The 115,343-nt window shown below is 58.8% G+C and carries 97 protein-coding genes and 2 pseudogenes (1 of these 99 running past the window's edge); 58 read left to right on the top strand and 41 right to left on the bottom strand.

Annotated elements, in window-relative coordinates:
* Positions 1 to 204 precede the first annotated feature (204 nt).
* Positions 205 to 2,097, top strand: coding sequence for a penicillin-binding protein 2 (mrdA, locus tag V8J63_RS19370; RefSeq protein ID WP_336464505.1), 1,893 nt, complete (start codon positions 205 to 207; stop codon positions 2,095 to 2,097).
* 44 nt (positions 2,098 to 2,141) lie between these two features.
* Here the strand turns inward: mrdA and V8J63_RS19375 are convergent, their stop codons facing one another.
* Positions 2,142 to 2,546 (bottom strand): lysozyme inhibitor LprI family protein, encoded by a 405-nt coding sequence (locus V8J63_RS19375; protein ID WP_024013653.1) that lies wholly within the window; start codon positions 2,544 to 2,546, stop codon positions 2,142 to 2,144.
* 40 nt (positions 2,547 to 2,586) lie between these two features.
* On the bottom strand, positions 2,587 to 3,501 hold the full coding sequence (locus tag V8J63_RS19380) for an ADP-ribosylglycohydrolase family protein (protein WP_336464506.1): 915 nt from the start codon (positions 3,499 to 3,501) through the stop codon (positions 2,587 to 2,589).
* 176 nt (positions 3,502 to 3,677) lie between these two features.
* Here V8J63_RS19380 and V8J63_RS19385 point away from each other — a divergent pair, with 176 nt between their 5' ends.
* On the top strand, positions 3,678 to 4,166 hold the full coding sequence (locus V8J63_RS19385) for an SRPBCC family protein (protein ID WP_016775506.1): 489 nt from the start codon (positions 3,678 to 3,680) through the stop codon (positions 4,164 to 4,166).
* 314 nt (positions 4,167 to 4,480) lie between these two features.
* On the opposite strand, the gene acnA is transcribed toward V8J63_RS19385, so the two are convergent.
* A complete protein-coding gene (acnA, locus tag V8J63_RS19390) occupies positions 4,481 to 7,222 on the bottom strand; it encodes an aconitate hydratase AcnA (protein WP_336464507.1) in 2,742 nt (913 codons plus the stop codon).
* A 222-nt stretch (positions 7,223 to 7,444) separates the two neighbouring features.
* Between acnA and rlmM the strand changes: the two genes are divergently transcribed.
* Entirely contained in the window at positions 7,445 to 8,518 is a 1,074-nt protein-coding gene (gene rlmM, locus V8J63_RS19395) for a 23S rRNA (cytidine(2498)-2'-O)-methyltransferase RlmM (protein WP_125927789.1), read from the top strand.
* Positions 8,519 to 8,662: 144 nt separating this feature from the next.
* On the top strand, positions 8,663 to 8,911 hold the full coding sequence (tusA, locus tag V8J63_RS19400) for a sulfurtransferase TusA (protein ID WP_016775503.1): 249 nt from the start codon (positions 8,663 to 8,665) through the stop codon (positions 8,909 to 8,911).
* 47 nt (positions 8,912 to 8,958) lie between these two features.
* Here the strand turns inward: tusA and V8J63_RS19405 are convergent, their stop codons facing one another.
* The gene (locus V8J63_RS19405) at positions 8,959 to 10,368 is read right to left on the bottom strand and encodes an MATE family efflux transporter (RefSeq protein ID WP_122691337.1); all 1,410 of its coding nucleotides are present in this window, start codon (positions 10,366 to 10,368) and stop codon (positions 8,959 to 8,961) included.
* A gap of 160 nt (positions 10,369 to 10,528) precedes the next feature.
* On the opposite strand from V8J63_RS19405, the gene pdxB reads away from it, so the two are divergent.
* Positions 10,529 to 11,671 carry a 4-phosphoerythronate dehydrogenase PdxB gene (pdxB, locus tag V8J63_RS19410; RefSeq protein ID WP_197892835.1) on the top strand — a complete coding sequence of 381 codons (1,143 nt, stop codon included), beginning with the start codon at positions 10,529 to 10,531 and terminating at the stop codon, positions 11,669 to 11,671.
* A 167-nt stretch (positions 11,672 to 11,838) separates the two neighbouring features.
* Here pdxB and V8J63_RS19415 read toward each other — a convergent pair whose 3' ends face one another.
* On the bottom strand, positions 11,839 to 12,018 hold the full coding sequence (locus V8J63_RS19415; protein ID WP_016775501.1) for a PA1571 family protein: 180 nt from the start codon (positions 12,016 to 12,018) through the stop codon (positions 11,839 to 11,841).
* A 258-nt stretch (positions 12,019 to 12,276) separates the two neighbouring features.
* On the opposite strand from V8J63_RS19415, the gene V8J63_RS19420 reads away from it, so the two are divergent.
* Both V8J63_RS19420 and V8J63_RS19425 read left to right on the top strand, forming a co-directional pair.
* A complete protein-coding gene (locus tag V8J63_RS19420) occupies positions 12,277 to 14,061 on the top strand; it encodes an ABC transporter transmembrane domain-containing protein (protein ID WP_336464508.1) in 1,785 nt (594 codons plus the stop codon).
* Positions 14,062 to 14,116: 55 nt separating this feature from the next.
* Positions 14,117 to 15,145 (top strand): Fic family protein, encoded by a 1,029-nt coding sequence (locus V8J63_RS19425; protein ID WP_336464509.1) that lies wholly within the window; start codon positions 14,117 to 14,119, stop codon positions 15,143 to 15,145.
* Positions 15,146 to 15,250: 105 nt separating this feature from the next.
* Here the strand turns inward: V8J63_RS19425 and V8J63_RS19430 are convergent, their stop codons facing one another.
* The gene (locus tag V8J63_RS19430) at positions 15,251 to 17,179 is read right to left on the bottom strand and encodes a transglycosylase SLT domain-containing protein (protein ID WP_016775500.1); all 1,929 of its coding nucleotides are present in this window, start codon (positions 17,177 to 17,179) and stop codon (positions 15,251 to 15,253) included.
* A gap of 214 nt (positions 17,180 to 17,393) precedes the next feature.
* Here V8J63_RS19430 and V8J63_RS19435 point away from each other — a divergent pair, with 214 nt between their 5' ends.
* Complete coding sequence (locus V8J63_RS19435; RefSeq protein ID WP_336464510.1) at positions 17,394 to 19,316, top strand: ATP-binding cassette domain-containing protein; 1,923 nt, start codon at positions 17,394 to 17,396, stop codon at positions 19,314 to 19,316.
* 192 nt (positions 19,317 to 19,508) lie between these two features.
* Here V8J63_RS19435 and V8J63_RS19440 read toward each other — a convergent pair whose 3' ends face one another.
* Entirely contained in the window at positions 19,509 to 19,946 is a 438-nt protein-coding gene (locus tag V8J63_RS19440) for a universal stress protein (protein WP_016775498.1), read from the bottom strand.
* A gap of 103 nt (positions 19,947 to 20,049) precedes the next feature.
* Between V8J63_RS19440 and V8J63_RS19445 the strand changes: the two genes are divergently transcribed.
* The 7 genes from V8J63_RS19445 to V8J63_RS19475 all read left to right on the top strand — a co-directional run bounded on the left by V8J63_RS19445 (position 20,050) and on the right by V8J63_RS19475 (position 28,454).
* Entirely contained in the window at positions 20,050 to 20,487 is a 438-nt protein-coding gene (locus V8J63_RS19445; RefSeq protein ID WP_110603450.1) for a hypothetical protein, read from the top strand.
* A gap of 527 nt (positions 20,488 to 21,014) precedes the next feature.
* Complete coding sequence (gene fadB / locus V8J63_RS19450) at positions 21,015 to 23,162, top strand: fatty acid oxidation complex subunit alpha FadB (RefSeq protein WP_024013640.1); 2,148 nt, start codon at positions 21,015 to 21,017, stop codon at positions 23,160 to 23,162.
* Positions 23,163 to 23,191: 29 nt separating this feature from the next.
* Positions 23,192 to 24,367: an acetyl-CoA C-acyltransferase FadA gene (gene fadA / locus V8J63_RS19455; protein WP_016775495.1), complete on the top strand. Its 1,176-nt coding sequence runs from the start codon at positions 23,192 to 23,194 to the stop codon at positions 24,365 to 24,367.
* A 93-nt stretch (positions 24,368 to 24,460) separates the two neighbouring features.
* Entirely contained in the window at positions 24,461 to 24,697 is a 237-nt protein-coding gene (locus V8J63_RS19460; RefSeq protein ID WP_125927776.1) for a DUF1653 domain-containing protein, read from the top strand.
* 114 nt (positions 24,698 to 24,811) lie between these two features.
* Complete coding sequence (topA, locus tag V8J63_RS19465) at positions 24,812 to 27,445, top strand: type I DNA topoisomerase (RefSeq protein ID WP_016775493.1); 2,634 nt, start codon at positions 24,812 to 24,814, stop codon at positions 27,443 to 27,445.
* A 144-nt stretch (positions 27,446 to 27,589) separates the two neighbouring features.
* On the top strand, positions 27,590 to 28,114 hold the full coding sequence (locus V8J63_RS19470) for a DUF6586 family protein (protein ID WP_095182364.1): 525 nt from the start codon (positions 27,590 to 27,592) through the stop codon (positions 28,112 to 28,114).
* Positions 28,115 to 28,220: 106 nt separating this feature from the next.
* Positions 28,221 to 28,454, top strand: coding sequence for a hypothetical protein (locus tag V8J63_RS19475; protein WP_003226592.1), 234 nt, complete (start codon positions 28,221 to 28,223; stop codon positions 28,452 to 28,454).
* Positions 28,455 to 28,550: 96 nt separating this feature from the next.
* On the opposite strand, the gene sulA is transcribed toward V8J63_RS19475, so the two are convergent.
* Both sulA and lexA read right to left on the bottom strand, forming a co-directional pair.
* Complete coding sequence (gene sulA, locus V8J63_RS19480; protein WP_024013637.1) at positions 28,551 to 29,024, bottom strand: SOS-induced cell division inhibitor SulA; 474 nt, start codon at positions 29,022 to 29,024, stop codon at positions 28,551 to 28,553.
* Between the two features lie 10 nt (positions 29,025 to 29,034).
* The gene (gene lexA / locus V8J63_RS19485) at positions 29,035 to 29,643 is read right to left on the bottom strand and encodes a transcriptional repressor LexA (protein ID WP_016775490.1); all 609 of its coding nucleotides are present in this window, start codon (positions 29,641 to 29,643) and stop codon (positions 29,035 to 29,037) included.
* Between the two features lie 229 nt (positions 29,644 to 29,872).
* Here lexA and V8J63_RS19490 point away from each other — a divergent pair, with 229 nt between their 5' ends.
* The 4 genes from V8J63_RS19490 (at position 29,873) to V8J63_RS19505 (ending at position 35,802) form a co-directional block, all read left to right on the top strand.
* Positions 29,873 to 30,580, top strand: a complete 708-nt coding sequence (locus V8J63_RS19490) for a TetR/AcrR family transcriptional regulator (protein ID WP_016775489.1) — start codon at positions 29,873 to 29,875, stop codon at positions 30,578 to 30,580.
* Between the two features lie 170 nt (positions 30,581 to 30,750).
* On the top strand, positions 30,751 to 31,749 hold the full coding sequence (nagZ, locus tag V8J63_RS19495) for a beta-N-acetylhexosaminidase (RefSeq protein WP_336464540.1): 999 nt from the start codon (positions 30,751 to 30,753) through the stop codon (positions 31,747 to 31,749).
* Between the two features lie 12 nt (positions 31,750 to 31,761).
* On the top strand, positions 31,762 to 32,499 hold the full coding sequence (locus V8J63_RS19500; protein WP_130903096.1) for an S-methyl-5'-thioinosine phosphorylase: 738 nt from the start codon (positions 31,762 to 31,764) through the stop codon (positions 32,497 to 32,499).
* A 9-nt stretch (positions 32,500 to 32,508) separates the two neighbouring features.
* Positions 32,509 to 35,802, top strand: coding sequence for a DEAD/DEAH box helicase (locus V8J63_RS19505; protein WP_336464511.1), 3,294 nt, complete (start codon positions 32,509 to 32,511; stop codon positions 35,800 to 35,802).
* Between the two features lie 122 nt (positions 35,803 to 35,924).
* Here V8J63_RS19505 and V8J63_RS19510 read toward each other — a convergent pair whose 3' ends face one another.
* From V8J63_RS19510 to mfd, 3 genes are read right to left on the bottom strand one after another with little or no spacing between them, the layout of a single operon-like run.
* On the bottom strand, positions 35,925 to 38,615 hold the full coding sequence (locus tag V8J63_RS19510; RefSeq protein ID WP_073471435.1) for a DEAD/DEAH box helicase: 2,691 nt from the start codon (positions 38,613 to 38,615) through the stop codon (positions 35,925 to 35,927).
* Between the two features lie 11 nt (positions 38,616 to 38,626).
* Positions 38,627 to 39,193 (bottom strand): CsiV family protein, encoded by a 567-nt coding sequence (locus V8J63_RS19515; RefSeq protein ID WP_071173055.1) that lies wholly within the window; start codon positions 39,191 to 39,193, stop codon positions 38,627 to 38,629.
* 10 nt (positions 39,194 to 39,203) lie between these two features.
* Positions 39,204 to 42,653: a transcription-repair coupling factor gene (gene mfd, locus V8J63_RS19520; protein ID WP_024013632.1), complete on the bottom strand. Its 3,450-nt coding sequence runs from the start codon at positions 42,651 to 42,653 to the stop codon at positions 39,204 to 39,206.
* A gap of 354 nt (positions 42,654 to 43,007) precedes the next feature.
* Here mfd and V8J63_RS19525 point away from each other — a divergent pair, with 354 nt between their 5' ends.
* On the top strand, positions 43,008 to 44,471 hold the full coding sequence (locus V8J63_RS19525) for a glyceraldehyde-3-phosphate dehydrogenase (protein WP_016775482.1): 1,464 nt from the start codon (positions 43,008 to 43,010) through the stop codon (positions 44,469 to 44,471).
* A 172-nt stretch (positions 44,472 to 44,643) separates the two neighbouring features.
* On the opposite strand, the gene V8J63_RS19530 is transcribed toward V8J63_RS19525, so the two are convergent.
* Positions 44,644 to 45,942, bottom strand: coding sequence for an MFS transporter (locus V8J63_RS19530; protein ID WP_016775481.1), 1,299 nt, complete (start codon positions 45,940 to 45,942; stop codon positions 44,644 to 44,646).
* 75 nt (positions 45,943 to 46,017) lie between these two features.
* On the opposite strand from V8J63_RS19530, the gene V8J63_RS19535 reads away from it, so the two are divergent.
* Positions 46,018 to 47,064, top strand: coding sequence for an FAD:protein FMN transferase (locus V8J63_RS19535; RefSeq protein ID WP_336464512.1), 1,047 nt, complete (start codon positions 46,018 to 46,020; stop codon positions 47,062 to 47,064).
* 201 nt (positions 47,065 to 47,265) lie between these two features.
* Complete coding sequence (gene sthA / locus V8J63_RS19540) at positions 47,266 to 48,660, top strand: Si-specific NAD(P)(+) transhydrogenase (RefSeq protein WP_039760770.1); 1,395 nt, start codon at positions 47,266 to 47,268, stop codon at positions 48,658 to 48,660.
* Positions 48,661 to 48,702: 42 nt separating this feature from the next.
* Here the strand turns inward: sthA and V8J63_RS19545 are convergent, their stop codons facing one another.
* Both V8J63_RS19545 and V8J63_RS19550 read right to left on the bottom strand, forming a co-directional pair.
* Complete coding sequence (locus V8J63_RS19545; RefSeq protein WP_008087738.1) at positions 48,703 to 49,425, bottom strand: glycerophosphodiester phosphodiesterase; 723 nt, start codon at positions 49,423 to 49,425, stop codon at positions 48,703 to 48,705.
* Positions 49,426 to 49,439: 14 nt separating this feature from the next.
* On the bottom strand, positions 49,440 to 50,021 hold the full coding sequence (locus V8J63_RS19550; protein WP_016775478.1) for a PilZ domain-containing protein: 582 nt from the start codon (positions 50,019 to 50,021) through the stop codon (positions 49,440 to 49,442).
* 94 nt (positions 50,022 to 50,115) lie between these two features.
* Here V8J63_RS19550 and V8J63_RS19555 point away from each other — a divergent pair, with 94 nt between their 5' ends.
* The 3 genes from V8J63_RS19555 to V8J63_RS19565 all read left to right on the top strand — a co-directional run bounded on the left by V8J63_RS19555 (position 50,116) and on the right by V8J63_RS19565 (position 53,365).
* Positions 50,116 to 51,366, top strand: a complete 1,251-nt coding sequence (locus V8J63_RS19555) for a lipoprotein-releasing ABC transporter permease subunit (protein WP_024013629.1) — start codon at positions 50,116 to 50,118, stop codon at positions 51,364 to 51,366.
* Entirely contained in the window at positions 51,359 to 52,057 is a 699-nt protein-coding gene (gene lolD, locus V8J63_RS19560; RefSeq protein WP_024013628.1) for a lipoprotein-releasing ABC transporter ATP-binding protein LolD, read from the top strand. Before V8J63_RS19555 ends, lolD begins: the two co-directional genes overlap by 8 nt.
* A 63-nt stretch (positions 52,058 to 52,120) precedes the next feature.
* The gene (locus V8J63_RS19565) at positions 52,121 to 53,365 is read left to right on the top strand and encodes a lipoprotein-releasing ABC transporter permease subunit (protein WP_024013627.1); all 1,245 of its coding nucleotides are present in this window, start codon (positions 52,121 to 52,123) and stop codon (positions 53,363 to 53,365) included.
* Between the two features lie 39 nt (positions 53,366 to 53,404).
* On the opposite strand, the gene V8J63_RS19570 is transcribed toward V8J63_RS19565, so the two are convergent.
* A complete protein-coding gene (locus tag V8J63_RS19570) occupies positions 53,405 to 54,751 on the bottom strand; it encodes a heavy metal sensor histidine kinase (protein WP_336464513.1) in 1,347 nt (448 codons plus the stop codon).
* Entirely contained in the window at positions 54,751 to 55,431 is a 681-nt protein-coding gene (locus tag V8J63_RS19575; protein ID WP_130903103.1) for a heavy metal response regulator transcription factor, read from the bottom strand. Before V8J63_RS19575 ends, V8J63_RS19570 begins: the two co-directional genes overlap by 1 nt.
* A gap of 166 nt (positions 55,432 to 55,597) precedes the next feature.
* Here V8J63_RS19575 and copI point away from each other — a divergent pair, with 166 nt between their 5' ends.
* The gene (gene copI, locus V8J63_RS19580; protein WP_336464514.1) at positions 55,598 to 56,131 is read left to right on the top strand and encodes a copper-resistant cuproprotein CopI; all 534 of its coding nucleotides are present in this window, start codon (positions 55,598 to 55,600) and stop codon (positions 56,129 to 56,131) included.
* A 61-nt stretch (positions 56,132 to 56,192) separates the two neighbouring features.
* Positions 56,193 to 57,023: an NADPH-dependent 7-cyano-7-deazaguanine reductase QueF gene (queF, locus tag V8J63_RS19585; RefSeq protein ID WP_016775473.1), complete on the top strand. Its 831-nt coding sequence runs from the start codon at positions 56,193 to 56,195 to the stop codon at positions 57,021 to 57,023.
* A 188-nt stretch (positions 57,024 to 57,211) separates the two neighbouring features.
* On the opposite strand, the gene V8J63_RS19595 is transcribed toward queF, so the two are convergent.
* Both V8J63_RS19595 and V8J63_RS19600 read right to left on the bottom strand, forming a co-directional pair.
* Entirely contained in the window at positions 57,212 to 57,475 is a 264-nt protein-coding gene (locus V8J63_RS19595) for a DUF4404 family protein (RefSeq protein ID WP_016775472.1), read from the bottom strand.
* A gap of 108 nt (positions 57,476 to 57,583) precedes the next feature.
* The gene (locus V8J63_RS19600) at positions 57,584 to 58,204 is read right to left on the bottom strand and encodes an HAD family phosphatase (RefSeq protein ID WP_130903106.1); all 621 of its coding nucleotides are present in this window, start codon (positions 58,202 to 58,204) and stop codon (positions 57,584 to 57,586) included.
* A 199-nt stretch (positions 58,205 to 58,403) separates the two neighbouring features.
* Here V8J63_RS19600 and V8J63_RS19605 point away from each other — a divergent pair, with 199 nt between their 5' ends.
* The 3 genes from V8J63_RS19605 (at position 58,404) to rssC (ending at position 61,102) form a co-directional block, all read left to right on the top strand.
* Positions 58,404 to 59,093: an MlaA family lipoprotein gene (locus V8J63_RS19605; protein WP_016775470.1), complete on the top strand. Its 690-nt coding sequence runs from the start codon at positions 58,404 to 58,406 to the stop codon at positions 59,091 to 59,093.
* A 345-nt stretch (positions 59,094 to 59,438) separates the two neighbouring features.
* A complete protein-coding gene (gene rssB, locus V8J63_RS19610; RefSeq protein ID WP_217862936.1) occupies positions 59,439 to 60,620 on the top strand; it encodes a two-component system response regulator RssB in 1,182 nt (393 codons plus the stop codon).
* Positions 60,620 to 61,102: an anti-sigma factor antagonist RssC gene (gene rssC, locus V8J63_RS19615; RefSeq protein WP_122699480.1), complete on the top strand. Its 483-nt coding sequence runs from the start codon at positions 60,620 to 60,622 to the stop codon at positions 61,100 to 61,102. The genes rssB and rssC overlap by 1 nt, the downstream gene beginning before the upstream one ends.
* A gap of 197 nt (positions 61,103 to 61,299) precedes the next feature.
* On the opposite strand, the gene tal is transcribed toward rssC, so the two are convergent.
* Together tal and V8J63_RS19625 are read right to left on the bottom strand one after the other, a co-directional pair.
* Positions 61,300 to 62,226, bottom strand: coding sequence for a transaldolase (gene tal, locus V8J63_RS19620; protein WP_016775468.1), 927 nt, complete (start codon positions 62,224 to 62,226; stop codon positions 61,300 to 61,302).
* Between the two features lie 202 nt (positions 62,227 to 62,428).
* Complete coding sequence (locus V8J63_RS19625; RefSeq protein ID WP_125927275.1) at positions 62,429 to 63,385, bottom strand: cellulase family glycosylhydrolase; 957 nt, start codon at positions 63,383 to 63,385, stop codon at positions 62,429 to 62,431.
* A gap of 289 nt (positions 63,386 to 63,674) precedes the next feature.
* Between V8J63_RS19625 and V8J63_RS19630 the strand changes: the two genes are divergently transcribed.
* From V8J63_RS19630 to V8J63_RS19665, 8 genes are all read left to right on the top strand, one after another.
* A complete protein-coding gene (locus tag V8J63_RS19630) occupies positions 63,675 to 64,115 on the top strand; it encodes a low molecular weight protein-tyrosine-phosphatase (protein WP_041477312.1) in 441 nt (146 codons plus the stop codon).
* Positions 64,116 to 64,154: 39 nt separating this feature from the next.
* A complete protein-coding gene (locus tag V8J63_RS19635; protein ID WP_130887715.1) occupies positions 64,155 to 66,377 on the top strand; it encodes a polysaccharide biosynthesis tyrosine autokinase in 2,223 nt (740 codons plus the stop codon).
* Positions 66,378 to 66,417: 40 nt separating this feature from the next.
* Positions 66,418 to 67,500 carry a glycosyltransferase gene (locus V8J63_RS19640; protein ID WP_016775464.1) on the top strand — a complete coding sequence of 361 codons (1,083 nt, stop codon included), beginning with the start codon at positions 66,418 to 66,420 and terminating at the stop codon, positions 67,498 to 67,500.
* A gap of 15 nt (positions 67,501 to 67,515) precedes the next feature.
* Positions 67,516 to 68,628 carry a polysaccharide pyruvyl transferase family protein gene (locus V8J63_RS19645; RefSeq protein ID WP_041477306.1) on the top strand — a complete coding sequence of 371 codons (1,113 nt, stop codon included), beginning with the start codon at positions 67,516 to 67,518 and terminating at the stop codon, positions 68,626 to 68,628.
* The gene (locus V8J63_RS19650) at positions 68,625 to 69,857 is read left to right on the top strand and encodes a phosphoribosylaminoimidazole carboxylase (protein ID WP_336464515.1); all 1,233 of its coding nucleotides are present in this window, start codon (positions 68,625 to 68,627) and stop codon (positions 69,855 to 69,857) included. Before V8J63_RS19645 ends, V8J63_RS19650 begins: the two co-directional genes overlap by 4 nt.
* The gene (locus tag V8J63_RS19655; protein WP_016775461.1) at positions 69,848 to 70,951 is read left to right on the top strand and encodes a hypothetical protein; all 1,104 of its coding nucleotides are present in this window, start codon (positions 69,848 to 69,850) and stop codon (positions 70,949 to 70,951) included. The genes V8J63_RS19650 and V8J63_RS19655 overlap by 10 nt, the downstream gene beginning before the upstream one ends.
* A 12-nt stretch (positions 70,952 to 70,963) precedes the next feature.
* The gene (locus V8J63_RS19660; RefSeq protein ID WP_024013615.1) at positions 70,964 to 72,010 is read left to right on the top strand and encodes an acyltransferase family protein; all 1,047 of its coding nucleotides are present in this window, start codon (positions 70,964 to 70,966) and stop codon (positions 72,008 to 72,010) included.
* Positions 72,011 to 72,119: 109 nt separating this feature from the next.
* Complete coding sequence (locus tag V8J63_RS19665) at positions 72,120 to 73,250, top strand: SGNH/GDSL hydrolase family protein (RefSeq protein WP_336464516.1); 1,131 nt, start codon at positions 72,120 to 72,122, stop codon at positions 73,248 to 73,250.
* Positions 73,251 to 73,381: 131 nt separating this feature from the next.
* Here V8J63_RS19665 and V8J63_RS19670 read toward each other — a convergent pair whose 3' ends face one another.
* Positions 73,382 to 73,795: a mannose-1-phosphate guanylyltransferase gene (locus V8J63_RS19670; protein ID WP_197891039.1), complete on the bottom strand. Its 414-nt coding sequence runs from the start codon at positions 73,793 to 73,795 to the stop codon at positions 73,382 to 73,384.
* Between the two features lie 31 nt (positions 73,796 to 73,826).
* Positions 73,827 to 74,660, bottom strand: coding sequence for a UTP--glucose-1-phosphate uridylyltransferase GalU (gene galU / locus V8J63_RS19675; protein ID WP_041477294.1), 834 nt, complete (start codon positions 74,658 to 74,660; stop codon positions 73,827 to 73,829).
* A gap of 387 nt (positions 74,661 to 75,047) precedes the next feature.
* Here galU and galE point away from each other — a divergent pair, with 387 nt between their 5' ends.
* The 6 genes from galE (at position 75,048) to V8J63_RS19705 (ending at position 81,249) form a co-directional block, all read left to right on the top strand.
* Positions 75,048 to 76,064: a UDP-glucose 4-epimerase GalE gene (gene galE / locus V8J63_RS19680; protein ID WP_016775458.1), complete on the top strand. Its 1,017-nt coding sequence runs from the start codon at positions 75,048 to 75,050 to the stop codon at positions 76,062 to 76,064.
* A gap of 230 nt (positions 76,065 to 76,294) precedes the next feature.
* The gene (locus tag V8J63_RS19685) at positions 76,295 to 76,531 is read left to right on the top strand and encodes a hypothetical protein (protein ID WP_016775457.1); all 237 of its coding nucleotides are present in this window, start codon (positions 76,295 to 76,297) and stop codon (positions 76,529 to 76,531) included.
* A gap of 145 nt (positions 76,532 to 76,676) precedes the next feature.
* Positions 76,677 to 77,738: a polysaccharide biosynthesis/export family protein gene (locus V8J63_RS19690; protein WP_042609067.1), complete on the top strand. Its 1,062-nt coding sequence runs from the start codon at positions 76,677 to 76,679 to the stop codon at positions 77,736 to 77,738.
* A 12-nt stretch (positions 77,739 to 77,750) separates the two neighbouring features.
* On the top strand, positions 77,751 to 78,416 hold the full coding sequence (locus V8J63_RS19695; protein ID WP_125918352.1) for a YjbF family lipoprotein: 666 nt from the start codon (positions 77,751 to 77,753) through the stop codon (positions 78,414 to 78,416).
* On the top strand, positions 78,413 to 79,174 hold the full coding sequence (locus V8J63_RS19700; RefSeq protein ID WP_336464517.1) for a capsule biosynthesis GfcC family protein: 762 nt from the start codon (positions 78,413 to 78,415) through the stop codon (positions 79,172 to 79,174). The genes V8J63_RS19695 and V8J63_RS19700 overlap by 4 nt, the downstream gene beginning before the upstream one ends.
* Positions 79,171 to 81,249: a YjbH domain-containing protein gene (locus tag V8J63_RS19705; RefSeq protein WP_336464518.1), complete on the top strand. Its 2,079-nt coding sequence runs from the start codon at positions 79,171 to 79,173 to the stop codon at positions 81,247 to 81,249. The genes V8J63_RS19700 and V8J63_RS19705 overlap by 4 nt, the downstream gene beginning before the upstream one ends.
* A 454-nt stretch (positions 81,250 to 81,703) precedes the next feature.
* Here V8J63_RS19705 and V8J63_RS19710 read toward each other — a convergent pair whose 3' ends face one another.
* The 3 genes from V8J63_RS19710 to V8J63_RS19720 all read right to left on the bottom strand — a co-directional run bounded on the left by V8J63_RS19710 (position 81,704) and on the right by V8J63_RS19720 (position 85,166).
* Entirely contained in the window at positions 81,704 to 83,098 is a 1,395-nt protein-coding gene (locus V8J63_RS19710; RefSeq protein WP_016775452.1) for an undecaprenyl-phosphate glucose phosphotransferase, read from the bottom strand.
* Between the two features lie 390 nt (positions 83,099 to 83,488).
* On the bottom strand, positions 83,489 to 84,148 hold the full coding sequence (locus V8J63_RS19715; protein ID WP_122699470.1) for a winged helix-turn-helix domain-containing protein: 660 nt from the start codon (positions 84,146 to 84,148) through the stop codon (positions 83,489 to 83,491).
* 277 nt (positions 84,149 to 84,425) lie between these two features.
* On the bottom strand, positions 84,426 to 85,166 hold the full coding sequence (locus V8J63_RS19720; protein WP_125918355.1) for a winged helix-turn-helix domain-containing protein: 741 nt from the start codon (positions 85,164 to 85,166) through the stop codon (positions 84,426 to 84,428).
* 490 nt (positions 85,167 to 85,656) lie between these two features.
* Here V8J63_RS19720 and V8J63_RS19725 point away from each other — a divergent pair, with 490 nt between their 5' ends.
* Complete coding sequence (locus V8J63_RS19725; protein WP_336464519.1) at positions 85,657 to 86,490, top strand: undecaprenyl-diphosphate phosphatase; 834 nt, start codon at positions 85,657 to 85,659, stop codon at positions 86,488 to 86,490.
* Here the strand turns inward: V8J63_RS19725 and V8J63_RS19730 are convergent, their stop codons facing one another.
* The 4 genes from V8J63_RS19730 to V8J63_RS19745 all read right to left on the bottom strand — a co-directional run bounded on the left by V8J63_RS19730 (position 86,491) and on the right by V8J63_RS19745 (position 89,961).
* The gene (locus V8J63_RS19730; RefSeq protein WP_240783227.1) at positions 86,491 to 86,910 is read right to left on the bottom strand and encodes a DUF2388 domain-containing protein; all 420 of its coding nucleotides are present in this window, start codon (positions 86,908 to 86,910) and stop codon (positions 86,491 to 86,493) included.
* Between the two features lie 27 nt (positions 86,911 to 86,937).
* Positions 86,938 to 87,948: a tRNA dihydrouridine(20/20a) synthase DusA gene (gene dusA, locus V8J63_RS19735; RefSeq protein ID WP_129999660.1), complete on the bottom strand. Its 1,011-nt coding sequence runs from the start codon at positions 87,946 to 87,948 to the stop codon at positions 86,938 to 86,940.
* Positions 87,949 to 88,382: 434 nt separating this feature from the next.
* Positions 88,383 to 88,802 (bottom strand): hypothetical protein, encoded by a 420-nt coding sequence (locus tag V8J63_RS19740; protein ID WP_016775446.1) that lies wholly within the window; start codon positions 88,800 to 88,802, stop codon positions 88,383 to 88,385.
* Positions 88,789 to 89,961 (bottom strand): polymorphic toxin type 44 domain-containing protein, encoded by a 1,173-nt coding sequence (locus V8J63_RS19745; RefSeq protein ID WP_038861919.1) that lies wholly within the window; start codon positions 89,959 to 89,961, stop codon positions 88,789 to 88,791. Before V8J63_RS19745 ends, V8J63_RS19740 begins: the two co-directional genes overlap by 14 nt.
* 185 nt (positions 89,962 to 90,146) lie before the next feature.
* Here V8J63_RS19745 and V8J63_RS19750 point away from each other — a divergent pair, with 185 nt between their 5' ends.
* Complete coding sequence (locus V8J63_RS19750) at positions 90,147 to 91,169, top strand: phage portal protein (protein WP_232245456.1); 1,023 nt, start codon at positions 90,147 to 90,149, stop codon at positions 91,167 to 91,169.
* Between the two features lie 45 nt (positions 91,170 to 91,214).
* Here V8J63_RS19750 and V8J63_RS19755 read toward each other — a convergent pair whose 3' ends face one another.
* Together V8J63_RS19755 and V8J63_RS19760 are read right to left on the bottom strand one after the other, a co-directional pair.
* Positions 91,215 to 92,966 carry an ATP-binding protein gene (locus V8J63_RS19755; protein WP_052392139.1) on the bottom strand — a complete coding sequence of 584 codons (1,752 nt, stop codon included), beginning with the start codon at positions 92,964 to 92,966 and terminating at the stop codon, positions 91,215 to 91,217.
* A gap of 2 nt (positions 92,967 to 92,968) precedes the next feature.
* Positions 92,969 to 94,393, bottom strand: coding sequence for a hypothetical protein (locus tag V8J63_RS19760; protein ID WP_197891077.1), 1,425 nt, complete (start codon positions 94,391 to 94,393; stop codon positions 92,969 to 92,971).
* Positions 94,394 to 95,699: 1,306 nt separating this feature from the next.
* Between V8J63_RS19760 and V8J63_RS19765 the strand changes: the two genes are divergently transcribed.
* From V8J63_RS19765 to rimA, 4 genes and pseudogenes are all read left to right on the top strand, one after another.
* The gene (locus V8J63_RS19765) at positions 95,700 to 96,062 is read left to right on the top strand and encodes a DUF6124 family protein (RefSeq protein WP_197891079.1); all 363 of its coding nucleotides are present in this window, start codon (positions 95,700 to 95,702) and stop codon (positions 96,060 to 96,062) included.
* Positions 96,063 to 96,513: 451 nt separating this feature from the next.
* Positions 96,514 to 97,590: pseudogene (locus V8J63_RS27835) on the top strand (methyl-accepting chemotaxis protein); the annotation flags it as partial.
* A 78-nt stretch (positions 97,591 to 97,668) separates the two neighbouring features.
* Entirely contained in the window at positions 97,669 to 98,448 is a 780-nt protein-coding gene (locus V8J63_RS27840; RefSeq protein WP_372339877.1) for a methyl-accepting chemotaxis protein, read from the top strand.
* 141 nt (positions 98,449 to 98,589) lie between these two features.
* Positions 98,590 to 99,399 carry a S6 modification regulatory phosphodiesterase RimA gene (gene rimA / locus V8J63_RS19775; RefSeq protein ID WP_336464521.1) on the top strand — a complete coding sequence of 270 codons (810 nt, stop codon included), beginning with the start codon at positions 98,590 to 98,592 and terminating at the stop codon, positions 99,397 to 99,399.
* A gap of 58 nt (positions 99,400 to 99,457) precedes the next feature.
* Here the strand turns inward: rimA and V8J63_RS19780 are convergent.
* The 7 genes and pseudogenes from V8J63_RS19780 to V8J63_RS19810 form a co-directional block, all read right to left on the bottom strand.
* Positions 99,458 to 99,613: pseudogene (locus tag V8J63_RS19780) on the bottom strand (DUF6691 family protein); the annotation flags it as partial.
* Positions 99,614 to 99,715: 102 nt separating this feature from the next.
* Positions 99,716 to 100,501, bottom strand: a complete 786-nt coding sequence (locus V8J63_RS19785) for a transporter substrate-binding domain-containing protein (RefSeq protein ID WP_336464522.1) — start codon at positions 100,499 to 100,501, stop codon at positions 99,716 to 99,718.
* A 57-nt stretch (positions 100,502 to 100,558) separates the two neighbouring features.
* Positions 100,559 to 101,428 carry a copper homeostasis membrane protein CopD gene (gene copD, locus V8J63_RS19790; RefSeq protein ID WP_336464523.1) on the bottom strand — a complete coding sequence of 290 codons (870 nt, stop codon included), beginning with the start codon at positions 101,426 to 101,428 and terminating at the stop codon, positions 100,559 to 100,561.
* 3 nt (positions 101,429 to 101,431) lie between these two features.
* The gene (gene copC, locus V8J63_RS19795) at positions 101,432 to 101,806 is read right to left on the bottom strand and encodes a copper homeostasis periplasmic binding protein CopC (protein ID WP_056791417.1); all 375 of its coding nucleotides are present in this window, start codon (positions 101,804 to 101,806) and stop codon (positions 101,432 to 101,434) included.
* A gap of 32 nt (positions 101,807 to 101,838) precedes the next feature.
* On the bottom strand, positions 101,839 to 102,708 hold the full coding sequence (locus V8J63_RS19800; protein ID WP_130887504.1) for a copper resistance protein B: 870 nt from the start codon (positions 102,706 to 102,708) through the stop codon (positions 101,839 to 101,841).
* A gap of 11 nt (positions 102,709 to 102,719) precedes the next feature.
* Positions 102,720 to 104,417 carry a copper resistance system multicopper oxidase gene (locus tag V8J63_RS19805; protein WP_336464524.1) on the bottom strand — a complete coding sequence of 566 codons (1,698 nt, stop codon included), beginning with the start codon at positions 104,415 to 104,417 and terminating at the stop codon, positions 102,720 to 102,722.
* Between the two features lie 102 nt (positions 104,418 to 104,519).
* Positions 104,520 to 104,990 (bottom strand): hypothetical protein, encoded by a 471-nt coding sequence (locus V8J63_RS19810; RefSeq protein ID WP_071173016.1) that lies wholly within the window; start codon positions 104,988 to 104,990, stop codon positions 104,520 to 104,522.
* Positions 104,991 to 105,154: 164 nt separating this feature from the next.
* Between V8J63_RS19810 and V8J63_RS19815 the strand changes: the two genes are divergently transcribed.
* Complete coding sequence (locus V8J63_RS19815; protein WP_130887502.1) at positions 105,155 to 105,823, top strand: ribonuclease T2 family protein; 669 nt, start codon at positions 105,155 to 105,157, stop codon at positions 105,821 to 105,823.
* 177 nt (positions 105,824 to 106,000) lie between these two features.
* Here V8J63_RS19815 and V8J63_RS19820 read toward each other — a convergent pair whose 3' ends face one another.
* Positions 106,001 to 106,858, bottom strand: coding sequence for a LysR substrate-binding domain-containing protein (locus V8J63_RS19820; RefSeq protein ID WP_024013590.1), 858 nt, complete (start codon positions 106,856 to 106,858; stop codon positions 106,001 to 106,003).
* 109 nt (positions 106,859 to 106,967) lie between these two features.
* Here V8J63_RS19820 and V8J63_RS19825 point away from each other — a divergent pair, with 109 nt between their 5' ends.
* The 3 genes from V8J63_RS19825 to V8J63_RS19835 all read left to right on the top strand — a co-directional run bounded on the left by V8J63_RS19825 (position 106,968) and on the right by V8J63_RS19835 (position 110,203).
* Positions 106,968 to 107,675: a haloacid dehalogenase type II gene (locus V8J63_RS19825; RefSeq protein ID WP_336464525.1), complete on the top strand. Its 708-nt coding sequence runs from the start codon at positions 106,968 to 106,970 to the stop codon at positions 107,673 to 107,675.
* A gap of 11 nt (positions 107,676 to 107,686) precedes the next feature.
* Positions 107,687 to 108,460, top strand: coding sequence for an aldolase (locus V8J63_RS19830; RefSeq protein ID WP_336464526.1), 774 nt, complete (start codon positions 107,687 to 107,689; stop codon positions 108,458 to 108,460).
* A 174-nt stretch (positions 108,461 to 108,634) separates the two neighbouring features.
* Positions 108,635 to 110,203 carry a sensor domain-containing diguanylate cyclase gene (locus V8J63_RS19835; RefSeq protein WP_336464527.1) on the top strand — a complete coding sequence of 523 codons (1,569 nt, stop codon included), beginning with the start codon at positions 108,635 to 108,637 and terminating at the stop codon, positions 110,201 to 110,203.
* 159 nt (positions 110,204 to 110,362) lie between these two features.
* On the opposite strand, the gene V8J63_RS19840 is transcribed toward V8J63_RS19835, so the two are convergent.
* Positions 110,363 to 110,698 (bottom strand): hypothetical protein, encoded by a 336-nt coding sequence (locus tag V8J63_RS19840; RefSeq protein ID WP_016775424.1) that lies wholly within the window; start codon positions 110,696 to 110,698, stop codon positions 110,363 to 110,365.
* 189 nt (positions 110,699 to 110,887) lie between these two features.
* On the opposite strand from V8J63_RS19840, the gene V8J63_RS19845 reads away from it, so the two are divergent.
* The 4 genes from V8J63_RS19845 to V8J63_RS19860 form a co-directional block, all read left to right on the top strand.
* On the top strand, positions 110,888 to 111,328 hold the full coding sequence (locus tag V8J63_RS19845) for a carboxymuconolactone decarboxylase family protein (protein WP_016775423.1): 441 nt from the start codon (positions 110,888 to 110,890) through the stop codon (positions 111,326 to 111,328).
* A 252-nt stretch (positions 111,329 to 111,580) separates the two neighbouring features.
* Entirely contained in the window at positions 111,581 to 112,072 is a 492-nt protein-coding gene (locus tag V8J63_RS19850) for a sigma-70 family RNA polymerase sigma factor (protein ID WP_336464528.1), read from the top strand.
* 40 nt (positions 112,073 to 112,112) lie between these two features.
* Positions 112,113 to 113,090 carry a FecR family protein gene (locus V8J63_RS19855; RefSeq protein WP_336464529.1) on the top strand — a complete coding sequence of 326 codons (978 nt, stop codon included), beginning with the start codon at positions 112,113 to 112,115 and terminating at the stop codon, positions 113,088 to 113,090.
* A gap of 98 nt (positions 113,091 to 113,188) precedes the next feature.
* Positions 113,189 to 115,343, top strand: the 5' portion of a protein-coding gene (locus tag V8J63_RS19860; protein ID WP_336464530.1) for a TonB-dependent siderophore receptor. Its footprint extends 272 nt past the window's final position; only the first 2,155 of its 2,427 coding nucleotides appear in the window; it begins with the start codon at positions 113,189 to 113,191; the stop codon falls past the right edge of the window.

The raw sequence follows: 115,343 nt of genomic DNA on the forward strand, positions 1-115,343 counted from the left end.
GTCATCGTCAAGATTAAATTCCGAAACCCCAATTGCGAAAGCAGTTGGGGTTTTGTTTTGCCTGCGAGAAAGTTTTCGGCCTGCCATCGGGGAAATTCATCCTGAAGTGGATGGCGAGTTTTGGTATGGTGCAGCTCGTTTTTTAACGGACTGATGTCCTGCCCACGGATCGGCACTCATTTATGTCAAAGAGTTGCTGTAGAAATGCCTGAACCAATCCCGATCAAGGATCATGAAAAAGAGACGCGGCTGGTCAACAAACGATTGATCGCCTGCGCTCTGTTTGTCTTCGCCATCAGCTGCGCTCTGGTGGTGCGCCTGTACATCCTCCAGGTCGTGGAATTCGACTATCACTCGACCATCTCCGAAAACAATCGCGTCCATGTCCTCCCGATACCGCCGACGCGTGGATTGATCTACGACCGCAACGGTGTGTTGCTCGCCGACAATCGCCCCAGCTACAACCTGACCATCACCCGTGAGCGTGCCACCGACGTCAATCAAGAATTGGACGAAGTCATCAACTTGCTGCACTTGCCTGCTGAAGACCGCACGGTGTTCGACAAGGCGATGAAGCAATCCCGGCATCCGTTCACACCGGTCACCCTGTTTTATGAGCTGACGGAAGAGCAGATTGCCGTCCTGGCGGTTAACGAGTTTCGCTTGCCGGGCATTGATGTCGAGCCGCAGTTTGTCCGGCACTATCCCCTGGGCGCACATTTCGCCCATTCGATCGGTTATGTCGGTCGGATCAACGAAAAAGAATCGAAAACTCTCGACTCCGTGGAATACCGAGGTACGCAGTCCATTGGTAAAACCGGTATCGAGCGTTTTTATGAAGCGCAGTTGCACGGCCATGTCGGTTACGAAGAAGTCGAAACCAATGCTCAAGGCCGTGTGCTACGGGTACTCAAGCACACCGATCCGGTGCCAGGCAAGAACATCGTCCTGAGCCTCGATGTCAAGCTGCAAGAAGCTGCCGAAGCCGCTTTGGGCGACCGTCGTGGTTCAGTGGTAGCTCTCGACCCGTCCACTGGAGAAGTGCTGGCGATGGTCAGCAATCCGAGTTTCGATCCGAATCTGTTCGTCACCGGGATCAGTTCGAAGGAATATTCAGCGCTGCGAGATTCCATCGATCGGCCATTGTTCAACCGCGTATTGCGTGGCCTGTACGCCCCAGGCTCGACGATCAAACCGGAAGTCGCCATCGCTGGTCTGGACGCCGGCGTCGTGACCCCGCAGACCCGCGTATACGATCCCGGCTACTACCAATTACCGGACTTCGATCACAAGTATCGCAACTGGAACCACAGTGGTGATGGTTGGGTGGACATGGACGCGGCGATCATGCGTTCCAACGACACCTACTTCTATGATCTGGCGCACAAGCTTGGCATTGATCGTCTGCACGACTACATGGCGATGTTCGGCCTTGGTAAAAAAGTCTCGCTGGACATGTTTGAAGAGTCGCCTGGTCTGATGCCATCGCAAGCGTGGAAACGCGCTACTCGGCGACAGGCCTGGTATCCCGGCGAGACAGTTATTCTCGGCATCGGCCAGGGCTACATGCAGGTCACACCACTGCAATTGGCCCAAGCCACGGCACTGATTGCCAACAAAGGGATATGGAATCGGCCGCACCTGGCCAAGTCGGTCGACGGTGTAGCGCCGGTTGACGAGCACCCGATGCCGAACATTCTGCTCAAGGATCCGCGGGATTGGGAGCAGGTCAACCACGGTATGCAGATGGTCATGCACGATGCTCGAGGCATCGCACGAGCGGCGGCTGCGGGGGCGCAATACCGCATCGCTGGCAAGAGTGGTACGGCGCAAGTGGTGGCGATCAAGCAGGGTGAGCGCTACAACCGTGAGAAAACCCTCGAGCGCCACCGTGACAACGCCCTGTTTGTAGGATTTGCACCGGCCGAGCATCCGAAGATCGCCATCTCGGTAATGATCGAAAACGGCGAGGCGGGTGGTCGTGTTGCCGGTCCAGTAGTGCGGCAGATCATGGACGCCTGGTTACTCGATCAGGATGGCCACCTCAAGCCGCAATACGCAGCGCCGAGCAAAGCGCCGGGCGATCCTCACGTCTGAGGCGTAACGGTTCACAGCACAGGCTCCGTAAGCGGAGCCTGTGATTACGCACCGGGTACCGGGCAACTCATATCACCTTCCTCACATTTCAAATACTGCTTGAGGGTTTCTACTCTGGCCTTGGTTACGGCTGTGAGACAACTACTGTAAACCAATGGATAAACACTGCCGCCGTCCACCCCAGAAGCCGAAAACTTGCACTCGGCATCCCGGAAGCTGACCCACGCCCGCTGCGCGTTGACCAACAGCTTCTTTCCGTCCGGGTTGTCCTTCAGGCGTCCGGTGATCTGCTGATAGAGCGTATTCAGTTCCTTGTCTGCCGCTTTGAACGCTTGCCCCGCGCATTGATTCATCGTCGCCTGATCGCTGGCGTTGGTGCAATCAACGGCGGCATGGGCGAAAGGGGCAAACAAAAAAGGCACAGAGGCCAGAAGCAAACGCACTGACATAAGGTTCTCGCTATCTCGAGTGGAAAGGGTGTATCGATTGTTATGTACGTAGCCGGGACGCCTCAAGCAAGCGATCCGCAGTGGCCGTGATTTCCTCGCCTTCATGCAACTGCTCCAGCCAGTGTTCGGGGATCGCCCGAGCGCTGTAGTAAGCACCTGCCAACTGACCCACGATAGCAGCCGTTGTATCCGCATCATCACCGAGATTGGCTGCTTTCAACACCGCTTCGGCGAATGTCTGCGTATGGTGAAAGCACCACAAAGCGGCTTCCAGCGATTGGACGCTATAGCCACTGCCTTTTATTTCAGTTTCCGCTTTGTGAAGGTACTCACCCTGAGCAATCGCAACCACCTTGGGCTGGGAAAGCTTGAGCAGTGGCGCCCGGCGAAGCTGTGTTTTCTCCGCACCCTCAAGCGCTCGTGCAATCAGATCAGCCAGCAATTGGCAGCACTCGATTGCCTCCGGCGCCGCATGGGTTGTGCGCGAACTGCCGGCAGCGTGGATCTGGATCTGTCCAGCGTCCGGAAAATAAAACAGCACGACTGGTGCCAACCGCATCAGCGACCCGTTACCAGCAGTCAACGGGTCAGTCGACCCTGCGAAAGGCTCCCCGGTTCGCTGATACTGTTCCAGCGCCTGGCTGACGGTCATGCCAATGTCGAAACATTCGCCGGTGGAGCTCAGGTATCCCCATTTCCACCAATTGAGATAGCGGCCCATCTGATCAGCCGCGTCGAAGCCGTTTTTGCGCAGCAGGCTCTCGGCCAAGCACATTGCCATTGAAGTGTCATCGGTCCATTGCCCTGGCTTGAGCTGGAACGGGCCACCGCCGACCATGTCGCTCAGCGGCTGGAATGATCCTCGCGGCTGGAACTCAACTGTTGTGCCGACCGCATCGCCGCAAGCCAGGCCGAGGAGGGCGCCGCGATACCGATCGGCGAGAGAAGGCTGCATGATTCGTCCTTGTTTCTGCGGATTCGCTGGCAAGATAACAGGTCATGCGGCGCCGATCACAGAGCGCAAACTACCGCAGAATGTGTCCGCTCGAATCGGTGGCTGCAGCGCTTCGATACAACTTCGCATTGGACATGTGGTCATACAAGCCTAGTGTTCAGAACAGGAGGTGACGTATGAAACCAGTACCTAACAGTTTCGAACGCAAGATCACGCTCAAGGCGTCGCGTTCCCATGTCTGGCGTGCATTGGTCGATGCGGAGGCGTTTGGCCAGTGGTTTGGCGTGGCGCTCGAGGGCCGGCGTTTCATTGCCGGCGAGTGGACGCAGGGTCAGGTCACTTACCCCGGTTATGAACACGTATTGTGGAATGTGCTGATCGAGCGGGTCGAGCCGCAGCAGTTGTTTTCTTTCCGCTGGCACCCGTATGCGGTCAACCCGAAGATCGACTACTCACAAGAGCCGACCACGCTGGTCAAGTTCGAATTGCAGGACTTCGAAGACGGCACTCTACTCAAGGTCTCGGAATCCGGCTTCGCGCACATCCCTGATATCCGTCAGAAAGAGGCGTATTACATGGACAGTCGCGGCTGGGAGGAGCAGTTGAGCAGGCTTGAACAGTTTCTCGCCGAAAGCGCCAGGGCTCGTGAAAGCGGCGGTGCCTGACGGGTCTAAGGGTTTTCGGAAGTGTTTGTATGGCGAATGTCTTACACGTGTTGGTAGCTTTTACGACTATTGCTGATTGGATCCACTGGGTAATCTACACACATCAACTGAGACACAGGGAGTGTTTCAGGATCATGGACGATCGACCATCGCAAGGATCGCTGCCGACAGGGAGTCGATAATGGTCTTGGGAAAAACCCGCTTCGGCGGGTTTTTTTTCGCCTGAATGCAGGAGCCGCCGAAGGCTGCGATCTTTTGATCCTGCTTTTGAAAGCCAAGTCAAAAAGATCACAGCCTGGGCGAATGTCACCCCGTCACGAAGCAATCAACTGCCGCAACACATAATGCAGAATCCCGCCGGATTTGAAGTACTCGACCTCATTCAGCGTATCAATCCGGCACAAGACTTCGATTCTCTCCTGACGCCCATCCTCGCGAGTGATAACCAGCGGCAGGTTCATCCGCGGCCTTAGCTCGACGCCGGTCAATCCCAGAATCTCGAACGTCTCTTTGCCGGTCAGATTGAGACTCTTGCGGTTCTGATCAAGCTTGAACTGCAACGGCAGCACACCCATCCCGACCAGATTCGAGCGGTGAATACGTTCGAAACTCTCCGCAATCACCGCTTTGACGCCCAGCAGATTGGTGCCTTTCGCCGCCCAGTCACGGCTCGACCCGGTGCCGTACTCCTGACCGGCAATCACCACCAGCGGCGTACCCGAAGCCTGATATTGCATCGCCGCATCATAGATCGCCATTTTTTCCCCGGTGGGAATGTAAATGGTGTTGCCACCTTCCTCGCCCCCAAGCATCTCGTTGCGAATACGGATGTTGGCAAACGTGCCGCGCATCATCACTTCATGATTGCCGCGACGGGAACCGTAGGAGTTGAAGTCGCGCGGCTCGACGCCTTTTTCCTGCAGATACCGCCCGGCCGGGCTGTCGATCTTGATGTTGCCGGCGGGGGAGATATGGTCGGTGGTCACTGAATCGCCGAGCAAAGCCAAGACCCGCGCACCTTTGACGTCTTTCACTTCCGGCAGAGGTCCGGAAATGTCGTCGAAGAAAGGTGGATGCTGAATGTAGGTCGAATCGTCCTGCCAGACGTAAGTGGCCGCTTGCGGCACCTCGATGGCCTGCCATTGCTCATCACCGGCAAACACTTCGGCGTATTCCTTGTGGAACATCGCCGTATTGACCTGATTCACCGCCTCGGCGATTTCCCGGCTGCTCGGCCAGATATCACGCAGGTACACCGGATTGCCCTGCTGATCCTCGCCCAACGGTTCGCTGCTGATATCGGTGCGCACGCTGCCCGCCAATGCGTAAGCGACGACCAGCGGAGGCGAGGCCAGCCAGTTGGTTTTCACCAGTGGGTGTACGCGACCTTCGAAGTTGCGGTTGCCGGACAAGACCGACGCGACGGTCAGATCGGCTTTCTGAATGGCTTTCTCGATCGGCTCCGGCAGTGGCCCGGAGTTGCCGATGCAGGTGGTGCAACCGTAGCCGACCAACGAAAACCCGAGCTGATCAAGGTACTGTGTCAGTCCGGCAGCCTTGTAATAATCGGTGACGACTTTCGAACCCGGCGCCAATGAACTCTTCACCCAAGGTTTGCGCGTCAGGCCTTTCTCGACGGCTTTCTTCGCCAGCAACCCTGCCGCCATCATCACGCTCGGGTTGGAAGTGTTGGTGCAGGAAGTGATCGCGGCGATGACCACGGCACCGTTTTTCAGGCGATAGGTCTTGCCCTCGTATTCGTAGTCCGCTTCGCCCACCAGATCGGCGTTGCCCACCGCCACGCCGCCACCGCCCTCGCTTTCCAGGCGTCCTTCTTCCTTGCTGGTGGGTTTGAATTGCAGGTCGATGAAATCACTGAAGGCCTGCGCGACGTTCGGCAGGGAGACGCGATCCTGCGGACGTTTCGGTCCGGCCAGGCTTGCCTCGACGCTGCCCATGTCCAAGGCCAGGCTGTCGGTGAACACCGGTTCCTGACCCGGCAGACGCCACAGGCCTTGAGCCTTGGTGTAGGCCTCGACCAGCTTCACCACTTCCGGCGGCCGGCCGGACAGGCGCAGGTATTCCAGCGTGACATCGTCGACCGGGAAGAAACCGCATGTCGCACCGTATTCCGGGGCCATGTTGGCGATGGTTGCGCGGTCGGCCAATGGCAGGTCGGCGAGGCCGTCGCCATAGAATTCGACGAATTTGCCGACCACGCCTTTCTTGCGCAGCATCTGCGTTACGGTCAGCACCAGATCGGTGGCGGTGATTCCTTCCTTGAGCTTGCCGGTGAGTTTAAAGCCGATCACTTCCGGAATCAGCATCGACACCGGTTGCCCAAGCATCGCCGCTTCCGCTTCGATCCCGCCCACGCCCCAGCCGAGCACGCCGAGACCGTTGATCATGGTGGTGTGGGAGTCGGTGCCGACCAGCGTGTCGGGGAACGCGTAGGTGCGGCCATCCTCGTCTTTGGTCCAAACGGTGCGGCCGAGGTACTCAAGGTTGACCTGGTGGCAGATGCCGGTACCCGGCGGGACCACGCTGAAGTTATCGAACGCACTCTGGCCCCAGCGCAGGAAGGCATAGCGCTCGCCGTTGCGTTGCATTTCGATGTCGACGTTCTGTTCGAACGCACTGGCGCTGGCGAACTTGTCGACCATCACCGAGTGGTCGATCACCAGATCCACCGGCGACAACGGATTGATCCGCTGCGGATCGCCGCCGGCCTTGGCCATTGCCGCACGCATGGCGGCGAGATCGACCACGGCGGGGACGCCGGTAAAATCCTGCATCAATACACGGGCAGGGCGGTACTGGATTTCCCGATCAGAGCGGCGCTCCTTGAGCCAGGCGGCGATGGCTTTCAGGTCGGCGCCGGTGACAGTTTTTTCGTCCTCCCAGCGCAGCAGATTTTCCAGCAGGACTTTCAACGACATCGGCAGCCTGTCGAGGTCACCCAGGCTTTTGGCGGCTTCCGGCAGGCTGAAATAGTGGTAGGTCGTGGCGTCGATTTGTAGGGTTTTCAGTGACTTCAGACTATCGAGGGACGGCATTACGATCACTCCTTTGAGTCCGCACGGCTACGGACTGAGGGGACGGGCAGAGCATTAAACCTAGCCCTGTTTTGAGTAGCTGGCTAATAACTGGACTGTATGAGCGGAACCAAGGTTCCGACTTCAGCTATCATGCGCCGGTTTTCGTGACAGGCATTGCGGCAACGCAAGGCTTGAGCATCGCGCAGCGGCCGAATGATCGACCGCTGCCCAGGAGTAAGAATGAACACCCTATTCATGCATTGCCGGCCCGGCTTCGAAGGCGAAGTCTGTTCGGAGATTTCCGATCTCGCCGCCCGTCTCAATGTCGCCGGTTACGCCAAAGCCAAGACCGCCACGGCCTGCGCCGAGTTTGTCTGCACCGAAGCCGACGGCGCCGAACGCCTGATGCGCGGTCAGCGTTTCGCCGAATTGATCTTCCCTCGGCAGTGGGCGCGCGGCTTTTTCATTGATCTGCCGGAAAACGATCGCATCAGCGTAATCCTCGCGCACATGGCCGATTTCCCGGTGTTTGGCAGTCTGTGGCTGGAAGTGGTCGATACCAATGACGGCAAGGAACTGTCGAATTTCTGCAAAAAGTTCGAAGGCCCGCTGCGCAAGGCGCTGACCGCCGCTGGCAAACTGGTGGAAGACGCCAGCAAGCCGCGTTTGTTGCTGACCTTCAAAAGCGGACGCGAGGTGTTTCTAGGCATGGCCGATGCCGGCAATTCGGCAATGTGGCCGATGGGCATTCCGCGCCTGAAGTTTCCCCGCGAGGCGCCCAGCCGTTCGACCTTGAAGCTGGAGGAGGCGTGGCACCACTTCATTCCACGTGATCAGTGGGAAGATCGCCTGCACAGCGACATGACCGGCGTTGACCTTGGCGCCGCGCCGGGCGGCTGGACCTGGCAACTGGTCAACCGGGGCATGCTGGTGACGGCGATCGACAACGGCCCGATGGCTGAAAGCCTGATGGAAACCGGGCTGGTCCAGCATCTGATGGCGGACGGTTTTACCTTCAAGCCGAAGCAGCCGGTGGACTGGATGGTTTGCGACATTGTCGAGAAACCGGCGCGCAACGCGGCGATGCTGGAAGAGTGGATCGGCGAAGGACATTGCCGCGAAGCAGTGGTCAACCTGAAGCTGCCGATGAAGCAGCGTTATGCCGAAGTGAAACGTCTGCTCGAGCGCATTGCCGATGGATTCAAGGCACGTGGGATCAAAGTTGATATCGGCTGCAAGCAGCTGTATCACGACCGCGAGGAAGTGACTTGCCATCTGCGCCGGCACGACAGCAGAAAAACCAAATCGCGCTGACACAACACTGAACCTGCGGGAGCGAGCCTGCTCGCGAAAGCGGTGGGGCTGACGGATTGCCTTCGCGAGCAGGCTCGCTCCCACATGGGTTGGACGATATCCCAAGCAATGCGCGACAATGCCGGCCAGTTTCTGGAGTGAACCATGAGTGAAATGATCGATACCCCGGTCGACGGCACCCTCGACGCCACCGGCCTCAATTGCCCGGAACCGGTGATGATGCTGCACCAGCACATCCGCGATCTGGTGCCCGGCGGCCTGCTCAAGGTGATCGCCACCGATCCCTCGACCAAGCGCGATATCCCCAAGTTCTGCGTGTTTCTTGACCATGAACTGGTCAGCCAGCACGAAGAGGCCGGCACCTATCTGTACTGGATTCGTAAGAAGTCCTGATTCTGGGAAAAAAAAGACCTGCAAATGCAGGTCTTTTTTATGGGTGATCAACCCGCCGAACGACTGATTCGAATCCGCTTGCGCGCACTGCGTGTCAGACGAATCGACAGCATCAACGCTGCGCAGCTTAAGCCGACAATCAAACCCTGCCACAAACCGCTCGGACCGCGTGGCTCGCCGAGCCAATCGGTCAGGCCCAGCGCATAACCGACCGGCAAACCAATCCCCCAGTAGGCGAACAGGGTCAGGATCATCGTCACCCGAGTATCCTGATAACCACGCAGTGCGCCTGCCGCAGTCACCTGGATCGCATCGGAAAACTGGAACAGCGCTGAATAGACAATCAGCATCGCCGCAATGTGAATCACCGTTGGATCAGCGGTATAGATCGCCGCAATCGGCTCGCGCAGCGCCAGCATCAGGCTCGCCGACAGGCAGGCGTAGGCCAGCGCCGTGCCCATGCCGACTCCAGCGGCAAAACGCGCCTCACGCGGTTCCTCGCGGCCCAGCGCCTGGCCGACACGCACGGTAACCGCCATGCCCAGCGAGTACGGGATCATGAACACCAGCGAGCTGACGTTCAGCGCGATCTGATGCCCGGCCACCACCGTCGCGCCGAGGCTGCCGATCAGCAGGGCGATCACAGCGAAGATGCTCGACTCGGCAAACACCGCGATGCCGATCGGCAAACCAATCGACAGCAGACGTTTGATCACCGTCCACTGCGGCCAGTCGAAACGGCTGAACAGTTCGCTTGAGCGATAGGCTGGTGCCCAGCGTTCGTAGCCGGCCAGGCCCAGCGCCATCACCCACATCACGATTGCCGTGGCCCAGCCGCAGCCGACGCCGCCCATGGCCGGCACGCCGAAGTGGCCATAAATGAAGATGTAGTTCAACGGGATGTTCAATGCCAGACCGCACAGGCCCAGCACCATGGCCGGGCGGGTGCGGCCGATGCCGTCGCTGGTGCAGCGCAGCACGTGATAGAAGGCCACCGCCGGCAAGCCGCTGGCGATGCCGTGCAGATATTGCATGCACGGGCCGATCAACTCGGGATCGACTTTCATCAGATGCAGCACCGGCTCGGCGGCGATCAGCATCGAGGTGGCGATCAATCCGACTACCAATGCCAGCCACAACGCCTGACGCACGATCGGGCCGATCTCGCTGTGCTTGCCGGCGCCGAAACGCTGGGCGACTTTTGGTGTGGTGGCCAGCAGGGTGCCGGTCATCAACAGAAACACCGGGACCCAGATCGAGTTGCCCAGTGCCACTGCCGCCAGGTCCTTGGGCCCGACGCGCCCGGCCATCACCGCATCGACGAAGCCCATCGCCGTGGTCGCCAGTTGCGCGATGATGATCGGCAGGGCGAGGGCGAGCAGGTTTTTCAACTCCAGGCGAATCCGCGCAGGGCGGCTCAGCGAGACGGCGACAGGTTGGTCAGTTACAGGGTTCACAGGCAAAGCGTCCAGAAAGTATTGATGCGCAGAGCGGCGCATTCTACGCCGCTGACGCCTCGGTCAGGAAATATCCTCTGTTGCGTATTTGTAAGCGCAAACCCTGCTGGCTGATCGACGCGTCAGCACCTAAACTGCCGATCCGCCCAAGGAGCCCGCCATGCTGATTGTTGCCGACGAAAATATCCCGCTGCTCGATGCCTTTTTTGCCGGTTTCGGTGACATCCGCCGAGTGCCGGGCCGCTCCATTGACCGCGCGACGGTCGAGCACGCCGATGTGTTGCTGGTGCGTTCGGTGACCAACGTCAATCGCGCGCTGCTTGAAGGCAGCAAGGTGCGCTTTGTCGGCACCTGCACCATCGGCACCGATCATCTGGATCTCGATTACTTCAACGAGGCCGGGATCTGCTGGTCGAGCGCGCCGGGTTGCAATGCCCGTGGTGTAGTCGACTACGTACTGGGCAGTCTGATGACGCTGGCCGAAATCGAAGGCGCGGATCTGACTCAGCGCACTTACGGCGTCGTCGGCGCCGGTGAAGTGGGGGGGCGCTTGATCAAGGTCCTCAAGGGCCTGGGCTGGAACGTCAAGGTTTGCGATCCGCCGCGTCAGGCTGCCGAGGGCGGCGAATATGTCAGCCTCGAGCAGATCATCGAACAGTGCGACGTGATCAGTCTGCATACGCCATTGACCCGCAGCGGCGACTCTGCAACCTGGCACCTGTTCGATCAACAGCGTATGCAGCAACTCAAGCAGGGTGCATGGTTGATCAACGCGGCGCGCGGCCCTGTGGTGGATAACGTTGCGCTACGTGAGGTGCTGCTGGAGCGCGAGGACCTGCAAGCGGTGCTCGACGTCTGGGAGAAGGAGCCGGAAGTCGACCCTGCGCTGGCCGAGCTCTGCGTATTGGCCACGCCCCATATTGCCGGTTACAGCCTCGACGGCAAGCAACGCGGGACCGCGCAGATCTATCAGGCCTACTGCGCTTTCATTGGCCAACCTGCGGCTATCGCGCTCAGTGATCTGCTGCCAGCAACCTGGTTGTCGGAAGTTTCCCTGCACGGTGACAGCGATCCGGCATGGGCGCTGGCGATGTTGTGCCGGGGCGTATATGACCCACGCCGTGATGATGCGGATTTCCGCCGCAGTCTGGTGGGGAATGTCGCCGAGCAGCGAGCGGCGTTTGACGTGTTGCGCAAGCAATATCCGGTGCGACGCGAGATCGAAGGGCTGAAGGTGCGAATCCAAGGTGATGCGCCGGGGTTGCGGCAGATTGTTGAGGCGCTGGGGGCGGTGGCTGTCTGAATCAGCGCTGGCCTTTTCGCGAGCAGGCTCGCTCCCACAGGGGATCTACAGTGCAGCAAAGTTAAAGGTGGGAGCGAGCCTGCTCGCGAAAGCCACACCACCAATCCCGAATTGCAGATATAAAAAACCCGGCCAATCAGGGCCGGGTCAGGAAGACGGTGGCTACATCACTCTTGTTCGGCAGGCTTGACCAATCGCTTCTCCAGTTCGCGGCAAGCGTCCTGGATCATGTCTTCAGTGATCGGTACTTCGCGGCCCTGCTCATCGATAATCGAGCAACCCAGAGACTGACCGGGTTTGGTGCGCATCACTTCAATCTTGTCTTCGCTGCTGTGTTGCAAGGACATGGCCTGTCTCCTCATCAGGTTGTGTGCCTAAGTTAAAACCGCCACGTGACCAGGCTGTGACAACTCCCTGCGGTCTGTCGGCGGGCGGCATCTCTACTCAAACAGAAATGACCGCTCGTCTCAACCGCAACCTTAGACCAATCGTTTCTAGCATCCGGACATCCCGGGCATATTTAACCTGACTCATTGTGATTTACAGAGTTCCACCCCATCTGAGTCTGTAGGCTGGCCCGATCCATCTGCGCAGACGTGAACTCCATGATCTCCATGCTTTCTTCCCGACACCGGCGCGCCCTGCGCCTGACCAGTCATTTTCTCCTGCCGTACCGCTGGCATGCCTTCGGCGCTCTACTCGCGCTGATCGTCACCGCCGGCATTACCCTGTCGATGGGGCAGGGCATCAAGTTGTTGGTAGACCAGGGTTTCATGACCCGTTCGCCGCATCTGCTCAATCAGTCCATCGGCATTTTCATGTTGCTGGTGCTCGGGCTGGCGCTGGGCACCTTTGCCCGTTTCTATCTGGTGTCGTGGATAGGCGAGCGCGTGGTCGCCGACATTCGCCGTCAGGTGTTCAATCACCTGGTGTATCTGCATCCGGGCTTTTATGAGGACAACCGCAGCACGGAAATCCAGTCGCGCCTGACCGCTGACACCACGCTGCTGCAATCGGTGATCGGCTCGTCACTCTCGCTGTTCCTGCGCAATCTGCTGATGGTCATCGGTGGTGTAGTGCTGCTGTTCATCACCAATCCGAAGTTGACCAGCATTGTCGTGATTGCACTGCCGCTGGTGATCGCGCCAATCCTGATTTTCGGCCGCCGTGTGCGCAATCTGTCGCGCCAGAGCCAGGACCGTATCGCCGACATTGGCAGCTATGCGTCGGAAACCCTCGGCCAGATCAAAACCGTGCAAGCCTACAACCACCAGGTTCAGGACGAGCAGCGTTTCGCTTCGACCGTCGAGCAGGCGTTCGAAACCGCGCGCAAACGGATCTTCCAGCGAGCGTGGCTGATCACTTTGGTGATCGTGCTGGTGCTTGGCGCGGTGGCGGTGATGTTGTGGGTCGGCGGCATGGACGTAATGGCCGGGCGTATCTCGGCCGGCGAGCTGGCGGCATTCGTTTTCTACAGCCTGATTGTCGGCAGCGCGTTCGGCACGCTGAGCGAAGTGATCGGCGAACTGCAACGCGCTGCGGGTGCCGCTGAACGCATCGCGGAATTGCTGCGCTCGGAAAACATCATCCAGCCACCGTCGACCGGACTGGTCACTCTGCCAGCGCGAGTCAAAGGAGAACTTGAACTGCGCGACGTGCGTTTTTCCTACCCGTCGCGTCCGCAAAGCTACGCCGTTGATGGCTTGAGTCTGACGGTGAGGGCGGGCGAAACCCTGGCGTTGGTGGGGCCGTCGGGCGCGGGCAAGTCCACGGTCTACGACTTGTTACTGCGCTTTTACGATCCGCGCGAGGGCCGGATTCTCCTCGATGGCGTGCCGCTGACCAGCCTTGACCCGCTGGATCTGCGCCGCTGTTTCGCCCTGGTCTCGCAAACCCCTGCATTGTTCTTCGGCAGTGTGGAGGACAACATCCGCTACGGCTGCCCGACGGCCACGCTTGAACAGGTCAAGGAGGCTGCGCGGATTGCCCACGCCCACGACTTCATCGAACAAATGCCAGATGGTTACCAGACTCATCTCGGCGACGGCGGCCTCGGGTTGTCCGGCGGTCAGCGCCAACGTCTGGCCATTGCCCGCGCCTTGCTGGTAGACGCGCCGATCCTGCTGTTGGACGAAGCTACCAGCGCCCTCGACGCACAGAGCGAGCATCTGATCCAGCAGGCCCTGCCAACGCTGATGGAAAACCGCACCACGTTGGTCATCGCGCACCGACTGGCCACGGTGAAGAACGCTGATCGAATTGCAGTGATGGATCAAGGCAAGCTGGTGGCGGTGGGGACACATCAGCAATTGATCGCCAGCAACCCGCTGTACGCGCGGCTGGCGGCGTTGCAGTTTAATGATGGTTATGAGGCGACTAAACAGAACTGATGCATGGCGCCAACATCGGGCATCATTACGAACTGCATGATTTCAGGATGAGGATATGAGTCGTTATCAGCCGCCGCTGACCTTGACTGCACGAATGATTACGCTGATCGCCGAAATCAGCGAACAGATAGGTCAGCTCTTGGCTGTGGACGATAGTCGGCAGACGCCTCAGCTGCGTCGAAGCAATCGAATCCGTACGATTCAGGCTTCGCTGGCTATCGAAAACAATACATTGAGTGTTGAACAGGTCACTGCGGTCATTGCCGGGCGTCGAGTCCTGGGGTTGCCCAAGGATATACAGGAAGTTCACAACGCTTTTGCGGCGTATGAGTCGATGCCGACCTGGAATCCGGGCAGCAAGCCTGATCTGTTGCGAGCCCATGAGTTATTGATGCACGGTTTGATAAAAGATAGTGGGCAATTACGCCGTACGGGCGTTGGCATCTATCGAGGCGATCAGTTGGTGCATATGGCGCCGCCCCCGAGCCGGATTGCGCATCTGGTCGATGACCTCTTGGCATGGCTTGGCTCATCTGATTGGCATCCGTTGATCATCAGTTGTGTCTTCCATTACGAATTCGAGTTTATTCATCCTTTCGCGGATGGAAATGGGAGGATGGGGCGTCTCTGGCAAACTCTGATTCTCAGCCAGTGGCGACCGGTGCTTGCCTACTTGCCAGTTGAGGCGGTTATCCGGGATCAACAGGACGCCTATTACGCTGCGCTCTCGACGGCGGACCGGATGGCAGAATCGACGCCGTTTGTTGAATTCATGCTCCACGCGTTGAGTCTTGCACTGCGCGAAGCCGTCGAAAGCGAGTCTGTGACCGACCCAGTAACCGACCCAGTAACCGACCCAGTAAAGAGGCTTTTGCTAACGTTGCAAAACCGGGCGCTGAAAACCAGTGAGCTAATGGGCGAATTGGGTCTTACACATAAGGCGACATTTAGATCCAACTACCTTAAACCGGCACTGGCAGCGGGATTGGTCGAAATGACGGATCCTCAAAGTCCGAACAGTCCCGTTCAGAAATACCTGCTCACAGAAGAGGGCAAGCTCAAGGTCGTGCAGGCGAAAAGATAGATCTGCTGCGCTAAAAAAATGCCCGTATTGCAGTGCGGGCATTTTTGTTGAACCAGATCAAAAGATCGCTGTCTTCGGTGGCTTCTACGTAACCGGCATTACCCGTTACTGATCATCAAAATACCGCTCATGCCAATCCACCAGCGGTTGCGGCGAGTTGAGCTTCTGGCCGTAGATCACCGAGTAGGACAACACGTTCTGCACGTATTGACGGGTTTCGTCGAACGGGATGCTTTCCACCCAGACGTCGAAACTCAGGTGATCAGCGCCGCGCAGCCACTGACGCACGCGGCCCGGCCCGGCGTTGTAAGCGGCGGAGGCGAGCACGCGGTTGCCGTTGAACTGGCTGTGCACCTGGCTGAGGTAAGCGGCGCCGAGCTGAATGTTCTTGTCCGGATCGAGCACTTGCTGCGGTGAGGCCAGTGGGATGCTGAACTTGCGCGCGGTTTCCTTGGCCGTGCCGGGCATCAATTGCATCAGGCCGCTGGCGCCGACGCCGGAGCGCGCGTCGTCCATGAAGGCGCTTTCCTGCCGGGTGATGGCGAACACCCAGCTCGAATGCAGGCCGCGCACCTTGGCCTCACGCACGAGGGTATCGCGGTGCGCCATCGGGAAGCGGATGTCCAGATCGTCCCAGTATTGCGCCTGACTGATGGTGCGAATCGCCGGGAAGTACCATTTCAGGTCGTAGGCCAGTTTGGCCTGGGCGACCATTTCATCGCGGTTGAAATGACGGCTGACGTGATACCACTCGCGACGCCCATCGACGATCTGCCCGCGTGCATGAAACTCCAGCGCGCGACGTACGCCGGGGGTGTTGCGGACCTTGTTGATCAGCGCCTGGCTGAGCACCAGCGGTTTGTTGTTCAGCGAGTAAGGCGATTGTGAACGGTCTGCGGCGAGGAAGCCGTAGAAGTCTCGTTCCCGCGCCAGATTCTTGTACAGGGTCAGCGCTTGCGGGTTTTGTGGCTCGGCCAGTTCCAGGCTGCGCGCCTGCCAGTAGCGCCAACGGTTGGTGGTGGCCAGGTCTTGCGGCAGACGTTTGGTCAGCTCATAGGCATCATTCCAGCGTGCCAGACGCAAGAGCAGGCGCAGGCGCCATTCCGAGACGGTGTTGTCGCGCAGCTCCGGATCGTATTTGGTCATGACATCCAGCGCGCGGCTGTCGAAGCGGCGCGCAAGGGTCAGGCCGATCTCGCGAGCAATCGCGACTTTTTCATCACGAGAGAAATGCATGCTGCTGGCGTAACCGTCGAGCAAAGCCATGGCCTTGTCCGGATCCTGCCGAGCGAGGCGGCGCAGGCCGAGGCTGACGACGTCTGACATCGGCTCGTCGGCCGGGGTGAAGCGCGACGGCTGGTTGAGCAGTTCGGGTTTCTGCGCCACGTCGACCAGCAAGCGACCGCGCGGGGCGAGGGTGGTGAGGCCGTTGATCAGGCTGTTGGCCAGCGGATAGTTGCGGGCCTGCGCGGCAAGTTTGGTGCGCTCCCAGCGTTTCTGCTCGGTAAGCTGGCCGTCGGCAGCCCAGATGCCGAACAGCGCGTCACAGGCGGCCGGTTGCGATTTGCCGGTCAGCCAGAGTTTTTCCGCACTGGCATACCCTTCGGCTTTCTTGTCGTGGCTGATCTGGTACTGCGCGTTGAGGCAGTCCAGTTCGGTGAAATTCAGCTTCGGATCGTAATACTTGACGAAGGTCGCCCAGTCGCCACGGTCGGCGAGCCAGCGCAACCAGCGCAGTTTCATCCAATTGGCCTGCGGCAAATCACCGTGTTCGGCGAGGAATTTTTCGATCTCGGCGTTGCTCGCCGTCTTCAGGCGCGCGGTCAGTTCGTCGTAGGCCAGATACGGTTCCAGCGGATAATCGGCCAGAGCCTGGCTGTAACGGAAATACGGGCCGGTATCACCCTTGGCCAAGGCGCGCTTGGCTTCATCGTAATACTGGCGTTGGGTGGACAAGTCCACCGCCTGGACGGATTGAGCGGCAGTGGCGGTAAGAAACAAGCAGGACAAAACACTGAAAAGGCGACTGCGCATGAGACATCCGGGCAGAGAAATCATGACAAGTGCCGATCGAAATCCGCACTGAATTGCCTGTAGCTTAGCCTTTTGCCAGCAAGCGGTGAAAGCTTTGCGAGCCTCGCTGCACAAGTTCGCAACAAATGTTGTGCAGAGTGCTTCGGCAGACAAATTGCCGGCCTGCTCAAGCCTCAAGTCAGGTAGAATGCGCGCCCGGTTTTTGGAGAAGCTCATGACCCTGCTCAAATTCAGCGATGTGTCCCTTGCGTTCGGCGCTATGCCGTTGTTGGACAAGGTGTCCTGGCAGATCGCCCGTGGTGAGCGGGTGTGCATCATCGGTCGCAACGGCACTGGCAAGTCCAGCATGATGAAACTGGTCAAGGGCGACCAGAAGCCCGATGACGGCTCGGTGTGGCGTGCCCCCGGTCTGAAAATCGGCGAATTGCCGCAAGAATTGCCAGTGGCCGACGACCGGACGGTATTCGACGTGGTCGCTGAAGGCCTCGATGGTGTTGGCGCCTTGCTCGCCGAATACCATCACCTGAGCCAGAACATCGTCACCGACGCCGATCTGGACAAGCTGATGCACGTTCAGCACGACCTCGAAGCCCGTGACGGCTGGCGCTTGCAGACGCTGGTCGACAGCACCCTGAGCCGCCTGCAACTGCCGGCCGACAAGACCCTCGCCGAGTTGTCCGGCGGCTGGCGTCGTCGCGTGCTGCTGGCGCAGGCGCTCGTGTCCGAACCGGACCTGCTGCTGCTCGACGAACCGACCAACCACCTGGACATCGGTGCGATTGCCTGGCTCGAAGAAGCGCTGAAAGATTTCCAGGGCGCCGTGCTGTTCATCACGCACGACCGTTCCTTCCTGCAAAACCTCGCCACGCGCATCCTCGAACTGGATCGCGGCGGCCTGATCGACTGGAACAGCGACTACGCCAGTTTCCTCGTGCACAAAGAAGCCGCGCTGGCCGCTGAAGAAACTGCCAACGCGCTGTTCGACAAGCGTCTGGCTCAGGAAGAGGTGTGGATCCGTCAGGGCATCAAGGCCCGCCGCACTCGTAACGAAGGTCGCGTGCGCGCTCTGAAAGCCCTGCGCGTTGAGCGCAGTGAGCGTCGCGAGCGTACCGGCAAGGCCAACATCCAGCTGGAAACCGCCGACAAATCCGGCAAGCAGGTGATGGTCCTCGAGAACGTGAGCTTCGCGCATCCGGGCGGGCCGTTCCTGATCAAGGATTTCTCCATGGTCCTGCAGCGCGGCGACCGTATCGGTTTGCTCGGTGCTAACGGTACCGGCAAGACCACTCTGTTGAAACTGATGCTCAGCGGTCTGCAACCGACCAGCGGCAAAGTGGAAGAGGGCACGCGTATCGACGTCGCCTACTTCGACCAGTTGCGCCATCAGCTGGATCTGGAAAAAACCGTGATCGACAACGTCGCCGAAGGTCGCGACTTCATCGACATCGACGGGCAGAGCCGCCATGTGCTGAGCTATCTCGGCGACTTCCTGTTCAGCCCGCAGCGTGCACGCACGCCGGTCAAGGCGTTGTCCGGTGGCGAGCGTGCGCGTCTGTTGCTGGCGAAGCTGTTCAGCAAACCGGCGAACCTGCTGGTACTCGACGAACCGACCAACGACCTCGATGTGGAAACCCTCGAGCTGCTCGAAGAAGTGCTGCTGACCTTCAACGGCACCGTGCTGATGGTCAGCCACGACCGGGCATTCCTCGATAACGTGGTGACCAGCACCCTGGTCTTCGAAGGTGAAGGCAAGGTTCGTGAATATGTCGGCGGCTATCAGGACTGGATCCGTCAGGGCGGCTCGCCGCGTCTGTTGGGTGTGACTGAAAGCAAGTCGGGCAAGGCTGACCTGAATTCGGCGGTGGTTACCGCTGAGCCGGCTCCGGTGGCTGTGCCTGCCGCTGCCGCTCCGGTTGCCAAGAAGAAACTGAGCTACAAGCTGCAGCGCGAGCTGGAAGCCTTGCCGGGCGACATCGACGCCAAGGAGCAGCAGATCGCCGCGGTTGAAGCGGAAATGGCTGAAGCCGGTTTCTACCAGCGTCCGCCGGCGGAAACGGCCAAAGTGATTGCTTCGCTGGAGCAATTGCAGGCCGAGCTGGATGCGTTGGTGGAGCGTTGGGCCGAGCTGGATGCCTGATTGTTCCTGATGTAAAAAAGCCCGGCGCTCAGTGATGAGCGCCGGGCTTTTCATATGTAACGCGATCTGCCGGCTGGAACAGGTCACCTGTGGGAGCGAGCCTGCTCGCGAACGCGGTGTGTCAGGCAGCACTCATAGTGAATGTGCCGACGTATTCGCGAGCAGGCTCGCTCCCACAAACTGCAAGACAGATCAGCGTTTGACCAGGTGCACCGCCAGTACATCGCATGGCGCACCGTGCAGCACATCATTCGCGGTCGAGCCGAGCAGCAGTGCCAGGCCATGACGGCCGTGACTGCCGACCACGATCAGATCGCACGCTTGTTCCTTGGCAAAATGATGGATTTCCTGGCGGGGCTGGCCGTAGGTCAGATGGCAATTGGCGCCTTCAAGCTCTGGATATTTCGATTTGAGTTTTTCAAGACGCTCCTTGGCCTGATCGAACTGCTGTTGTTGCAGTTGTGACAGGTCCATCGGCACGTCGCCACCGAAGGCCATGGCCATTGGTTCAACGATATGCACCAGCGACAACTTGGCAGCGTTGCTCACCGACAGCTCGCGGGCGCGGTGGATCACAGGGTCGCACTCTTCGGTCAGATCTACGGCGACCAGTATGTGGTGGTAGGGCATGAGGTGCTCCTCCTGAGGGTTCGATATTGGTAAGTATGGCTGGTTTCAAGCGCATTGGTTCGCAAGTGACACAATGGGCTCATCAAAAATCGGGAGTACAGATATGACGGTCTGGCTGGTGGTGTCAATCCTGCTGGTAGTTTTAAGTCCACTGGCATGGTTGCGCCCATCGCGCACGCAGAGCGGGCGCATGGCCCTGCGCATGGAGGCGCGACGCATCGGCCTGGCGATGCAGCTGGCGCCGCAGGAGTGGCCGCACTGGCTGCTGCCGGAGCCGCCGAATCCCTGCGCCCAGTTCCACCGGCCGCGGCGTGGCAGTCAACCGGCGTGCTGGACCTACTGGCAGAAAACCCCGGGCGTGTGGGTCAATCAATGGCAAGAAGTCTGCGATGACCGGACCCTGCTCGATTATTTCGAAAAATTGCCGGGGAATGTTTTCAAGATCGAAGCGGACAAGCAGATGATCGCCTTGTACTGGGGCGAGAAGGGCGAGGCGACGGTTCTGCAGGATATCGACGCGACGCTGAAAGCGCTGGCGTGAAACGGCGACTTTTCTCACTGCAACGGTGTGGAAGGTCTGGCAGACGAGCAATAAAAAGCCCGACATGATTCGTCGGGCGGGTTGGCCAGGCAGGCCGGTAATCTTTTTTTGCGGCAGGCGCTTCGATCGCCCCGGCAAATTTCCTCGCAGTCCACCCAGCGTAGCCTTCTGAACAGGGCTCCAGTGGAAATTAGGGCGACTTTTCTAACTATTGATTCTATGAATGGCTCAACATCGAGACGGGTGTTGCTGCTCATCATGGTGCAGAAATGACTGCAAAGTCGCATTTCAGCCCGAATTTAGGGCGATTGACAATTGTCAGAAATTCCGTGAAGGTGACGTACCCGAATCAAACGGGCGTATGAATTGAGCGTTTGTCTTACAGACTGCTCCTACAGAATCCCGACTATCGCGTTGGCGGGTGTGCCAGGCGGACGGTGTCAGTATCGACGAGCAAAGCGTCCTTCTGAGCCATAAGCCTGCGTCCGACGTGTACTGTTCAGCTTCCATATCGTGGAGATCAGTTGATGATTTACGAAGGTAAAGCCATCACGGTTAAAGCTCTTGAAAGTGGCATCGTCGAATTGAAATTCGACCTCAAGGGTGAGTCCGTCAACAAGTTCAACCGTCTAACCCTGAACGAACTGCGTCAGGCCGTAGACACCATCAAGGCAGATGCTTCGATCAAGGGCGTGATCGTCAGCAGCGGCAAGGACGTGTTCATCGTCGGCGCCGACATCACCGAATTTGTCGACAACTTCAAGCTGCCGGATGCCGAGCTGGTTGCTGGCAATCTCGAAGCCAACAAGATCTTCAGCGATTTCGAAGACCTCAACGTGCCAACCGTCGCGGCCATCAACGGCATCGCCCTCGGTGGCGGTCTGGAAATGTGCCTGGCGGCTGACTATCGCGTCATGTCCACCAAGGCCAAGATTGGTCTGCCGGAAGTCAAACTGGGCATCTACCCGGGCTTCGGCGGTACCGTGCGTCTGCCACGCCTGATCGGTGTCGACAACGCCATCGAGTGGATTGCCGCCGGCAAGGAAAACCGCCCGGAAGACGCGCTGAAAGTCAGCGCCGTCGACGCCGTAGTCGCCCCTGAAAAATTGCAGGAAGCTGCCCTCGAGCTGATCAAGCGCGCCATCTCCGGCGAGTTCGATTACAAGGCCAAGCGTCAGCCGAAACTTGAAAAACTCAAGTTGAACGCCATTGAGCAAATGATGGCTTTCGAAACCGCCAAAGGTTTCGTGGCTGGCCAGGCCGGTCCGAACTACCCGGCGCCGGTTGAAGCGATCAAGACCATCCAGAAAGCCGCGAACTTCGGTCGCGACAAAGCGCTGGAAGTGGAAGCAGCAGGCTTCGTCAAACTGGCCAAGACCTCTGCTGCGCAGAGCCTGATCGGCCTGTTCCTGAACGATCAGGAACTGAAGAAAAAGGCCAAGGCCTACGACGAAATCGCCAAAGACGTGAAGCAGGCTGCCGTACTGGGCGCCGGCATCATGGGTGGCGGTATCGCCTATCAGTCGGCCTCCAAAGGCACGCCGATCCTGATGAAGGACATCAACGAGCACGGTATCGAGCAGGGTCTGGCCGAAGCCGCCAAGCTGCTGGTCGGCCGCGTTGACAAGGGTCGCATGACCGCTGCGAAGATGGCTGAAGTGCTCAACGGCATTCGTCCGACGCTGTCGTACGGCGACTTCGGTCACGTCGATCTGGTTGTCGAAGCTGTGGTCGAGAACCCGAAGGTCAAGCAAGCGGTGCTGGCTGAAGTCGAAGACAAGGTCAAAGAGGACACTATCCTCGCGTCGAACACCTCGACCATTTCCATCAGCCTGCTTGCCAAGGCGCTCAAGCGTCCGGAAAACTTTGTCGGCATGCACTTCTTCAACCCGGTGCACATGATGCCGCTGGTGGAAGTGATCCGTGGCGAGAAGTCCAGCGAACTGGCGATCGCCACCACAGTTGCCTACGCGAAGAAAATGGGCAAGAACCCGATCGTCGTCAACGACTGCCCGGGCTTTTTGGTCAACCGCGTGCTGTTCCCGTACTTCGGCGGTTTCGCCAAGCTGGTCAGCGCCGGTGTCGACTTCGTCCGCATCGACAAAGTCATGGAAAAATTCGGCTGGCCGATGGGGCCTGCGTACCTGATGGACGTGGTCGGCATCGATACCGGTCACCACGGTCGTGACGTGATGGCCGAAGGTTTCCCGGATCGCATGAAGGATGACCGTCGTTCGGCCATCGACGTGCTGTACGAAGCCAAACGCCTGGGCCAGAAGAACGGCAAGGGCTTCTACGCCTACGAGGCCGACAAGAAAGGCAAGCAGAAGAAAGTCGCCGATCCGTCGGTACTCGAAGTGCTCAAGCCGATCGTTTACGAGCAGCGCGAAGTCACTGACGAAGACATCATCAACTGGATGATGATCCCGCTGTGCCTGGAAACCGTGCGCTGCCTGGAAGACGGCATCGTTGAAACCGCCGCCGAAGCCGACATGGGTCTGGTCTACGGTATCGGTTTCCCTCCATTCCGTGGCGGTGCGCTGCGCTACATCGATTCGATCGGTGTCGCCGAGTTCGTTGCCCTGGCTGACCAGTACGCTGATTTGGGCGCGCTGTACCACCCGACCGCGAAGCTGCGCGAAATGGCCAAGAACGGCCAGAGCTTCTTCGGTTAAGCGCCCCCAACTAGAGTGAGAGTGAACTTATGAGCTTGAATCCTAGAGACGTCGTGATTGTCGACTTCGGTCGTACTCCGATGGGCCGCTCCAAGGGCGGCATGCACCGCAACACCCGCGCCGAAGATATGTCGGCGCACCTGATCAGCAAACTGCTGGAACGCAACAGCAAGGTCGACCCGGCGGAAGTCGAGGACGTGATCTGGGGCTGCGTCAACCAGACCCTGGAGCAGGGCTGGAACATCGCGCGCATGGCGTCGCTGATGACCCAGATTCCGCACACCTCGGCCGGCCAGACCGTCAGCCGTCTGTGTGGCTCGTCGATGAGCGCGCTGCACACTGCTGCGCAAGCGATCATGACCGGCAACGGTGACGTGTTCGTGGTCGGCGGCGTCGAGCACATGGGCCACGTGAGCATGATGCATGGTGTCGATCCGAACCCGCACATGTCGCTGTACGCGGCGAAAGCCTCGGGCATGATGGGCCTGACCGCCGAAATGCTTGGCAAGATGCACGGCATTACTCGTGAGCAACAGGATGCCTTTGGCGTGCGTTCCCACCAGTTGGCCCACAAGGCAACCGTGGAAGGCAAGTTCAAAGACGAAATCATCCCGATGCAGGGTTACGACGAGAACGGTTTCCTGAAACTGTACGACTACGACGAAACCATTCGTCCGGAAACCACCCTGGAAAGTCTGGCGGCGCTCAAGCCGGCCTTCAATCCGAAGGGCGGCACCGTTACTGCCGGTACTTCGTCGCAGATCACCGACGGTGCTTCGTGCATGATCGTGATGTCGGCGCAGCGTGCACAGGACCTGGGTATCCAGCCGATGGCGGTGATCCGTTCGATGGCAGTAGCGGGTGTGGACCCGGCGATCATGGGCTATGGTCCAGTACCGGCGACACAAAAAGCCCTGAAGCGTGCGGGCCTTGGCATCAACGATATCGACTTCTTCGAGCTCAACGAAGCTTTCGCCGCACAGGCCTTGCCAGTGCTGAAAGATCTGAAAGTGCTCGACAAGATGAACGAGAAGGTTAACCTGCACGGCGGCGCGATCGCCCTGGGTCACCCGTTCGGTTGCTCCGGTGCACGTATTTCCGGCACCCTGTTGAACGTGATGAAGCAGAATAGCGGCACCTTCGGGGTGGCCACTATGTGCATTGGTCTCGGCCAAGGCATCTCCACCGTCTTCGAACGCGTTTAAGCGTCTCGTCGATGGAAGCCGGGGCCCAGTGCCCCGGTTTTTGTTTTTGGGTTTTTTATTTATTTTTGAAAAGATTTCAGTGAGGGCCGAAGCATGCCGATACAACCTGGGCTCTACCAACATTACAAGGGTCCGCAATACCGTGTATTCAGTATTGCGCGCCATTCCGAAACCGAAGAAGAAGTGGTCTTTTACCAAGCCCTGTATGGCGATTACGGCTTTTGGGTGCGCCCGTTGAGCATGTTCGTCGAGTCGGTCGAGGTTGACGGCGAGCAGGTGCCGCGCTTTGCTTTGGTGCAAGCCGAACCGAGCCTTTTTGACAAGGTTTGAGGCGACTGCGCAGACAACCCTGCGCTTGACCTCACCTTGTATCAACTATATATAGCGGTGCCGCGTCAGGCGCCAACCGCCTTTCACTTCTAGAATTCAGGAATTTTCTGATCCATGGGCAAATCGCTGGTCATTGTGGAATCCCCGGCTAAGGCCAAGACCATCAACAAGTATCTGGGTAACCAATACGTGGTGAAGTCGAGTATCGGCCATATCCGAGACCTGCCCACCAGCGGTTCGGCTAGCGCCAGCAAAGAGCCAGCCGCCAAGCGCGGCAAGGCTGCTGCGGGCGAAGGTCCGGTGCTCTCGCCGAAAGAGAAAGCGCGCAAGCAGCTGGTCTCGCGCATGGGCGTCGATCCCGAACACGGCTGGAAAGCCCAGTACGAGATCCTCCCGGGCAAAGAAAAGGTCATCGAAGAGCTGCGCCGGCTCGCCAAGGATGCTGACACCATCTATCTCGCAACCGACTTGGATCGCGAGGGGGAAGCCATTGCCTGGCACCTGCGCGAAGCCATCGGTGGTGACGACAGCCGTTACAAGCGCGTGGTGTTCAACGAGATCACCAAGAAGGCGATTCAGGAAGCCTTCTCCGAGCCGGGCGAGCTGGACATTGATCGTGTCAACGCTCAGCAGGCGCGTCGTTTCCTCGACCGCGTCGTCGGCTACATGGTCTCGCCGCTGCTGTGGGCCAAGATCGCCCGTGGTCTGTCTGCCGGGCGCGTGCAATCGGTTGCGGTGAAACTGGTGGTCGAGCGTGAGCGCGAAATCCGTGCGTTCAATCCCGAAGAATACTGGGAAGTGCATGCTGATCTCGGCACTGCCAAAGGCTCGACCGTGCGTTTCGAAGTGGCTCGCGAAAAAGGCGAAGCCTTCAAGCCGCTGAACGAAGCCCAGGCCATGGCTGCGCTGGAGAAGCTCAAGTCTTCCAGCTACAGCATCGTCAAGCGCGAAGACAAGCCGACCAGCAGCAAACCCTCGGCGCCGTTCATCACGTCGACCTTGCAGCAGGCTGCGAGCAACCGCCTTGGTTTCGGCGTTAAGAAAACCATGATGATGGCCCAGCGTCTTTACGAAGCCGGCTACATCACTTACATGCGTACCGACTCGACCAATCTCTCGGCCGACGCCGTGGCGATGGCGCGCACTTACATCGAGGACGAATTCGGCAAGAAGTACCTGCCGGAAACGCCGAACGTCTACAGCAGCAAGGAAGGCGCGCAAGAGGCTCACGAAGCGATTCGTCCGTCCGACGCTAACACCACGCCGAGCAAGCTGGCGGGTATGGAGCGTGATGCCGAGCGTCTGTACGAGCTGATCTGGCGCCAGTTCCTCGCCTGCCAGATGCTGCCGGCGCAGTACCTGTCGACCACCGTCAGCGTCGGCGCTGGCGACTTCGAACTGCGTGCCAAGGGCCGTATTCTGAAGTTCGACGGTTACACCCGCGTGATGCCGCAGATTGCCAAGCCTGGCGATGATGACGTGCTGCCGGACATGGCCCAGGGCGATGTGATGAAGCTGATCAAGCTCGATCCGTCGCAGCATTTCACCAAGCCACCGGCGCGTTATTCCGAAGCCAGTCTGGTCAAGGAAATGGAAAAGCGCGGCATCGGTCGTCCTTCGACCTACGCTGCGATCATTTCGACCATTCAGGATCGCGGTTATGTGACCCTGCACAACCGTCGTTTCTACTCGGAAAAGATGGGCGACATCGTCACCGAGCGTCTGTCCGAGAGCTTCTCCAATCTCATGGACTACGGGTTCACTGCCGGCATGGAAGAGAACCTCGATGACGTGGCGCAGGGCGAGCGCGACTGGAAAAATGTGCTGGACGAGTTTTACGGCGACTTCAAGAAGAAACTCGAAGTAGCGGAAAACCCGGACAGCGGCATGCGCGCCAACCAGCCGGTAATGACTGACATTCCGTGCACCACATGCGGTCGTCCGATGCAGATTCGTACCGCATCGACTGGCGTGTTCCTCGGCTGCTCGGGCTACAGCCTGCCGCCGAAAGAGCGCTGCAAGGCCACGGTCAACCTGGTGCCGGGCGATGAAATCGCAGCGGACGACGAGGGCGAATCGGAATCGCTGGTACTGCGTGGCAAGCATCGCTGCCCGATCTGCAGCACGGCGATGGACGCCTACCTGCTGGACGAAAAGCGCAAGCTGCACATCTGCGGCAACAACCCGGATTGCGCCGGTTACGAAATTGAAGAAGGCAGCTATCGCATCAAGGGCTATGAAGGTCCGAGTCTGGAATGCGATAAGTGCGGCAGTGAGATGCAGCTCAAGACGGGCCGTTTCGGCAAGTTCTTCGGTTGCACCAACCCGGAGTGCAAGAACACCCGCAAACTGCTGAAAAGCGGTGATGCAGCGCCGCCGAAGATGGATCCGGTGAAGATGCCTGAGCTGAAATGCGAAAAGGTCAACGACACCTATATCCTGCGCGATGGTGCGTCCGGTCTGTTCCTGGCCGCCAGTCAGTTCCCGAAAAACCGCGAGACCCGCGCTCCGTTGGTGATCGAGATTCTGCCGCACAAGGACGAGATCGATCCGAAGTACCACTTCCTGTGCGAGGCTCCGCAAAAGGATCCTGACGGTCTGCCAGCGGTCATCCGCTACAGCCGCAAGACCAAGGAGCAATACGTACAGACAGAAGTCGATGGCAAACCGACAGGCTGGAAGGCGTATTACGACGGTGGCAAGTGGACTGTTGAAGACAAGCGCAGCGCAAAGGCCAAGGCTGAGTAAGCGCTAGTCTGAACAGCGAAAAGGCCGCATGAAACCTTGGGGGTTTCATGCGGCCTTTTTGTTTTGTGCTTGCGCTGGCATTGGTTGATCCATGACACTGCCGGGCCTGTGTGAAGCAATTATTTCGTTGTGGAGGCTGCCGTCATGGCCCACGAACTCTATACCCGCACCAACCAGAAGATCTATTTCGCTGGGCTGTCACTCGAAGCTCTGGCTCGTGCTGAAGAAGGGCGGGCGATGAATTCTCTGGCGCTGATCCAGGCCGGGCGTGAGTCGGCGTTGTTCCACCTATACGGCGCGCTGCTGGGCTTGTGTCATGAGATCGCTGGCTTTTATCGTCTGCCGCAGGCCAATTCGCCGAGGGCGGAGGAGTTGCTGAGGCGCGAAGTGCTGGAATCGATAGCGATCCCGGAGCTGGCGGAAATGGTCGAGCTGGCCGGTAATCCGGAAACCTGGCTGGCGAAACTGCTGGCGGCGCACGCAGCACTGTTTCAGCCACCGAGGGCGCCACGCAAGCCGAAAGGCGATGTGACGCAGCCACTGATCCAAGCGATTAATCTTGATGAAGAAGAGGCGCCAGAAGAGCTCAGTCGAGATGAGCTGGAGAGCTGGCGGCAGAACCTCAAGGGCCTGGCCCTGCGTTTCCGGGAAGGCTTGAACGAGTGCTGAGGTAGTTTGGCGCAGTGGCAATCTGAAACATGCTGCTGGTCAAGATCCTGAGCGAAGCTCGAATGATGTCTATATAATCGCTGCCTTTCGTGGAGAACAGACCTATATGCCAACGTCCTTTCTAGAAATTGTCGAGTTACCAGACGGCCGAATCGAACTGCGCAGGGCTGAGGACGAAGGTTCTCTGGTGACGCTGGATTTCTCCGAGGATGCCAAAGCGTTCCTGCAGGGCCAGCACGTTGAAATCGCCAAAGCGATGTTGAGCGTTGGCGTGCAGATGGCGGGTCGTATGGTTGAAGGCGAGTTTGATAAGGAAGAGGGGCCGCGGGTTCTTCATTGATTCACGCTTTGGCCTTTTCTCGGTCGCTTGCGCTTCAGATCGGCTTCTCTGTCCCTGGAGAAGCCCTGCGCTTCACACGGCGCGCATTACCATCAATCAACCCAAACGAATGTTCAGGCTCTGCGCTTCGCCCGTACGCGCGGCGCTGATCAGTTGTTGCCGCGAATTGGCATTCAACGGGTTTAGCCATGTCACCACGGTGTGGCTGCGACCCAGTCGCAACGCTTCGCACGCCAGTTGCTGAGCACTTTGAGTGCCGCGCGGTTGCAGCAGTAGAATGCGTTCGCGATTCAGGCCGGCATCGCGCAGCCAGGTTTGCGTCAGACTGGCGGGTGGGGCGATCAGCGTCAGCCAGCGAGCATCCTGATCCTCGCTGAGCTCACGCAGGATCGGGGCGAGCAGGTTCAGGCAGTTCCCGGCCGCACCGCGCAGTGATAGCTCACTGAAGGCGTCAGGTTTGGCGTTCCAGTCACGCTCGACCACGTCTTTGAGGATCGGCGCTAGCGGCTGCGCCAGAAACGCTTCAAACAAAGGCAGTTGTGTTTGCTGAGGTGTGTGTGGGAACTGCATGGAGCCTCCTTTAGCGGCGAATGACGCCGACACTCAAGCCTTCGATCACCAGTTCCTGATCTTTCAGGTCGACTTCGATAGGGGCGAACTCGGGGTTTTCAGCGATCAGCCAGACCTTGCTGCCTTCACGCTTGAAGCGTTTGACCGTCACTTCGTCGCCGATACGCGCAACCACAACCTGGCCGTTACGCGCTTCGCGGGTGGTATGTACTGCCAGCAGGTCGCCGTCGAAGATGCCGATATCCTTCATGCTCATGCCGTGCACACGCAACAGGTAGTCGGCGCGAGGATGGAAGAAGGTCGGGTTGATGTTGCAGGATTCTTCGATGTGCTGCTGGGCGAGGATCGGCGCGCCGGCAGCCACTCGGCCAATGATCGGCAGGGTGGAATCATCGGCCTTGGCTTCGAAGCCGGGAATACGGATGCCGCGAGAAGCACCTGGGGTCATCTCGATCGCGCCCTTGCGGGCGAGGGCCTTGAGATGTTCTTCCGCCGCATTTGGCGATTTGAAACCCAGTTCCTGAGCGATTTCCGCACGGGTGGGCGGATAGCCGTTGTCTTCGAGGCAACGTTTGATGAAGGCCAGAATCTCGGCTTGGCGTGGCGTCAGCTTTAGCATATTGATCGCTCTGTCTTTTTATACAGTGACTGGGATTATATACAGTGAAGCAGTCTTGGCAATGGGCGTTTTTTTGCCGCCCGCCGAGCGGTCGCGAAGGGCGCTTATTAATGCTGGCGCCTTGTGTGGTTAAATAGCTGACCGACCATTCCCAAAACGAACCGGCAGGCTTGACAAGGCACAGGCTGAAACGTATGTTTCAAACAAGTGTTTGTCAGGCGGAGTAGCCATGGCCCAGTCGGAAACCGTTGAACGCATTCTTGATGCTGCCGAGCAGTTGTTCGCGGAGAAAGGATTCGCTGAAACCTCATTGCGTTTGATCACCAGCAAGGCTGGCGTCAATCTGGCTGCGGTGAATTATCACTTCGGCTCGAAAAAGGCGCTGATCCAGGCGGTATTCTCGCGCTTCCTCGGTCCGTTCTGCGTCAGTCTCGATAAAGAGCTGGAGCGCCGTCAGGCCAAGCCTGAGAACAAGCCGACCCTCGAAGAATTGCTGGAAATTCTCGTCGAGCAAGCGCTCGTCGTGCAGCCTCGCAGCGGTAATGACCTGTCGATCTTCATGCGCTTGCTCGGCCTCGCGTTCAGTCAAAGCCAGGGCCACTTGCGACGTTATCTGGAAGACATGTACGGCAAGGTGTTCCGCCGCTACATGCTGCTGGTCAATGAAGCGGCGCCACGCATTCCGCCGATCGAACTGTTCTGGCGCGTGCACTTCATGCTTGGCGCCGCTGCGTTCAGCATGTCCGGGATCAAGGCCTTGCGCGCGATTGCCGAGACCGATTTCGGCGTCAATACCTCCATCGAACAAGTGATGCGCCTGATGGTGCCGTTCCTCGCTGCCGGCATGCGCGCCGAAACCGGCGTCACCGATACAGCCATGGCCAGCGCGCAATTGCGTCCGCGCAGCAAATCCATGCCGGTCGCCGCCAAGGTTTGACCGCGCACGGGTGGGCGCGGCAGCTGGTATCCGCTAAGCTAGCCGGCCATGCCGACTCTCGTACTGAACCCGATCTGCATGAATTCTGCTGACCGTCCGGGCATTGCCCACGGTAGCGATTGCGCGCAGATCGGGTTTTTCGTTTTCAAGGAATCTCTATGACTGCTGGCCTGCAAGGCTCGTTGATGGTGGACGTCGCCGGTACCTGGCTGACGGCCGAAGATCGCCAATTGTTGCGTCAGCCCGAAGTGGGCGGCCTGATCATTTTCGCCCGCAACATCGAGCATCCACGCCAGGTACGCGAACTGAGCGCCGCGATCCGCGCGATTCGCCCGGATCTGCTGCTGGCGGTGGATCAAGAGGGCGGGCGCGTGCAGCGTCTGCGTCAGGGTTTCGTCCGTCTGCCAGCGATGCGCGCCATCGCCGATAACTCGAATGCAGAGTATCTCGCCGAGCAATGCGGCTGGATTATGGCCACCGAAGTGCTGGCGGTCGGGCTCGATCTGAGTTTCGCCCCTGTATTGGACCTGGACTATCAGCGCAGCGCTGTGGTCGGTACCCGTTCCTTCGAAGGCGATCCCGAGCGCGCAGCCTTGCTCGCCGGTGCATTCATTCGCGGCATGAACAGCGCCGGCATGGCCGCCACCGGCAAACATTTCCCGGGCCACGGCTGGGCCGAAGCCGACTCCCACGTGGCGATTCCGAACGACGAGCGCAGTCTCGACGAAATCCGCGCCAATGATCTGGTGCCCTTCGCCCGTTTGAGCAAGCAGCTGGCCGCCGTGATGCCGGCCCACGTCATCTATCCGCAAGTCGACTCGCAGCCCGCCGGTTTCTCCCGACGCTGGCTGCAGGAGATCCTGCGCGGCGAGTTGCAGTTCGACGGCGTGATCTTCAGCGATGATCTGTCGATGGCCGGCGCCCACGTGGTCGGCGACGCTGCCAGCCGCATCGAAGCCGCGCTGAGTGCCGGTTGCGACATGGGTCTGGTGTGCAACGACCGCGCCGCTGCCGAGCTGGCCCTGAGCGCCGCGCAGCGCATGAAGGTCAAGCCTTCCGCGCGCATCGCGAAGATGCGCGGGCAGGCCTTCGCCAGCACCGATTATCGTCAGGACCCGCGTTGGCTCACCGCCCTCGGCGCGCTCAAAGACGCTCAACTGATCGATTAAGGATTTTTCGTTATGACCGTTTACGCAATCATCGGTGGCACTGGCCTGACTCAGCTCGAAGGCCTGAGCATTCGCCAGTCGCTGGCAGTCGACACCCCGTACGGCGCGCCTTCGGCCGAGGTGCAGATTGGTGAGTACGCCGGCAAGGAAGTGCTGTTCCTCGCCCGTCACGGTCACCCGCATCGTTTCCCGCCGCACAAGGTCAACTACCGCGCCAATCTGTGGGCGCTGAAGCAGGCGGGTGCCGAAGCGATCATTGCCGTGAATGCAGTGGGCGGGATTCATCCGGCCATGGGTACCGGGCATTTCTGTGTGCCGCACCAGATCGTCGACTACACCAGCGGGCGCGAGCACACCTTTTTCGCCGATGATCTGGAACACGTCACCCACATCGATTTCAGCTTTCCCTACAGCGAGCCGTTGCGTCAGCAATTGATTGCAGCAGTCGCCGCCGAAGGCTGCGAATTCAGCGATCAAGGCGTGTACGCCTGCACCCAGGGACCGCGTCTGGAAACGGTCGCCGAGATCGTGCGACTGGAACGTGACGGCTGCGACATCGTCGGCATGACCGGCATGCCGGAAGCGGCGCTTGCCCGTGAGCTGGATCTGGATTACGCCTGTCTGGCGCTGGTGGTGAATCCTGCAGCCGGCAAGACCACCGAAGTCATCACCATGGCTGAAATCGAGCAGGCCCTGCACGATGGCATGGGCAAGGTGAAATCAACGTTGGCCCGAGTGCTGGCCAGCTAAGGACTGTCCATGAGCATTTTCATCGAGCGGCTTAAAGGGCTGACATGGACCCACGCATTTAGTAGCAAGGCGTTGGCCAAGGCCCGGGCTTATGCCGCCGATGACCGGGTCGAGATCCTCGAGATCGATGACAGGAAGATTGAGGCGTTCTGCGTCGGTTCTCACCCCCAGACGTATGCGCAAAGCATTTACCTGTCCGAAGATCGGCTGGGGTCGGTAAACCTGCGTTGCCTGTGCAGCTGTCCTGTTGCAATCGACTGCAAGCACAGCGCAGCGGTGCTCTATCACCTGCTGGGCACTGGCGAGGATGCGTCTGGAAGTGACGCGCAGACCCCGTTGGGACGAGCGCTGGAGCATTGGCTTTCGACAATTCCCGTGCCGGCCAAGCCCGCTGAAGAAAGTGCGCAAACCGCAGGTACGCGTCTGTTTTACAAGCTCAAGCCGACGTCTGCGAACGGCAAGTGGCTGCTGGATATTTTCAAGGTCTACCAGCTCAAGAGCGGCGAGTTACGCGAAGTCAAACCGATGTACTCGCTCGCGGAAATGCTCATGCGCCAGCCCGGCTACCTGTCCGAGCTGGATCTGCGCATCGCCCGGCTGTTGGTCGCCATGCATTCCCATCACGCCTATTACAGCGGCTATCCGCTGGAAGGCAGCAGTGGCGCCGAACTGCTGGAAATGCTCCTGCGCACCTCGCGGCTGTTCCTCGACTTCGAAGACCTGCGAGCGCTGACACCGGGGGCGAAACGCGTCGGTCAGTTCTCTTGGGCCGAGCAGGCTGACGGCGGATTCCGCGCGCAATGGAGCAGTGCCGAAGCCGCGCAGGAAACCGTGCTGGCGCTGGAGCCGCTTTATTACCTTGATCGTGAGCAGCGCCAGGTTGGCCCGCTGTTCACTGAGCTGGAAGAAAAGCTCGCCTGCCATTTGACCCTGGCGCCAGACATTCCGGCGCGTCAGGCCATGCAGTTCAGCCATCGTATGAGCGCGGCGACCCAAATTGCGCCACCGCACAAGCTCACCGAACGGATCATCGATGACGTGCTGCCGCAGCCGCAACTGACCCTGGTCAGCGGTCGAGAACGCTCGCGCTGGGAATATGTGCTGGAGCACCGCGCCGCTCTGCTGTTTACCTACAACGGTCATCCGGCGGTGGATCGCAACCCGGAAGTGATGATCCTCAACGGCAGCGAAACCCAGCGCATTCAGCGTCAACCGGCGCTGGAAAAGAAGCTGCGCCAGAACCTGCAAAAACATGGCTTCAAGAAAGCCACGCGCAAGAGTGCAATGGATCGTCCTGGCGAGATGTTTACCTTGCCGGATGATTCCGCCTGGCTCGGGTTCATGCACGAAGGGCTGGCCACACTGCGCGCCGCAGACTGGAAAATCGAGATCAGTCCCGGTTTCCATTTCGATGTACAACCGGTTGAGCAGTGGTACGCCGAGGTCGAAGAAGAGGCCACGCATCAGTGGTTTGATCTGCAGTTGGGTATCGTCGTCAACGGCGAGCGCTACAGCTTGCTGCCGATTCTTCTGCACCTGTTGCGGACCCAGTCGCGCTTGCTCGACCCGGTCAATCTGGCGCAGCGCAGCGATGATGAAAAAATCCTCATCGAGCTCAAGCCCAGCGGTTTTGGCCAGCCGGCGGGCGCCAAGGTCGCGTTGCCGCTGAGTCGGGTCAAACCGTTGATGGCGACGCTGGGCGAGTTGTACCTGGGCGGCCATCAGGGTGATGCGCTGCGCTTGACCGCTCCAGACGCCGCGCGTCTGAGTATGCTCGATGGCGTGCCGCTGGATTGGCAGGGCGGCGAACGTCTGCGCACTTTTGCCAAGCGTCTGCAGAATTCCAGCCACGCCCAGGTTGCTGCGCCGGCCGGCCTCAATGCGCAACTGCGCCCGTATCAGCTCGAAGGCCTGAACTGGATGCAGACCCTGCGCGAGCTGGAGGTCGGCGGCATTCTGGGCGATGACATGGGCTTGGGCAAAACTTTGCAGACCCTGGCGCATCTGCTCACGGAGAAACACGCCGGGCGTCTGGACTGTCCGGCACTGGCGGTGATGCCCACCAGCCTGATTCCCAACTGGCTCGACGAAGCCGAGCGCTTCACGCCGCAGTTGAAAGTCCTGGCGCTGCACGGCACTGGGCGGCAAAAGGACTTTGCCAATCTGGGCGCATACGACTTGGTGCTGACCACTTACGCATTGCTGCCCAGGGATCTGGAGATCTTGCAGCCGCAGTCGTGGAGCGTGCTGATTCTCGACGAAGCGCAGAACATCAAGAACCCGCTGAGCAAAGCCGCCCAGGCCGCCCGTGACTTACAGGCCCGTCAGCGCTTGTGTCTGAGCGGTACGCCGCTGGAAAACCACCTCGGTGAGCTGTGGTCGCAGTTCCATTTCCTCATGCCCGGCTGGCTCGGCGACAGCAAATCCTTTAACCGCGATTACCGCACGCCGATCGAGAAGCACGGCAATGTGCAGCGCATGCAGCACCTGACCGCGCGCATCAAGCCGTTTTTGCTGCGGCGCAAGAAGGATCAGGTCGCCACCGAGTTGCCGCCGAAAACCGAGATCATCCACTGGGTCGAACTCAGCGATGGTCAGCGCGACGTCTATGAGACGGTGCGTGTGGCGATGGACAAAAAGGTCCGCGACGAAATCGCCCGCAGCGGCGTGGCGCGCAGTCAGATCATCATCCTCGATGCGCTGCTCAAGCTGCGCCAGGTCTGCTGCGATCTGCGCCTGGTCAATATGCCGCTGACGGCGAAGGCGTTGCGCTCGGGCAGCGGCAAGCTGATCAGCCTGATGGAGATGCTCGAAGAATTGCTCGGCGAAGGTCGGCGCATTCTGCTGTTCTCCCAATTCACCTCGATGCTGGCGCTGATCGAGCAGGAGTTGCAGCAGCGCGGTCTTGCTTACTCGTTGCTGACCGGCGACACCACCGACCGGCGCACGCCAGTGAGGGATTTCCAGGGCGGCAAGGTGCCGTTGTTTCTGATCAGCCTCAAGGCCGGCGGTACCGGTCTGAACCTGACGGCGGCGGACACGGTGATTCACTTCGACCCGTGGTGGAACCCGGCGGTGGAGAATCAGGCGACTGATCGGGCGTATCGCATCGGGCAGAACAATCCGGTGTTCGTCTACAAGTTGATTGCCAAAGGCACCGTCGAAGAAAAGATCCAGGCGTTGCAGCAGGAGAAAGCGGCGCTGGCCGGGGCGGTGCTTGAGGGTGGCACGACGGGCGGATTCAAACTGGAACAGAGTGATATCGAGGCGTTGTTTGCGCCTTTGCCGGTTACCAGAGGTTGAAGGGTTTGAACCGCGGTGTGGCCATTCGCGAGCAAGCTCGCTCCCACATTTGATCTTCAGTGAATCTGGATCGTGTGGGAGCGAGCCTGCTCGCGAAAGCTATCTGATCAGCGACGCCGACTTCAGCGCTTATCGATCTTGTCCGGCAACGGCGCAAACAGCGCTTCAATATCATCGCTCTGCAACTTCCAGTCCCCGGCCTTGCGCCCATCGAGCACGCCCGCTGCCAGGTCAGACTTTTCCTTCTGCAGGTGCTGAATCTTCTCTTCCACTGTGCCCCGGGCAATCATCTTGTAGACGAACACCGGTTTTTCCTGGCCAATACGATACGCCCGGTCAGTCGCCTGATTCTCGGTTGCCGGGTTCCACCACGGGTCGTAGTGAATCACCGTATCGGCTTCGGTGAGGTTCAAACCGACACCGCCAGCCTTCAGGCTGATCAGGAAGATCTGGCGCGTGCCGCTCTGGAATTCCTTCACCGGTGTGCGCCGGTCACGGGTCTGGCCAGTGAGAAGGGCGTAAGCGATCTTGCGTTTTTTCAATTCCTCTTCGATCAATGTCAGCATCGAAGTGAATTGCGAGAACAGCAGGATTCGCCGGCCTTCTTCGAACAGTTCCTCAAGCATTTCCATCAGGCTGTCGAGCTTGCCCGAAGTGCTGCCGCGTGCGGGCAGGGTGGCGTCGTTGACCAGGCGCAGATCGCAGCAGACCTGGCGCAGCTTGAGCAATGCTTCGAGAATGATGATCTGACTGCGTGCCACGCCTTTGCGAGTGATCTCGTCACGGACCTTCTTGTCCATCGCCAGGCGCATGGTTTCGTACACGTCGCGCTGCGCTTCGTTGAGTTCGACCCAATGAATGATTTCGGTTTTCGGCGGCAGCTCCGTGGCGACCTGCTCTTTGGTACGGCGCAGCAGAAACGGTTTTATCCGACCGTTGAGGTGCTGCAGTCTGACTTCACTGCCGCGCTTTTCGATCGGCACGCGGTAATCGGCATTGAAACTTTTCACGTCGCCGAGCCAGCCCGGCAGCAAGAAATGGAACAGCGACCACAGCTCGCCCAAGTGGTTTTCCAGCGGCGTGCCGCTGAGGCACAGGCGCTGGCGTGCATTCAGCTCGCGGGCGGCCTGGGCGGCTTTGCTGTTGGGGTTCTTGATGTATTGCGCTTCGTCCAGCACCAGAACGTGCAGCGGCTGTTTGGCCAAGCGCTCAAGGTCCTTGGGCAACAGGGCGTAAGTGGTGAGGATCAGGTCGAAGTCGGCCAGATTGTCGAAGTGTTTCTTGCGCGTGGCGCCATACAGGGCGAGCACTTTCAGCTGCGGAGTGAAGTGCGCCGCCTCATCGAGCCAGTTCGGAATCAGGCTGGTCGGCATCACCACCATGCACGGACGATCGAGGCGTCCGGCGTTCTTCTCGCTGAGAATATGCGCCAGGGTCTGTAGGGTTTTGCCCAGGCCCATGTCGTCCGCGAGAATGCCGCCGACCTCCAGTTGCCGCAGCGATTGCATCCAGCTCAAGCCTTCAAGCTGATACGGGCGCAGCGTCGCGTTCAAGCCTTGCGGCGCTTCGGCGCTGAAATCGCGGATGTCGCGCAGGCGCTGGGCGAAGGTGCGCATCTGCTCGCCGCCTTCCCACAACAGCGGCAGGCCTTCCAGCGAATTGAGCCGGGTGGCGTCAGCCTTGCTCAGGCGCAGGGTGGTTTCGCCCGGCTCCTGCAAATAGAACTCGCCCAGCGTCATCAATACCGGCTTCAAGCGACCGAGCGGCAGCGCCACTTGCAACGGCCCATGCTCGCTGGTGCGTTGCGGAATGTTGACCAGAATCAGCTCGTCATCGCGACGGCGGGCGAGGCGTTCCGGGTTGAGGATCTCGGTGTGCGAGCGCATCAGATTCAGCAGGATCGGCAGCAGGCTCAGGCGCTCGCCGTTGACGATGATGCCCAGTTCCAGATCGAACCAGTCGCGCTCCGGCGCCTGTTCGACGGTGGCGTACCAGTCATCGACGGCGGTCAGGTCGAAGCCGAATTCCTCATCGATCTGCAACTCCCAGCCTTGGCTGCGCAATTTCGGCAAGTCATTCAGCGTGAAGGTCAGCCAGGCGCTGTCGTTGACCATCTCGTAGAGTTCGCCGGCGCTTTCCGGCAGCGCTTTGCTCTGCCTTGTGGCGATGCGGAAACCGAGGATGCGCAACTGTTCGCGGTAGGACTGTTCGACGTCCGGGTGACGTTTTATCCGCAGGGTCTGCGCTTCCTGACGGATCAGGATATCGCTGTGTTTTTGCCCGCTGACGTATTCGTCCAGATAGCTGAACGACAGCGCCGCACGATGCTGAATGTAGCGCTGCATCTTGCCGTTGCGCGGCTCGAAGGCGCTGAACTCGACGCTCGCCAGCCACAGGCGCGGCACCGGTTGCACGTTGTCCACCAGCACTTGCGGCGGTGCTTTCGGGCTGCGGTTTTCCAGCACGGCCTGGAGTTTTTCCAGCAGCTCGGCGTCTTTCGCGGCGGCGGGGTAGTCGAGGGTTTCCTGGATTTTCAGCAGCACCGCAGCACAGTGCTTGCAGTTGCTGCGCACCGGGCAGGTGCAGGTGGCGTCGACCAGCAGCAGAGTGGCTTTGGCCGATTCGCGCAGATGGATGGTCTGCCGGTAAACGCTACCGCCAGAACCTTCGCAACTGGCGGTGATGGTCGCATCGCCGACCTGGGCGATGCGCACCCGATTCTCCAAAGCGTAGCGGCGGCCGCGCTCCAGACTCTGTTCTTTGAATCGGCTGACCCACGACGGGGCCAGCGGTTTGCTCAGGGGCGGCGGCATAAGGACTTCGGTCAGTCCGGCACGACTTCAGGCGCTTCGCGAGGCGCTGGCGCGGTCAGGGAAGTGATCTTGATCAGCAGGGCCAGATGACCGTTGTCGAGGTAATTGAGCTGGCCGTTCTTGGTGTGGCTGTCCTGGCGCAGGCGCTCACTGGCGGTGACCAGGCCATTGGCGTCGATCTGATTGACCCAGAAATCGGCGGTCACGTCGGTGAAGCGGCCGAGTTTCATTTCCAGCGTGCCCTCGATCGGGAACTGGCCGAACTGCTCCTGACCTTCGCTCACCGCGACTTTCGCCGGCGCTTCGCCGAGGCTCTGCTGCCAGGCCTTGTGCATCAGCACGGTGTACTCGCCGCTGGCGGTGAGTTTGCTCACCACATCATTCAGCGCTGGGGTGCGCTGGCTGTCGCTGCCCAGACGCTGGGCGCCTGCGGCCCAGTCTTCCGGGGCGGCGCGGCTGACGATGGCCGGGACAGCATTCTGGCGCACCAGGATCATTTCGACCTGATACGTGTCATCGGCAAACGCCGTCGGTGCTGCAAGTGCAAGCAACAAAGTCAGAGAGCGGAACAGGCGCATCGGGCGTCCTTCAAGCGGATTTCGGGATGAGACGCTCAAACAGCGCCTCGACAGTATTGAAACGTTCTTCCGGGCGCTCCATCGGCACCTGGAATTTAAACATCGTCGCGCCTTCGAACTTGTAGCGCTTGGGCTGCGTCTGGATCAGCTTGATCAGGGTCATCGGGTCAACCGGCGTCTGCGCTTCGAACTCGATGCGCCCGCCTTGCGGCCCGCCGTCGACTTTCTTGATGCCGAGCTTTTCCGCCTGCAATTTCAGCGCGGTGATCCGCACCAGGTTCTTGGTCGGCTCCGGCAACAGACCGAAGCGGTCGATCATCTCCACCTGCAGGTCCTTGAGGCCTTCCTCATCGGTGGCCGAGGCGATGCGTTTATACAGAATCAACCGCGCATGCACATCCGGCAGATAATCTTCCGGAATCAGCGCCGGCACCCGCAGATTGACTTCCGGGCCGCCACCAAGCGGTTGATCGAGGTTCGGCTGCTCGCCCTTGCGGATCGACTTCACTGCGCGCTCGAGCATTTCCATGTACAGGGTGAAACCGACGGCCTGAATCTGCCCGCTCTGACCATCGCCCAGCAGTTCGCCGGCGCCACGGATTTCCAGGTCGTTGGTCGCCAGCACGAAACCGGCGCCGAGGTCCTGGGTATTGGCGATCGCCTCCAGACGCTTTTCCGCGTCGGAAGTGATCTGCTGGCGCGGCGGCGTCAGCAGGTAGGCGTAGGCCTGGTGGTGACTGCGGCCGACACGACCACGCAACTGGTGCAACTGGGCCAGGCCGAACTTGTCAGCGCGCTCGATGATGATGGTGTTGGCGCTCGGCACGTCGATGCCGGTCTCGATGATGGTCGAGGCGATCAGCACGTTGAAGCGCTTGTGGTAGAAGTCGCTCATCACCTGTTCGAGTTCACGTTCGCGCATCTGCCCGTGGCCGATACCGATGCGCGCTTCCGGCACCAGTTCGGCGAGGTCGGCGGCGCATTTTTCGATGGTCTTCACATCGTTGTGCAGGTAGTAAACCTGACCACCACGTAGCAGTTCACGCAGCAGGGCCTCTTTGACCGTGCTCTTGTTCTGCTCCATGACGAAGGTGCGCACCGACAGGCGTCGCGCTGGCGGCGTGGCGATGATCGACAGATCGCGCATGCCCGACACCGCCATGTTCAGCGTGCGCGGAATCGGCGTCGCAGTCAGGGTGAGGATGTCGACTTCGCTGCGCAGGGCCTTGAGCTGTTCTTTCTGGCGTACGCCAAAACGGTGTTCTTCGTCGATGATCACCAGCCCGAGGTTTTTGATCTTCACGTCGTCGGACAGCAGCTTGTGCGTGCCGATGACAATGTCGATCTTGCCTTCCGCAAGATCGGCGATCGCCGCGTTGACTTCCTTGGCCGATTTGAAGCGACTCATCACTTCGACCGTCACCGGCCAGTCGGCGAAGCGGTCGCGGAAACTGTTGTAGTGCTGCTGGGCGAGCAGGGTGGTCGGTACCAGAATCGCCACCTGACGCCCGCCGTGCACGGCGATGAACGCGGCGCGCATGGCCACTTCGGTCTTGCCGAAGCCAACGTCGCCGCAGACCAGGCGATCCATCGGTTTCGGCGCGAGCATGTCTTCGCGCACGGCCTCGATGGTGGCTTGCTGATCGGGTGTTTCTTCGAACGGGAAACCGGCGCTGAACGTCGCGTAATCGGCCTTCGGATCGGCGAAGGCATAACCTTCGCGGGCGGCGCGACGGGCATAAATGTCGAGCAATTCGGCGGCGACGTCACGCACCTGCTCGGCGGCTTTGCGCTTGGCTTTCTGCCAGGTTTCCGAACCGAGGCGATGCAACGGCGCGAGCGAATCGTCGCTGCCGGTGTAACGTGCGATCAGGTGCAGGTTGGCTACCGGCACGTAGAGCTTGGCGTTCTCGGCGTATTCGAGGGTGAGGAATTCGGCGGCCTGATTGTCGATTTCCAGAATCGTCAGGCCCAGGTAGCGGCCGACGCCGTGATCGATATGCACCACCGGCGCGCCTTCGCGCAGTTCGGTGAGGTTCTTGATCACCGCATCGTTGCTGACGTCGCTGCGCTTCTCGCGGCGACGACGTTGCATGACCCGTTGGCCGAACAGCGGACTTTCCGCCACCAGCGCCAGCGCCGGGTCGTCGAGCAGCAGACCTTCGTCGAGCGGGGCGATGGTGATCGCCAGACGATCCTTGCTGGCAACGAAGTCTGGCCAGCTGTCGACGGTTTTCGGCCGCAACTTCAGGCGTTCCAACAGTTCCAGCAGGACTTCGCGACGACCCGCCGACTCGGCGGTGAACAGCACACGACCAGGGAATTCTTCGAGGAAGCCGGCCAGCGCCGCCAGCGGTTGCGTGGCCTTGGCTTCGATGGCCAGGTCCGGCAGCGCATGGGCCGGGAAGCGCTCACGGCCGACGCCGCTTTCAACGTCCTGTTGACTGGCAACGACGCGTGGCCAGTTCTTCAGGCGCGCGAAGCAATCTTCTACCGGCAGGAACAGTTCGGCCGGTGGCAATAAAGGACGCGAAGGATCGACGCGGCGTTCTTCGTAACGATTGCGCACGTCGTTCCAGAAGTTTTCCGCCGCCTGCTCGATGCCCGGCAGCGAGAACACCTGGGTGTCCTGGGGCAGGTAGTCGAACAGCGTCGAGGTTTCGTCGAAGAACAGCGGCAGGTAGTACTCGATGCCGGCCGGGGTGATACCGCTGCTTAAATCTTGAAAGATCGGGCAGCGGCGAAAATCGACGTCAAAGCGCTCACGGAAACGCGCCTTGAAGCGGGTGACTGCGTCTTTCTGCAATGGAAACTCGCGGGCCGGCAGCAGCTTGACCGACTCGACCTTGTCGATCGAGCGCTGGGTTTCCGGATCGAAGGTACGCAGGGTTTCGATTTCGTCGTCGAACAGGTCGATGCGATACGGCAGCTTGCTGCCCATCGGGAACAGGTCGATCAGCGCGCCGCGTACGGTGAACTCGCCGTGCTCGTACACCGTGTCGACATAGCGATAGCCGCTGGCTTCGAGCCGCGCACGCATCTGTTCGACGTCGAGCTTCTGGCCGATGTCCAGCACCAGGCTGCTGCCGAGGAGGAACTTGGTCGGCGCCAAGCGATGCAGGGCGGTGGTGATCGGTACCACCAGCACGCCGTGGGCCAGTTCCGGCAGGCGATACAGGCTGGCGATGCGCTGGGAGATGATGTCCTGGTGCGGCGAGAACAGGTCGTAGGGCAGGGTTTCCCAGTCGGGGAAATGCAGTACGGGCAAATCCGGGGCGAAGAAACTCAGCTCCTGTTCCAGCCGTTCGGCGCTTTGGCTGTCGGCGGTCAGCAGCAGGGTAAAGCGCTTGGCAGCGCTGGCAGCCTCGGCAATCGCCAGGCTGAGGGCGGCACCGGGCAGATTGCCCCAGTGCTGTTTACCTGCTTCGGCAGGGAGTAGCGGTAGACGCAGAACAGGCACGGAAGGTTGAGCTCCAGGCGTTGCGACAAAGTCGGTAATTGTAGCGGCCTCCGGTGCCGCCTGTCAGTTGCAGACTGCGTCTATCTTCATGGTTTGGACGAAATGTAGTGGTAACCATAAAAACGAGCACTTTTTTCATGGTTATGTAGTGCCGAAACCGGGTGGTGTTACGGAGGGTTACAGACATCGTCTAACAGTCGTCGAAAAATTGACTGCGCTGAAAGCCCCGGTTTTACTGGGCTGGAGAAAGGCGTAAATTTTTTGAACGGGAATTTGTTACCGATTGCGCGACAAGCGCGCATTGCTGAAAGGGCTTGTCGGCGGCATAATGTAGCCCCTTTTTTCTGCCCCTACATGTGGAAGGTTACCGTGACTCAGAAGCCCGACCAGTGTCTTGGTGAATGGATCGACCGTGAAGCACTCGCAGAAGCGATGATCCCGCTTATCGGTCAGCTCTACCGCAATAACAACGTGGTTAGCTCGATCTATGGCCGCAGCCTGATCAACCAGTCTGTCATCGCGATTCTCAAAGCTCACCGCTTTGCTCGCCACCGTTCTTCGGACGACAGCGAACTCTCCGTCCACGAAACATTCCCACTGCTCAAGGCCATGAGTGAGCTCAAGCTCGGCGCGGCGTCGGTGGATCTGGGCAAGCTGGCGTTCAAATTCCGCAATGAAGGCAACGGCCGCAGCGCCGAGCAGTTCGTGCGTGAAGAGATGGCTGACGTGGTTGGCCAGCAGAACGCTTCGGCCCGCAAAGGCACCGACGTTGTTCTTTACGGCTTCGGTCGTATCGGCCGTCTGCTGGCGCGCATCCTGATCGAGAAAACCGGTGGTGGCGACGGCCTGCGTCTGCGCGCCATCGTCGTGCGCAAAGGCGCCGAGAACGACCTGACCAAACGCGCCAGCCTGCTGCGTCGCGATTCGGTACACGGTTCGTTCAACGGCACCATTACCATCGATGAAGAAAACAACACCATCACCGCCAACGGTAACCTGATCCAGGTGATCTACGCGAAGAACCCGACCGAGGTGGATTACACCCAGTACGGCATCAAAGACGCGCTGCTGGTGGACAACACCGGTGTATGGCGTGACGCCGACGGCCTGGGTCAGCACCTGGCGTGCCCGGGCATCGATCGCGTTGTTCTGACCGCGCCTGGCAAGGGCAAGCTGAAGAACATCGTTCACGGCATCAACCACGGTGAAATCACCGCTGACGACAAGATCGTCTCGGCTGCTTCCTGCACCACCAACGCCATCGTGCCGGTGCTCAAAGCGGTCAACGACAAGTTCGGCATCATCAACGGTCACGTCGAAACCGTTCACTCGTACACCAACGACCAGAACCTGATCGACAACTTCCACAAGGGCGATCGCCGTGGCCGCAGCGCCGCGCTGAACATGGTGATCACCGAGACCGGTGCCGCCACCGCTGCTGCCAAGGCTCTGCCTGAGCTGGCCGGCAAGCTGACCGGTAACGCGATCCGCGTTCCGACGCCGAACGTGTCGATGGCCATTCTCAACCTCAACCTTGAGAAAGCCGCCACCCGTGAAGAGATGAACGAGTACCTGCGCTACATGGCGCTGCACTCTGAGCTGCACAAGCAGATCGACTTCGTCAATTCGCAGGAAGTGGTGTCGACCGACTTCGTTGGCTCGCGTCACGCTGGTGTGGTCGACGCTGAAGCGACCATCGTGCAGGACAACCGCGTCGTTCTGTACGTTTGGTACGACAACGAGTTCGGCTACAGCTGCCAGGTGGTTCGCGTAATGGAAGACATGGCTGATGTGAATCCGCCAGCGTTTCCGCGCTAAGCCTCAGGCTTGAATGAAAACGCCCCGGCATTTTGTCGGGGCGTTTTTGTTTGTGGGCCTGTTGGATCTTCTGTGTCCTTGCCGGCCTCTTCGCGAGCAGGCTCGCTCCCACACTGGATCAGTGTCGTTCACAATCTTCTGTGGGAGCGAGCCTGCTCGCGAAAGCATTCTGTCAGGCGCCGCTGGCTACCGAAGCCTGCGCCGTGCGCAACTCATGCCGGTTGCCACGGAACAATACCAACGTCGCAATCAACCCCAACACCGCCGCGCCACTGAGCCAGATCCCCGGTGCTGCCTTGTTGTCCAGCACATGAATCAGGTAGGTACACGCCGCCGGGGTAAAGCCGCCGAACGTCGCCGTCGCCAGGCTGTACGCCAGCGAGAAACCGGTCGTGCGCACTTCCACCGGCATGATCTCGGTCAGCGCCACCACCATCGCGCCGTTGTACGAGCCATAAAGGAACGACAGCCACAGTTCGACAATCAGCAAATGGCTGAAGCTGGGGTTCGCCACCAGCCACGACAGCGCCGGATACGCCGTGAGGATCGCCAGAATCGTCGCTGCCAGCAGTAAGGGTTTTCGGCCGATCTTGTCGGATACCGCGCCCATCACCGGTAGCCAGAAGAAATTCGACAAGCCGATGCACACCGTCACCAGCAAGGCGTCGAGGTCCGACAGATGCAACTCGGCCTTGCCGAACGTCGGCGTGTACGCAGTGATCAGGTAGAACGAAACCGTGGTCATCACCACCAGCGCCATGCCGGCAATGACGATGCCGAAGTTCTGCCCGATCGAGCGGACGATTTCGCCGAGGGTAGGGCGGTGGGTGCGCGCCTGGAATTCCGGAGTTTCTTCCAGCGAGCGACGGATGAAAAAAATCACCGGCACGATCATGCAGCCAATCAGAAACGGCACGCGCCAGCCCCATTCGCCCATTTGCTCCGGACTCAGCCAGTGATTCAGAGCAACGCCGAGCAGGCCGGCGAACACCACGGCTGCCTGTTGGCTGGCCGACTGCCAACTGACGAAAAAGCCTTTGCGCCCCGGCGTAGAAATTTCCGCCAGATACACCGACACGCCGCCCAATTCCACGCCCGCCGAGAAGCCTTGCAGCAGGCGGCCGAACAACACCAGTAGCGGTGCGGCGACGCCGAGCGTCGCGTAACCGGGCACGCAGGCAATCAGCACCGTACCGGCGGCCATCATCGCCAAAGTGATGATCAGCCCTTTGCGCCGTCCGTGACGGTCGATATAGGCGCCGAGGAAAATTGCCCCCAGCGGGCGCATCAGGAAGCCGGCGCCGAAGGTCGCCAGCGACAGCATCAGCGAAGCGAAGGCGCTGTCGGTGGGGAAGAAGGTTTTGGCGATGGCCGTGGCATAGAAGCCGTAGACCATGAAGTCGAACATTTCGAGGAAGTTGCCGCTGACAACGCGAAAGATCGCTTTGCCTTTGCCCGTGGTGGAGGACATGGGAGGTACTCACTGTTCAATTTTGTATAAAGGCGTTGCAGCCATGGGGAAGCGAGCGGGCGCTTGTAGTTCATAATGGCCGCCGTGGTTTTGCGGGGAGATGAAGAATTGTTAACTGGACGCTGGTGGGGGCCTGTGGTGTTGGCGGTGGCAATCGGCGGCTGCGGCACCGGCGATTCCCTGGAACAGGTTGGCGGTTCGACCATGGGCAGCACCTGGTCGGTCAAGTACGTGCGCCACGCCGGGGTCGCCGATCCTGCGCGGGTGCGCGGCGAAGTGCAGGCCATCCTCGGTGAAGTCGATCAACAGCTGTCGACTTACCGAAGTGACTCCGCCATCGAACGTTTCAACGCCTTGCCCGCCGATAGCTGCCAAGCCATGCCGGCAGCGGTGCTCGAATTGGTCCGCATCGGCGAACAGCTTTCAACGCAAAGCGAAGGCTCCTACGACCTGACCGTGGAACCGCTGCTGGACCTCTGGGGATTCGGCCCGCAAGGACGCGAAGAAAAGATCCCTGATGCGGCCGCTGTGGCCGAGGTCATGCAGCGGGTCGGCCATCAGCACCTGCGCATCGATGGCGAGCGGTTGTGCAAGGACGCCGCCGTCGAAGTCGACTTCAACAGCATTGCCGCCGGTTACGCCGTGGATATCATTGCTGCCAGATTGCAGGCCATGGGCATCGACAATTATCTGGTCGAAGCAACGGGCGAACTCAAAGCCCGCGGCAAGAAACCGGATGGTTCAGCGTGGCGCATCGCTCTCGAAGAGCCTCGCGATGACCAGCAAGTGGCCGAGCGGATTATCGATGTCGACGGCTATGGCGTATCCACCTCCGGTGACTACCGCCACTATTTTCTGCAGGACGGTCGGCGTTATTCCCACACCTTCGATGCACGCAGCGGGCGACCGGTCCTACACGACCTGGCGTCAGTCACGGTGATTCATCCTTCAGCGTTGATGGCCGATGGACTATCGACGCTGTTGCTGATTCTCGGGCCGGAAAGGGCGCGGGACTATGCCCAAAAACATGACATTGCTGCATTCTTTGTCTTGCGTGCCGATACAGGTTTCGTCACCCGCAGCAGTCAGGCATTTACGCAGCTTGTCGGTGAAAAAAACTGACCGAAGACAAGACGAAAGCTGGCGTTGTAGTGCAGGCAAAAGTAGCCTACGACGCGACCAAGGGTTAATGTGCGCGGCGTTGACGCTTCTATAGACTGTGTCCGGGTTCTTCACTGGCCCCCAATTGTTCCTTCGCGCCGCCGTTCGGCGTGATTTAGCCGCCGGTGCTGCTGGCACCGCGGCCTGTTCTGAGGAGTACGCATGGCTGTCTACAACTACGACGTGGTGGTACTGGGTTCCGGCCCGGCGGGAGAAGGCGCGGCAATGAACGCCGCCAAAGCGGGGCGCAAGGTCGCGATGGTCGACAGCCGTCGCCAGGTCGGCGGCAACTGCACCCACCTCGGCACCATCCCGTCCAAGGCACTGCGTCACTCGGTGCGGCAGATCATGCAGTTCAACACCAACCCGATGTTCCGCGCGATCGGCGAGCCACGCTGGTTCTCCTTCCCGGACGTGTTGAAAAGCGCCGAAAAAGTCATTTCCAAACAAGTCGCATCGCGCACCGGCTACTACGCCCGTAACCGCGTCGACGTGTTCTTCGGGACCGGCAGCTTCGCCGACGAGCAAACCATCGAAGTGGTCTGCGGCAACGGCGTGGTCGAGAAGCTGGTGGCCAAGCACATCATCATCGCCACCGGTTCGCGCCCGTATCGCCCGGCGGACATCGATTTCCACCACCCGCGCATCTACGATAGCGACACCATCCTCAGCCTCGGTCACACCCCGCGCAAACTGATCGTTTACGGCGCTGGTGTGATCGGCTGCGAATACGCATCGATCTTCAGTGGTCTGGGTGTGTTGGTCGAACTGGTCGACAACCGTGGCCAGTTGCTGAGCTTCCTCGACTCGGAAATTTCCCAGGCGCTGAGCTACCACTTCAGCAACAACAACATCACCGTGCGTCACAACGAAGAGTACGACCGCGTCGAAGGCGTGGACAACGGCGTAATCCTGCATCTTAAATCCGGCAAGAAGATCAAGGCCGACGCCTTGCTCTGGTGCAACGGCCGTACCGGCAACACCGACACGCTGGGTCTGGAAAACATCGGGGTCAAGGTCAACAGCCGTGGCCAGATCGAAGTCGACCAGAACTACCGCACCTGCATAGAGAACATCTACGGCGCCGGTGACGTGATCGGCTGGCCAAGCCTGGCCAGTGCCGCCCACGACCAGGGTCGTTCGGCCGCTGGCAGCATCGTCGACAACGGCAGCTGGCGCTTCGTCAATGACGTGCCGACCGGCATCTACACCATTCCGGAGATCAGCTCGATCGGCAAGAACGAGCAGGAATTGACCCAGGCGAAAGTGCCGTACGAAGTCGGCAAGGCCTTCTTCAAGAGCATGGCGCGGGCGCAGATTGCCGGTGAGCCGCAGGGCATGCTGAAGATCCTCTTCCACCGCGAAACGCTGGAAGTGCTCGGCGTGCACTGCTTCGGTTATCAGGCGTCGGAGATCGTGCACATCGGTCAGGCGATCATGAACCAGCCGGGTGAGCTGAATACGCTGAAGTATTTCGTCAACACCACGTTCAACTACCCGACCATGGCGGAAGCCTATCGGGTCGCGGCGTACGACGGCCTCAACCGGCTTTTTTGACGGGCTCCGGCCGGTGGCCTGAGCCGGCCGGGGAGACCGATTTCAGCAATTCTCAAGGGTGGCAGTGGCCAAACCGGGAAAGTCTGTAATCAGGCTGTCAACGCCGAAGTCGGCGAGTCTGCGCATCAGCGCAGGCTCGTTGACGGTCCACACCGACACATGCAGGCCCTGACGCTGCGCCTTCTGCAGGCGTTCCGGCGTACACAGCGTCCAGTTCAAGGCGAGAATCTCGCAACCGTAGCTGGCCGCCACCTTCAGCGGATCGAGCCAGGCGTATTCGGCCACCAGGCCACGGGATACGTCGGGTACCAGATCCAGCGCTGCCTTCAAGACTTCCCGCGAACTCGAAGTGATCGTCACCTTGTCGAGCAGGCCGTGGCGCTGAGCCATTTCCCGAATCGCCAGCACGGTAGTCGCCGCGCGGGTGCGTGATGCGCTTTTGACTTCCAGCTGCCAGTGCTCGAAATCACATTGCTCGAACAACTCTTCCAGCGTCGGAATCGGGCACGGCTTGATCCAGCCCGGGCCGCCCTTGCGTGCGTCGTAGGTCACCAGTTCGGCGGCGGTGTGCTCGACGACTTTGCCGCGACGGTCGGTGGTGCGCTTGAGGGTCGGGTCATGGATGACCATCAGCTCGCCGTCCTTGGACAGGTGCAGATCCAGTTCGCAGCGGCGCACGCCGTGCTTGAGGCATTCCTGAAAGCTGCTCAGGGTGTTTTCCGGTGCTTCGCCCTTGGCGCCGCGGTGGCCGTAGATGAGGGTCACGGTGCTTCCTTAAGTTAAATGCCAGATTCGTTCTGTTCGCGGGCCAGACGGCGTTCCTGAGCCTGCTTTTGCAAGATGTAGCGCGCGAGCAATTGGCGCTGGGCATCGGTCGGACGCTCGAACTCGGTGCCGACGTCATACCCATCCCCCTTGGGATCGCAATGGGTGACCCGGGCACGCAGCAGCAGGCCGAGTGCCTGCGGCATCAGCACCAGTTTCACCGACAGGTGTGCGCCAGTGGCAATCGGGGTCGGGTACTGAAAGTCGATCCCGCCCTCGGAGATGATCACTGGCTGCGGCTCGCCGATGTGGCCGAGCACGGTCAGGGCGATCACCTGGCTGAGCAGGTCAATGCGTTTGTTCTGCGATTTGAGAAACGCGGCGATGGCGCGGTCGCGCTCGCTGATCTGCCGCAACAGGTGCTGCGACTCGAATTCGCTCAGGTGCAGTTCGCTGAGCAGGTTGAAGAGTGGGGATGCATCCTGCAACACTTCCTGGCCTGCGGCTTCGGGAGCGGACAGGGGCCGAATTTCCAGTGCGATCGTGTCCTCGATACGGTAGTATTCGCGGCGATCTTCTTCATCTAATGTCGACATGGCGAACCCATGGTAGCGGCGGTGGTCTGAGTGTAAAGCTGGTTTTCGACCCCCGCCACAAGGACGTTCCTTTTCCCTCCGAACAAGCCCCGACATGTTCAGACCTCTCTTCGTATTTATCGGCACGCGTTATACCCGTGCAAAGCGTCGCAATCATTTTGTGTCATTCATTTCCCTGACTTCGATGATCGGGCTCGCCCTTGGCGTGGTCGTGATGATCGTCGTGCTCTCGGTGATGAACGGCTTCGATCATGAGATGCGCACCCGCGTGTTGGGCATGGTGCCCCACGCTACTCTCGAGACCGGCGAGCCGATCAATGACTGGCAGAGCCTGGCCGACAAGGTCAAGCAGAACCGGCAGGTGACGGCGGTGGCGCCGTTCACCCAGATGCAGGGCCTGCTGACCAACAACGGTCAGGTTTCCAAGGTGTTGCTCAATGCCATTGATCCTGCGCTCGAGCGCAATGTGTCGATCATCGACAACTTCATGAAGCAGGGCAAACTCGACGACCTGACACCGGGCAGCTTCGGCATCGTCATCGGCGACAAGGCGGCGACCAAGCTCGGCGTCGGCATCGGCGACAAGGTTACTTTTGTCGCACCGGAGGTCAGCGTGACCCCGGCGGGGATGTTCCCGCGCATGAAGCGCTTCACCGTGGTCGGGATTTTCCATGTCGGCGCCGGTGAGCTCGACGGCTACCTCGGCGTGACCAATCTGCAGGATCTGGCGAAAATGCACCGCTGGAAAGCCGATCAGGTGCAGGGCCTGCGGCTGAAGTTCGACGACCTGTTCCAGGCGCCGCGCGAGGCGTGGAACATTGCCCAGCAGCTCGGCGAAGATCGTTACTACGCCCGCGACTGGACGCGCACCCACGGCAACCTGTATCAAGCGATCCGCATGGAAAAAGCCATGATCGGGCTGCTGTTGCTGCTGATCGTCGCCGTCGCCGCGTTCAACATCATTTCCACGCTGGTGATGGTGGTGAACGACAAGAAGGGCGACATCGCCATTCTGCGTACCCTCGGCGCGACACCGGGCACGATCATGCGCACGTTCATGGTTCAGGGCACGGTAATCGGCGTGGTCGGCACGGCCATTGGCGCAGTGGTCGGGATCCTCGCGGCACTGAATGTCAGTGCGGCCATTTCGGCGCTTGAAGGGCTGATCGGCCACAAGTTCCTTAATGCTGACGTGTATTTCATTGATTATCTTCCTTCGCAGGTACAGAGCCAGGACGTCGTCATGGTCTGCGCCGCTGCGTTGGTCCTGAGTTTCCTCGCCACCCTGTATCCCGCCTGGCGTGCCGCGCGCACCCAGCCGGCGGAGGCGTTACGTTATGAGTGAGTCGGGCATGAGTGAACAAGCAATTCTGAGCTGCCGTAATCTGGGCAAATCCTACGAGGAGGGTCCGGAGTCGGTACAAGTGCTGGCCGGCCTGCAACTGGAGTTGCACCCAGGCGAGCGTGTGGCGATCGTGGGTAAATCCGGTTCCGGCAAAAGTACCTTGCTCAACCTGCTCGGCGGTCTCGATACGCCAAGCAAGGGCAGCGTCTGGCTCGACGGTGAAGAACTGTCTGCGTTGAGCGAGAAAAAGCGTGGCCTGCTGCGCAATCGCGCGCTTGGTTTCGTTTATCAGTTTCACCATTTGCTGCCGGAATTCACCGCGCTGGAAAACGTCTGCATGCCGCTGTTGATCGGCAAGACCGCCATCCCGGAGGCGCGCCAGCGTGCCACGGCATTACTGGAGCGTGTCGGTCTGGGCCATCGTCTGGAACACAAACCGGCGGAACTGTCCGGCGGCGAGCGTCAGCGCGTGGCCATTGCCCGTGCCCTGGTCAACAATCCGGGGCTGGTGATGCTCGATGAGCCGACCGGCAACCTCGACCTGCACACCGCCGAAGGCATTCAGGATCTGATGCTGGAGCTGAGCACGTCGATGCGCACGGCATTCCTGGTGGTGACGCACGACATGAACCTGGCTCGCCAGATGGACCGCGTCCTGCAGTTGCAGGAAGGCTGCCTGACTCCCATCTGACTGGCTGAAACCCGGCGCCCGTAACGGCGCCGGGTCTTTTATTTCTATACGGTGCCCCAGCGAATGTTCAGACCGTTATCGATCTTTATCGGCACGCGCTATACCCGCGCCAAGCGCCGCAATCGCTTTGTTTCGTTCATTTCGATGACCTCGATGATCGGCCTCGCCCTCGGCGTGCTGGCGATGATCGTGGTGCTGTCGGTGATGAATGGCTTCCAGCGCGAGATGAGCTCGCGCATCCTCGGCATGGTGCCCCATGCCACCATCGTTGGCGTCAAGCCGATCGATGACTGGCAGCCGGTGGCCGCCGCCGCGATGAAAAATCCCGAAGTGACTGCCGCCGTGCCGTTCACCGAGATGGAAGGCATGCTGTCCTACAAGGGTTCGATGCAGCCGATTCAGATCAGCGGCGTTGATCCGGCCCAGGAAGGCAAGGTGTCGATCGTTGCCCAGCACATCGTCCAGGGCCGTCTCGATGCCTTGAAGCCGGGCGAATTTGGTGTGGTGATCGGTGAAATCACCGCGCGGCGTTTCCGCCTCAATGTCGGCGACAAGATCACTCTGATCGTCCCGGAAGTCAGCACCGCGCCGGGCGGTATCACCCCGCGCATGCAGCGCCTGAATGTGGTGGGCGTGTTCAAGGTCGGCGCCGAGCTGGACGGCTCGATGGGCCTGATCCACGTCGCCGATGCCGCGACCATGCAGCACTGGCAGCCGAATCAGGTGCAGAGCGTGCGGCTGGCAGTCAAGGACCTGTACGCGGCGCCGAAGGTGTCTGCGGACATTGCCGGTGGCCTCGGCGCTGACTTCAAGGCTGACGACTGGACCCACACCCAGGGCAGCCTGTTCAGCGCGATGAAGATGGAAAAAACCATGATCGGCCTGCTGTTGCTGATGATCGTCGCGGTGGCGGCGTTCAACATCATTGCGACGCTGATCATGGTGGTGAACGACAAGGGCGCCGACATCGCGATCCTGCGCACGATCGGCGCTACGCCCCGGCAGATCATGGCGATCTTCATGGTCCAGGGCACGGTGATCGGTATTGTCGGCACCATCATTGGCGGCGTGCTGGGCGTGATTGCGGCGCTCAATGTCAGCGAACTGGTCGGCTGGGTCGAGCGCGTGACCGGCCAGCATATCTTCAGTTCGGACGTGTATTTCGTCAGCAACCTGCCTTCGGAACTGCAGGGTGGGGATGTGCTGTTGATCTGCTCGGCGGGATTCATTTTGAGCTTCCTGGCCACTGTGTATCCAGCGTGGCGGGCGGCGAAGATCGAACCGGCGCATGCGCTGAGATATTCGTAAGCGACTCCATGCTCGTTCCCACGCAGAGCGTGGGAACGATCAGGTCCGAGGCAACTCGATTACAAACCGCGTCCAACCCGCTTCAGATTCGCAATGAATCGTCCCGCCATGTGCCCGCACGATCGACTGGGTGATCGCCAGACCCAACCCCGCATGCTCACTGCTACCTTCCTGCCGCGCCGGATCCGCTCGATAGAAGCGGTCAAACAGACGCGGCAGTAATTGCGCTGAAACCCCCTCGCCACTGTTTTCGACGCAGACGCGCACGGTCTCCCCCTCGTCGACGATGCTCAAGCGCACATAACCCTCGGCCGGGGTAAACCGCAGCGCGTTATCCAGCAGATTCGACAAGGCCCGGCGCAACATGCCGCGATCACCTTCGATTTGCGCCTCACCTTCACGGCTCAAGCTCACACCAGCGTCTTCCGCCAGTGGCGCAAAAAACTCCAGCAGCATGTCGGCCTCATCCGCCAGCTCCAGTGGTTCGCGCTTGGGCATCAGCAAGCCGCGGTCAGCCTTGGCCAGATAGAGCATGTCGTTGACCAGTTGCGCCATCCATTGCAGTTCTTCGAGGTTGCTGTGCAGCGCTTCGCGGTAGTCCTCCAGTGCGCGTGGGCGGGTGAGGGTGACCTGGGTGTGGGTCAGCAGATTCGACAACGGTGTGCGCAGCTCATGGGCGATGTCGGCGGAGAATGCCGAGAGGCGCTGAAACGAGTCGTCGAGGCGTGCGAGCATGGCGTTGAAGCTGTGGGCCATTTCCGCAAGCTCTGGTGGCATCTTCTCTTCAGGCAGTCGGGCATTCAGCGATTGCGCGGAAATCCCACGGGCCACTGCGCTCATCCGCCGCAACGGGCGCAGACCGCTGCGCGCCGCCCAGGCCCCGAGCAGGGCGGTAGCTAGCGCTGACAGGCCGACGGTCAGCCAGATCAGATGCTGCATGCGCGTAAGAAAATGCTGGTGATGGGTGATGTCCAGCAGCAGCGTCAGTTGTGGCGAATCCGCTGCGTCCGGGTAGAGCGGGGCGCGCAGCACGCGGTAGTCGGTGCCGTCATGGCTGATGGTCGACAGGCCTGTTTGCAGCGGCAGATTCTTCGGAATCTGCACCGAGCTGTCGTACCAGTGCTGCCCGTCGCCACTGGTGATGCGCAACGACAGATCCGCCTGCCGGTTGAGTTCATCGGCCAGCCGCGCCTCGCGCTGCGCAGGTTGGAGATCCTGCAAGGCGCGGCGCAGGCCGATCAGTTTCGTCTCCAGTTGTTGCTGATCGAGTTCGATGAAGTGCGCCTCGCTGGCGCGGTCGAACAGCACCCCGGCGAACAGCGAGACCACCGCAGTGCAAGCGGCAAACAACAGTGCCAGGCGCGTGCTCAATGACCAACGACGCATCACAGCGAACGCTCTTCGAGCACGTAACCCATGCCGCGCACGGTGTGGATCAACTTGTTGGGGAAGTCATCGTCGATCTTCAGGCGCAAGCGGCGGATCGCCACTTCGATGACGTTGGTGTCGCTGTCGAAATTCATGTCCCAGACCTGCGAGGCGATCAGCGATTTGGGCAGGACTTCACCCTGACGGCGCAGGAGCATTTCCAGCAGGGCGAATTCCTTGGCGGTCAGGTCGATGCGCTGGCCGCTGCGTTCGACCCGGCGGCGGATCAGATCCAGGCGCAGATCGGCCAGTTGCAGACTGGTTTCCTGGGCGATTGCGCTGCCGCGCCGCAACAGGCTGCGCACCCGCGCGAGCAGCTCGGAAAAGGCGAATGGCTTGACCAGATAATCGTCGGCGCCCAGTTCGAGGCCGTGAACCCTGTCCTCCACGGCGTCTTTGGCGGTGAGAAAAAGTACCGGCGTTTCGAGGCCGGCGCTGCGCACCGCTTGGAGAATCTGCCAGCCACTGCGCCCGGGCAGCATTACATCGAGGATCAACAGCGCGTAGTCGCCGCTCAAGGCCAATTGCTGGCCGCTAATCCCGTCAGCCACCAGCTCGGTATTGAATCCGGCCTCGGTCAGGCCCTGACGCAGGTATTGGCCGGTTTTCGCTTGGTCTTCGACGATCAACAGTTTCATGGGCGACTCGGGCGGGGTTGGTATTTGGAAGGGCGAAGGCGTTATACCGTGAGATCCGGCGATAAGCGCCAAGCTGACAAAGTTGTAATCTGCCTGTCAGGTCGATGCCAGCCCTGGGTGATTAGAGTTTCCCACAGGCTGAACCTTCTCTTGTTGGAGTACGACCATGTTTTTGCGCACCTCGCTGAAAATTGCCGCCTGTCTGCTGGCATTGAGTACGCCAGCCTGGGCGACACCGGTGCACGCCTTCGCCTTCGGCCAGCCGGCAGCGGCGAGCCAGGCCACGCGGACTATCGAAATCGTCATGGGCGACATGAACTTCGACCCGAAGGCCATACAGGTCAAGGCCGGTGAGACGGTTCGCTTTGTGCTGGTGAATAAAGGCCAGTTACTGCACGAATTCAACCTCGGTGATGCGGCGATGCATGCCAGTCACCAGCAGGAAATGTTGCAGATGCAGCAAAGCGGCATGCTTACGCCTACCGGCATGAAAGAAATGTCCCACGATATGGCGGGCATGAATCACGCGGCGATGGGGCATGGCATGCAGCATGACGACCCCAACAGCGTACTGGTCGAGCCCGGTAAAACTGCTGAGTTGACCTGGACCTTCAGCAAGGCCATGGCGCTTGAGTTTGCCTGCAATATCCCCGGGCATTATCAGGCGGGCATGGTCGGCAAACTGACAGTCAGTCAGTAAGCACTCAAAGGCGCGGGCAAAGGCTGGTAGAATCCGCTGATTCTTCAGTCAGGTTTCCGCCATGCATCCCGCAGCCGAACATTCGCCGCTGGGCAAATCCAGCGAATACATCGCCACTTACACGCCGTCCCTGCTGTTCCCGATTCCGCGCACCGCGAAATGGGCCGAGCTGGGCCTGACCGCCGAAACCCTGCCGTACAAAGGCGTGGATTTCTGGAACTGCTTCGAGCTGTCGTGGCTGCTGCCGTCGGGCAAACCGGTGGTGGCGATCGCTGAATTCAGCATCCCGGCGGACTCGCCGAACATCATCGAATCGAAGTCGTTCAAGCTCTACCTCAACTCGCTGAACCAGACGCCGTTCGCCGACGTCGCCACATTGCAAGCGACGCTGGTCAAGGATCTGTCCGCCGCTGCCGGCAAACCGGTGGGCGTGCGGGTGCGCAGTCTGAAAGACGTGGAAGCTGAAGGCGTGGTGGCGTTGCCGGGCGTGTGCATCGACGATCTGGATATCAGCGTGAGCAATTATGAACACCCGCGTCCGGAGCTGCTGCGTTGCGATGATTCGCGGATCGTTGAAGAGAGCGTGCACAGCCACCTGCTCAAATCCAACTGCCCGGTGACCAGCCAGCCGGACTGGGGCAGCGTGGTAGTGGAATATCGCGGCGCGGCGCTGGATCACGCCAGCCTGCTGGAGTACATCGTCAGCTTCCGCCAGCATTCGGACTTCCATGAGCAATGCGTTGAGCGGATTTTTCTTGATCTGCAGCGGTTGTTGAAGCCGGAGAAACTCACGGTGTTTGCGCGCTATGTGCGCCGGGGTGGGCTGGATATCAACCCGTATCGCAGCACTGAAGAGGTGCAGCTGCCGAATCACCGGCTCGTACGTCAATAAAGAAACGGAATGTGCGATATCCCTTGTGGGGGCGAGCCTGCTCGCGAATGCGGTGTTTCATTCAACGATGATGTCGACTGACACGACGCCTTCGCGAGCAGGCTCGCTCCCACAAGGGCTTGCATGCACATTTTGCAAATGAAAAAGCCCTGCCATCGCTGGCAGGGCTTTTTTTGTGCGGCGGGGCGTCAGATGCCCATGCTGCCCAGCGTATTCATGATATTGCGCAGGGTGCCGGCGATCGCCGGGTGTTCGACTTCGAAGCGCTCGACCGCCAGGTTCACGCCGTCGGCGATGCTCGCGTCCTGGGTGGCAGTTTCCAGCTGGATTTCCGATTCGATCTGCGCCATCAGCGCATGCAGATCCTCACGCTCGGCTTCCGACAGCGGTGGATTGTGTTCCAGCTGCTCGCGCAGGGTATCGAGCTGTTTTTGCAGTTCTTGGGCGGGCATGGTGGTTTCCTTTTATCAATAGGCACTGGCATTGACCGCAGCCACGCGCCAAAGGTCTATGGCTGACCTTTAGATTAATCCACTCTCGGTAAACCTGCATGACGCCGATCAGGGCTTTTCGCCTTTGGCGCGGCGCAGGCTGATGTCTGCGAGGCAGGCGTCCAGTTCGCCGAGATGATCGATTACCGAATGCACACCCAGGCCGAACAACTGCACGGTTGCCTTGCCGCGCAACTTTTCGCGTTCCTTTTGTGACAAAGCCTGCCACTCGCTCGGGCTGAGGCCGCATAGCGAGCCACAGGACGCCAGGCCAATCGTCCATAACCCGGCATTCAGACCGGCCTGTAACAGGCGCGGCTCACCGCTGACCAGCACGCAGCCGTCGAGGCGGTCGATGTTCAAACTCATCAACGCCTGCCAGCACGCGTTGGGCGCTGGCCATGGATTCATTGTTGCTGAATGTTGCGTCGGTTTGATCCAGTCTGGCAGCGAGGCGGCCAGTGGCTGAGCGAGGGCAGCGGGCAATTCGTCGAGCCACGCGCAGGGAATTCCCTGGCGCTGCAAACTTTTCAGGCTATCGAGTGCGCCGGGTGTAGTTTTGGCATGTTCCGGCTGGGCGTTGAGCTCTTGCGCGGCGCGGGCACCGAAATCCACCAGGCAACCGCTCAGGCCGAACAGCACGGCAGTCAGGCCGGGCGCGGCGACGGGCAAGGTTTCGGCGTGAGTCATGGCAACGTCCCTGAAATAACGCTCAAGACTAGGGCGCTGGGGTGACAGTTGCATGACAGGCGGGTGAAAGCCTGCGTAGGAAACTTCCTGCATATCCTTGCAGCGGCGCACTGCCCAAATCGCCGTTTACGCTTATACTAGCGGCCTTAATGCCCGGGCCGAGAGGACCGCGCCAGTATCGAATCCAAGGAGTTTTTCTATGCGCTGGAGCCCTTCGCTCACTCAGCTAAGTGTATGTGCCAGCCTGTTGCTGGCGCCGTTCGCCACCCAGGCGGCCACCGAAGAAGACCCTTGGGAAAGCGTCAATCGGCCGATTTTCCAGTTCAACGACTTCGTTGACACCTACGCGCTTAAGCCATTGGCGCAGGGTTATGAGTTCATCACCCCGCAGTTCGTTGAAGACGGCATTCACAATATGTTCCGCAACGTCGGTGACGTGACCAACCTGGCGAACAACATTCTCCAGGCCAAACCGGCTGCAGCGGGCGTTGATACCGCCCGACTGATTTTCAACACCACCTTCGGTCTGCTCGGCTTCTTCGACGTCGGCACCAAGATGGGCTTGAACCGCAGCGACGAAGACTTCGGTCAGACCCTCGGTTACTGGGGCGTGGGCAGCGGCCCGTACGTGATGCTGCCGCTGATGGGGCCGAGCACCCTGCGTGACGCACCGTCGAAATATGTCGACAGTTTCACCGGCGCGTACCGCTACATCGACCACGTGCCGACGCGTAACTCGATCTTCGGCCTGAACATCGTCGACACCCGCGCCAGCCTGCTGTCGAGCGAGAAGCTGATCAGCGGCGACAAATACACCTTCATCCGCAACGCTTACCTGCAGAACCGCGAGTTCAAGGTGAAGGACGGTCAGGTCGAAGACGATTTCTGATTTCGACCGGTGATGAAAAAGGCGGCCCTCGGGTCGCCTTTTTTGTCCGCGCCAGAGCGTCGCCTGCGACTGCCACTACCTTCCATCGGGTTACCGTTGGAGCGGTTCTTATAACTCCCGGTGATTTGACAAACAAAGTCGTCAAGCGACAATCGGCGCATGCTTGAAACGCTCTGCGGATGGGAGTACCGTCTGCGCCTTAGAAGGGCACCTCTGTTTAAAACCGCGCGCCAGGCGAATGCTTGAAAGCGCTGCAACAGAGAGGCTAGAAAGCGAATCCAGTAGTCTGCGCAGGGCCGATGCCCCGCTCACTACGCCAACCTAATTCTGGCGCCGTTTGCCCACATGCCAAAAACCAGTGCCACGCTGCTGATAATCGATGATGACGAGGTAGTGCGCGCGAGCCTCGCGGCCTATCTGGAAGACAGTGGTTTCAGCGTCCTGCAGGCCGGCAACGGTCAACAGGGTCTTCAGGTATTCGAGCAAGACGAGCCCGATCTGGTCATCTGCGATCTGCGCATGCCGCAGATGGGCGGTCTCGAACTGATCCGTCAGGTCACCGAGCGCTCACCGGAGACGCCGGTGATCGTGGTCTCGGGTGCCGGGGTGATGAACGACGCGGTCGAGGCCCTGCGCCTGGGCGCGGCGGATTACCTGATCAAGCCTCTCGAAGATCTGGCTGTGCTCGAGCACTCCGTGCGCCGGGCCCTGGATCGTGCGCGGCTGCTGGTGGAAAACCAGCGCTACAGCGAGAAGCTGGAAAAGGCCAACCGCGAGCTCGAAGCCAGCCTGAACCTGCTCCAGGAAGACCAGAACGCCGGTCGCCAGGTGCAGATGAACATGCTGCCGGAAAGCCCGTGGAGCATTGACGAATTCAATTTTGCCCATCAGATCATCCCGTCGCTGTACCTGTCGGGTGATTTTGTCGACTATTTCCGCGTTGACGAGCGCCGGGTCGCGTTTTATCTGGCGGATGTTTCCGGGCATGGCGCGTCATCAGCCTTCGTCACCGTGCTGCTGAAGTTCATGACCACGCGTTTGCTCTTCGAATCGAAACGCAGCGGTACCTTGCCGGAGTTCAAGCCTTCGGAAGTGCTCGGTCATATCAACCGGGGACTGATCAGTTGTAAGCTGGGTAAACACGTCACAATGGTCGGTGGAGTCATCGACGAGGAGACCGGTTTGTTGACCTATAGCATTGGCGGCCATCTGCCTTTGCCTGTGTTGTACACGCCTGACAGTGTTCGTTATCTCGAAGGCCGTGGCCTGCCGGTGGGCCTTTTCAATGAAGCCACCTACGAAGACCACGTGCTTGAGCTGCCGCCGACGTTCAGCCTGACGCTGATGTCTGATGGCATTCTGGACCTTTTGCCGGAAGCAACGCTCAAAGAAAAAGAGGCTGCTTTGCCCGAACGGGTGAAGTCAGCGGGCGGCAGCCTGGATGGTCTGCGGCAAGTGTTTGGTTTGGCCACGCTAGGGGAGATGCCGGATGATATCGCCCTGTTGGTGTTGAGCAGGAATCTTTAATGAGTACCGGTAGAATCCAGTTCGCCGAGCAGGGCGGCACCTTCGTGCTGAAGTTCGTCGGTGAAGTCCGCCTGACCCTGTGTTCGGCGTTGGATGCGACTATTGAGAAAATCTTCACCGCGGCGAATTTCAACGCGATCGTGATCGATTTGACCGAAACCCGCAGCATCGACAGCACGACGTTGGGCCTGCTGGCCAAACTGTCGATCCTGTCGCGGCAGAAGGTCGGCCTGTTGCCGACGGTTGTCACCACCCACGAAGACATCACCCGTCTGCTGCAATCGATGGGCTTCGAGCAGGTGTTCAACATCGTCAACCACCCGGTGCCGTGCCCGGAGTGCCTGGACGACCTGCCGGATCAGGACCAATCCGAAGAAGTGGTGCGAGTCAAGGTGCTGGAAGCGCACAAGATTCTCATGGGCCTGAACGATTCCAATCGTGAAGCGTTTCATGATCTGGTGAATGCGCTGGAAAGACACTGATCTCGTGAATTGATGGTGTCTGGGCTGGCCTCTTCGCGAGCAAGCTCGCTCCCACACTGGATCAGTTCGATCACAAATCCCCTTGTGGGAGCGAGCTTGCTCGCGAAGGTTTCAGTTCGGTCAACGCGCCTCTCAATGCAGAATGAAAAAGGGCGAACCTGTGAAGGTTCGCCCTTTTTGCATTCTACAAACTCAGATCACAGCTTGGCCTGCAGCAATGCTTCCAGTTTTTCCTGATCGCGGGCGAACTGACGGATGCCTTCAGCCAGTTTCTCGGTGGCCATCGCGTCTTCGTTGGACAACCAGCGGAATTGCGCTTCGTTGAGGCTCAGACGCGCTTCACCGGCATTGCCCGGTGCCAGTTTGCGTTCCAGCTTGCCGGTATCGGCGGCGAGCTTCTCCAGCAGTTCGGGGCTGATGGTCAGGCGATCACAGCCAGCCAGTTGTTCGATCTGGTTGATGTTACGGAAGCTGGCGCCCATGACCACAGTCTTGTAGTCATTAGCCTTGTAGTAGTTGTAGATGCGCGTCACCGACTGCACGCCAGGATCATCGGCGCCGGTGTAGTCGTTGCCGTTGGCCTTCTTGTACCAGTCGTAGATACGGCCCACGAACGGCGAAATCAGGAACACCCCGGCGTCGGCGCAGGCGGCGGCCTGGGCGAAGGAGAACAGCAGGGTCAGGTTGGTCTGGATGCCTTCCTTTTCGAGGATCTCGGCGGCGCGGATGCCTTCCCAGGTCGAGGCGATCTTGATCAGCACGCGGTCGCGGCCGACGCCGGCCTTGTCGTACAGCTCGATCAGACGATGCGCGCGCTTGAGGATCGCATCCTGGTCGAAGGACAGGCGCGCATCCACTTCGGTGGAGATGCGACCCGGAACCACGTTGAGAATTTCCTTGCCCACTGCGACGCCGAAACGGTCGCTGGCCAGGCCGACATCGCCCTTGCAGTCGCGAACGCAATCGTTCAGCAGTTCGGCGTAACCGTGAATGGCCGAAGCCTTGAGCAGCAGGGAAGGGTTGGTGGTGGCATCGGTCGGTTTGACTCGGGCGATCGCTTCGAAGTCGCCGGTGTCGGCAACCACGGTGGTGAACTGTTTGAGTTGTTCCAGCTTGGAAGTCATGGGCGTGCTCTATCCTATGGGTCTGAAGACATTACCCGAGCGCTGACGGGCACTCAAGGGTGCATTCGTGGATCGATGGCCCCTGCGGCAACAACCTGAAAACGATTGTTTGAAAGGTGGGGCGCGGTGTCGCTGAATACGATGCCAAAACAGCCCACAGGTTCAAAGCAACCGACCTGTGAACAGACCGGTTGCCCAAGGCTTACTCAGCGTTCAACAGACCTTCTACCGACAAGCGCGCCGGTTTTGGCTGGCCGTCAGAGGTGAGAAAGCCGAAGTTCTTCTCGCGATCGTTGCTGCCGGAATCACTGTTCCGCCATTCATAGATAGACGTCAGGGGAATATTCAGGCGTTTAACGTCGGTAATAAACGCGTTGATCTTGGTCGCTTGCCCCTCGGGACCACCGTTGGAGGCGAGGGCCGAAACCCCCCATTCACTGATGACCCCCGGCAGATTGAAGTTCTGCTGGATGAAGGTCTGTGCGTTGCTGATCTGCGTGGCGGTCATGCCGTAAGGGTGATAGGACACGGCGTTCAGGCATTTGGGGTAATCGCTGACGATACTTTTCATCGCCACCGTTGACGCCGAGCCCGCGCTTGGCGGCCGGGCGAAGCCGAAACCGACCCGTGGCGTCGTCTGCGGCTGACCTTCGAAGGCCTTGCACATGCCAGCCATGAACGGCACGAAGGTGGTATCGAAATTGCGCGTCGGCCAATAGGTTTCCAGATCCGGCTCGTTCCAGATTTCGATCGCCACCAATTGCGAACTCCAGGTTTTTTCCAGCCCGGTCACGGTGTTGGCGAACTTAGCGCCGGCGGCGTTCAGCTCCTCTGGCGAAGTGGCCGGCAATGCCTTGATCGCGCGCACCGTCAGCAGCACCGGCAGGCCGGCGGAAGCGGCGGCGGCGAAGGCGTCGCTGACCTGTTTCTGATAAGTCTTGGCGGTGAGGCTGTCACTCCACACGCCGAAGCGCACAAAGCTGAAGCCGGCGGCCTTGATTTGTGCGGCATCGGCGGCGGTGAAGCTCTGGATCTTCACCTGCACGCCGATGGTTTTTGCTGGAAGGTTGGGGAACAGCTCACTGGCGTGAACCTGGCTGGCGGCACCGAGCGCCATCAGGGCGAGGGCGGCGAGTTTATTGCGCTGTGCTGTTTTCATGTCTGCTCTCCTGAAGAGAATGACAACTACGAATATTTGTCCCGTTACTCAATTTCCGATAACGGTGATGGCACTAAGTGCGCGAATGTTATTTTTTGTCAGGAAAACAGCAACTGAAAATCACAGTTATTTTTAGTCCGCTAATTGTGGTTGGGGCGGCTTAAAACGCTGTGGTACTTAATGTTCCTGTACTAACAGGGCGAAGCTATTTCTGAGTGCAGGAAAGTCGAGAGGGTTCATTAACTTTCACGGCATGTTGGCTGTTTGATATTACACAGGAAAGCAAGACTTGTTCAAAAAGATCCTCGTTGTCTGCGTGGGCAATATATGCCGAAGTCCGACGGCTGAACTGCTGCTGCGCAACGCGCTGGGCCAGTCCGCCATCACCGTGTCCTCAGCCGGCCTGTCCGCCCGCGTGGGCGAGGGCGTGGAGGCCTCGGCGCGGCAGGTTCTCGAAGAGCACGGGCATTGCGCCGAGGCCTTCAAGGCGCGGCAACTGACCTCGGACATCGTCAATGACTCGGACCTGATCCTGGTCATGGAAAAGACCCACGTCAATCAAGTGCTGAAGATTGCCTCGCACGCCCGAGGCAAAGTGTTTCTGCTCGGCAAGTGGCAGAGCGAGCGCGAAATACATGATCCGTATCGTCAAGGCAAAGCCGCGTTTATTCATGCCCACGCATTGATTGAAGATGCTGTTAGTTCATGGGCAAAGCGTCTCGGGCATTGATGAATCTTCTTCAGAACAGTAAATGGTAAGAACAGACTTATGCAGTTACCGTCCGTAATCGGCACCCGCGACAATGATCAAGACAGTATTGATCTGCTCGGCATCTTCGGCAGCCTGATCGACCAGAAGTGGCTGATCGGCGCGCTGACCGGTGCCTTCATGGTCACCGGCGTCGCCTATGCGGTTCTGGCAACGCCGGTGTACCTGGCGAACGCGCTGGTGCAGGTCGAACCGAAAAAGAACGACATGCTCGGTTTCTCCGACCTCAACAGCATGCTCGGCGGGCAATCGCCGTCGGTGACCGAAATCGGCATCATCAAATCCCGCGCGGTGATCGGCAAAACCGTTGACGACCTGCGCCTGGATATCGACGTCACCCCCAACACGTTCCCGTTGATCGGCGGCTTTCTCTCACGGCGCTATCGCGGTGACAGCGAGACCAGCGTCGCGCCGCCGCGTTTCGGTTTGACCAGTTATGCCTGGGGTGGCGAGCGCCTGGAATTCACTCGGCTGCAATTGCCGAAAGACCTGCTCGGCAAGAAACTCACCCTGATCGCCGGCGAGCAGCAGCGTTTTGAGCTATTCGATGAAAACGACAATCTGCTCGCCGAAGGCGTCGCCGGCGAGGCGTTTGCCAATGACGGTGTAGAAGGGCAGATCGCGCACTTGTCGGCCAACCCCGGCACGCGTTTTCAGGTAGTGCGCAATCCACGCATCGTGACTATCCAGGGCTATCAGGACGCGCTGGATATCTCCGAACAGGGCAAGGAGTCGGGGATCATTCGTCTGGCGCTGGCCAGCTCGGACGCGGCCGAGGCGGTGAAGATCCTCAACAAGATCGCCTCGCTCTACGTCGAGCAAAACGTACGGCGCACTTCGGCGGAAGCTGCGCAGAGCCTCGCGTTTCTGCAAAGCCAGTTGCCCCAGGTCAAGCGTGATCTGGCCAAGGCCAGCGACGCCTTGAATGCCTACCAGACCCACGGCAAGACCGTGAACATCTCGCTGGAAACCCAGTCGGTGCTGGGCCAGTCGGTGGCGCTGGAAACGCGCATCTCCGAGCTGAAAATGCAGCAGGCCGAACTCGATCGCAAGTTCACCAAACAGCATCCGGCCTATCGCGCCTTGATGACGCAGATCGGCGAATTGACCCAGCAGCAGAAATCCCTCGAAGGCAAGGTTCAGGACTTGCCGGCCACTCAGCAGGAATTGCTCAACCTGACCCGCGACGTCGAGGTGGCTTCGCAGATCTACACGCAGTTGCTGAACAAATCCCAGGAACTCGACATCGTCCGCGCCGGGGCCGTCGGCAACGTGCGCCTGATCGACACTGCCGATGTCGACCTGACCAATCCGATCAAACCCAAAAAACCACTGATCGTGCTGATCGCGACATTGCTTGGCGCGTTTGTCGGCGTGGCCCTGGTGCTGCTGCGCAAATCCCTCAGCCGAGGCCTTGAAGGCCCGGAAGGCATCGAGCAGTTGGGCCTGCCGGTTTATGCGTCGATTCCCTACAGCGCCTTGCAGGAAGAAGAGGACAACAAAAAGGGCCGCGCCCGCGACGGCGTCGACAAGCCGGCGTACCTGCTGGCGCTGCGCAACCCGACCGATCTGTCGATCGAATCGATCCGCAGCCTGCGCACCTGCCTGCATTTTGCCGGGCTCGATTCGACCAACAACCGCATCATGATTTCCGGGCCGAGCCCACAGGTCGGCAAGACCTTCGTTTCGTCCAACCTTGCGGCGGTCATGGCCCTCAGCGGCCAGCGCGTGGTGCTGATCGATGCCGACATGCGCAAAGGGCATCTGCACAAAACCCTCAACACGCCGATCAGCAACGGTCTGTCCGACCTGCTGGTCAAGCGCTGCACCCTTGAGCAGGCGATCAACAAAGTCGAAGTCGACAACCTGCATTTCATCAGCCGGGGGCAAGTGCCGCCCAATCCTTCCGAATTGCTTATGCACGCCAACTTCCGCGAACTGCTGGCAGAACTCAGCGAGCGCTACGACCTGGTGATCATCGACACGCCGCCGCTGTTGGCAGTGACCGATGCCGCCATCGTCGGTCGCGAGGCCGGCATCAGCCTGATCGTCACCCGCTTCGGCGTGAACCCGGCCAAAGAGATCGAACTGACCATTCGCCGCTTCGCCCAGAACGGCATCGAGTTGAAAGGCGCGGTGTTCAACGGCGTCGAGAAGCGTGCGGCCAGCTATTACGGCGGCACTGGCTATTACAACTACGAATACGCGTCCGACAAATCCTGATGGTTGCCGATTGTTCTTTCCTGTTTGAAGTGGGTGAGCTGTGAAAAAAATACTGCACGTGGCAGAGACGATCAAAGGTGGCGTGGCGACGGTGATCCGCACGATCTCGGCATCCCCAGAAGACGACGCAGCGAATTATCAACTGGTCTATCTGGTACCCGAGGATCAGGCCAAGGAGCTGCACGGCATCGCCCCGCAGCAGGTGCGCACCTTCCCGCGCAGTGGTCGCAACGTGCCGTCGCTGCTGCGTTTCGCCTGGCGTCTGAGCCAGGTGCTGCTCAAGGAAAAACCCGACGTGGTGCATTTGCACAGCACCTTTTCCGGAGTTATCGGCCGTGTGGTGTGTGTGCTGTTGCGACCATGGCGTAAGCCGAAAATCGTCTACTGCCCGCACGCGTTTTCGTTCCTGATGGAAAGCTCGCCGACCAAGCAGAAGGTCTATGCGTGGATCGAGCGCGTGCTGCAGAAAGTCACCGACGTGATCATCTGCGTCAGCCAGTACGAGCTGGATAAAGCCGCGCGTTTCGGCATCGAGCGCAAGCGCATGAAGCTGATCTACAACGGCATTCATCACAAGGACGACGCACCGAAAAGCGCTGGCGCCGAGCCGATTCATCTGCTGTTCGTCGGGCGTCTGGATTACCAGAAAGGCTTCGACGTGCTGCTCAAGGCCTACGCCAAGGTCAATCGCAACGACCTCAAACTGACGGTGGTTGGCAGTGCGGTCAACGAAGATTCGGTCGAGTGCCCGCCGATGGATTCGGTCGAGTACCTGCCTTGGGTGACGCCGAGTGAAGTGCAGGCGCTGTATCAGAAAGCCGATGCGCTGATCGTGCCGAGTCGCTGGGAAGGCTTTGCCATGGTGCCGCTGGAAGGCATGGCCATGGGGCTGCCGGTGATTGCCAGCAACTGCACCTCGCTGCCGGAACTGGTCACCAATGAAGTGTCCGGCTACGTGTTTCCGTCCGGCGATCACCAGGCGCTGGCCGATGTTTTGACGATCATCCAGAAGCCGCGCCTGCTCGACCTCGGCAACGAAGGCCGGAGCATTGTCCGCGAACGCTTCAGCGCCGCATTGATGATCCGCCAGACCTACGACCTGTATCACGCTCCCACTTATTAAGTAGAACTCAAGCTTATGAACGTAACGATTTTGCATGGCTACAGTGCGTCCAACTCCGGTGACGGTCTGCTCGTCGATCTGGCCATTGCTCTGGTGCAGCGTAACTTCGGTGACGACACCGCGATCAGTGTCGTGGCGTCCGACCCTGAGTCGTTCAACTACCTGCCGCACCCGCGTTTCGATGCGCCGGTGATGGCGGCCAAGGGTCTGGGGCGGGTCAAGCAAGCGGTGTTTCTCAATCAGTCCTACGCCGGGCTCGCCGATCTGCTGAAGAAGACCGATCTGATCGTCGGCGTTGGCGGCGGTTACATGCGTTCGAAAAGCGCCTTCGAGCACATCAAGCTGAAGCTCGGCCATGCCAAGCAACTGGAAACCGCGATTCTCAGCAAAGTGCCGTCGGTGTACCTGCCGCAGAGCATCGGCCCGTTCCACGGCGAGAGCAGCAAGATCGTTGAACACTACGCCAGCGCCGATGCGGTGTTCGTTCGCGACAACCGTTCCTCGGCAATTTTTGATGCTTGCGAAAACGTCTACCGCGCGCCGGATCTGGCGGTGCAGTCGCTGGCGAGCAAGATTCTTCAGCAACCGAAATTCACCCGCTGCGCCGCCTCGCCGGCGACGGTGTGCGTGGTGCTGCGCAAGCCGCCGGAGTGGAGCAAAGAGAAGAAGGTCGCCTACGTGGCCAATCTGAAACTGCTGCTGCAGCGTCTGAAGAACAAAAGCAAAGTGGTCTGCGCCGTGCAAAGCGCCGTACGTGGCAACGATGACGGCGCGTTCTACCGCGAGCTGGGCATCAACGAAGATCTGCTGTCGCTGAAGGCAACCATTGCCAAGTACCAACCGGACCTGGTGATCTCGGTGCGTCTGCACGGCGCCATCGAATCGCTGCTCTCCGGCGTGCCGGCGTATCACATCAGCTACGAGCGCAAAGGCTTTGGCGCCTATCAGGACATGGGCGTCGAGGACTGGGTGATCAACGGCGGCGACATCGACGTCGACACCATCATCAACACCGTTTACGCACCGAATGCGCTGGCGGATTTCGGCAAGCGCCTGACCGACACTTGCCGCGAAATCGAAGCGAAAACCGTGGCCATGGACGAAATCATCAAGGGTGTCGTTCGATGATATTTCGGCTGTTGCTTCGCGGCGGAGCCTTGGGCGCGAAGTTCTTGCTGGTGTTGGCCATCACCCATTACCTCGGCTACGAGGCGCTGGGTTTTTATGGTGTGGTGGTCGCAGCGTCGTTGATCGCGTCGAAGTTCTACAGCGTCGGCTTCAGTTCCGAAATCAACCGGCTGATCAGCGTCGGCGGCAGTTCGCGGCGGGTGGTCGACAAGGTTTTGCTGCTGTATCTGGCGGTGGGACTGTTGTTGTCGATACTGACGGTGCTGATCTATTCGCTGTTCCAATCGGTAGAAGCAACCGCCACGTTGATCCTTTGCGTGACCCTGGTATTGCTCACCGAACATCTGTCGTTCGAAATCAATTCCTTCGTGTTTTCCGCGCAGAAAGCCACCGCCGGAGCTCTGCTGTTCTTCATCAAGACCGGCCTCTGGGCGGTGTTGGCGGTGGGCGGCATGGTGCTCGGCTGGGTCGCGGGCATCGCCAGTGTGTTGTGGCTGTGGGTCGCCGCCAACGTGCTGGTGATCGTCGCCGGTTATTTGATCGTGGTGAATGTGCACAAGGGCCGCGAAGCCGCGCCGCTGGACACCGCGACGGTGTGGAAGGCCGGGTTGCCGTTCTATCTCGGCACCGGTCTGATCGCCCTGAGTCAGTATGCCGAGCGCTTTCTGATCATCGACCTCGAGCCCTACGCCAGCCTCGGTAAATACGTGTACGCGTGGTCAGCGGCCAACACTTTGCAGGCATTGTCGTATGCGGTGGTGGCGGTGGTCGGCATTCCGGTGCTGGCCAAGCGTTTCCAGGCCGATCAGCAGGCATTCACGGTCAAGCAACTGTTCGTCAACAAATGGGTGATGCGCTCGCTGGTGGTCTCTGCGGTTGTGGCCGTGGCGATCTATGTGTTTTTCAATGTGCTGCTCGATTACGTCGCCGCCAGCGTGCCGCGTCCGGATAACGCGCTCCTCGCGGTGCTGATTTTTTCCTTCGCCTTGCGGGCGATTGGCGACATTGTCTGGGGCGGTTTGATTGCCTCGAAAAACAGCCGGGTGTCGCTGGCCAGCGCGGCGCTCTGCCTGCTGATTTCGGTGCCTGTCAGCTATGTGCTGATCAAGCATTACTCGATCTACGGCGCGGCGTGGGGCAACGTTTTCGCCATCGTCGTGCAGCTCAGTGTGATTGCAGTGTTGACCCGTGTCACCGGCGCGAAAAAGGCTGCGCTGTCATGGGCCTGAAATTGCCGCGCATCGAGTTTCGTGGGCGCAAATTCGATTCGTCGATTTCCTTTCTGATCCTGTTCACCGGGCTGTTTCTGTCAGTGGCGATGCCGTTGCTGGTGCCGCGTGATCCGGGGCCGGATGCGATGACCTTGTGGTCGTCATATGCGCGCGCCGACAACTGCAATTTCTGGAACCCGTTCTCGCCGGATCGCTCGTCCTACGAATGTTCGGCGTTCCTGCTGCGGCCCACCGGGATCAACCTGACCAACGCCTGGGCCTACGGCATGTTCTGCAATTTCTTCCTCACTGCAATTCCGGTGGTGGTGTTTCGGCGCATGCCGCTGACCATTTTCGGCACCCTGTGCCTGTGGGGCATCGTGCGTTCGTTTTTCCTCGAGAACCTGACCAAGGAAATCATCGTGTCGGTGGCGGTGTTGAGCATTCTGCTCAGCGCATTGACGCGCAAATATCGCGGCGGTTTTTTCCTCTCGGCGGTGATTTACGGGGTGCTGATCCGGCCGTACTGGATCCTGTTTTCGCTGTCGTGGGTCGGCGTCTGCGTGATGAAAAAGTACGTCTCGCGCTTCACCTTCTTTCTGATGCTGTTCCTGTTTTATCTGGCGGTGGCCATGGCCATTCAGCTGGCGCTGGGCTTTCCGGTGTCATCGATCCGCGCGAGCAACAACGAGCTGCGCACGGCGGGCGAGGAGGGCTCGAAATCGCTGATCGTCTCGTGGCTCAGCGGCAGTGACTTCGTCTCCCAGGCGCTGGACTCGATGATCATTTTCTTCCGGCTGTCGTTCCCGGTTGAGCTGATTCTGCTGTCCGGGCCGGGGCAGGTGATCTTCGTTGCGCTGATGATCATGACTGCACTGCTGCTGTTCAAAGTCATCACTTCGACCGACTACAAGGGCGCGCCGATCCAGACCAAACCCAAGGAACTGATCGCGATTCCGCTGGCGTTTCTGTTGGTGCAAGGCTTGTTCGAGCCGGACTTCGGCTCCTTCGCCCGACACTTCTCGATGGTGGTGCCGGTGTTGTTCGTCGGCCTGGGCTTGATGCTGCGCGCGAACAAACCGGTGCAGGTCGAATCAAGAATTCTCACTTAAGGCAGGTGCTCTATGTCGAGCAAGAAAAAATCCCTGGAGATCGAAACCCTGCGCGGCCTGGCGTGCCTGCTGCTGGTGCTCTATCACGTCATCGGCCCGCTGGGCGGCGGCTTGAAGATCGACATCGGCTCGCCGTTCCGGGTCATCGCCGACTCGATGGTGTACGTGCGCATGCCGCTGTTCACGTTCATCTCCGGCTACATCTATTCGATCTACAAGATTCGCGGCAATGACTTTTCCGCCTTCTTCGCCGGCAAGGTGCGGCGGCTGATCGTGCCGCTGTTCTGCGTCGGCGTGCCGTTCTCGGTACTGCAAGCGGTGGGGCCGGGGGTGAACAAGGACGTCGGCGTGATCGATGCGTTGTTGTCGTTCTGGGTGCCGATCAACCACTTCTGGTTCCTGCAGGCGGTGTTCAGCATTTTCATCTTCGTCGGTTTGCTGGAGTGGCGCGGTCTGCTGCGTTCGGCGACGCGGTTGTATGGTTTGTTTGCGTTTGCGGCGGTGTTGTTCCTGCTGCCACCCTTGCCGCTGGATGCGTTCGGTATCAACGGTGCGATTTACCTGCTGCCGTTTTTTGTTGCAGGGATGATCGGTCAGGAAAATGTCGATGTTTTGAAACAGCGTTTCAAAGTGATCGGGCCGCTGCTGTTTGTGCTGATCTCGCTGACGCTGTTGTATGTCGCGGCGATTGATCGTGAGCTGATTGTCGATCGCCGCAGCCTGATTGGTTTGACGGTGGGGTGCGTGTCTTGTATCGCATTGCTGTCGAGTGACATGCGCTCGAAAGCGCTGACCTGGCTCGGCGGGTATTCCTATGCAATTTTCCTTTTTCATGTGCTGTTTGCCGCGACCTCGCGGTTTGTCCTTGGGCGCCTCGGCGTGAAGGATGAGAGCTTGCTGGTGCTTGGTGGTCTGAGTTGTGGATTGCTCGGGCCGGTGCTGTTGGCGATGGTGTTCAGTCGTTTCAACTTCACTTCGGTGCTGTTCCTTGGCGAGCGCGCGGCGAAGAAAAAAGCACCGGTGATTGTCGCTCCGGTGGTGCAGACGCAGAACAGCTGAAAGCTTCGCGAGCAGGCTCGCTCCCACAGAGGTTGTGTGAATTGCACAAGGTCTTTTGTGGGAGCGAGCCTGCTCGCGAAGGGGCCATCCCGGACAAAGGAAATATTCAATGATGCCAGTAGACGCCCCTCAACCCGTCGCCACCACGGCCATCACTGTAGACGATGCCCGCCAGCGCTTTGCGCAGTGGCGCGAGGGCAAGGCCGGCAAGGTGTTGGCGGTTTCGGTGATCGGCGACAGCTACACCGCCGGGCAGGATTTCTATCTGAACAAACTGGTGCAGCGAGTGGCCGCCGAGGTGGGTTTCGCCGGCCCCGGTTACGTCGGTTTCAACCACGGCGCGGCGCTGGGCGGCACGCATTTCAAATACACCCGCAGCAGCGACAAATACTTCGGCGGCGGCTGGAAGGTTTCCGAGCTGGGCCAGGCCAGCCCGGACAGTCGCACGATCAGCGGCAACCCCGGCGCCTGGTTGCAAGTCGATGCCAGCCCTTCGCCGCGCATCGATACCACGGTCACTCAGGCGAAACTGTTGTATCTGGGCAGCGGCGAAGCCGACGAGCTGCGCTATCGCTGGTCGCCCGCGCAAGCCTGGCAACCGTTGAAACTCGCAGGCTCGGGCGTTCAGGAAGTCGCGCTAGCCGGCGTTCCATCAGCCGCAGACTGGTCATTCAAACTGGAAGTGGTGAAGGGCGCGCCCACTTTGTTCGGCCTTTGGATGACGAATGATGAGAACGGCATTCGGGTGTCGAAACTGGCGGCCTCCGGCGCGGCATCGGCGGATTTCTATCACGCCGATCGACAGTGGCAGGCGCAATGGAAAGCGGTGGTGTCGAAGATCCCGGCCGACGTTTACCTGATCATGCTCGGCGGCAACGATCAGGGCTTCGGTGTCAAACCTGCGCAGTACCTGCAAAACGTCCAGGGCCTGGTGAGCATGTTGCGCGAGATTCAGCCGGCGGCGAGCATCAACCTGATCATGCGTCAGGACACCACGCGCTCCAGCGCTTATCCGATGTCGGCCTATGCGCAGGTGCTCGAACCGTGGGCGCGGGAGCAGCATTTGGGCTTCGCCAACCTGCAATGCGCGTTCGGCCCCGACGTCAAACGCTACGCCAGCGCGATGATTGGCCCGGACAAGATTCATCCGTTGCCGGCCACGGGCGGGAAGGTGATTGCCGATTATTTTTATCGCTGGATCATGGGCGCCAACGACCATTGCGACGGCGGCGGACAATGATCGTTCCCACGCAGAGCGACGGTGATCGTTCCCACGCTCCGCGTGGGAATGCATCCTGTGACGCTCTGCGTCACGCCGCGCTGGGACGCGGAGCGTCCCGGGCGGCATTCCCACGCAGAGCGTGGGAACGATCATCGTGCAGGGGCGAAGTTGTCGACTTGTTCGAGTAATTCCGCGAGCTTCTGCGGCATCAACCGCGCATCACAGCGGGTTTCAACATTAATGATGATCGCCGGATCGTTGCAGCAGATGCGCATGCGAAAACGCCAGTCGCTGAAGATTACTTTCAGGCCATCGCGGTCGTCCATTTCCAGCGCCTGTTCGCCATACAACGCCTTCAGGTGCGCGAGCAGCGGATAAGGATCGCGCATCGGCCGGCGTATATCGCCGGACGCAGGAAACACACCGATCCGCTCCACCAGCAGAATCGTGCCCAGCCAGGTCTCATTGGCGCTGGGCAGCGGTTGATGGCGCGACAACCAGCTCATCACCCCGAGGTTGCCCACCTCACGTTCAATCTCTGTCGAATGTTGTGCAATGTTCATGGTTGCCTGCCTCTGGTGATGGGGGGCCGTCTCAGCGGCCCTTGAGGTACACGTTGTCGTAGCAGAAGTTGGTCGCCTGCAAGTAGCCCTCGGCATCGCCGCAATCAAAGCGCAGGCCTTTGAATTTGTAGGCCAGCACGCAGCCGTTCTGCGCCTGTTTCATCAGTGCGTCGGTGATCTGGATTTCGCCGCCCTTGCCCGGTTCGGTGTCGGCAATCAGGTCGAAGATGTCCGGGGTGAGGATGTAACGCCCGATGATCGCCAGGTTTGACGGCGCGTCCTGCGGCGCCGGTTTTTCCACCATGTTGTTGACCCGGTAGATGCCCTCGGAAATCAGCTCACCGGCAATCACGCCGTACTTGTGGGTCTGGTCGGCCGGGACTTCCTGGATGGCGACGATCGAGCAGCGGAATTTCCTGTACAGCTGGATCATCTGCGACAGCACACCGTCGCCTTCGAGGTTCAGGCACAGGTCGTCGGCCAGCACCACGGCAAACGGCTCGTCGCCGATCAATGGGCGGCCGCTGAGAATGGCGTGGCCCAGGCCTTTCATTTCCACCTGACGGGTGTAGGAGAAGGTGCAGGTGTCGATCAGCTCGCGGGTGCCGGCGAGGAATTTCTCTTTCTCGGTGCCACGGATCTGGTGCTCGAGTTCGTAGCTGATGTCGAAGTGGTCTTCCAGCGCGCGCTTGCCCCGGCCGGTGACGATGGCCATGTGTTGCAGGCCAGCGTCCCGTGCTTCTTCAACGGCATATTCGATCAACGGCTTGTTGACGATCGGCAGCATCTCTTTCGGCATGGCTTTGGTCGCCGGCAAGAAACGCGTGCCGTAGCCGGCAGCGGGGAACAAACATTTACGAATCATAAAAGTATCCTGGACAGTCATGGAACACAGGCGACGGTTGCGCACCACAAAGTGGCGGCAAGTTTCAATGATTATTGAAGGCTTACTTTAATACCCGAGTCAGGTTGTTGCTGGCAATTAGTTGCGCTGTTAAAAAGCGCTAATGTTATGAGATGTCGACTACTTGGTTATTAGTTATTTTTAGTCGGTATCTGTCGATAGTGATAAGTGTCCAGGGAGTGCTAATAAGTATCCGTCAAACAGTTTGACCGGCAAAAATAATTATTGCCAGTGGTTGAACTAAATTTGTTTGAGGTTGTTGTCGCCCTGTTTGTGTGAATTGCTCCGCATATCCACCAGGCATGGCTTGACACGCTACCGGGTATTTATTCAATGACGGACCGCGCTATGAAGATTCTGGTAACGGGTGGTGCCGGCTATATCGGCTCGCATACCACACTTGCATTGCTTGAAGCGGGTTATGAAGTTGTCGTTCTGGATAATCTTTGTAACAGCAGCGACGCAGCACTTCACGCCGTTGAAGCCATTTGCGGCAAAAGTGCATGGATGATTCGCGGCGATGTTTGCGATCGGCCGCTGCTCGACCGGATTTTCCGCGAGCATCAGATCGACGCCGTGCTGCATTTCGCCGGGCTCAAAGCCGTGGGCGAGAGTGTGCGCAAGCCGCTCGAATACTACGAAACCAACGTCGGCGGCAGCATCACCCTGTGTCAGGCGATGGCAGCGGCGGGGGTGTTCCGGCTGGTGTTCAGTTCCTCGGCGACGGTGTACGGCGAGCCTGAAGAAATGCCGATTCGCGAGGATTTTCCTACGGGCAATCCGACCAATCCCTACGGCCAGTCCAAGCTGATCGTCGAGAACGTGCTGCGCGACCTGAGCCTCGCCGAGCCGCGCTGGAGCATCGCGCTGCTGCGCTATTTCAACCCGATCGGCGCCCACGCAAGCGGGCACATGGGCGAAGACCCCAACGGCATCCCGAACAATCTGGTGCCGTATATCAGCCAGGTCGCGGTCGGCAGCCTGCGCGAGCTGTCGATCTTCGGTAACGATTACCCGACCGCCGATGGCACCGGCGTGCGCGATTACATTCATGTCGTCGATCTGGCGGACGGGCATTTGAAAGCGTTGCAGTCGATCAGCGAGCGCACCGGCATTCACACCTGGAACCTCGGCACCGGCGATGGCTACAGCGTGCTGCAAGTGCTGCATGCCTTCGAACAGGCCTGCGGGCGGCCGGTGCCGTACCGGATGATGCCGCGCCGCGCCGGTGATATCGCCGAGAGTTTTGCCGATGCTTCGAAAGCGGCGAAAGAACTCGGCTGGAAAGCCACGCGCAACTTGCAGGACATGGTCGCCGACACTTGGCGCTGGCAATCGAATCATCCCAATGGTTATTCGCGATGATGGCCATTTAGTCCGATGTTAGTTTCAGTCAGGTTGTTAGATAACGTCGGGAAATTACACTGGCAATGCCATTTGCAAGTCCGTAGATATAAACCTGCCGTTCGACTTTAGCAGTTGCACAGGACTGTGAAAGAACAACGGATCTTGTTCGCGCTCTTTGCGGACTTGAAAGCTACCAGCTCTGACACAGATCTGTTTTTTAACAGTTCGAATGTTAGAAAGGAGTTGTTATGAAAAAAGTGATGGCAGTTGCCCTGTTGACGATGTTGAGCAACTGGGCTGCCGCCGCTGAAGCGCCGTTGACAGCGGTAACCAATGTAGGTGGCAGTGTGGCGGCTTCGCAAGCGCCCGCGGCCAGTACTGCAATGGTTGCCAGTGCTGTAGCGGCGTCCAACAGCGGTGGCAGTGCCAACGGCGGTACCACCGGTACGACGGGTACCACCGGTACAACCGGCACGCATAACTAACAGGAACATTTGTTAGTGCAGTACAGAGTCGCCCGACGCAAGTCGGGTGACTTTGTTTTTTGGATTCGCCCTTGAATAGCGTAGTGCCATTATGACTCGTAGTGTTTATCTTTTAATGTTGGCAAGTCTCGCTTTGCAAGGTTGCATGTTTTCCCCCGGCCAGTACCTGAGCACCAGCGATATCACCCGCCAGGGTGCCAGCGAAAGCAGTCGGGTCGAGCTGATTCCGATCACCCCGAAGCTGATCGCCATGAACCGCGCCACGCAGAAGCGTGAGTCGCTGCCGGCGGAGCTGCTGGTGACGCCGGCGGAATATCGCATCGGCAACAATGACGTGCTGTACATCACCGTCTGGGATCATCCGGAGCTGACCGCCCCCTCCGGCGCGCAACAACAGATCGATGCCAACGGCCGTCTGGTGCGCTCCGATGGCACGCTGTATTACCCGTTCATCAAGGAAGTCCAGGCGGCCGGCCGGACTATCCAGCAACTGCGCGCGGACATCGAACAGCGCTTGTCGGCATTCATCGCCGAGCCGCAGGTCGACGTCGCGGTGCTGCGCTTCGCCAGCCAGAAAGTCGTGGTCACCGGCGCCGTGACGAAGGCCGGCCCGCAAGCGATTTCGACCAATCCGCTGAGTGTGGTCGAAGCCCTCGGTTCCGCTGGCATCGACACTAATAACGCCGACTTGTCGGGCCTGCTGCTGACGCGCAACGGGCGGGTGTATCCGCTCAATCTCGACTCGCTCAATCAGCAGGATTCCGAACTGCAGAACGTCTACCTCAAGGGCGGCGATCAGCTGTATCTGCCATACAACGACAACAAGCGCATCTACGTCATGGGCGAAGTCAACCAGCCACGCGCGCTGAGCTTCAAGACCGCGACCATGAACCTCTCTGACGTGCTCGGTTCGGTCGGTGGCCTGAGTCAGACCAGCTCCAACGGCAACGCGGTGTACGTGATTCGCGGCGTGGAAAATCTCGACGTCGAGCCGGCGAAGATCTATCAGCTCGAAGCCGAATCGCCGACTGCCATGGCGCTGGCCTCGCACTTTCAGGTGCGGCCGCAGGATGTCGTCTACGTCGGCCCGGCCAACGTCACTCGCTGGAACCGTTTCATCAGCCAGTTGGTGCCGTCGGCGTCGATTGTCGGCACCGGGGCTTCGGCAGCGAAGAACTGGAGCGAATACAGCAACAACAGCAAATAAGGCCGCCCGACTGTGAACCTATTGAAAGTGGGCGTCTGCCTGATGGCGGCCTCGTTGCTGTGCGGCTGTAACCCGCTGATGAGCGCATCGCTGAACAACCTCAAAGCCGCCGTCGTCGGCCCCGACGAGGTTGATGTGACAGCGGCCGAAGTCGCCGGGGTCAACTACCCGCAACTGAAACTGACCACGCCATCCGGCTCAGGTGTACTGGCGCTGGTGCGCGAGCGCGAAGACCTGCAATTCTGGGTCGCCTCCGGCAAGCAGGTGTTGCTGCTCCGCGATGGCCTCGCCGTGCGCAGCATCGGCCTCGGTCTGCAAGGTGATCTGGATGGCACACGGCTGGCCGATGATTCGCCGTTCAAACACGGTCTGCATCACGTCGCCGACGGTTTCACCACACGGCGCTGGATTGATCTGTACAAGGGCCAGGAAGTCGGCGTGATCGTCAACAGCCGCTTCTCGCGCCGCGCCACCGAGACCCTGGAAATTCTCGACAAGGCTTACTCGGTGCTGCGCGTCGACGAACAGATCGACGCGCCAGCGATCGGCCTCAGCGCAACCAACCGTTACTGGGTCGACCCGCGGGACGGTTTCATTCTGCAAAGCGAGCAACAACTGACCTCGCAATTGCGCGTGAAGCTGGTGCAATTGACTCCTGATCGCAGGCATCTGCCGTGAAGCGCTTAAGCCTAATCGCGGCGGGTCTTTTGCTGATCGCAGGGGCGAGTCAGGCCGCCGTCACTGTGTCCGGCGACGTCGCCAATCCCGGGCCGATTGCATTGCCGCCGGGTGGACGCCTGTTCGATGTGATCAGCGAAGCCGTGCCCAATGCCGAAGGCTATTGGCTGGCGGGCGGCTTGTTGCGCCAGTCGCTGATCGAGGAACAGACACGGCTCAAGGTTGGCGTGCTGTTCGATCTCGAGGTCCTGCAACGCATGGCGACGCTGTTTGATCGGCCAAGCCGCGCGGCACTGGCACAGCGCGTTGCTGAAGAGGTTCGACAAATGCCAGTGACCGGACGGCAGATCGCTGACCTTGATCCGGTGGCGGTGGAAGTCGGCTTTGCGCGCAACATTCGCCTGGATGACGGCGATCGGCTGATCTATCCGAAACGGGTTGATGAAGTGCAGGTGTTAGGCGCGGTCACCGAGCCATGTCACTTGCCGTACCAGCCATTGCAGGAGGCCCGCGAATACCTGGAAGGCTGCTCGATTCTCGACGATGCCGAGGCCGATTACCTGTGGTTGATCCAGCCCAACGGCGTGTCGCGGCGCGTCGGCATCGCGCACTGGAATCGCGAGTCCGGGCAGTTTCCGGTGGCCGGCAGCAGGATTCTGGTGCCGATAAAAAATGATGATCTTGATCCGCCTCTTCCTGAATTGAATCAGCAGTTGGCCGAATTCATTGCCACGCAGCTGGCCGAGGTGGTTCGTTGAAGTTACGTTTTGCAGCTGTGTTGTTATTGCCCTGCGGTCTGGCTCACGCCGAGCCGCGCATTACCCAGAATGACTTCGGCGGCGCCGGTCTGTTGCAGACGCCGACGGCGCGCATGGCCCCGGCCGGCGAGCTGAGCGTCAATGCCAACCGCACCGATCCCTACAGCCGCTACAGCGTGTCGTTGCAACCGCTGGACTGGCTCGAAGGTTCGTTCCGCTACACCGCGATCACCAACCGGCCGTACGGCTCGGAGGCCCTCAGCGGCAGTCAAAGCTACAAGGACAAGGCGGTCGACGCCAAAGTGCGCCTGTGGCAGGAAAGCCACTGGGCGCCGGAAGTGGCGCTGGGCTTTCGAGATATCGGTGGTACCGGTTTGTTCTCCAGCGAATTCTTCGTCGCCAACAAGCGCTTCGACAATTTCGACTTCAGCGCCGGCATTGCCTGGGGCTACATCGGTAATCGCGGCGACTTCGACAACCCGCTGGGCTACGTCAGCAATCGCTTCGATACGCGCCCGGCGCTGGAAGGCACCGGTGACGTCAACTCCGGCTCGTACTTTCGTGGCAAGCCTTCGCTGTTTGGTGGCGTGAGCTACCAGACGCCGTGGGATCGGCTGAGTCTGAAGCTTGAATTCGAAGGCAACGACTACAAGAACGAGCCGAAGGACAACGAGATCAAACAGGACTCGCCGATCAACCTCGGCGCGGTGTTCAAGGTGACGGATTCGATCGACCTGAGCGCCGCGTGGGAGCGGGGCAACACGGCGATGTTCGGCGTGACCTTTCACACCAATTTCGTCAGCCGCAAGGCGCCGGCCAAGACCTACGATCCGACCCCCGAACCGCTGCCGGCGAAGGCGCCGACGACCTCGATGGATCAGGTCAACTGGGCCGATGTGTCGCGGCGTTTGCAGCAGAATGCCGGGTACAAGGTCGAGCGCATCAGCCAGCGCGATTCCGAACTGATCGTCTATGGCGAGCAGCAGCGTTATTTCCATTCGTCCAAAGCCGTTGGCCGCGCGAGCCGGATTCTCGACAACAGCGTCAACGACGACATCGACTGGTTTACCGTGGTCAACAAGCGCTATGACTTGCCGCTGGAAGAAACCAGCCTGCCGCGCCAGACCTTCCGCGAAGTGATCAACAACGAAGAACCCTTGGAGGCGCTGCACCGCACTACCGAAATCAACCCGGCGATGCCGCACAACGAGAAAACCCTCTACACCGAAGCGCCGCAGCATTTCAGCTATGGCGTGGGTCTGGGCTTCAAGCAAAACGTCGGCGGCCCGGATGGTTTGCTCTATCAATTCAGTGCTGACGCGGACGCGGAATATCGCTTCAACCGCAACACCTGGTGGAGCGGTTTGCTCAGCGCCAACCTGGTCAACAACTTCGACAAATTCGTCTACGACGCGCCGAGCGGATTGCCCCGCGTGCGCACGGATTTGCGCCAGTACCTGACGACGTCAAACACGACCATGCCCTTGTTTCAGCTCAGCCATGCCGAGCAGTTGGACAAGGATCTGTACGGCATGGTGTACGGTGGCTATCTGGAATCGATGTTTGCCGGCGTCGGTGCGGAAGTGTTGTTCCGCCCGACCGGCGAGCGCTGGTCGCTGGGCGCGGATCTGAACTGGGTGCGCCAGCGTGATTTCGATCAGGGCTTTGCTCTGCGCGATTACTCGGTAGTGACCGGGCATATCACCGGCTATACCGATCTGCCGTTCGACACGCTGGCGGCGGTCAGTGTCGGGCGGTATCTGGCCGGAGACTGGGGCACCACCGTGGACATCTCGCGCGAGTTTTTTAACGGCGTGCGCGTCGGTGCCTGGGCAACCATCACCACGGCCAGTAGCGCCGAATATGGTGAAGGTAGTTTCGACAAAGGCCTGTACCTGTCGATCCCGTTCGACGAAATGATGAGCATGTCGACCATGCGCCGGGCCAACCTGGTCTGGGCGCCACTGACCCGAGATGGCGGCGCCAGACTGAGCCGCAGCTATCAACTGCACTCGATGACGGATAGCCGGGAAGGGGACATGTTCTATCGCAACTTCGAGAAGATTACCGAGTAAGCGCTGGTCTGTAGGAGCGAGCCTGCTCGCGAAGGCGCCGGCGCATCCAACATCTTCATCGCCTGACACAACGCTTTCGCGAGCAGGCTCACTCCCACAGGGGTTGTGTTACAGCACAGTTTTCGACCCTAACCCTGATCCCTGTGGGAGCGAGCCTGCTCGCGAAGGCGCCGGCACATTTAACATCTCCAGTGCCTGACACACCGCTTTCGCGAGCAGGCTCGCTCCCACAGGGGGTTGTGTTACAGCACAGTTTTCGACCCTAACCCTGATCCCTGTGGGAGCGAGCCTGCTCGCGAAGGCGCCGACACATCCAACATCGCCATCGCCTGACACACCGCTTTCGCGAGCAGGCTCGCTCCCACGGGGGCGCACCTGTAGTCGATACTGGTTACCCAAATCCCGCCCACAAAAAAGGGGACTTTCGTCCCCTTGTGATCTGCAGCGCTGAACCTCAGTAAATATCCTTCGACAACAACGTAAACGGCGTCTTCACCAGGATCTTCAGATCCAGCCACAACGACCAGCTGTTGATGTACTGCAGGTCGATCTCGACACGCTTCTGCATCTTGTCGATGGTGTCGGTCTCACCGCGGCAGCCACTGATCTGTGCCAGGCCAGTGATGCCCGGTTTGATTCGGTGGCGGGCCATGTAAGCGAGGATCTTGCCCGAGTAGTAATTGTTGTGCGCCACCGCATGCGGCCGTGGACCCACCAGCGCCATGTGCCCCTGCAACACGTTGAACAGTTGCGGCAACTCATCGAGGGAAGTGCGGCGAATAAAACGGCCTACTGCGGTAATGCGCGAGTCATTGCGGCTGGCCTGTTTCACTTCGCGGTCATCGTGGACACGCATCGAGCGGAATTTCCAGACCTTGATCACCTTGCCGTTCCAGCCATGGCGGTCCTGCTTGAAAAACACCGGGCCGGGCGAGTTGATTTTCACCGCCAGAGCGATGATCAACAGCAGCGGACTGAGCGCAATGATCGCCAGGAACGCCACGGTTTTTTCAACCAGACTCTTGCTCAGGGCAGCGGTCGGGCGGCTGGTCAGCGGGCTTTCGTTCAGGTAAATCGCCGGCAGGCCGTCCACGACTTTCACCGAATGATTGAGCAGGGTCAGGCTGTTCAAGTCCGGCACCCACACCACATCGACGTTGGCCCCGAGCAAATCGACATACATCGCTTCGATCTTCGCCGCTTCGCACAGCGGCAGGGTAATGTAGAGGCGGCGAATGTCGTGGGCTTCGATCAGCTCAAGCAACTCGTCCTGAGCGCCAACGACACGCGGTGCGTCGGAAGCGAGGACCGGTTTGTCACCGTTGCTGACCAGACCGATCAGCGGCAGGTTTTCCAGTTGGCTGAGCTTTTTCGCCAGGCCCAACGCCAATTCGCCAGTACCGACGATCAACGTTCGGTGTTCGCTTTTACGCGAACGCTGGTAGTACTTGGAAAATGCATGCAGCGGCGCGTAGAGGAACGCCTGACCGAGGAAGCCATACACCGCCCAGCTGAGAATCACCTGACGGGAAAACAGCTCATCGGCCTGGCAGACAAACGCGATGCACGCCAGCGCGGCCATGGTCATCGACCAGCCCATGAACAAGCGGCCGAGGCCGGTCAGGTAGTTGTCGCGTTTGCGATAAACGCCGCTGAATGTGTAAGCCGGCACCGACGCCAGGACGGCGAGGGTGGCGCACATTCGGTAGTAGAACGCGACGGTGCCGGTGTGCTGTTCAGCGAGGATGAACAGCAGCGTCACAACGAAAGCCTGTGCCAGCGCCCATTGGCCCCAAAAGGTCAGTCCCTTGAGGCCCGTGCTTCGATTAATACTGAGAGAAAGATCCATACGATATCCCCAAAAGACGTCCATTCAGGTTTCAACAGTTGAAAGCCGAGTTGTTATGCAGACTTATTGTTTTTGTTTTAGCGAGTGTCTTGAGGTAACAACATCGAGAGCCGAACTGTCGTCAGCCAATAGACTAAGTTATTGCCGGGAATGGTGTCTGACGAGTTCTAACAAGATGGCACAATGCCAACTTTTTAATAATTAAATAGAAGGTTGTTAGAAAAGGTCGCAGAGCGGGGGATGAAAAAGCGAGGGCGTATTTGTTACTGTTGAAGGGTGAAGGCAGGGAAGCTTTTATTGAATCAGGGAGGGAAAACCAAACAGAGTGCTCTTCTTGTTGTTGTAGTCGCACTTTATATCTGTTTGTCTTGGTTTGTGTGTCGCTTGTGATTAAGCAACGACTTCCTGGATCAGGCAATATCCGCGATTTCTTACGGCTCGGAACAATCGCTCGCCATTACTTGCGCTCTTGAATTTATCCTGCAATCGGCTCAGGCACATTTCCAGGCCACGGTATTGCTCGGGTTCCCGACCAATGCTGATGATCAAGTCATCACGACTGACCACGCGCTCTTCATGGCTCAGCATTTTCCTGACCAGAGCGGTTTCCAAACCAGTCAGGCTGATCGCAACATTGTCCTTGAGCAACACGCCTTGTTCATCGTCAAGATGCCAGGTGTCGCTGCAAGGCTCAGTGCTCTCGCAGACATTGGAGATATGAGCGCGCTCTGCACTGCGTGTCGGGAAGCTTTGAAACGGATTGTCTGTTTGCGCAGCTCGCCATTCATTTTCAAGAGTGGCCAGTATGCGTTGAGTATCATGTTCGATACTGCGCGCAACATTCTTTCGGCTGAGGCTTGGGTAACTGAACTCCATGACCATCGGGGCGGAAGAGGGCGAAGCAACACCTTCAACAAACATTTGTGCCTGCGACGTGCCAAACGAATTGAAACGCTCACTGGACAAGATGCTTTCCAGTTCACGTTGCGACGTTGTGCTGTGCGTCACAACAACAAAATATTTTCTGGGGAGGGTTGTACTCGTTTCCATGTCTCTCTCCTAAATACACACCAAAATTGGCTAAAAGATAAATCGGCAGGCGAGCAATGACTTCCTCGGAAGTAATCGTAGGCAGGGTTCTGGCCGAAAATGGCCATCGATAAATTCCACTCGATCTGCTGCTATGTTATGGAGTTTTATTGTTATGTGGCGTGATGCCGTGCTCATTCAAGTGCTTGAGTTTTAATAAGTATGAGGCGCAATTGAAACGATATGGCTGCATCAGACGATCCTTCGTACGTATGCAAAAGGGAAGACTGCCCGAGACTCAGGCAGTCGATATCAGGCCCCGCATCAGGCGATAGCCGTAGCCGCGGATGCTCTGAATCGCGTTTGTACCATACATGTCCTTGATTTTTCCACGCAAGCGACTGATTGATTTTTCCAGTGCCCGAGGGTCGTAGAAATTGGTGTTGAGGCCCATGATGCTGGCGATTTCATCATGACTCAGAATGTGATTGCCGGTGTGCGCAAAGGCCTCGAGGATCTTCATTTCGGCGAAAGAGATATCCAGTTTGCGCCGACTGTCCATCAGGCAGATCCGCGTCGGATCAAGCGTGAGATTGATATCTCGTTGCCAGTCTTCGCTGTTGAAGAACTCCGCGAGCAAGTCTTCGCTGTCATCGCTCAATGTGTTGAGCTTGATACAGGCATCCGCCCCGGCGAGGAAATATTTGATCTTGTTGACGGCACCGCGGCCGGTAACGACAGCGCAAATAAGTGGCTTCAAGTTGTCATCGCGCAGGGTCTGCACCAGGGCCAGATTTTCTTCGATGGCTTGTGGACTATCGATGATGACGAAAATGGCGCGATAGGAACCTATGTAGCCGTGCTGTTTATATGAACTAGTGAAAGCACCTGTTTCCAGGGTCATATCGGGTTGCACGTGCTTTGCGATCAGCGATCTGAAATGATCAGCCACACCCAGTGTACGACCCAGCGCAAGAACACCGGATTCATCATTTGTCGGGCGCGGACTTCTCGTCGCCAAGTTCCCTGAGAGCATCATGCGTTGACTCGAATTAGGTGCTGACATCGGGATGTTAAAGCACCGGTTCTCATCTGTGACTGACAATTGGTAACATTTGTGCGGATTTTAGACGTGTCTCCCGAGTTTTCTAACAATAACTAAGCTTTTCAGGCTTTTAGTTGATTTTCTCGGGCTTGTGAACTAACGCGTAGATGATGGCTATATGCAATGGTGCCACTATTTTGAGCTTGTGGCGATGGCTTTGTCTATGTCCTTTTGCCATTGATTGGCCATGTCAACAATGTGTGAGGTTGATCACACTTCATATCTGAACTGAAACATTTGTTGTAATAGATGTAAATTTTTTCCGTTTAGTTCGTCGGCCGACGATTACTAACAGCTCTTGAGTCTAACTCTGCATAAACCCTATTCTTCCGGATCGGCGAATCGCTGTATGAATTACTTCAGATACTCAACCCCTGAGTGTTATTGACTGGTCGCTCACCCTGAGTGCTCTGACGGAGGATTAATGGATTTCTGGACCCTTTTCCAGGTATTGATATTGGGCGCGGTTGAAGGCCTGACCGAATTCTTGCCCATTTCAAGTACCGGCCACCAGATTATTGTCGCCGACCTGCTCGAGTTTGGCGGCGAACGCGCCATGGCGTTCAACATCATTATTCAACTGGGGGCCATTCTTGCTGTGGTTTGGGAATTTCGTCCGAAGATCTTCGAAATCGTCAAAGGCCTGCCCACCGAGCGCAACGCGCAACGTTTCACCCTTAATCTGCTGATCGCGTTTTTCCCGGCCGTTATCCTCGGCGTGTTATTCGCCGACGCGATTCATGAATACCTGTTCAACCCAATCACCGTTGCGGTGGCCCTGGTTGTTGGCGGCATCGTCATGTTGTGGGCCGAACAGCGCAGCCATGTAGTCAGCGTCGAACATGTCGACGACATGCGCTGGTCCCACGCGTTGAAGGTCGGTTTCGTACAATGCCTGGCGATGATTCCCGGCACCTCGCGTTCCGGCTCGACGATCATCGGCGGTCTGCTCTTCGGCCTTTCGCGCAAAGCCGCCACCGAGTTCTCGTTCTTCCTCGCCATGCCGACCATGGTTGGCGCCGCCGTGTACTCCGGCTACAAATACCGCGACCTGTTCCAGCCCAACGATCTGCCAGTCTTCGCCCTCGGCTTCGTCACCGCGTTCATCTTCGCCATGATTGCTGTGCGTGGCCTGCTCAAATTTATCGCCAACCACAGCTATGCCGCGTTCGCGTGGTACCGGATCGGTTTTGGTTTGTTCATTCTGGCAACCTGGCTGTTTGGCTGGGTGAACTGGACCGCCGCAGCGGCCGCCTGATCACTGCGCGCTGATCAACGCCGCCACGGCGAGATCGTTTAACGTCGAATCCGACGACTCCTGACGAAAGCGCTGCAAGGCCGAGGTGAAATACGCGGCTTGCAGCATGCCGTCGCTGGCCAGATAGAGTCGCGCGTCTTCTTGCTCCTCGGCAGAGTAAACACGCTTGTGACTGTCGGTCGTTTCCTGGCTAGACGAAATAGGTGCGAGGATTAAAGACACCAAAGTGAAGCCGGAAAGCTGCGTCACCTCCCACGGCGTATCGGTACGGCCCATGCAAAAGCCATCGCAGTGCGCATAAACGTCGGAAGTGAAGCTGAACAAGGCGAGGAGGGTGAAACGCTTGAAACCTGAAAAAGTAAACGCGGGCATAAACAAAAGACATCCTGTCAGTACATCAAAATACCGGGCAACGCTCATGCGCCGCCCGCACACTCAAACCATCAATCAACGCCCTTCAAGCAACTCAGCCGCCTGATCCAGCAACGCCAGCGGATCCTTGGCCTTGTGAATATCCACCGACAACAACTGACGAAACTTGCGCGCCCCGGGGAACCCTGTGCCCAAGCCCAGCACATGCCGAGTGATGTGATGCATCGCACCACCGGCCAGCAAATGCTCGGCGATATAAGGCCGCAACTGCGCCAACGCCTCAGCCCGACTGATCACCGGAGCGGTACTGCCGAACAGTTGCTGATCGACCTCCGCTAGCAGATAAGGATTGTGATAAGCCTCACGCCCCAACATCACGCCATCGAACGTCTGCAGATGCTCATGGCAGGCCTCCATGGTCTTGATCCCGCCGTTCAGCACAATCTCCAGCTCCGGAAAATCCGCCTTCAACTGCGCCGCCACGTCATAGCGCAACGGCGGAATGTCGCGATTCTCCTTCGGCGACAACCCCTCGAGGATCGCAATCCGCGCATGCACGGTAAAACTCGTGCATCCGGCATCCCGAACAGTGCCGACGAAATCGCACAGCTCGGCATAACTGTCGCGCCCGTTAATGCCGATCCGGTGCTTCACCGTCACCGGAATCGACACCGCATCACGCATCGCCTTCACACAATCGGCCACCAACTGCGGATGCCCCATCAGGCACGCGCCGATCATGTTGTTTTGCACACGATCACTCGGGCAGCCGACGTTCAGGTTCACCTCGTCGTAGCCATGTTCCTGCGCCATGCGCGCGCAGGCGGCGAGATCGAGCGGAACACTACCCCCGAGCTGCAACGCGAGCGGGTGCTCGGCTTCGTTGTGACGCAGGAAACGTTCGTGATCGCCGTTGAGCAGAGCGCCGGTGGTGACCATTTCGGTGTAGAGCAGGGCGTTCTTCGATAGGAGACGTAGGAAGAAACGGCAATGGCGGTCCGTCCAATCCATCATGGGTGCCACACTGAAGCGCCGGGACGGCTCAGGCGTTGGTTTTACTGGGCTAAAGCTCTGATTCTGGACCATTTTACTCAACGTGTTTTCGGCGTGCTTTTGGGCGTTTTCAAGGGTTTTCGGGATCTGATGGGTACGATGTACCCATTCGAACTCAATGCGTACCACTTTCGGTTATGGCAGTTGTCGGGACTCGAAAACTGGCGAATGTGAGCTGTGCGTTACACCGCGCAGCACCACATCAGGCGGAATGGAGTGCAAGTCTACCAAGAGAGCGAGATTTGCGCCCCGGAAACGAACTACACGAGCGCGGATCAGAGCTGGATGAGCGGGCGCTCAAGCGGGCGATAACGCAGGATTCGAGTGCATCAATGGCTGCACTTACGTCCAGTCTTGGTTGCGCTGGAAAGACTGAATGACATTCTCGGAGTAGATTGGGGCGCTGCCGCCCCATCTATGACGATCGATGTGGCCTACTTGCTGTTCCATGAGAGCTCACGGCTAACTCATGGTCGGAAAGGGTCAGGTTCGCCAGTGCATTGTTTTATTCGAGCAATAACGTCCGGGCCGGTTTTAGCAATATCGATCCTGCCTGTTGCATCCAGATAAATATCAATGGTTCGGCCCCATTTGGGGCTGATGTCGATGCACCTCTGAAAACCTTTATCAGTCCACCAATCAAACATCATGAAAAAATCGTCATCAGGAAATAGGTAGCCGAACTCGACGGCTGCGCCACCATGCTTGATATCGCCTCTATGAATCCTGTCCTGGGTGTTCCAAACGTAGTGAAATTCTCCCTCACTGTTCGGGGAAAAATTGACCGCTACGACGGGGGAGCCGAGGTACCAGACAGCGATTGGAAGAGCAATGAGCGCCAGAAGGATCCAGCGCCCATACCGGCGTCTGGTTTTATTTGCATTCATGTAGTTTGATTCCTTTTCCCCATTCTTTAGAGGGCACTGCAAGCACCTGATCCATGATCATTTTGGCGGTAATGCCCCCATTGGGATGTTGGCGATAGAGCTTTACGCCGATACTGATGGATATTCGGTCGGGCGCATCGTCCCACGCTCTCAAACCGTCGACATTGCCTGAACGGTTTGGGCCGGGTAGCTCCCACTGTTCTTTTGGTTTCGTTACGACCTCCTGGGCTTTTCGTAAAGCGTCAGAAACGATCTGCTCGCCACCTGCACCATCCAGTAATGCACTTTCGGATAGGCCGCCAGCCCTGCCCACATAGCCGTAATGAATGTTCGACCAAATATCGTAGAAGTAATCGTACTCTCCCTGCTTGTGCCAAACGCCCCCGATAGTCCTGCGGATGATCGGTTTGTGGTCCCATGGGCGATTCTGGCCAACCCGCTCAGTCCAGATAGCCAGAGCCTTTGCCTTCATTCCCAGCGCCAAGCTATAGAAGTCTGGCTTGGGACCGAGCTGAAGGTAAAAGGGCAGTGCCATGTATTCCTTGGTTTTTGCATGTGCGTCGTAGCTGTTCAGTTCCTTCATCTGGCGAACGGCTGGGCTATTTATGTTGGTGTTCATCTCGGCCGCGATGTAAGTCGCCAGTTGCTCCATCATGTCCGGGTCTTTACAGGCAGCGGGTGCGGCTTTTGGCTCGGGTTTCTCTTCGGTTTTTTTATCAGGCTGCTTTGCGGCGGACTTTGGCTCAACCAGAGCATTTGCTGCTTTGGCTTTTTCAGTGAGTTTCGGGTCGGCCAGCAACGTTGCCATCTTCTCATCGTCCAGGGATCCGTCGGGGCGGAAGGCTCCGAGCGCCATGAAATTGATGATCGTTGCACCGCCAGCGTCCCCCATCACGAAGCCGCCACCGACGTCACCTGATCCGGTTATGACTGTGCCGCCGTGACTGGTCGGACTGCCCAAGTGGGCCATTGGGCGACCGTTGACCTGAATAGATGGGAAGCCTGTTGTAATCACCGCTCCGCAACCACACGTATCACCGACTCGAGCAGAGCCCATGAAATTGATGTTTACGTCACCGCTGGCGGAGGCGATCGGGGTAGTGCCGTGACCTGGTAATGGACAGACGTGTTTGTCGCCTAATCGTGCAGAGGAAATCATCCAATATCATCCTTGTTTTCATCGTCCATTGACTTACGCCAGGACTGGCCTGGGTGCTGAAAGGTTACCGGAAAATGGCGAAAGGGTCTCCGAGGAGAGGTGGGACTGGATTGAGGTCACCAACCGCTTGAGGGGCAGACCACTGCCAACACCGGGCGTATGGAGATTTACTGATGAATGAACAAATGGCCAACCAGACGTTGCCAGCGACCACACCCGCCACCGGCGCCGGGACGCAGGTGTTTTCCTTCGGCGAGCCGACGCCGGTGCTGGGTGGTCGTGAGGTTTTCGACTATCTGGAGTGCTGGTTCAACGGGCGGTGGTATGAGCCGCCGCTGTCGCTGGACGGGCTGGCCCGGTCGGTTGGGGCGAGCGTGCATTTGCATTCCGGGTTGATGTTCAAGCGCAACCTGTTGAGTAAGACGTTTATCCCGCATCCGCTGTTGTCGCGGTCTTCGTTTGAGCAGTTTGCGTTGGACTTTCTGTGTCTGGGCAATGGCTATCTGGAAGGGCGGCGTTCGCGGTTGGGCGGGGTTCGTAAGCTGGAGGCGCCGTTGGCGAAGTACATGCGCGCTGGGCCGGATGGGCGGTTTTACCAGGTGCGGGGGTGGAAGGATGAGCACGTGTTTGAGACGGACAGCATTTTTCATTTGCGTGAGGCGGATCTGCACCAGGAGATTTATGGGCTGCCGGAGTGGATTAGCGCTTTGCAGTCGGCGTTGTTGAACGAGTCTGCGACGTTGTTTCGGCGCAAGTATTATGAGAACGGCAGCCATGCCGGGTTCATCCTGTACATGACCGATGCGGCGCAGACGGAGGCTGATATTGATGCGTTGCGGAAAGCGTTGAAGGAGTCGAAAGGGCTTGGGAATTTTCGGAATTTGTTCGTGTACTCGCCGACCGGCAAGAAGGACGGGATCCAACTGATCCCGGTGAGCGAGGTGGCAGCGAAGGATGAATTCAACTCGATCAAGAATCAGACACGGGATGACGTGTTGGCAAGCCTGCGTATTCCGCCGCAGTTGATGGGGATTGTGCCGCAAAACGCAGGTGGGTTTGGGTCGATCAGAGAGGCAGCGCAGATCTATGCGGCCAATGAGCTGGAACCGATTCAGACGCGTATGTCGCAGTTGAATGAATGGTTGGGTGAAGAAGTTGTCAAGTTCAAACCATATTATATCCCCGCAGGGAGCGAAACTTCCGCATAGTAAGCCAATTCGCGAGCCGGTGCTTCAACACCGGCTCGACGTTTTTTAAATGTCTAACTCCAAAATATCTGATGGCTTCCAAAGCCCTGTGACACTTTCGAACTCTACATCCTTCCAGTTTTCTGACCATTTACTAAAAAATGCAATATCTACAGAGTTCGGTGTTGCTATGCATTTGTCGATTTTTACCATGGAGGGAATTATTATTGAGTCCCCAATTATAAGTGCTTCGCCCGACTGCAGGGTGGGTAGATTTGATATTAAATCCCCAGAGGTGTCTGGTAGTAGTTTTCGTACATAACTCTGGTCGTCTGGATTTGTCAGGCGCATGGCAACAAAGTTACTGCATTGAGAGAAAATGGTTTCCGAGACTTCAGATGGGCGTTGACTGACTATGGCAAGTGTAACGCCATATTTTCGACCTTCTTTGGCGATCCTCTCAATCGCATTTTTGGATGCGCGATAACGTGTTAAGTCGCTGCGGGGAACATATTTGTGCGCTTCTTCATAAACTAGAAGGATAGGTGTCTCGCAGTCCGACTGTTGTGATAAAAGTCTTTTATAGTAGTATCCGAACTCGAACAAAATCCTGGATATTAAAGATACAGTGATGCTTAGTACTTCAAAAGGTATTCCGCTCAAGTCAATGACGGTAACGTTCGCTTCATTATTTTTTTGATAACCTAGAAATTGTTCTAACACGCCCTCGATAGTAAGTTCGTCAACGTTCTTGAATAGGAAGTCCAACCTTGAGTTGCTGATTGTGTTCTCCAGTCGCATTATAAATCGTTCAAAATCACCAGTGTAAGGACCGTTTACAAAGTCTGCGCTAAGTTTGTCGAATTCATACTCATTTTGGAAGTATTCGGGGATGCGCGACTCAAATGATTTGTTGTCCTTGTCTTCTGGTTTGCGCCCCTTTTTTTTGTTGATGAGTTCGGAATTCATGTTTTTGATGTACCGCATTACCTCGTGTATATCAAATTTAAGTGGTGAGTCAAAGAAAACTTTTTTCCCTTCGTTATGAAGTTTTTTGTTTTCAATGACAGCGTATCTAAATTGAGAAACTTGATTGTATGAATTGTTTTCTGAGCTTTCGATGAATAATTCGCTCAGTTCCTCACCGTCAAATAGCCAGTAAGGAATTTTTAATTTTTCTGAGTTTAAGTAATTACAGTTTGGGAACGCGCTTTTATATTCTCCATGTATGTCAAATATGACGATGTGAGAATTGTTTAGCCCCTCGAAATTTCCGTGTTTTGAATCTGCTGCAGATTGGAGGAGTTTTGCAACTGTATGCGATTTTCCCGAGCCTGTTGAGCCAACTATCGCAAAATGCTTGTTAAAAAATTTATTGCCGTTTATAGGCACTCTCGTGTTATGGCTGTTTACAAGTGATGAAAATATTAGTTTGTCTTTTAATGTCAGGTCTGTGGAATAAATATCATCAAGCTCTTTTGCTTCTAATATCCGTATGCTGTTATTAGGTGGCAGGGGGATTCCGTGGCCACCTCGTTTGAATATCATGCCTTCGTCCGTCTCGTGAAGCATACCTATAAGTTTCACGTCTAGTAGAAAAGATGGTGATTTGGCCGGGGAGTTTGCATCGGTTACATAATTATCTTTAACTTTGTAATTGTCTATGACACCGACAACATGTTGTCCCGCGTACTCTCTGCACGGTACCCCGACATAGCTTCCTATACTGAACTCCCCGGAAAATTTCGAAGGATCAACAATCTCGATAATCAACGCGTTTGAAGAGACGCTTACAATTTTGAAGTTTTCGGAATTCATACTTACCTCTTGAATAATTGCCAAATTTCATCGCAGTGGAGTTCGTTAATTTGGAACGAGGGAATGTCGGTGTAATCGCTAAATTTATCCGCGTCGAAATAGTAAATTCTGTCCGGTCGATCGTAATCTGAATTAGATTTTATAAAATTTGCCAGGGTGATGATTCGTGCTTTGTAAGATATTTGTCCTAACGTCTCAAGGGCTCTACCTGTAGCCGTTGTTTTTCGTAAGGATAAGTGTCTTCTGTTGAATTGTTGACTATTGAATTGGATTGATTCATAGCCATCGTTAAAAGTTATGTTTTTAAGTAGCATGCCTTTTTTTAAGGAAGTAATGTCCGGTTGGTCGATGATGAAAGTAATGGGGTGGACATCGTACGTTGGCTTGTTAAATTGCTGTTCGATTATGGAGGTGATCAGGTTTGTGAGTTGTGAAGTCTGTTTAGCTAGATTTATGCCTATGAATAATAAGTTGTTCTGCTGTGGCTGCAGTTTTGGGAAAGCTTTTTTTAATGTTTTTATAAGCGATTCTCGTCCGCTCATATAAGCCAGAGTTGAATAGAAGAATTGATGCTTGCGATCTGTGAGAGAGGAGATTATTCCTTTTCTGGTACAAACTCTCGAATCAATATCTGGATTTGATATTACAAGCCGGCGTAAGTGGTCCGCTAAATAGCAGTAATAGAATGAAGCTTCAGAATCAGTGGCGCAGAAAGCTTGGCTTGCGATTATATTGAGTGCTCGATCAAATTGGGTACTGTGATTAGGTGCGAATATAAGCTGGAATTTAGCTGCGAAGGATTTTTTTAATGAGCTAGGGATGGACTTTATTATTTCATGTTTTTTTCGATGTGCGTCCGAGCAGTTTTTATTTAGTTTGATTTCAAGGATGTTGTCGATTTCAGTGGCATCAAAAGTCTTAATGCTTTCCATTTGGTCGGAGAAGTAACAATAAAGTATGTAGGTTCTATCAGCTGTATCGGACTCGAATTCTTGAATTAACTGAACTACAGGGTCTCGAATTTTTGAAAACGCAAAGGTTTGCGTTTCTTTATATTTGACTTGGGTGACGAAAGCATCCGAGTTTAGATCTTGGATTCTTTCTATAGAAATTTCGTCGGTGTCCGCCGCTGCCGAAAAAATTTCAATGATGGTTTTGTCTATTTGAAAGTCAAAGCCCTTGAGTGCGTAATAACCGCCATCTTCCATAAATTCGCCTTTAGTCGTCAGCTTTGATGCCAGAATAGTGGCGCAAAATTTCAGTGTAGAACACGTTCTCAGTTCTTTCCTCTCCCCTCCAAACTCAAACGGCAAATGGCGCCGCACCAGCTCGATTGAACGCTGGCGCGCGCCGTCGTCCCCCCACCTCGCCTGCGGGCTAAATAGGTCTTTTTTTCCGCAGTCCTGCACCCGGCCAAGCGCCCCCACGGCCGGGCGCTGTAGTAGGGGCGTCGAAGGTCAAAAAGCCTGCGGATCCCTGCGAAGGGTGGGTGTCTGACAGGACGGACCTGGCGAAGCGGAAGGTAGGTAGACGAAACCCTTTCGATGAGGGTTTTTCAGGAACGCCATCGGAAAAAAGTAATGTGGTAATTCCAATACCGGAACACCGGCGAAAGCCCCGTGTTCATTGGCTTTGCTGGCTTACTTCGGAAAGTAATTTTGAGTAATGAAAAAGGTAACGCGGCTGTAAGTGTTTGATTTATAAGGCACTCACAAAAACAAATATTACTTCCTCAAAAGGTAATTATCTTACTTCTACATTACTCAAAAATTACTTCCTGCCGATCCTTTGCAGCCCAGTAAAATCAAGGCTTTCAGCAAGATTGACCGTTTGACTTACCAAAATTACCTTTTTCCGATGCCTTTCCCGAAAAATGGCATCTCTATAAGGCGGCGCAGCCGATGGCCGCTGGGCTCACTCACGAAGATGATAAAGGGACACTCTCGTGCAGGTCCTTTTGCCCGTGCGGAAACGCTTGTAGGAAGTGCTTGGGATTGGAGCGACTGGCGTGTGTGTCGACGATGGGAGAGGACTGTCGCTTGTCCCGCCAGGGGGATAAAAAGAAATGGGGTGGTACGAAAATGGTACGTGCGTTTCTTGATGATGCTGGAGGCCGCGACTTTAGAGGCCTGTAGAATTAGCCATGCCAATCCATCATCGGGGCGACGGAGAAGCGGCGGGAGAGTGTGACGGGTTGTAGGGACATGTGAGGAATCTGGATCAAGAAGGCGAAGGCGCAAGAGTTTATCAGGTCTGCGAACAGGCAAAGGCTTGCGAGGCGCTGTTTGTGGTTGGAACGGGGCTCCGACGCGCTCGGCCTGATGGGAGAAAGTGTATTGCTGAATGTTTTGTGTCCTTCAGTATCGGTTTAAACGGTTACGCCTGCGCGTGTTTAAATCTGACTGGTGAAAGTCATCAGAAGCCTACGTTGTCTTGCGCCTTCCCCTACGCCTAAGACAGAATCCGCCGGCTTGTGCGTCTAGCCTGCGGGTTCTATCGTCCCAGGGTCACTGAAATCAGTGATCGGGTTTGGTAGCCCGTCTCCGTCAGAAGCACAAGACTGCTGTCTTGCGAGGGCGTTTCTCGTCTTCGTTTTATGGTGGTCATGCGCGGGGCGTCTTCGGATGCGCCGGGGTTCCTGACGACCGGTCTACCAACCTGCGTATGGCCTCCACCCTTCGTTTGGTAGCGAGAGTGATGGCTCCTTTTCGTTAATCCGTCAGGAGTTACACCATGTTCAAACCAACACCCAACCCGCCGGAAACCAGTCCCGCATCCCCCTACGAATCCCCCAATTCCAAAAAACTCCACGAAGCCGCCGAGCGCGCGCTTGATCACTATCTCCTTCCCGCCAGCCTAATCAGGGCCAGCACCGATGCGCCCGAACGCATGTACCTCGCCAATCCGAAGTACGACATGGAATCCCTGTTGGCCAATGCCTGCGAAACCCTGGGTTCTGCCTCCGAAATGCTCAACAACTTTGCCGCGACGCTGGATAACTCGCGCCGCAAATCTGCGCTAGGCATTGCGCAGGTGGTGATGTTGGCGGAGTTGGCGGTGAATCAGGCGTTGGATAAGGTTGAAATCAAGCCGTAAACCCGTGTCCCTCTGTGGCATGCGGCACGCCGTTGCTGCAGAGGGGCGGGGTTCTGCATTGACATTTTCATCGTCTTTTCACGCCAGTAGCGATCTGCCATAAATAATGATGGCAATGCGTCATCACGTCGCGCAAAAAGTTCAACGATTATACAAAAATATAAAGTTGTACAAGTTTTCGCAAAATTAATAGCATCCCTCCAGACACCTTTGCTGAAACGATAAATCCAGCCTGCATATGCTCTGTTGCGACGTGATGGATTTGTCTGCCGGTGCTCGCGTCGGGTTGTTTTCGACGCTTCAACAGCATCGGCATTTGCATTTCCGGGACAGCTGGAGCGTCCCGTATTACGCCCTGGATGACGACCCCCGAATGCCTGGACGGTGACTGTGGTTACCGGAGATCAATTTTTGTGCCTGGCGTTTCGCGTCAGGACGTTTGAGGCTGAATATGGCAGTAGCATCGAATTTCCTCGGTGACATCAAAGTTTCCCGCAAGCTGGGAACCGGCTTCGGCATTCTTCTGCTGGCCGTTTTGGCGGTTGCCTTCATTGGCTATAACAGCAACAGCGTGCTGGTTGATCGCTTGAGTACGACGCGTCTGATCGGCACGTTGAATGACGCTACGCAAAATATGCGTCTGTCCGAGAAACAGTACGAAGCCGCCGCTGACGCAGCGTTCGCCGAGTCCTATAACGCGCAGTTGAATGTCTTGCAGGGCCTTGTGGGCAAGGCGCTGGACACCTTGACCCGCGCTGAAAACCAGCAAGCCTTGAAGGCTTTGCAAACCACGATTGTTGCCTACGATCAGAAGGTCAAACGGCTGATCGCTGCCGATCAGTCGACCACGGATGCGCTGAAACCGCTGACGGCGCTGTCGGACAAGTACGCGCAAACTTTTGCCGGCATGCTTGAAGGCACCACGACCAGTGCCTTGGCGTCTGCCGATGGTGAACGCGTTCGGGAGCTGCGCACGGTGGCTGACTTGCGCAATGGCATGACCACGTTTCGCCTGATGTTGCGTCGTTATATTGCGGTGCCCAACGAGGTGAACAAAAAACTGCTGATGGAAACCATCGATAGCTTCTTGAGTGATATCAGCAAGGCGCGCACCAGCCTGCCGACGGCGCTGTCGAGCCAACTGGAAGAAGCCCACGCCGGCATGCGGCGTTATCGCGAAGTATTGGTGGAAGTGGCCGGGCTGTTTGAGCAGAAGCAGAACATGCGCGAGCAGGTCGACCAGGAAAGCAAGGCGATGGACAAGATCATGAGTGGCTTGATGGACACCCAGCAGCGCCTTGCGCATGAGGATCAGCATTCGGCTTTTATTCAGATGGCGGTATTGACTGCGCTGGCGCTGGTGATCGGGCTGTTGGCTTCGGTGGTCATCTCGCGCCAGATTACTGCGCCGCTGGCGCTGACGGTTGATCTGGCGCGACGGATTGCCAAAGGCGACCTGACGGTCCAGGCCAGGTCTGCGCGCAAAGATGAGTTGGGCGATCTGCAAAATGCGATGCAGGAGATGGCGCAGAACCTGAACACGCTGGTGCAAGGTATCGGCAATGGCGTCACGCAGATTTCCACCTCTGCGGAGAAGCTCTCGGCCATGAGCGAGCAGACCAGCGCGGGTGTACGTCAGCAAAAAAGCGAAGTGGATCAAGTTGCCACGGCGATGCATGAAATGGCTTCGACGGTGCAGGAAGTTGCGCGTAACACCACCGATGCCTCCGCTGCCGCGACCCTCGCCGATCAGCAGGCGCGCCACGGCAGCACGGTGGTGAAGCAGGCGACGGTGCAGATCAGCGAACTTGCCATGGCCATTGAAGAGTTGGGCGGTGCGATGAACGTGCTGACTCAGGACAGCGAGCAGATCGGCAAAGTCATCGATGTGATCAAAGCCGTCGCCGAGCAGACCAATCTGCTCGCGTTGAACGCCGCTATCGAAGCCGCTCGGGCGGGTGAGCAGGGTCGTGGTTTTGCTGTGGTGGCAGACGAAGTGCGCTCGCTGGCGCAGCGCACGCAGGACTCGACCAAGGAAATCGAAGCGCTGATCGTCACCCTGCAACAAGGCACGCAAGCGGCCGCGACGCTGATGACCTCAAGCCGCGAGCGCACCCTCGATACGGTGGTACTGGCGCAGAAGGCCGAATTGGCGATTACCGAGATCAATCAGTCCATCGGTACGATCCAGGAGATGAGTCTGCAGATCTCGGCCGCCGCCGAACAGCAAAGTGCCGTGGCCGACGAAATCAACCGCAGCATTGTCAGTGTGCGTGATGTGGCTGACCAGTCGGCTGTCGCCAGCGAAGAAAGCGCGGCGGCGACGATTGAGTTGGCGTCACTGGGGCAGGACCTGCAGCGAATGACCGCGCATTTCCGCACCTGATCTTTTCAACTTGGCGCACGCGGGGCCTTCAACTATTCAGGCGCCGCGGGGCTGAAGTTATTGCCTCGTTTGCAGATAACTAAGGCCAGCAGCTGTTTTATTTATCGCCATGGAAGGTTGCACGCCATCATCAGGTGGTTCATGACCGACTTTCCAAAATCATTCGCGTCTCCCGGAGGCTGCCAGGGCTGTAGGAACAAAGGCGTGCCGGAGATGGCTTTCGCCTTCGCTTTCCAGCCCATTGTGGACCTGCGCGATCAAACGACGTTTGCCCATGAAGCGTTGGTTCGCGGCGTAAACGGTGAAGGCGCCTTGTCTGTCCTGGAGCAGGTGGACGATCAGAACCGTTACCGATTCGATCAACTGTGTCGAGTGCGGGCAATTTCCACCGCGGCTGACTTAGGCATGACGCAGTACCTGTCGATCAACTTTCTGCCGAATGCCGTTTACCGGCCGGAGATGTGTATTCGCAGCACGCTGGAAGCGGCGCGCACATACGGCTTTCCGCTGGAGCGGCTGATCTTCGAGGCTGTGGAAGGCGAACACGTCGAAAGCAACAAACACTTGATGAATATCTTGCGTGAGTATCGTGAGTTTGGTTTCAAGACGGCCATCGACGACTTTGGCGCAGGCTATTCCGGCCTTAACTTGTTGGCGGATTTTCAACCGGACCTGATCAAGCTGGATATGGCGCTGATCCGCAATATTCACCGTGACCGCGTACGCCAGACCATCGTGCGCAACGTGGTGAACATGTGTAAAGAGTTGGGCGTGGAAGTGATCGCCGAGGGCATAGAAGAGGCCGAGGAAAGAGACTTTCTCGCCGATTGCGGCATTTATCTGATGCAGGGCTACTGGTTCGCCAGGCCCTCGTTCAAATCGTTGGCGCAGATCTCGACGAGTGCGTGGCTGGGGAGATCATCCAATCCGCGCTCTTATGCAAAACATTGACCCCCACCGACACTGGCTGCCGTCGGTGCCATGCGCCTGAATGCCGGTTGTTCTGCGGTCACGGGTTGCGTCGGGTTTCCAGCAGCGTAAATAACCCCATGCCTGCGAGCATCGCCAATACGAAAACCATTGCCTGCCAGTGGCCCGTCAACAGGATGGTCACTGCCGGGCCAGGGCAGATGCCGGCTATCCCCCAACCGACGCCGAACAGCAGGCCGGCCAGGAATGCATTCAGTTTGAGCACGTTCAGATTCCCGACACCGCGTGCATTGAGCGAACCGTTCCCTAAACGCGCGCGGTGGCCGGGTTCAGTGGCTTACTGCGGCACCGCTATCCACTCACTCAACGTCTGCTGATACTTGCCAGTGACCTTGCTCAAATGCAGCCACTGATCGACATACAGTTTCCAGCTGATGTCGTCGCGTGGCAGCAGGTAAGCCTTCTCCCCGTACTGCATGTACTTATGCGGATTCACAGCGCACAACCCCGGTTTGAGTTTCTGCTGATACAGCGCTTCCGAGGCGTCGGTGATCATCACGTCGGCTTTGTTGTCGAGCAGTTGCTGGAAGATCGTCACGTTGTCGTGCAGGGCCAGTTGCGCTTTGGGCAGGAAGGCGTGGACGAAGGCTTCGTTGGTGCCGCCGGCCGGTTCCACCAGGCGCACGTTGGGCTGGTTGATCTGGTCGATGGTCTGGTATTTGGACTGGTCGGCGCAGCGCACCAGCGGGATCTTGCCGTCGGTGTCGAGGGTGTTGCTGAAGTAGGCTTTTTTCTGCCGTTCCAGTGTGACCGAGATGCCGCCCATGCCGATGTCGCATTTGCCGGCCTGCATGTCAGGCATCAGGGTTTTCCAGGTGGTCTGCACCCATTGCACCTTGACGCCGAGGCTGTCGGCCAGGGAGCGGGCCATGCTGATGTCGATGCCTTCGAAGTCGCCGTCGCTGCGCTTGAAGGTGTAGGGCTTGTAGTCGCCGGTTGTGCAGACGCGCAACTGGCCTTGTTGCTGAATGCTGTCGAGGTGGGACGAGGCCGGGTCGGCGTAAGCGCCAGTCGCCAGGGTCAGCAGGCCGCCGAGGATCATCGTGCTTTTTAGTGTTGTCATTGAGATCGGCTTCTGAAAGGGAAGGTGGCCCAGTGTAGTGAAAGCCTTCCACGGGTGTCATCCCGGGTCCGGACTCAATGTGCCCAGCCACGCCACCAGCGCCACGATCAGCAGGGCAAGGGCCAGCTCCATCACCACACTGCGTCGCAGCGCTTTCGCGGCGATGAGGTACTGGCCGTCGCGCAGCGATTGTTGCAGTGACGGTCCAAGATGAAAGCGGTTCAACGCAGCCAGCACCAGCATCACGGCAAACGCTAGCACCTTGATCGTCAGCAGCTGCCCGTAGGTCCCGAACAGCACTCCGTCGAGCCTTGGGCCGACGATGAAAAGATAATTCATCACGCCGGTGACCGACACCGTCAGCACGATCAACGCGCCCACCCATTCGAAGCGTTTCACTGCATCGGCGATCAAGCGAAGGCGTGTATCACCGATCCGCCCGCTCACCATCAACACCAGCGCCAGCAAGGCACCCAACCACGCTCCCGCCGCAAGCAAGTGCAAGATGTCGCTGAGAAAGTGCCAGAACCGCAGCCATCCTTCGTCCATCGCTCCGTGCCCGCTCCATGCCAGCGAAGCGAGGGCAATGGCGCCTGCCAACGACGCTGGCCATAGACCGGGCCGGATCACTACGATGGCCAGCGCTGTCATCCGCAGCGCGCACGCCAGGCCGACGTCCGTTTCCAGCAGCATCATCTGCAGGTGCGGCCACAACGCCGCGAGCTGGGTTTCGCCACTCATGGCGCGGGTCATCAACACTAGCCCGGCCACTGACAGCAATGCCCCTGTCACCGCCATGCCCCGCAACAACGGACGGAACCGCAGCAGCGCGTTGAAGCTGTACAAGCCAAACAACGCCAGCCCGAACAACAGCAGCAAATCCACATACAAGGCGAACCGCAGGATGATGTTGAGCAGGTCCGCCATTGTTCACTTCACTTTGAACGTGACGTTACCGGTGATCGGGTGCGTGTCGGCGGACACCGCGCGCCACTGCACCTGATAGGTGCCGGCAGGCAGCGGGGCGAGCGGGGTGATCAGCATGGTTTTCGGATCGCTGCTGGCGCTGACCTTGGCTTTCATCGGCATCGGCGAGTGAGCCATGCCACCCATTTCGGTCATTACCAGTTTGGCCCCGGAGAACTGCGTGACCAGGTTCTCGGAAAAATGCAGCTCGATCCTGCCCGGCGCGGCGCCTTCCGCGCCTTCGGCCGGCGTTGACGAAAGCAGTTTCGGGTGGGCCTGGGCGAGGGTGCTCAGGAGTAATCCGCTGGCGAATATCAGGGGCAGGGTCAATGTGCGCATGCAAGGTCTCCGGTTTGTTTTTGTAGAAGAATTCAGAACCACAGCCTGACCCCGAGGACCAGGCGCGCCTCACTGCGATCCTCGTCTTCTTCGCGGGCGTAGTCGGCGGTGTTGCCGTAAGTGCGATTCCACGTCACGCCGATATAAGGCGCGAATTCGCGGCGGATTTCATAGCGCAACCGCAGGCCTACCTCGGTATTGGACAACCCTGAGCCGATGCCTCGCTGCGGATCGTTTTTGCCGTAGATGTTGAGTTCTGCGGTCGGCTGCAGGATCAGTCGATTGGTCAGCAGGATGTCGTAGTCGCCCTCCAGGCGTACCGCACTCTGGCCGCCCTCGCCGAGGAAAGCCGTGGCTTCGGCCTCGAAGTTGTACAGCGCCATGCCTTGCACGCCGAACGCGGCCCAGGTTTGCGGTGCGCCGGGTTTGAAGTCCTGACGCACGCCGCTGACCACGTCCCACCAGGGTGAAATCGCGTGGCCCCATAGCGCTTGAATTTCCGCGTCTTCAGTCTTGCCGTTGTTGCGCTCGCCTTCAGAGCGCAGCCACAGCCGATCGGTATCCCCGCCGATCCAGCCGGACAGATCCCAGGCCAAAGCGCTGCCGTCATCGGCGTTCTGCCATTCGAGTTTGTCGGCAAGAAAGTAGCTGTTTATAACGCTGTCATGCACCTGATGACCGCCGGGGCTGGTGAACACCGCAGCGCGGTCGGCGTCGGTCACGGGCGCAATCGGCGTGCGGCTTTCGCTGGGCGCGGCGGGCTGCATCATGCCGTCGTCCATGCTTTGCATTGCCGAATGATCCATCCCGGGCATCTGGCTGTGGTCCATGCCGTGCATGGCGTCGGCAGCCATGGCAGAGGTGCCGGCGAGCATCAGCGAGAACACGCTGAGTCGAGTCATGATGGACCTCTTCATTCTTCCACCCGCACTTCGCGGAACATGCCCGTTTCCATGTGATAAAGCAGATGACAGTGATAGGCCCAGCGGCCGAGGGCGTCGGCGGTGACGCGATAGCTGCGGCGGCTGCCGGGCGGCATGTCGATGGTGTGTTTGCGCACCTGAAAGTTGCCGTTTTCGTCCTCCAGATCGCTCCACATCCCGTGCAGGTGGATCGGGTGGGTCATCATGGTGTCGTTGACCAGCACCAGGCGGATGCGCTCGCCGTATTTCAGCCGTAGAGGCTCGGCATCGGAGAATTTGATGCCGTTGAACGACCAGGCGAATTTCTCCATGTGGCCGGTCAGGTGCAGTTCTATGGTGCGGCCCGGATCGCGGCCGTCCGGGTCCTCGAAGGCGCTGCGCAGGTCGGCGTAGGTCAGCACTCGGCGGCCGTTGTTGCGCAGGCCGAGGCCGGGGTCGTCGAGCTTTGGCGCGGTGATCATGGCCTGCATGTCCACCAGCGGATTGTTGTTTTCACTGTCGGGATGGGCTTGCATCGGGCCCATGGCGGAGTGATCCATGGCACTCATGTCCATGCTGCCGTGGTCCATGCCGCCCATGCCCATGTCGTCCATGCTCACCAACGGACGCGGATCCAGCGCCGGCACTGCTGCCGACATGCCGGGGCGTGTGGCGAGAGTGCCACGGGCGTAACCGCTGCGATCCATCGCCTGAGCGAAGAGGGTGTAGGCCTCGGTTTCAGGTTCAACGATCACGTCATAGGTCTCGGCCACGGCAATGCGCAGTTCATCGACGCTGACCGGTTTGACGTGCAGGCCATCGGCAGCCACCACTGTCATTTTCAATCCCGGAATACGCACATCGAAATAGGTCATGGCCGAGCCGTTGATCAGGCGCAGGCGCAGTTTTTCGCCGGGACGGAACAGCCAGGTGAAGTTGTCATCGGGGGCCTGGCCGTTGATCAAAAAGGTGTACGTGGCGCCACTGACGTCGGCGATGTCGGTGGGGTTCATGTTCATTTGCGCCCACATCGTGCGATCGGCAACCGTGGCGCCCCAGCCTTTCTCACCGACATCGTTGATAAAGTCGCCGACGGTGCGTTTGTGGAAGTTGTAGTAGTCGGACTGTTTTTTCAGCGTCTTCATCAGTCTGGCCGGGTCTTCGTCGGTCCAGTCGCTGAGCATCACCACGTAGTCGCGATCGTACTGGAAGGGCTCTGGCTCCTTGGCCTCGATGACCAGCGGCCCGTAGACGCCGGCCTGCTCCTGTAACCCGGAATGGCTGTGATACCAGTAGGTGCCGTGTTGCCGAACCTTGAACTGGTAAACGTACACGCCGCCCGGTTCAATGCCGTGGAAACTCAGGCCCGGCACGCCGTCCATGTTCGCCGGCAGCAGAATGCCGTGCCAGTGAATCGAGGTGTCGGCGGTGAGCCGGTTTCGCACCCGCAGCGTCACGGCATCGCCTTCGCGCCAGCGCAACAGCGGGCCGGGCAGGCTGCCGTTGATGGTCATCGCTGTGCGTGCCGAACCCGTGAAATTGACCGGAGTTTCGCCGATGAACAACTCGAATTCGTTGCCGCTCAGTTCGTTGACGGGCGCGGCGCCGTTCAGCGCCCAGACCGGTGTCCGCCAGAGCCCGAGGCCACCGAGCAAGCTACCGGTGGCCAGGCCTTTGACAAAAGTGCGTCTTGTGAGAATGGAAGGCATGCGCTGGAAATCCCCGTCTGGCTCATGACAGAGAGACTAGCCAGCCCCGGCTTTCAGTTGGCTGAGGCAAACATTACAGTTTTGTCAGTTAACCCGGGCGGCTTACAGGCTTAACCCTTGCTGCACCACCTGCAGCAGATTGTTTTCCGTCAGCGCGATCGCATCCAGCTCCTGGCCGGTCTCGATAGTCTGCAACCACCAATGGCTTTCGCCATGCTCGTCAACCGTGCGCAGCAACGACTGATCGCGCCCCGGCACCTTGATCTCGACACGTCCGCAACCGTCCTCGGTGAACCGCGCAATCGGATCGAAAATCAGACTGTGATTGTTCGCTTCGATCACCAACTGGTCGATGGCGTAGTCGTGGCTTTCGCCGTCCGGCGAACTTTCGCAAACGTGCGTAGGATTGCGCCGAATCTTCAGTCCTACTTCGGTGACTGGCTGTAGCCAGGCTTCGATGCGGTGGTACAAGTCGTACACCTGAGCAGGCCAGCAATCGATTTCCAGCGCCGCATCAGCCTGGGTATGCCGTGTCTGCTTGAGTCTGGCGGCGAGTTCGTCTGCTTTACTCATGTCGGTTCCCTTGTTGGATGTCTGCCTGTTCAGCGTAGACCTTTGCACGGCGCAGGGCCTTGCCTTGCGTCATGCGCTTGCAATACAAGCGTGTCGAAATCAGCACTGGCCAAGCCTGGCCAACAACGAAAACCACGGACGCAGGCGTCCCAAGGAACGGGTCAATGAAAAAGCTGTTTACAATTCTGGCGCTGATCGCGCTGACGGCCGGTAGCATCGGCATGAGTTCGGCGCGTCAGCCGGCGTCGAACAAAGCGCAGGCGGAATCGGTGGCGGGGGTGTTCGACTACTACCTGCTGGCGCTGTCCTGGTCGCCGACTTTTTGTCTGTCGCACAAGGACGACGCGCAGTGCACCGGCAAGGGTTATGGTTTTGTCCTGCACGGTTTGTGGCCGCAATACGCCAAGGGCGGCTGGCCAGAATCCTGCCCACCGCTGACCAGGCTATCGGCGGCAGAAACCAGCAAGGGCCTGACGATGTACCCGACGAAAAAACTCCTTGATCACGAATGGTCCAAGCACGGTACCTGCAGCGGTCTCGGCGCGGAGGGCTATCTGGACAAGTCCGATCAGGCCCTCGGCGCAGTGAAGATTCCGCAGGCGTTACAGCCGTTCGGCTCGACGTCGTACTACTTCGAAGCGCAGGAAATTGTCGATCTGTTTCGCAAGGCCAATCCGGGCATTCCCGAAGATGGAATTGCGGTGGTTTGCAGCGGCCCGCAGCTGTCGGAAGTGCGGGTGTGCATGGACAAGGATTTGCAGTTCGGCGCGTGTGGCAAAGGGGTGAAGACGCAGTGCCGGGCGGGGGATATTCGGGTGCCGCCGGTACGGTGAACCATCCGTAATGAGCCAGGGAAAACAGGCGCTCCCGTGAGCGCCTGTTTTTTTGGCCTGAGGATTTGGAAATGTGAATATGAATACGAACCACGCTACTACTCAAACACCATGAACATCCCCACCGCCGACCTGCTCCGCGAAATCAACAAACCCGAATAAAGATCCTCGGGGGATTCAGGCATATCCCCCCGCATCCACCCCCAATTCCCCACGCAAAAACTCCACCAACCCCCGCTGCATCCCACTCAACACTCCCTCGCGGCTGACCAGCGCCAGTTCCGTCGGCGCCAACTCTGGCAGATCAGTACACACCTCATGCTCTGGCAATAGCGCCGAAACCGGCAGCACCGAAACCCCCAACCCGGACGCCACCGCCGCTTGGATCCCGGTCAGGCTGTGGCTGCCGAACGCCACTCGCCACGGTCGCTGCGCCACATCGAGCAGGCGAATCGCCCGTTGCCGGTACAGGCAGCCCTGCGGAAACAGCGCCAGCGGCAGCACACCGTCGCAGGTGTTGACCTCAGCGCCTTTGACCCACACCAGCCGCTCCGGCCAGGTAGCCCATGCCGGGCCGCTGTCGGGTTCGCGTTTGATCAGGGCAATGTCGATGTCGCCGGCGTCGAGGCGTTGGCGCAGGTCGAGGCTCATGCCGCTGATGGTTTCCAGGCGCGCTTGCGGATGGTTGCGGGTGAAACCGGCGAGGATCAGTGCCATGCGCCGGGCGTCGAAGTCTTCCGGCATGCCGATGCGCAGCACTTCAAGGTCGACGTCACTGGCCAGCGCTTGCGTGGCTTCGGCGGAGAGCGCCAGTAACCGGCGCGCATAGTGGATCAGCAGTTCGCCGTGTTCGGTGACCGCGACGTTCACTCCGGTGCGGTCGCGCAGGAGTAGCGGGTGGCCGACCAGATCTTCGAGTTTGCGCACCTGCTGGCTGACCGTCGATTGCGTGCGGTGCACACGTTCGGCGGCGCGGGTGAAGCTGCCTTCGTCGACTACGCAGACAAAGGTTTTCAGCAATTCCAGATCCAGCATGGCGGCGTTCCTGATAGTGGATTTGCGAATGACGATAGCGGATTTATTTAATTTCACACTATCACCGCACGCTCATAAGCTGAAATCCTCACTTTGGAGGAATCGACCGATGACTTTGAACAACACGCCGCGCCCGCACTGGCTGACCTTCGATTGCTACGGCACGCTGATTCAGTGGGATGAAGGACTGAAAGCCGTGGTCGAGAAAATGCTCAGCGACAAGGGCGAGCACGCAGTCGACGCCGCTAAGCTGATCGAAGTCTACGACCGTCACGAGCATCGTCTCGAACAAACACCGCCGCACCGTTCCTTTCGGGAACTGAGCACCCTCGGCCTGCAACTGGCGCTGGCACAGTTGGGCTTGCCGAGCCAGTCCGAGGACAGTCAGCGTCTGGCGGCGGCCATCCCGAACATGCCGCCATTTGCCGAAGTGGTCGACACCCTCGCGCTGCTCAAAGCCTTGGACTTCAAGCTGTGCATCGTCTCCAACACCGACGACGACATCATTGCCGGCAACGTTGCGCAGCTCGGCGGCCATATCGACCGGGTGATCACCGCGCAACAGGCCGGTGCCTACAAACCGGCGCCGCGCCTGTTCGACTACGCTCATGAGCAATTGGGCGTGTCCCGGGATGAAGTGGTGCACATCTGCGCCAGCCCCATGCTCGATCACACGGCGGCGCGGGACATGGGCTTTCGATGCGTGTGGATCGATCGCGGCACGGGTCGTCAGTTATTGCCGGACTATCGCCCCGACGCGATCCTCTCCAGCCTCGATCAAGTGCTGCCGCTGTTCAAATCCCTCGGCTGGACCTAAGGAGAATTGCCATGGCTCATATCTTGAGCGGCACTGGCAAAGCCAGACCAAGCGCAACGCTGCACCTGGACACCGAGGCGATCATCACCGCCCGCAACGAACTCGCTGCGTTCTTTCAACTGGCCGCGTTGCATGGTCTGGAGGAAGGCATCTGCAATCACTTTTCGGCGATGCTGCCGGGGCATGATGATCTGTTTCTGGTCAATCCATACGGCTACGCTTTTTCGGAAGTGACAGCGCAGAATCTGCTGGTCTGCGACTTCGTCGGCAATGTGGTCGATGGCGATGGCGAGCCCGAAGCGACCGCGTTCTACATCCACGCGCGCCTGCACAAACAACTGCCACGGGTAAAAGTCGCCTTCCATACGCACATGCCGCACGCCACCGCGTTGTGCCTGTTGCAAGGCCCGCCGCTGCTGTGGCTGGGGCAGACCGCGCTGAAGTTCTACGGACGGACGGCGGTGGACGAGGATTACAACGGCCTCGCACTGGACGCATCCGAAGGCGACCGCATCGCCAGCGTCATGGGCGACGCCGACATTCTCTTTCTGAAAAACCACGGGGTGATTGTCGCCGCGCCGACCATTGCCGAAGCCTGGGACGATCTGTATTACCTGGAACGCGCCGCGCAGGTGCAACTGCTGGCGATGGCCACTCAGCGCGAATTGAAACCGGTGCCTCATGCGATTGCGCAGCGCGCCTATGAACAGATGCGTGAAGGCGATGCGCAAAGTGCCCGCGAGCACCTGACCAGCGCGATGCGGCGGCTGGCCCTGCACAACTGATTAACCGTAAAGAAGCAATCGTAAATAAATCGACGAAAAGCGATCATCCAAACTCGCGACGCGCCGATAACTGGGCGGGAGGCGGGCGTTTGCCCGGTACATCCCGGTGGGCTACGCTCACACATACAAGGGTTTCGGGCTCGCGCCCCTGTCGTACCTGCCCAGGACATGCTTTTGCCAATCCCCATTCACGATCCGCATCAGGCCCCCGGCACGCTCAAACGGTTGCCGCTTCGCAAAGCGGCGGTGCTGTTTATCGTTGCGGTGAGCCTGTGCCTGTGCGGTCTGCTGTACCTGCAATTGGAGCAGTCGCGGCGTCAGGATCTGGCGGTGGCGAAAATGGCCTCGGGCAACCTGACCCGGGCCATGGCGCAGCAGGCCGAGGACACCGTGCGGGCAGCGGATCTGGTGATGACCAGCCTGGTCGACTGGATTCAGGACGATGGTTACGGGACGGCGCAGCAACCCCGGTTACAGCGGATTTTCGCCCGCCGCGCGCAGCAGCTCGATCAGTTGCACGGCATCTTTCTCTTCGATCGCGAAGGGCAGTGGATCATCACCTCGTTTGCCGATCTGCCTCGTGGCAATGGCGTGTCCGATCGCGACTATTTCAAGTTCCATCAGCAGAATGCGTCGACCGTTGCGCACATCGGCCCGGCGATTCGCAGCCGCGAAAACGGCGAATGGATCATCCCGATTTCCAGACGCGTGAACGACCAGCTCGGCAATTTTCAGGGCGTGCTGATGGCTGGCATCCGCATGTCGTACTTCGATCAGTTCTTCAAAAGCTTCAGCCTCGATGACAGCGGCATCATGTTTCTGGCGCTGACCGACGGCACCTTGCTGGCGCGACGGCCCTTTGATGAGTCGTTGATCAATACCTCGGTGGCCCACGGCGAGATCTATCAAACCCTGCTGCCGAATGCTAACGCTGGCACCGCGATGCTCAACTCCGTGGTCGACGGCGTGACCCGCTTGTACGGCTATAGACAGCTCGCCTCGTACCCGCTCGTGGTCTCTGCTGCGACGTCGCAAGACACGATTCTGCAGGGCTGGTATGACCGCGCATTTCAGTCCAGCGTGATTGTCGCGCTGGTGATTCTCGGGGTTGGCCTGTTCGGCTGGGTGTTCATTCATCAGGTGCGCGATGGCGAACGTATCGAGAAAAACCTGCGCAAGGCGCAACTGGCGCTGGAGCAGATCGCCACCCACGACAGCCTGACCGGGTTGGCCAATCGGCGCTTGTTCGAGCGCTCGCTGGACATTGAATTTGCCCGGGGCGCACGCCAGGTCAGCCCGGTCAGCCTGATCATGCTCGATATCGATTTCTTCAAGCGTTACAACGATGCTTACGGCCATGTCGCCGGCGATCAATGCCTGGCGCAGGTGGCGCGAGTGGTGAAGGCCTGCTGCCAGCGCAAGTCGGATCTGGCGGTACGTTACGGCGGCGAAGAATTTGCCGTGCTGCTGCCGGACACCGACATCAACGGCGCGCTGGCGATAGCCGGGCAGATTCGCCGTAGCGTGATCGACAAGCACATCATCCACAGCGGCTCGCCGACCGGTTATCTCACCGTGAGCCTGGGCTGTTATGCGTTTATTCCGCACGGCAACGACAGCCCGCAAGTGTTTATCCAGCGCGCGGACGCGGCGCTGTATCAGGCGAAAAATGCCGGGCGCAATCGCGCGGCGGTGTTTACAGCTGAAGAGGGTTTTGCCGAGCTGATGCGTTCGGATCGCTGATTCTTTCAATCAACAGAAATCAGAAGTGGGAGCGAGCCTGCTCGCGAATCGGTGTGTCAGCTTGCATCAAGGTTGGCTGACAGACCGCTTTCGCGAGCAGGCTCGCTCCCACATTGAGTCCTGATGTATGCAGGACTATCTGGGATGGCTCTTGTTCGTTCAGCCGCCCGTGCCACCGCCCGCACCACCCGTGCCGCCGCCGGCCGAGCCGGTGCCACCGCCCGCGCCGGAACCCGAACCGCTGGCGCCGCCATTGGTGCCCGTACCGGTGCCCATTCCCGAGCCAGTACCGGTGCCGGTGCCGTTATTGGTTCCGCCAGAACCGCTGCCACCCGATGGCGAGCCCGGGGTGTTGTCTGGCGGCATGGTCGAGCTGCTGGCGCCGCCGGACTTGGTGCCCGTCGCATCGGTGCTGTCATTGGCAGCGAAGCTGGCGGCGGACGCCGTGGCGAGCAGGCCGGCCAACAATAACGAAGTGAATTTGCGCGTCATCATGGTACGTCTCCTGATAAAGGGGATTACCTGATATTGGTCTTGCGCACTGAAACCTTGGTGCCCGTCGAGTGACGAGCGGTCAGTCGCCGCGCCAAGTGGCCTACCGTTCTTCTGCAATATTGGCTATTTGCCGAACCACCCCCGGGGACTAACGTAGCCACACATTCAATCGCTACCCCGGAGCCCACCATGCAACCTCGTGCCGATTTCTACACCGCTTCCCCTGATGCCATGAAAGCGATGATGGCGCTGGAAAATGCCGTCTCGAAACTGTCGCTGGAAAAGAGCCTGCTCGAACTGGTCAAGCTGCGCTCTTCGCAAATCAACGGCTGCGCATTCTGCATCGACATGCACACCGCCGACGCGATCAAGGACGGCGAAACCCCACGCCGCCTGTTCGCCGTAACGGCATGGCGGGAAGCGCCGTTCTTCAGCGAGCGTGAGCGTGCCGCGCTGCTGTGGACCGAGTCGCTGACACAACTGAGCCTGACCCACGCGCCGGACGAAGACTATGAAGTCGTCGCTGCGCAATTTTCGCCGAAGGAACTGGTTGACCTGACAGTGGCGATCAACACCATCAACGGCTGGAATCGCCTGGCGGTGGGCTTCCGCAAACTGCCGCAGGCCTGAGGCATTCACGCTTTTCCTTTGTGGGAGCGAGCCTGCTCGCGAAGGCGACGTGTCAGTCACCATCATCGTTGCTGACATACCGCATTCGCGAGCAGGCTCGCTCCCACAGGGACCTGCTCAATGCCCATCGGAGCTCGGCGTCGTCGGTGGTTGCACCTTGCGCATCAAGAACACCATCACAGCGTGCATTGCTTTGTATTAATACGAAGCATTACTATTCACGCCCCTTTCTCACCACGCCGCCCATCCCCCATGCGCTCCCGCAGATCCGGCTTTTTCGAGCATTACGAAGAGTTGATCGGCACCTGGACTCGGCGCCTGCGCAATCGCGCGCAGGCCGAGGATCTGGCGCACGACACCTTTGTGCGGGTGCTCGAGGCAGATTCGGCGGCGGTGCAGCAGCCCCGCGCGTATCTGCATCAGACCGCGCGCAATATCGCGGTCGATGGTTATCGGCGGGAGGACCGCCGGGGCGTCATGGAGTCGGAGGCGGTCGAGGACACTGCGTCGTCGGCGGGCGATCCGGAGCATTACATGCGCGCGATCCAGTTGGCCGATTCCATCGAACGCGCGCTCACCGAGCTGCCGCTCAACTGCCGCAAGATCTTTGTCTGGCAGAAGATCGAAGGCCTGACGCAGGCAGAAATCGCCGAACGCCTGGGGCTGTCCAAGAACATGGTCGAAAAGTATATGATCCGCACCCTGCGGCATCTGCGTGAGCGACTGGATGGCTTGCAGTCATGAGCGTTCGCACCTTTTCATTCTCAGCCGGACAGGACATTCCATGATGGAAACGGGTGATTGCGCCTGTGGGCAAACGGCGGTCCGGGAAGAGGCGGCGGCCTGGTTCGTGCGTCTGCAGGAGCCGAATGTCAGCGTCGAGCAACGGCAGCGCTTCGACGCCTGGCTGAACGAGCATCCGCAGCACCGTGAAGAATTCCAGTTGCTGCAAGGCTTGTGGACGGCGGCTGATCTGCTGCCGACGTCGCGTCTTCAGGCGCTTGCGCAAACTCCCCGCCGCGAACGTCGGCCGTTGCTGCGTTATGCCGTGGCCGCGAGTGTTCTGGCCGTGGCGCTGGGGCTTGGCCTGTTCAGTGGTTTGAATCATCCGGGCGCTTACCGCGCTGAATTCGCCACGGCGCCGGGCGAGCGCAAGCATGTGGCGTTGCCGGACGGTTCTGTAATCGATCTGAACAGTCGCAGCCGCTTGCAGGTGCGTTATGAGAAGGATCGACGGCTGATCGAATTGAGCGCGGGCGAGGCGATGTTCAGTGTTGAACACGACGCCTCGCGTCCGTTTATTGTCGAAGCCGGCAGCGGCAAGGTCACAGTCACCGGTACGCGTTTCGATGTGCGCCGCGATGCCACGCAGACCCGCGTGGCGGTGGAGCAGGGCACGGTGAAGGTGCAGGGAAGTGCTGCCCCGGACAACCAATTCATCAACCTCACCGCAGGCCTCGGCACGGCGGTCGATGCCCAGGGCAAGGTCCTGCCGGCCTACGCGGTCAACCCGGCGGAACTGACCGCATGGCGTAACGGCAAACTGGTGTTCAACAACGCCAGCCTCGGCGAAGTAGCGGCGGAAGTATCGCGCTATCGCGACAAACCGCTGACCGTATCCCAGCCGAACGTGGCCAGCCTGCGCCTGACCAGCGTGTTCAAATCCGACGACACCGACGCCTTGCTCAAAGCCTTGCCGAGCATCCTGCCGGTGACGGTGCGCACCCTTGCCGATGGCAGTCAGGAAATAATTTCCAGATAGCATTCAGGTTTTTTTTCAGTTCATCGTCTTCCTGTTCAACTGCAACTGGTTTGCATTAACAGCCGCACACTCTTGCGATCCACAGGACTGCGTACGACGTGAACATCACCACAACCCACAATAAAAAATCCCCTTGGTTGCCACTAGCTCTGGCGCTGGCGGTCAGCGCAGCGATGCCGTTGGCGTTTGCCGCTGAAGCCATTCATATCCGCGCGCAACCGCTGGGCCAGGCCTTGAGCGAGCTGGGCCAGCAAACCTCGCTGCAGGTGTTTTTCAGCCCTGAGCTGGTGGCCGGCAAACAGGCGCCAGCGGTCGACGGCGACCTTTCGCCGGAGCAGGCGCTGCGCCAGTTGTTGCAGGGCAGCGGTCTCGATTATCAGATCAACGAAGGCTCGGTGACGCTCGCTCCAGCCGCCACCTCCGCAGCCAGCAACGGCCCGCTGGAGCTCGGCGTGACCGACATCAAAGTGGTCGGCGACTGGCTCGGTGACGCGGACGCTGCGGTGGTGCAGAACCACCCCGGCGCACGCACGGTGATTCGCCGCGAAGCGATGGTCGAGCAGGGCGCGATGAACGTCAGCGACGTGCTCAAACGCGTGCCTGGCGTGCAGGTGCAGGACTCCAATGGCACCGGCGGCAGTGATATTTCCCTCAACGTCGGCGTACGCGGTCTGACTTCGCGCCTGTCGCCACGCTCGACCGTGCTGATCGACGGCGTACCTGCCGCGTTTGCTCCGTACGGCCAGCCGCAACTGTCGATGGCGCCGATTTCCTCGGGCAACCTCGACAGCATCGACGTGGTGCGTGGCGCCGGTTCCGTGCGCTACGGGCCACAGAACGTCGGCGGCGTGATCAACTTCGTGACCCGCGCGATCCCGGAGAAAACCACCGGCGAAATCGGCACAACGCTGGAAACCACTCAGTACGGCGGCTGGAAACACATCGACACCGCATTCCTCGGAGGCACCGCCGACAACGGCATGGGCGTCGCGCTGCTGTACTCCGGCGTCAACGGCCACGGCTATCGCGAGCGCAACAACGGCAACGACATCGACGACGTGCTGCTCAAGACGCACTGGGCGCCGACCGATCAGGACGATTTCAGTCTCAATTTCCACTATTACGACGCCAGCGCCGACATGCCCGGCGGTCTGACCCAGCGTCAGTACGACGACAAACCGTACGAATCGGTGCGTGACTACGACCAGTTCACAGGCCGACGCAAGGACGTGTCGTTCAAGTGGATTCGCCAGATCGACGAGCGCACCCAGGCCGAAATCCTCACCTACTACACCGACAGCTTTCGCGGCAGTACCATCGCCGCGCGCGATCAGCGCACCCTCAGCTCGTACCCGCGTTCCTACTACACCCTCGGCATCGAACCGCGCGTGTCGCGGGTGTTCGATGTCGGCCCAACCACCCAGGAAGTCAGCGTCGGTTATCGCTATCTGAAAGAGGCCATGCACGAAGAATCGAGCCGTCTGGCGCTGGTCAACAATCAGCCGGTGGTCACGCCGACCTCCGACGGCCATGTGTTCCAGGATCGCACCGGTGGCACCGAGGCCAATTCGGTGTATGTCGACAACAAGATCGACGTCGGCAACTGGACCATCACCCCGGGCATTCGCTTCGAACACATCAGCACCGATTGGCATGATCGCGCTGTCCTCGACACCGCTGGCCGGCCGGTACCGGAGAAAAACCGCAGCATCGAAAGCAACGAACCGCTGCCAGCGCTGAGCGTGATGTATCACCTGTCCGATGCCTGGAAACTGTTCGCCAACTACGAAACCTCGTTCGGCAGCCTGCAATATTTCCAGCTCGGCCAGGGCGGTTCGGGTGACAGCACCGCCAACGGTCTGGAGCCGGAAAAGGCCAAGACCTACGAGATCGGCACGCGCTACAACGATGATGTCTGGGGCGGCGAGGTGACGCTGTTCTACATCGACTTCGATGACGAACTGCAATACATCAGCAACGACGTCGGCTGGACCAACCTCGGCGCGACCAAGCACCAGGGCATCGAAGCCTCGGCGCACTACGACATGGCGGCCCTCGATCCGCGCCTCGATGGTTTGACTGCCAACGCCGGTTTCACCTACACCCGCGCCACCTATGAAGGCGAGATCCCCGGCTTCAAGGGCCGCGATCTGCCGTTCTATTCGCGGCAGGTGGCCACGGTCGGATTGCGGTACGAGATCAACCGCTGGACGTACAACATCGATGGCTTCGCCCAATCGAAACAGCGTTCGC

This window comes from Pseudomonas sp. CCNWLW23 (assembly GCF_037095675.1).
In the GTDB taxonomy this organism is placed as follows: Bacteria; Pseudomonadota; Gammaproteobacteria; order Pseudomonadales; family Pseudomonadaceae; genus Aquipseudomonas; species Aquipseudomonas atacamensis.

Bases quoted from the DNA above. Each gene is read 5' to 3' on its own strand.
- mrdA (WP_336464505.1), top strand. From the start codon at position 205: ATGCCTGAACCAATCCCGATCAAGGATCATGAAAAAGAGACGCGGCTG.
- V8J63_RS19375 (WP_024013653.1), bottom strand. From the start codon at position 2,546: ATGTCAGTGCGTTTGCTTCTGGCCTCTGTGCCTTTTTTGTTTGCCCCT.
- V8J63_RS19380 (WP_336464506.1), bottom strand. From the start codon at position 3,501: ATGCAGCCTTCTCTCGCCGATCGGTATCGCGGCGCCCTCCTCGGCCTG.
- V8J63_RS19385 (WP_016775506.1), top strand. From the start codon at position 3,678: ATGAAACCAGTACCTAACAGTTTCGAACGCAAGATCACGCTCAAGGCG.
- acnA (WP_336464507.1), bottom strand. From the start codon at position 7,222: ATGCCGTCCCTCGATAGTCTGAAGTCACTGAAAACCCTACAAATCGAC.
- rlmM (WP_125927789.1), top strand. From the start codon at position 7,445: ATGAACACCCTATTCATGCATTGCCGGCCCGGCTTCGAAGGCGAAGTC.
- tusA (WP_016775503.1), top strand. From the start codon at position 8,663: ATGAGTGAAATGATCGATACCCCGGTCGACGGCACCCTCGACGCCACC.
- pdxB (WP_197892835.1), top strand. From the start codon at position 10,529: ATGCTGATTGTTGCCGACGAAAATATCCCGCTGCTCGATGCCTTTTTT.
- V8J63_RS19415 (WP_016775501.1), bottom strand. From the start codon at position 12,018: ATGTCCTTGCAACACAGCAGCGAAGACAAGATTGAAGTGATGCGCACC.
- V8J63_RS19420 (WP_336464508.1), top strand. From the start codon at position 12,277: ATGATCTCCATGCTTTCTTCCCGACACCGGCGCGCCCTGCGCCTGACC.
- V8J63_RS19425 (WP_336464509.1), top strand. From the start codon at position 14,117: ATGAGTCGTTATCAGCCGCCGCTGACCTTGACTGCACGAATGATTACG.
- V8J63_RS19430 (WP_016775500.1), bottom strand. From the start codon at position 17,179: ATGCGCAGTCGCCTTTTCAGTGTTTTGTCCTGCTTGTTTCTTACCGCC.
- V8J63_RS19435 (WP_336464510.1), top strand. From the start codon at position 17,394: ATGACCCTGCTCAAATTCAGCGATGTGTCCCTTGCGTTCGGCGCTATG.
- V8J63_RS19440 (WP_016775498.1), bottom strand. From the start codon at position 19,946: ATGCCCTACCACCACATACTGGTCGCCGTAGATCTGACCGAAGAGTGC.
- V8J63_RS19445 (WP_110603450.1), top strand. From the start codon at position 20,050: ATGACGGTCTGGCTGGTGGTGTCAATCCTGCTGGTAGTTTTAAGTCCA.
- fadB (WP_024013640.1), top strand. From the start codon at position 21,015: ATGATTTACGAAGGTAAAGCCATCACGGTTAAAGCTCTTGAAAGTGGC.
- fadA (WP_016775495.1), top strand. From the start codon at position 23,192: ATGAGCTTGAATCCTAGAGACGTCGTGATTGTCGACTTCGGTCGTACT.
- V8J63_RS19460 (WP_125927776.1), top strand. From the start codon at position 24,461: ATGCCGATACAACCTGGGCTCTACCAACATTACAAGGGTCCGCAATAC.
- topA (WP_016775493.1), top strand. From the start codon at position 24,812: ATGGGCAAATCGCTGGTCATTGTGGAATCCCCGGCTAAGGCCAAGACC.
- V8J63_RS19470 (WP_095182364.1), top strand. From the start codon at position 27,590: ATGGCCCACGAACTCTATACCCGCACCAACCAGAAGATCTATTTCGCT.
- V8J63_RS19475 (WP_003226592.1), top strand. From the start codon at position 28,221: ATGCCAACGTCCTTTCTAGAAATTGTCGAGTTACCAGACGGCCGAATC.
- sulA (WP_024013637.1), bottom strand. From the start codon at position 29,024: ATGCAGTTCCCACACACACCTCAGCAAACACAACTGCCTTTGTTTGAA.
- lexA (WP_016775490.1), bottom strand. From the start codon at position 29,643: ATGCTAAAGCTGACGCCACGCCAAGCCGAGATTCTGGCCTTCATCAAA.
- V8J63_RS19490 (WP_016775489.1), top strand. From the start codon at position 29,873: ATGGCCCAGTCGGAAACCGTTGAACGCATTCTTGATGCTGCCGAGCAG.
- V8J63_RS19500 (WP_130903096.1), top strand. From the start codon at position 31,762: ATGACCGTTTACGCAATCATCGGTGGCACTGGCCTGACTCAGCTCGAA.
- V8J63_RS19505 (WP_336464511.1), top strand. From the start codon at position 32,509: ATGAGCATTTTCATCGAGCGGCTTAAAGGGCTGACATGGACCCACGCA.
- V8J63_RS19510 (WP_073471435.1), bottom strand. From the start codon at position 38,615: ATGCCGCCGCCCCTGAGCAAACCGCTGGCCCCGTCGTGGGTCAGCCGA.
- V8J63_RS19515 (WP_071173055.1), bottom strand. From the start codon at position 39,193: ATGCGCCTGTTCCGCTCTCTGACTTTGTTGCTTGCACTTGCAGCACCG.
- V8J63_RS19525 (WP_016775482.1), top strand. From the start codon at position 43,008: ATGTGGAAGGTTACCGTGACTCAGAAGCCCGACCAGTGTCTTGGTGAA.
- V8J63_RS19530 (WP_016775481.1), bottom strand. From the start codon at position 45,942: ATGTCCTCCACCACGGGCAAAGGCAAAGCGATCTTTCGCGTTGTCAGC.
- V8J63_RS19535 (WP_336464512.1), top strand. From the start codon at position 46,018: ATGGCCGCCGTGGTTTTGCGGGGAGATGAAGAATTGTTAACTGGACGC.
- sthA (WP_039760770.1), top strand. From the start codon at position 47,266: ATGGCTGTCTACAACTACGACGTGGTGGTACTGGGTTCCGGCCCGGCG.
- V8J63_RS19550 (WP_016775478.1), bottom strand. From the start codon at position 50,021: ATGTCGACATTAGATGAAGAAGATCGCCGCGAATACTACCGTATCGAG.
- V8J63_RS19555 (WP_024013629.1), top strand. From the start codon at position 50,116: ATGTTCAGACCTCTCTTCGTATTTATCGGCACGCGTTATACCCGTGCA.
- lolD (WP_024013628.1), top strand. From the start codon at position 51,359: ATGAGTGAGTCGGGCATGAGTGAACAAGCAATTCTGAGCTGCCGTAAT.
- V8J63_RS19565 (WP_024013627.1), top strand. From the start codon at position 52,121: ATGTTCAGACCGTTATCGATCTTTATCGGCACGCGCTATACCCGCGCC.
- V8J63_RS19570 (WP_336464513.1), bottom strand. From the start codon at position 54,751: ATGCGTCGTTGGTCATTGAGCACGCGCCTGGCACTGTTGTTTGCCGCT.
- V8J63_RS19575 (WP_130903103.1), bottom strand. From the start codon at position 55,431: ATGAAACTGTTGATCGTCGAAGACCAAGCGAAAACCGGCCAATACCTG.
- copI (WP_336464514.1), top strand. From the start codon at position 55,598: ATGTTTTTGCGCACCTCGCTGAAAATTGCCGCCTGTCTGCTGGCATTG.
- queF (WP_016775473.1), top strand. From the start codon at position 56,193: ATGCATCCCGCAGCCGAACATTCGCCGCTGGGCAAATCCAGCGAATAC.
- V8J63_RS19595 (WP_016775472.1), bottom strand. From the start codon at position 57,475: ATGCCCGCCCAAGAACTGCAAAAACAGCTCGATACCCTGCGCGAGCAG.
- V8J63_RS19600 (WP_130903106.1), bottom strand. From the start codon at position 58,204: ATGACTCACGCCGAAACCTTGCCCGTCGCCGCGCCCGGCCTGACTGCC.
- V8J63_RS19605 (WP_016775470.1), top strand. From the start codon at position 58,404: ATGCGCTGGAGCCCTTCGCTCACTCAGCTAAGTGTATGTGCCAGCCTG.
- rssB (WP_217862936.1), top strand. From the start codon at position 59,439: ATGCCAAAAACCAGTGCCACGCTGCTGATAATCGATGATGACGAGGTA.
- rssC (WP_122699480.1), top strand. From the start codon at position 60,620: ATGAGTACCGGTAGAATCCAGTTCGCCGAGCAGGGCGGCACCTTCGTG.
- tal (WP_016775468.1), bottom strand. From the start codon at position 62,226: ATGACTTCCAAGCTGGAACAACTCAAACAGTTCACCACCGTGGTTGCC.
- V8J63_RS19625 (WP_125927275.1), bottom strand. From the start codon at position 63,385: ATGAAAACAGCACAGCGCAATAAACTCGCCGCCCTCGCCCTGATGGCG.
- V8J63_RS19635 (WP_130887715.1), top strand. From the start codon at position 64,155: ATGCAGTTACCGTCCGTAATCGGCACCCGCGACAATGATCAAGACAGT.
- V8J63_RS19645 (WP_041477306.1), top strand. From the start codon at position 67,516: ATGAACGTAACGATTTTGCATGGCTACAGTGCGTCCAACTCCGGTGAC.
- V8J63_RS19650 (WP_336464515.1), top strand. From the start codon at position 68,625: ATGATATTTCGGCTGTTGCTTCGCGGCGGAGCCTTGGGCGCGAAGTTC.
- V8J63_RS19655 (WP_016775461.1), top strand. From the start codon at position 69,848: ATGGGCCTGAAATTGCCGCGCATCGAGTTTCGTGGGCGCAAATTCGAT.
- V8J63_RS19660 (WP_024013615.1), top strand. From the start codon at position 70,964: ATGTCGAGCAAGAAAAAATCCCTGGAGATCGAAACCCTGCGCGGCCTG.
- V8J63_RS19665 (WP_336464516.1), top strand. From the start codon at position 72,120: ATGATGCCAGTAGACGCCCCTCAACCCGTCGCCACCACGGCCATCACT.
- V8J63_RS19670 (WP_197891039.1), bottom strand. From the start codon at position 73,795: ATGAACATTGCACAACATTCGACAGAGATTGAACGTGAGGTGGGCAAC.
- galU (WP_041477294.1), bottom strand. From the start codon at position 74,660: ATGATTCGTAAATGTTTGTTCCCCGCTGCCGGCTACGGCACGCGTTTC.
- galE (WP_016775458.1), top strand. From the start codon at position 75,048: ATGAAGATTCTGGTAACGGGTGGTGCCGGCTATATCGGCTCGCATACC.
- V8J63_RS19685 (WP_016775457.1), top strand. From the start codon at position 76,295: ATGAAAAAAGTGATGGCAGTTGCCCTGTTGACGATGTTGAGCAACTGG.
- V8J63_RS19690 (WP_042609067.1), top strand. From the start codon at position 76,677: ATGTTTTCCCCCGGCCAGTACCTGAGCACCAGCGATATCACCCGCCAG.
- V8J63_RS19710 (WP_016775452.1), bottom strand. From the start codon at position 83,098: ATGGATCTTTCTCTCAGTATTAATCGAAGCACGGGCCTCAAGGGACTG.
- V8J63_RS19715 (WP_122699470.1), bottom strand. From the start codon at position 84,148: ATGGAAACGAGTACAACCCTCCCCAGAAAATATTTTGTTGTTGTGACG.
- V8J63_RS19720 (WP_125918355.1), bottom strand. From the start codon at position 85,166: ATGATGCTCTCAGGGAACTTGGCGACGAGAAGTCCGCGCCCGACAAAT.
- V8J63_RS19725 (WP_336464519.1), top strand. From the start codon at position 85,657: ATGGATTTCTGGACCCTTTTCCAGGTATTGATATTGGGCGCGGTTGAA.
- V8J63_RS19730 (WP_240783227.1), bottom strand. From the start codon at position 86,910: ATGAGCGTTGCCCGGTATTTTGATGTACTGACAGGATGTCTTTTGTTT.
- dusA (WP_129999660.1), bottom strand. From the start codon at position 87,948: ATGGTCCAGAATCAGAGCTTTAGCCCAGTAAAACCAACGCCTGAGCCG.
- V8J63_RS19740 (WP_016775446.1), bottom strand. From the start codon at position 88,802: ATGAATGCAAATAAAACCAGACGCCGGTATGGGCGCTGGATCCTTCTG.
- V8J63_RS19745 (WP_038861919.1), bottom strand. From the start codon at position 89,961: ATGATTTCCTCTGCACGATTAGGCGACAAACACGTCTGTCCATTACCA.
- V8J63_RS19750 (WP_232245456.1), top strand. From the start codon at position 90,147: ATGGCCAACCAGACGTTGCCAGCGACCACACCCGCCACCGGCGCCGGG.
- V8J63_RS19755 (WP_052392139.1), bottom strand. From the start codon at position 92,966: ATGAATTCCGAAAACTTCAAAATTGTAAGCGTCTCTTCAAACGCGTTG.
- V8J63_RS19765 (WP_197891079.1), top strand. From the start codon at position 95,700: ATGTTCAAACCAACACCCAACCCGCCGGAAACCAGTCCCGCATCCCCC.
- V8J63_RS27840 (WP_372339877.1), top strand. From the start codon at position 97,669: ATGAGCGAGCAGACCAGCGCGGGTGTACGTCAGCAAAAAAGCGAAGTG.
- rimA (WP_336464521.1), top strand. From the start codon at position 98,590: ATGACCGACTTTCCAAAATCATTCGCGTCTCCCGGAGGCTGCCAGGGC.
- V8J63_RS19785 (WP_336464522.1), bottom strand. From the start codon at position 100,501: ATGACAACACTAAAAAGCACGATGATCCTCGGCGGCCTGCTGACCCTG.
- copD (WP_336464523.1), bottom strand. From the start codon at position 101,428: ATGGCGGACCTGCTCAACATCATCCTGCGGTTCGCCTTGTATGTGGAT.
- copC (WP_056791417.1), bottom strand. From the start codon at position 101,806: ATGCGCACATTGACCCTGCCCCTGATATTCGCCAGCGGATTACTCCTG.
- V8J63_RS19800 (WP_130887504.1), bottom strand. From the start codon at position 102,708: ATGACTCGACTCAGCGTGTTCTCGCTGATGCTCGCCGGCACCTCTGCC.
- V8J63_RS19805 (WP_336464524.1), bottom strand. From the start codon at position 104,417: ATGCCTTCCATTCTCACAAGACGCACTTTTGTCAAAGGCCTGGCCACC.
- V8J63_RS19810 (WP_071173016.1), bottom strand. From the start codon at position 104,990: ATGAGTAAAGCAGACGAACTCGCCGCCAGACTCAAGCAGACACGGCAT.
- V8J63_RS19815 (WP_130887502.1), top strand. From the start codon at position 105,155: ATGAAAAAGCTGTTTACAATTCTGGCGCTGATCGCGCTGACGGCCGGT.
- V8J63_RS19820 (WP_024013590.1), bottom strand. From the start codon at position 106,858: ATGCTGGATCTGGAATTGCTGAAAACCTTTGTCTGCGTAGTCGACGAA.
- V8J63_RS19825 (WP_336464525.1), top strand. From the start codon at position 106,968: ATGACTTTGAACAACACGCCGCGCCCGCACTGGCTGACCTTCGATTGC.
- V8J63_RS19830 (WP_336464526.1), top strand. From the start codon at position 107,687: ATGGCTCATATCTTGAGCGGCACTGGCAAAGCCAGACCAAGCGCAACG.
- V8J63_RS19840 (WP_016775424.1), bottom strand. From the start codon at position 110,698: ATGATGACGCGCAAATTCACTTCGTTATTGTTGGCCGGCCTGCTCGCC.
- V8J63_RS19845 (WP_016775423.1), top strand. From the start codon at position 110,888: ATGCAACCTCGTGCCGATTTCTACACCGCTTCCCCTGATGCCATGAAA.
- V8J63_RS19850 (WP_336464528.1), top strand. From the start codon at position 111,581: ATGCGCTCCCGCAGATCCGGCTTTTTCGAGCATTACGAAGAGTTGATC.
- V8J63_RS19855 (WP_336464529.1), top strand. From the start codon at position 112,113: ATGATGGAAACGGGTGATTGCGCCTGTGGGCAAACGGCGGTCCGGGAA.